We start from the raw sequence: 115,343 nt of genomic DNA, 5'->3' as shown, positions 1-115,343 counted from the left end.
AGACCGGCCGCCAATTGTACAATTTCATCTGGGACGATCTGTGTGACTGGTATATTGAGTTCGCGAAGCTGTCACTTTACGGATCAGACGTCGCAGCCAAAGCTAAGACACAGTCTGTACTTGCCTATGTACTAGATCGCACAATGCGTCTGATTCATCCGTTTATGCCGTTTATTTCGGAAGAAATCTGGCAGCACCTGCCACATGAAGGGGAGACGATTACCCTGGCTGCATGGCCAGAGTATGATGCTGCTCTGGAGAACCCGCAGGCGGTAGCGGAAATGAACCTGTTGATGGATGTAATCCGGGCCGTTCGTAATATCCGTGCTGAAGTGAATGTACCGATGAGCAAAAAGGTTGAATTGATCATCAAAGCGGGTAATGAAGAGACGCTGAGTATTATCACTCGTAACGACAACTATATTGGACGCTTCTGCAATACGTCTTCTTTCGAAGCTGGCCTGAATCCGGAAACGCCGGATAAGGTAATGTCCGCTGTAGTAACAGGAGCAGAACTGCTTCTGCCATTGTCGGGACTCATTGATATTGAACAAGAAATCGCTCGTCTGGAAAAAGAAGTACAGACGCTGAACAGCGAAGTAGAACGCGTAGAGAAAAAGTTGAGCAATCAAGGCTTCGTGGCCAAGGCTCCTGCTAAAGTTATCGAAGAGGAACGGGCGAAGCAGGCAGATTATTCTGCTAAACGTGAGAAAGTACTTGCCCGCATCGCAGAGCTGAGAGGATAAGAGACATGGATGACCTAAATCGGGGCGGAAACACCGCCCCTCTTGCGACATACACCGAAGCGGTTGATTGGATCAAGAGCCTAATCCCTTTTGGGATCCGGCCAGGTTTAGATAGAATTGAGATGTTGATGGACAAGCTGGGAAATCCGCACCGTCGACTGAAATTTATTCATGTGGCGGGTACGAACGGCAAAGGTTCTACTTGTGCTTTTTTATCTAGTGCACTTATTCAAAGCGGCTATTCTGTTGGCACCTTTACGTCTCCGTATATTACAAAGTTCACAAACAGGTTCCAATTTAATAATACGGACATCTCTGAAGAAACTCTTATCGAGCTTGTTAACCAACTACGCCCATTGGTCCAAGAAATTGCGGAAACGGAGTTTGGCTCACCTACGATGTTCGAGGTAACTACAGCTGTGGCCATTCTATTTTTTGCGGGCGTCTCTTGTCCTGATGTTGTCGTATGGGAGACCGGGCTTGGGGGAAGGCTGGATGTAACGAATATCGTTACTCCGATTGTTTCTGTGATTACTAATGTCGGTCATGATCACATGGATATTTTGGGAGATACGCTAGAAAAGATAGCAATGGAGAAAGCCGGAATTATCAAGCAAGGTGTTCCTGTTGTTAGCTGCGTAACTCAGCCTGAAGTCGTGGCGGTTCTGAAAGAGAAAGCAGCGACTTGCCGCTCTACTCTCTATCTTGCGGGAGAAGATTTTAGTTATGAAGCTAGTGGAATCCGTGAGGGCGTGCAGACTTTTCATTTTAAGGGTCCCTTCCGTTCGCTTGAAGCTCAGATCGTAATGAAAGGCGAGCACCAGATTAGCAACGCGGCAGGAGCCATGATGGTACTTGAGGTTCTGCGCCAGTATATGGCCTTTATGCTTGAGGATGAAGATGTTCTTGAAGGTTTGCGACATGCATTCTGGGCTGGAAGGCTGGAAGAGGTAAGTACGTCTCCAAGGATTGTACTGGACGGAGCACATAATCCGGAAGGCGCGGAGAGTCTTGCTAAAAGTCTGCCTCAGCTCTATCAATATGGTAAATTAAATTTACTTATGGGAATGCTGTCAAATAAGCATCATGAATCCTACTTTAAGCATATACTGCCTATAGTGGATACGCTCATCCTGACCGAACCGGATTTCCAGAACAAAATGGACGCGGAGAATCTGAAGGTTATCGCAGAAAGTTTGCGGGAGAAATATGCCAAGGAGAACTTGGCAATCATAATAGAACATAATTGGGGAAAAGCGCTGCAGCTACTGAAGTCGATTACAGCGGAGGATGACCTTGCCGTCGTATCTGGTACGCTGTATTTAATCTCTGACGTACGCGGTACACTTTTGCAGCAACCCGATACTGAAAAAGGCTGGTGACGACTGTTGGATACTACTGAACGTGTGCATTTTATAGGGATCGGCGGCTACGGTATGAGCGCGATTGCCCGAGTAATGCTAGAAATGGGATATACAGTTACGGGCTCCGATGTGGCTGCCCAAGAATTAACGGATAAATTGATTGCCAAAGGTGCCAAAATTTATATTGGGCATACGGCGGAACAAGTAAAAGGTGCGGATCTAGTCGTATACTCTACGGCTTTGTCTAGCGATAATGTGGAATGGGTGGAAGCAGAGCGTCTTAAGATTCCGATTCTACATCGCTCACAAATGCTGGCTCGTTTATTGAACGAACGTAAAGGGGTAGCCGTTGCCGGAGCGCATGGTAAAACAACCACCTCCTCCATGATTGCACTTGTGATGGAAGAGTGTGAAGTGGACCCTACGTATATTATCGGCGGAGAGATTATGAACGTCGGCACGAATGCTAAGGCAGGACAAGGCGACTATGTAGTTGCAGAAGCGGATGAGAGCGATGGCTCTTTCTTGCACTACCATCCTTGGCTTGGAATTGTTACGAATGTGGAAGCAGATCACCTGGAGAATTACGGCGGAGATTTTAACCGTCTCAAGGCTGCTTACGTACAATTTATGAACCAGACCCGTGAAGATGGCACTGCAATTGTGTGTGCAGATGACGAAAACGTGATTTCTTTATTGCCTGAAGTGTCAGGTAAGGTGATTACTTACGGCATTAAGTCGAAGACTGCAGATTATATTGCCACTGATATTGTTCTGGGCGATCGTCAGGTATCTTATACGATGAACCATAATGGAGAAGTACTTGGACGTATTGAACTTTCAGTTCCCGGACAGTACAATCTTTATAATTCAATGGCTGCGGTAATCGCTTGTTTGAAATCAGGGATCTCCTTTGAAAAGATCGCTGAAGCGATTGTGAAATTCCACGGTGCGAAGCGCCGTTTTCAAGTGCTCGGAGAAGTCGATGACATTCTGGTCATCGATGATTATGCGCATCACCCAACTGAAATTCAAGCGACAATCAGTGCTGCTAAGGCAACGGGAAAACGGATTATTGCCGTATTCCAGCCTCAGCGGTATACACGTACGTTCTTCCTGTTAGATGCTTTCAGCCGCGCCTTTAGCGAAGCAGATGAAGTAATCATTACCGACATCTACTCTCCTGCAGGTGAGAAGCAGATTGAGGGTGTTACATCCGCGAAGCTGGTTGAGCTTATTGTGCAGAACAGTAATGCTGGCGCAAGACATCTTCCAACCAAAGAAGATGTGCTTGCTGATCTGACACCTCGTATTGCCCCAGGCGACCTCGTGATTACGATGGGCGCAGGCGATATCTGGAAGGTCGGATACGCACTGGCTGACGGTTTGAAGAAGCATTAATACAATGCAGATCGAGGCCAATCCGAGAATATTCATATTCTCTCTTCAATAGCACTTCCCCCAAGTTTCGTTCAGATAATCTATGTGTTTATCTGAAGGAGCTTAGGGGGAAGTGTTTTTTTGTATGGTAGAGCATTTGCCGATATCGTCATAGAATGCTATAGTGCTGTCAGTAGAGGATTAACTTTTTTCCTGATACGGGCATAATACGGGAGACCAAGTACTGAGAGATCTGACATATAAAATAGAGCAACAACTTGGCCATAGTGATCTGATCGGAAGATTTGGTGGAGAAGAGTTCGCAGTGCTCCTGCATAGCGCCGATGAAAAAAGTAGTGATCTTATTGCTGAAGGAATGCGCGAAGCCGTTATAGGATCAATTATTCATGGCATACCGCTACATTACACAATCAGCATTGGAGTCATCACGATAGAATCGGGCGAACTTTTTTCTCTGAACAATCTCTACAAGCTTTGTGATAATGCATTGTATCAGGCTAAGAAAAAGGGTCGGAACTGCGTCGTTAGAAGCTACGAAAATATTGAAGTGTCGTCCTTTCGTCAGTAGACGAGGATGGCACTTTTTTGTTTGCATAACGAATAGTACATAATACCTAACGATCATGGATTTTATGTATAAAAAAATTCATGATCATGTATAACTGGAAAAAGAGTTTTTTGGATTCAATTATCAGAAAAATGGCGATTTATAAAGGTTTGTCGCAATGATTTTCGAATGAAGTATGAAAACACATAAAAAATTTAAAGGTTCCCCTATAAATCGACAAAAATTTTATATGAAATGAGTTACTATTGAACTGCATCTAAAGTTGCAGTGATAGAAAGAGTGGATTTATTACAAATATACAAGGAGCCAGAGTCATGCGAGAAAGAATGCTGTTCCTATCAGCCCAGAATCAAAGCGCAGAGGATCTAGAAGGAGAAATGAGAACAGGGAGTATTCTCGAGATTTTGCTTGGAAAATTTGATATTGATTTACTGACGTATGCCAGTACCCACAAGGATATGTCTACAATTGATGGGACTGCACTAACGGTTCATTACATAAATGGGAACATTGCCTCATGGAGGTCCGTGCTGCGTCCCTTACATAAAATGCGGAATTTCACTAATCGGAGTCATGCTGATAAAGACATGAAGAGCATCATTATGGAACTTTGTAGATCGAATAATTACAGACATATATTTATATCACATAGCTTGCTGGGGAATTGCATTGATATGGTTCGTAATCTGCTTCCTGATGCAAGTGTTATTACAGATACGTATCGTTTTGAGAGCGGGTTTGCCGTTGGAAAAGAAAATGGGAAGCCGAGCAACATTAATCCTTATCATAAACTAAATGAGGCTTTGGTTCGGCGAAATAAGCGGAGACTAATGAATAAAACGGGTGTACTCTTGGCAACCTCGGAATGGGATGCCCTTTCATTCAAATCTCTATCCTTTGCGGATGCTCGTAAGGTCCATGTCGTTCCTCATTTCATAAAAATGAACGAATACAATGCTTTTACTGAGCCTGTAGCGAAAGAAAATTCAATGGTTCTGCACTGGAATATGAACACCAGACAAGGAATTAAAGCCGCTCAAAGCTTCTTTAAGAAGAGCTACCCATTGATTAAGGAACAAGTGCCTGATATCAAGTGTTACATCACCAGTCAAGAGGTTCATCCGGAAGTGATGACGCTCGTAAGGGAGGATGTATCGGTAGTTATCACTGGACCTTTGAAACCATCTGCAGATTATATACGTCGAGCTAAAGCGGTTCTAGTGCCTATCCGTGAAGGCTGCGAAGTCTCCAGGAACATTCTGGAATCATGGGCTCTCAAAACACCGGTGGTTACTAGTTCTACAATATGCGAGCGATTGAACTGTGAGCATAACCGAAATATTTTGCTTGCTAATACCTCTGTTGATGTTGTTGCTAGTGTAATAACACTACTAAAGAATCCTGAAATGGCTACTATTATTGCTGATCGGGCGCATCGCACGTTGTTGAAGGATTACGAAGTGAATTATGTAAAGAGTAAGATTCTTAGTCTGGTATAAAAGGTATGCCCGAGAAGGCTCTACCTGCTATAAATAAAATAACCCGCGAGGACGGTTCACGGTCCTACGCGGGTTATTTTATTCTTGTATGATTTTACAGCAGGTTACGGCGCAATTCTCCTGGAGATTTCGGAGACAGCATTCCAAGGGGAATATCGAATACTGTACGAGCTCCGCTCTGTCCTTCTTGACTCATACGCTGAGCGGCTCTGGCATATGCCACGAGAACACTAGCTGTAAATTCTGGATTGCTCTCCAGCTTCAGGCCGAATTCAACAATCTGCTTCGTGCCTTCCCCTGTTACACCGCTACGAATAACAAATCCGCCATGCGGAATGCCACTATGTTCAGCAGCTAGTTCTTCTTCAGAGATGAAGGTAACCGTAGTATCATAATCGGCAAAATAGTTCGGCATAGTTACGATTTCTTCGCGAATACGCGCCTCGTCTGCACCTGCCTCAGCAACTACAAAACACTCTCTAAGATGCTTCTCACGAGTGGTAAGCTCTGGAGTTTCTCCAGCGCGAATGGCATCAATAACCTCTTGTACTGGAACGGTATATTGTACACCAGCCTTAACGCCATCCACTCTGCGAATCGCATCGGAGTGGCCTTGGCTGACTCCTTTGCCCCAGAAGGTATATTCTTTACCTTGCGGAAGAATCGCTTCAGCCAGCAGGCGGTTCATTGAGAATAGACCTGGATCCCAGCCAGTGGAAATTACGCTGAGCGTTCCACCTTGTTTAGCTGCGGCATCAACGGCTTCGTAGAATTCAGGGATTTTGGCATGAGTGTCAAAGCTGTCCACGGTATTAAACATCCGGGCAATGGCTGGCGTTTGTTCTGGCAGATCGGTAGCCGATCCTCCGCATAGAATCATAACATCCACTTTTTCCTTATATTGTTCGACGGCAGAGATGTGCTCGAACTTCACACCGGCTTCTCCGGCTTCCAGTTGTCCAGGTTCTCTGCGCGTAAAGATCGCAACTAGCTCGATATCTTCACTTTGGTTAATAGCTTTACGTACACCTTTACCTAAATTACCGTAGCCCACAATAGCTGCTTGAATTTTTTGTTTCAGAAAAAGCCCTCCTAATCAGTAGTGAACTAAAGCCCATTCCTAGTTTCCCTAGTATAGTGTAGGCTTTTAGCTCTTTTTATATAGTATATAAAAGTTACATGTAATGTAAACTGAATCTGCATAATCTTTCACTATTCCTATAGCTTAAAAATAGCATATCTCTCTATTGTCTATCATATATTTACTTATAGATTAGATGAGGTGAGGTGTAACTGTTGAATAACGGAAGAATGACATTCCGATTTGACGTGAACAAGGACGAGCCTAAACCAAAGCCTAAGGTGGTGGAGCGCTGGTCAAATGGCGGACTAGGCACAGCTGAGGAGTATGCTGAGGAACTGCGACAAGAGGTAGGCCCAGCACAGCAAACATGGATTTATGAGCCGGATTTTCGTTCTACGCGTGAGGCACCACCGGAAGATTCCTACGACTATTACTCGGGAACTGTAGATCCACGTCAGGAAGAATGGGACGAACGGGATAAAGATTTTCGATATACACAGCAATCGTATCTTCTTTCAGATATGGTTTCAGATAGCAGAGATAAATTAGAGAATATATCCACTGGCAGTTACGGAGGTTCCTATCATACCCGGCGTCCTTCTTATTGGTGGAAGTTAGCTCTTTCTGTTACGGGAGCCATCGGTACAGGCCTGCTGCTTGGATATGCTGCACTTTCCTTTTTTTATGGAGGGAATATGGAGAGTAGTTCTGGAAATGGGATTGCGGACACGATGGCTACTTCAGAGCAGACTAGTGGAACTAAAGATCCGGCTGGTGTTGGTACATCGGGATTGCCGGTTACAGGGACTGAAAATGCCGGGAAGAATAGTATCCCTGTTCAAGTAGCCGCGCAAAGCTATTATCTGCTGCAGTACGGAGTATTCAGTACGCCCGCAGGTGCCGAACAGGCTCGTCAAGAGCTGTTAACCGCAGGCTTGGCTGCGGGTTTGGACCCTGCTGACGGCAATCGTGTGTATGCTGGAATGTCATCAGACCGTGAACAGGCCAAGCTGCTAAGCAGCGGTCTAAAGAATCAAGGGATTGAGTTGTATGTGAGAGAGGTGGCACTTCCCGGGGCAGAACGGCTTGTCTATTCCGGAAATGCAGAGGCTGTGAAGAACTATTTCTCTGTGAGTGGGCAACTGCTTAGTGAACTAAGCAGTCAATCCGCTTCTTTATTAAGCGCTGGTCAAACGGGTACGGCAGCAAATACCTCCGCTGTGAGTGATCTTCATTTGCAATGGAGTGAAGCCGTCAAAGTGATGGAGCAAGGCGTATCTCCAGAAGCAAAGAGCATTTGTGCAGCGCTAGAGAAATCTATGAGCCAAGGAATTTCAGCATGGAGTGAATATAACAAGAACAAGGCGCAGGGCCTCCTTTGGGAAGTGCAAGAATCGATGTTGAGCTTCTTGACTAGCCAGAAACAGCTGCTATCTGCAATGAATTGAATGATAGACAGGTGATTGAAAAGACAGCAAGCCTCCTATTTTGGGGGCTTGCTGTTTGGCGCGATAGAGGAAATTATCCCTATATAACATTAACTATAATTGATACAGAGGGCGGTATCGCTCCGCAACTTTTAGTGCAAATGGTGGTAAACATTACCGTAAGGGATTTTACGTTTGTATTGATCACAATTTCACCGTATAATAATTAGGGTGTCAAAAAATGGCGAGGGAAGACTGAGATGAAGAAGAAAAATGTAGGAACACTGCTGTTATTTCTAATTCTAGGCTGGCTGGCTGGAGCCTGGATCGCCAAGCTACTGCAGCCGGTAAAGGCTCTTTCTTTTCTAACAACATCGACTGTGCTTAAGTGGTCTCCGCGAGCCGATTTGGATATCATAACCTATGACATCACTATTCATTTGAAATTGTGCATGCTAAGTCTCGTCGGTATTATTACAGCTGTATGGCTGTACCGAAGACTGTAACTCTCGTTACTGATCAAGAAGGGACGTTTACAACGTGGACAACTCACAACTCATTATTTTAGCCTCAGGTTCACCGCGTCGACGAGAGCTTTTGTCTTTACTGGGCTTGCCTTTTGAGGTTATTACCAGCGAAGCTGACGAGAGCACACCACCGGACTTTACACCGGAGCAGATCGTGCGCAGTCTGGCTTTGCGTAAAGCAGAGGCCGTAGTAGCTGCAGCAGGAGAGCGTAACGCAGTAATCGTCGGAAGTGACACGATTGTTGTGCTAGATAATACTGTGCTAGGCAAACCGGTGGACGAGCTGGACAGCAAAACGATGCTTACTAGACTTCAGGGCCGGAATCATAAGGTATATACTGGTGTCGCCTGTATCGGGCTTCCGCAAGGGAAGACTATAGTGGAGCACCGTGTTACTTCCGTAACGATGAGAGCAATGACTGACGAAGAAATTGCTGCTTATATAGCTACGGGAGAGCCCGCTGATAAGGCTGGCTCTTATGCGATACAAGGGCTTGGCTCCATCTTGGTGGAACGAATTGAAGGCTGTTATTTCAATGTTGTCGGATTGCCGCTGTCGCTTCTTGGCGAGATGCTGTCCGAGTTCGGTATAACTGTATTGAACCGGTAGGAAGCTTGGGAAAGAGGGATAGGGATGGAGTCGCAACCAGTTATGCTGCGGGACCTCCCCCATGAAGAACGACCAAGAGAGCGCATGATGCATTATGGGGCGGAATCATTAAGTCAAGCGGAGTTGTTAGCCATTCTGCTGCGTACGGGAACACGCCGTGAATCGGCTATTCATATTGCACAGCAGATGCTGGGGAAGATCGGTGGCCTGCGTGGGCTAGTTGACCTTAGCATCGAAGAACTGACCGAAATCAAAGGTATTGGCCCTGCCAAGGCCGTGCAACTAAAAGCAGGCATCGAACTTGGAAGGCGCCTTGCGAACTCCAGGTTTACTATGCCGGTCATTATCCGCTGTCCTGGGGACGCTGCGGAGATTCTGACTGAGCAGTTGCGTTATTTGCAGAAGGAGCATTTTGTCTGCCTGTTTCTGAATACGAAGAATCACGTGATTGGACAAGAAACGTTGTCTATGGGCAGTCTTAACGCTTCGATTGTTCATCCTCGTGAGGTATTCCGAGCAGCTATAAAATGTAGTAGTGCTTCTATCATATGCGCACATAATCATCCTAGTGGTGATCCAACGCCTAGTCCGGAGGATATCTCCTTGACCTCAAGACTGCTTCAGGCAGGCGAGATTGTCGGAATAGACGTGTTAGATCATCTAATTATCGGTGATAGCAGCTTTGTAAGCTTGAAAGAAAAAGGACACATGTAATATAAATGTGAAGATTCACTTAGGAAAAGGAGAATTAGCATGTTGGGTAGTTTTACGAAAGATTTAGGAATTGACTTGGGGACAGCAAATACGCTTGTCTATGTACGCGGTAAGGGGATCGTTGTAAGAGAGCCTTCCGTTGTTGCCATTAACACTGACACTAAGACGATTGAAGCCGTGGGTGAATCCGCTAAAAAAATGATCGGCCGTACACCGGGAAACATCCGTGCGATCCGTCCGATGAAGGATGGCGTAATCGCTGATTTTGACACAACGGCTACGATGATTAAATATTTTATCCGTCAAGCACAAAAACAGCGTTCTATGTTCCAACGTCACCCTAATGTAATGGTCTGCGTACCATCCGGCATTACTGCTGTAGAGCAACGTGCCGTAGAAGATGCTACTAGACAAGCTGGTGCTCGCGAAGCTTACATTATCGAGGAACCTTTTGCTGCAGCGATCGGTGCAGATCTACCGGTATGGGAGCCAACAGGAAGTATGGTTGTTGATATCGGCGGAGGTACCACTGAAGTTGCTGTAATTTCACTCGGTGGTATTGTTACTAGTCGTTCCGTACGTGTTGCGGGTGATGAAGCGGATGAGTCTATCATTCAGTACATCAAACGTCAATACAATCTGATGATTGGTGAACGTACTTCGGAACAGCTTAAAATGGATGTGGGTTCTGCCCTGCCACTTGAGAAGGCTGAGACTATGGAAATTCGCGGACGCGATCTCGTAACAGGTCTACCAAAGACGCTTACAATCACTTCTGATGAGATCTGTGAAGCATTGTCCGACACAGTGAATTCTATTATTGAAGCTGTTAAAGTAACTTTGGAAAAATGTCCACCGGAGCTTGCAGCAGATATTATGGATCGCGGGATTGTCTTGACAGGTGGAGGCGCCTTGCTTCGTAACTTAGACAAACTGCTTGCGCGCGAGACTGGAATGCCAGTTATTGTTGCTGAGAATCCTCTTGATTGCGTAGCTATTGGAACAGGAAAGGCGCTTGATAATATCCATTTGTTCAAGAGTCGCAGCAGTTCCAGTCTTCGCTCTAAGAGATAAGCCTATGTATTGCCACTTGTGTAAGTCAACCCCTGTTATGGGAGAAATACTGTTGTTAGAGGGTGTTGAAACTGTTTAAACTCTTAAGCAATAAACGTCTGTTTATTCTGTTGATTACACTGGTGCTGTTCATTGTGGTGATGGGCTTCAGCTTGGGAACAAGGAAATCTTTGTCCTGGCCGGAGAATTTCCTTAGAGATACGACTGGTTTCGTGCAAAAAATGTTCTACAAGCCCGCTGGATATGTAGCGGGCTTGTTTGAAGATATCGGAAATCTGAAAGATCTTGCTGAGGAAAATGAGCAGCTGAAAATTCTAGCCGCCCAATATGCGCGTGATAAAGCCCAGTATAATTTCATCAAGGCACGGAATGATGACTTGGAAAAACAATGGAAGTTCACTGAGGAACAGAAGAAATTGTATAAATATGAATATCATATTGCTCAGGTAATTAGTCAGACTACAGAACCAAGCAATAGTACGATTGTAATCGATTTAGGCTCCAAAGATGGTGTTAGACCGAATATGTCCGTGATTTCTGTTGATGGTTTGGTGGGCGTTATTAGTCAAGTCAGCAATTTCACTTCTACTGTGAAGCTGATGACCATGATGGATACGAATGACCCTAATTCTCAGCCGCCAATTGCGGCAACCGCTATTTCCAAAGAAGGCAAAACCTTTGGTATGATTGAAAGCTATGATCCTAAGACAAACAAGTTATTGATGAACAAGATCCCGCCAGGTGATCCTATTGCGCCGAAGGATGTTATAGTTTCTTCCGGTATTGGGGGATTGTATCCGCGAGGATTGACCATCGGTACAGTTGAAAGCGTTGAGGTTGGTGAATTTGGATTAACCTCCACAGCAGTAATTAAGCCTTCAGCAGAATTTCAAGACTGGAAGCAGCTGATTGTTGTTTTTACGGAGGAGCGTGCTGAATAGTGAATATGCGCAGATCTGTTCTTGTTCTGTTACTGTTCCTCTTGTTTATTCTGGAGGGAACCATTCTGCCTTGGCTGATTCCAGATGTTTGGCAGATGCGAATTATTCCGAATCTAGTGTTTGTTGTACTATTGTTCGTGGCTGTATATCACCATCGTCATACAGCACTTATACTGGGTCTAACTTTCGGAATATTACATGATATCGTTTTTTATGGCAGAATTCTAGGAGCACATTCTTTTGCGATGGGTCTGTCGGCTTATTTAATCGGCCTTCTGTTTCAGATTCCGCGTGCTCCACTGCCTCTTATGATGACTGTGATTCTGCTCGGAAGCTTGCTAGAGGATAGTGTGTTATTTGGTATTTATAGTGTATTCAATCTCAATCAGGAACCTTATAGCTGGGCGATTTTGAATCATATGCTGCCAACGATGCTCTTTCATTTTGCTATTGCTCTGATCCTCTACATACCGTTACGACGCCAGCTTGAGCTGATCAAGAAAGAGAAGAGTACGGAAGAAGCGGCATAAAGAGGCTTCTATTTTCTTTCTTTATAAAGCAGGAATTTAAGGGGCCCGGCACGAATGAATGAGGATAGGGGGCCAGGCATATGACAGTAAAATCCAAGCATGTAAGGATTAAGGGCATCAAGGATGGCCTGATATTCCTGCTAGACGACAAGTGTCCCTTCGAAGATCTTCTGAGCGAGCTTCGCTATAAGCTGGAGCACAGCCATCAAAATATTTTGACTGGACCGATTGTCCATGTGGATATTAAGCTGGGCAATCGTCCTGTAACTGAGGAAGATAAGGAAGCTGTGCTGGAGATTCTGAAGGGACAGGGAAACCTACTGATTCGTTCCATAGAGGCGCTTCCAGTGCCCGGCAGTGAGGATAATGACGCGTTGTTTCTAATGAGTGGGATTCTTCGTTCCGGTCAGGTGCTGCACCATGATGGAAATCTTTTATATCTGGGGGATGTGAACCCAGGAGGGACCATAACCTGTTCAGGCGATATCTATATTCTAGGATCACTTAGAGGTATGGCGCATGCTGGAGTAGATGGTAATGAAGAAGCGATTATCGCTGCTTCATTAATGTCTCCAACACAACTGCGAATTGCTGATATTATCAGTCGTCCTCCCGATGAGTGGGAAACCCGAGAAAGCAGTATGGAGTTTGCATATTTAACGAACGGAGCTATGCAAATCGATAAAATTCATAATTTAGTCAAAGTACGTCAGGATTTAAATGTGTTTAAAGGGGTGTAGCCTCCATGGGAGAAGCGATAGTCGTAACCTCGGGCAAAGGCGGAGTTGGCAAAACAACCACAACAGCCAATATTGGAACCGCACTTGCACTGCAGGGTAAAAAAGTATGTCTCGTCGATACCGACATTGGACTGCGTAATCTGGATGTAGTAATGGGGCTTGAGAATCGTATAATTTATGATCTTGTGGATGTAGCGGAGGGTCGTTGTCGCCTAAATCAAGCACTCGTTAAAGACAAACGCTTCGATGAGTTGTACATGTTGCCTGCAGCTCAAACGAAGGATAAAACGTCCGTCACTCCTGAACAAGTAAAAGATATCATTCTTGAACTGAAGAAGGAATATGAGTATATTCTGATTGATTGTCCGGCAGGGATTGAACATGGCTTCCGGAATGCGATCGCCGGTGCGGATAAAGCGATCGTGGTTACCACACCTGAGCATGCTGCTGTACGGGATGCGGATCGTATTATCGGACTGCTCGAACAGTCGCATGTGGAATCGCCAAAATTGGTGGTAAACCGTATTCGTCCAGGTCTAGTAAAGTCTGGGGATATGCTTGATATTGAGGATATTTTACAGGTGTTGAATATTGATCTCATCGGAATTGTTCCGGATGATGAATTAGTCATTAAAGCCGCTAATAGCGGAGAGCCTACAGTTATGAATCCTGATTCTTCAGCAGCTATTGCCTACCGCAATATTGCACGTCGAATTCTAGGTGATGCTGTACCGCTGATGCAGCTTGATCGGAAACCGGGAGCATTTAAGAAATTCAAGAAATTTTTCGGTATGGCTTAATTTTGCACCAAGCAATCTTACTATAGAAGCATAAACGGTCCCACCACTAGAGAAATCTAAGGGTGGGATTTATTTTTTTGGAAATATAAGAACGTATGAACGTTTCTGGCATTTAAGTGCTCCACCTTGGACGGGCTTGTTCTAAAGAGACTTCCGTGCTTCATAAAATGGAAGTAAAACAAGCCCGTCCGGAGGGATAAATATGGATCTGAAATCAGATATCAAGAATCGCCGCAAGGAGCGTATTCGTAGTTTGCTGGAGGAAATCCCGGATATAGAAACAGCGGGGGTACCTCCGTTATTCGTTATGCCCGAAAAGAGTACGAGCTTCAAGGAGTGGGGAACCGGATTTAAGAAGAATGAGGAGCAATCATCTATTGAGCCTGATCCAGAAGTAATGTGGAAAGAGAGACGCGGGGGCTGGGAGGAACCTGGCGGAGGCGGTTCTAATTTTTCTGCCGGTTTTATTCGACGGGTTGTGGCCAGTGTGCTTGTGTTTGGAGCGGTTTGGGGGATTTTTGCGGTTCACGAGCCATGGTCCTATAAGGTTCAAGCCTTTATTAGTGATGCCTTGAGCAATGACATGGATTTCACAGCAGTGCGGGTCTGGTACGAGGAGAATTTTAACGGTGCACCGGCGTTCATTCCGATATTTGGTGACAAAGATGAACCTGCTCAAAAGGCAGCAGCTCATCATGAGCTTAGCGCTCCGGTAATTGGGAGCATTGTTCAGCCTTTTGCGTCCACGCTAAAAGGTGTGGAAATTATGCCTCAAATCGATTCAACTATAAATGTGACGGTGAAGAGTATAGACATGGGGCGCGTTCTTTCCATCTCTAAAGAATTGGACGGTGGCATTCGAATTGCGGTCCAACATGCTGGTGGAATCTCTGCAGAATACGGACATTTAAGCGGCACCAAACTGGAGATTGATGACTGGATTCAAAGCGGAGATGCACTCGGCTGGATGATGGAGAAAGAGGGCTCCGCAGCTCCAACACTGTTTTTTGCAGTGATGAAAGACAAGACTTATATTGATCCTACAGAAGTGATATCGTTTGATTAGGATCTTAGGGATTGATCTGTCACTACATCCATTGTTCGTAATCATTATGCTGTTCTCTGTACTCACGGGACAATTTCTGGAGTTGCTTACTTTATTTACGATTGTCCTCATTCATGAATTAGGACATGTCGTAGCGGCCCTTCTTGTTGGTGTTACAGTCAAGTCGGTTCAACTTCTTCCGTTTGGCGGAGTTGCGGTTATTGAAGATCATGGGCGGCTTACAGCTAGTCGTGAGATTGGAATTGCACTTGCCGGTCCGCTGCAAAATGGAATCATGATTGTTATTGCTCTTGGGCTTCAGCAAGCAGGCTATGGCAATCAGGAGTTTTTAACCTATTTTATAAATGCCAATGCCATTATCGCGCTCTTTAATCTATTGCCTGTTCTACCACTTGATGGAGGAAAAGTACTTCAGGCTACGGTTAGTCTATTCCTCCCTTATTACTATACTTTGCTGTGGAGTGGACGAGTGAGTGTTGCTGCAAGCATTCTTGTGATTGTTTATGCGCTATTGCCCCTTGGAGCGGGTGGAGGTCTGAGGCTGAATATGGTCATGATCGGGGCTTTTCTGCTGTATTCAAATTTCACGGATCATCGGAATTTACCGTACCGATTCGTTGCTTTTTTGATGAATAGAGAGGCTGTCTATGAGTATCATTTACGGACAGGAAGTGTGGCTCGTCCAATTGTTGCCTTATCTGCGAAACCTTTAGATGCTATATTGCGTCTATTTAAACGTAATCAATATCATTTTATCTATGTGTTAAACGGCAAAGGCAATGTTGTTGCTGTTGTGCCGGAACAGCGCTTAATATCTACCTACTTCGGAATATAGTGTATTAATGCAGAGAATGAGAAGAGATGAATGAATGAACGAAACCAGAGGTGAAGCCATGAAACAGATGATCGTTCACTGCACGCAGCACATTACCCGAATGGCTCTTCTGGAGAACGGAAGGCTTGTGGAGTACGCGGCTGAACGCGATCAGCAGCAAGGGTTGGTCGGAAGTTATTATAAAGGCCGTGTGATTAACGTACTCCCAGGTATGCAGGCTGCTTTTGTTGACATTGGGCAGAAGAAGAATGCTTTTTTATATGTTGATGATGTATTGCACCCTCATTTGGATAAACAGCCGGATGTGAAGCCCTCAATTGAGACGCTTTTGCAGCCTGGTCAGGATATTGTTGTACAAGTAAGAAAAGAGCCAAGTGGGGGCAAAGGTGCGCGTGTAACGACCCATTATACATTGCCTGGCCGCTGGATGGTGTATATGCCTTTTGCAGATTACGTGGGTGTTTCTAAAAAAATAAGTCGCGATGCAGAACGTAGCCGTCTCAAAGGCATTGGTGAACGTCTGCGAATGAAAGAAGAGGGGCTTATTATGCGGACCGTTTCTCAGGATGAGCCACATGAAGCGGTGGAAGGTGATCTTTCATTTCTACGCGCACAATGGGATAACATTACACGTCGGGCGCAAACCGCAGAAGCCCCAGCTCTATTGCATCGTGATCTTAGTATTGTTCAGCGCTTTATAAGAGATGCATTTAATCCACAGCGAGATCAGTTGATTATCGATTCTCCAGCTGCAGTTAGAGAAGCCACGGCATTTCTGGATGACATGGCGCCTGAAGGGTACAAGCCTGTAAGTTTGTATAATGGACCAGAGTCCATTTTCACAGCTTATGGAGTTCAGGATCAACTGCATAAGAGCTTCAGCCGCAAGATCACGCTGGAGGGCGGAGCAACAATGATCTGGGATGAGACGGAGGCACTCACCGTTATTGATGTCAATACCGCGCAATACATTGGAGGAGCATCGCTTGAAGAGACGGTAACGAATACTAATTTGCTTGCAGCAGAGGAGATTGGTCGTCTGATCCGTTTACGAGATACAGGTGGAATCATTATTGTCGACTTTATTGATATGGAGCAAGAAGTACACCGTAAAATGGTTACCGAGCGGCTTGAGAAAGTGATCTGCAAGGATCGAACCAAAACACATATTCTGGGTTGGACAAGACTTGGACTACTCGAGATGACCCGGAAGAAGGCAAGACATGATTCAGCCAGCTTCGCACCTATCCTTTGTCAGTGCTGTGGCGGTACCGGAAAAGTTGGAGAATGGATGGAATGAGTTGACGATAGGCGATAAGTATGATAATATCTTCAAGTATGTGTTTGATTGATTTGATCCTGCACATGCTGTAACCGCTCCGATCGGGTACATAAGTGCAGTTCCCACGGGAATCTGCCACCTAGACTAGGCGAGTCTGAGACATGAGGAGGTGCAAGTAAAATGTATGCAATTATCGAAACTGGCGGTAAACAATACAAAGTCCAAGAGGGCGATGTTTTGTTCATTGAGAAGTTGGAAGCTGAAGACGGCGCAAGTGTAACTTTTGACCGTGTATTGGCTGTTTCTAACGAAGGTGGTCTGACTGCAGGAACTCCGCTCGTAAGCGGCGCGTCTGTAACAGCTAAAGTCGAGAAACATGGTAAAGGCGCTAAGGTTGTAGTTTACAAATACAAACCTAAGAAGAACTACCACAAGAAACAAGGCCATCGTCAACCGTACACGAAAGTAACTATCGAGAAGATTCAAGCGTAAGAAGGTGCGTGAATGATTAGCGTACGGATTACACGATCTTCGGATCTAGGGACTATCGTTGGCTTTGAGGTAAAAGGGCACGCGGGTTATGCAAAGCGTGGCGAAGATATCGTATGTGCCGGAGTTTCCGCCGTAACGGTTGGAACCGTCAATTCGATTGAGACTTTGACCGGAATCTCCATGGATACGTCCATGAAGAACGGATTCTTAAGTGGAACATTAAGTTCCATTGATGATTTCGATACTTCCGCGAAGGTGCAATTGCTGCTTGAATCCATGGTCGTGATGCTAAATGATATCGCAGAATCATACGGGAAGTATATTCAGATACAGCAAGTAAATATTTAAAGAGGGAGGTTGACAACATGTTGAAATTGAATCTTCAATTGTTCGCATCGAAAAAAGGTGTAGGTTCCACAAGAAACGGACGTGATTCCCACTCCAAACGTCTTGGCGTGAAACGTGCTGACGGTCAAGCAGTAACCGGCGGCAACATCTTGGTTCGTCAACGCGGAACAAAAATTCACCCAGGCACTAACGTAGGCATCGGTAAGGATGATACGTTGTTCGCATTGGTTGATGGCGTAGTGAAGTTCGAACGTTGGGGCCGCGATCGCAAAAAAGTGAGCGTGTACCCAGTTGATGTCGCTCCGGTAGCAGCGGCACTGGAAGCGTAAGCTGACGGAACCATATTTGCAAGTAGAAGCCTCCGGCATGAGTGCCGGAGGCTTTTTTGTAGAATATTCAGAATCGTTTGTGATACCTCTTTGAGCACTCTAGAAACGTATACCTTCAGAGTTTTAAGAAAGCATAAAGATCCTTAGACATATGTGGAATTCTCGTTGTTATCTCTGGTGAACTACAGGGAACTGCTGTGTTATACTAGGAAATGGTAATTGATGAGGACAATAATCTAAACGAAGTCATGAATTTTGCGAACTGAGGGACGGGGAGAAAGAATGAAATCCTGGAAAAGTGCAATCTGGGCAGTCATGTTATCCGTAATGCTTCCTTTAGGACTCGTGTATTGGCATACCTCCCTTTTGACGTGTCTGTTGCTTGGAATTTGGGTAGCGGTAACGGTTGCTTTCAGTTTAATTTGGAATCAGCGTCATTGGGAGCGGGAACTGCGCATACAAGAGAACACTCTGCAACAGGCGGCGATTCGGACACTGAATCATCATCGTCATGATTGGATGAACGATTTGCAGATTCTTTACGGATATATTCAGCTTGGAAAGCCTGATAAATCTGTGGAGTGTGTGGAAAGAATAAAGGAACGCATAGCGCTTGATAGTCGTATCGCTAAGCTGGGCATTCCTTCATTGGTCTTCTATATCCAATCTTTCCGAACGTACAGGACTAGTCTGGAACTGGAAGTTCAGGTGGAGGAAGGATTGCAGCTGGAGGACAAGCTAAATCGGGAAGCAGGAGATGAGCTGACTTCAGTGATTATGCAGACCGTACGGGCTTATCAATATAACGGACTGGCTCCCCAGGGTGAAACGCGCAAGCTGCGTCTTGGCTTTATTCAGGATGGAGGAGACATTCTTATCTCCTTCGAAGGTGAGGGAGAGCATGGCAATCCCGAGCAGCTCAAAGGGCAAATTTATAATATAGTACAAGGAAAAATCATGAAGGCGGAGCAGTTTAAGCCCAGCAGGGCTTATGTAGAGCTGCGTTTGCCGCTTGAAATGTGAGGAAGGTGAACATTTATGTTCGTAGATAAAGCTAAGATTTATGTTAAAGGCGGTGACGGCGGGGATGGTCTCGTTGCGTTTCGTCGGGAGAAGTATGTACCAGAGGGTGGTCCTGCCGGTGGTGACGGAGGCCGAGGTGGCGACGTTATTTTCCGTGTAGATGAGGGACTGCGTACGCTGATGGATTTCCGTTATCAGCGCCATTTTAAAGCTGACAAAGGAATTAAAGGACGGAACAAGAGTCAACATGGAGCAAATGCTGATCATATGATCGTGCGAATTCCACCAGGAACCATTCTGATTGACGATGATACGAAAGAAATCATTGCCGATATGACTCGTCATGGACAGCAGGTCGTTGTTGCTCGTGGTGGCCGTGGTGGCCGTGGTAACACTCGATTTGCAACAGCTGCTAATACTGCGCCAGAGCTTGCAGAGAACGGTGAAGAAGGCCAAGAGCGTTATGTGGTTATGGAACTTAAGGTAATGGCTGATGTAGGTCTTGTAGGATTCCCGAGCGTGGGTAAATCCACATTGCTGTCAGTTGTATCTGCAGCCCAACCAAAGATTGGTGCATACCACTTCACAACGATTACACCGAATTTGGGCGTAGTAGATGTTGGGGATGGACGAAGCTTTGTAATGGCAGATCTGCCGGGATTAATCGAGGGTGCCAGCGAAGGAATAGGTCTCGGACACGAATTCCTGCGCCACGTTGAACGTACGCGCATCATCATTCATGTGGTGGATATGTCTGGCTCCGAGGGCCGTGATCCTTTCGAGGATTGGGTTCTAATTAATGACGAACTGAAGCAATACAATGCTAATCTAATTGATCGTCCACAGATCGTGGCAGCGAACAAGATGGATATGCCTGAATCAGAGGGAAACTTGATCTCTTTTCGGGAACGCATAGCTGAACTGCGTCCTGATCTTGAGATTATGCCAATTTCATCGCTCACCCGCCAGGGTGTGCAGGAGCTATTATATCGTGCGACGGATATTCTCGACAGTATTCCGGTGGCTCCGATCGTTGAAGAAGTGGCAGAAACAACTGAACGTAAGGTATATAAGCTGGAAGCTGAAGAGGATGACTCATTTACCATTACACGTGATAATGAGGCGTTTGTTGTTAGCAGCCCTCGTATCGAGCGTATGCTGAAACGTATGCAGCTAAGCACACATGATGCGATCCTGAAGCTGGCACGGACACTGCGTCATATGGGTGTGGATGCAGAGCTTCGTAAACGTGGTGCTGTAGAGGGAACGATTGTCCGTATTGCTGATTTCGAATTCGAATTCGTTGAGAACAGCAGTTACTATTAATATTTAGCTGATTACGAAGCGCGGCTTGTGTTCTCCTGTATAGGAAGACACAAGTCGCGCTTTTTTTATTTCCATATCGAGCATTAATTTTTTTCATGAAAAGAACCCAAAACACGATATATATCGTATACAATAAATATCGAAATACACAATTTCCCATCCGGGAACGCATACGTTATTCATATATCATAGATGATGAAAGAGGGAATAGCAGATGGCCATTATAGAAGTGGTGAAGTACGACGGTCCACCGGGGATTTTCGCATGGAAATATCCTAACCAAGAGCTAGGGACATGGACACAGCTAATTGTTAATGAATCTCAGGAAGCGATCCTATTCAAGGGCGGACAAGCGCTTGATTCCTTTACGGCAGGGCGACACACCCTAAGCACCGCCAATATTCCTATTTTATCTAATATCGTTAATCTTCCTTTCGGTGGGAAGTCACCATTTACAGCAGAAGTATGGTACGTGAACAAGACCAATTCGATGAATGTTAAATGGGGAACAAGTGCACCTTTACAACTCCAGGATCCTAAATACAAAATTATGATCTCTGTTCGCTCCTTTGGACAGTTTGGTGTAAAGGTTGATAATCCTCGGAAATTTTTGTTGCAGCTAGTTGGAACGCTTCCACAGTTTGATCAGGATACGCTAGTAAATTATTTCCGTGGCTTGCTTATGTCGAATATAAATGAGCTGATCTCTTCTTACCTTGTGCATAAGCAAATCAGCATCTTGGAGATTAATGCCTATGTTGCAGAGATCTCAAAGCATATCCAGGGGCGATTAGCATCGACCTTTCTAGACAATGGCATTGAGTTGAATAATTTCTTTATTGATTCGATTAATATTCCAGATGATGATCCGGCAACGATTCGTTTGAAGGAAGCTTTGGCTAAAAAAGCAGAAATGGATATTATCGGCTTCAACTACCAGCAGGAGCGGGGCTTTAATACGATGGAAAAAGCAGCAGGCAATCCTGGCAATCTTGGAGTAGGCATGATGAACACCGGGATGGGGCTTGGACTTGGTATGGGATTCGCTGGACCGGCTATGGATATGGTTAACCGCATGACCAGAGGGATGAATTTTGATTCAGGGACTACAGTTGTGCGCCAAGAGCGCTCCTGTTCTAAGTGTGGAGTTATGAATCCAGTAGAAGGAAGGTTCTGCAGTGGCTGTGGGCATGCTCTTGAGAGCATTCAGCAAAGTACACCGTCTGGTAATAAGATCAATTGTTTGGAATGTGGACATGAGCTGAAAGCTGGAGCCAAGTTCTGTCCTGGCTGCGGAAATCCTTATCGTGCTTGTCCAACCTGTGGAGCGGATAATCCTGAGGGTGCGACTTCCTGTGTCTCTTGTGGAAAAGAAATGCCTAAAGCATGTGGTAAATGTGGAGAAATGGTAGCGCCAGGGGTGAAATTCTGCCCTCACTGTGGTGACAGCTTGGTTATGAAATGCGGAGGCTGCGGGCATGAGCTGAAGCCTGGACAGAAATTCTGTGCAGAGTGTGGAACGAAAGCAGGCTGAAGGAGGACATAATGAACAAGGGTAAAAGATATATTCGGATCATCACCATTATTTATGTAGCAGCTATAATACTAACAGTGTTCTCCTTTATAGGGTTAGGCTTCTCTGAATCGCAGTTTCGATTCGTGACTTCACTAGCTGCTGTTCTACTGGCGGAGAGTGTGGTATACGGCTATTGTATTTTTTGGCTCCGTACTGCAGGCAGTGTAAAGCGGACATCGCCAGTTCTTCTCAGTGGTGCATTCATCACGGGAATCTATGCGGCTGTCGTATTCGTATCAGCTATTGTCTTCGATTGGCTACTGGAGTTGCCGCCCTTGTGGTATGCTGTCGAACAGCTGCTGATTCTTTTGATTGGTGGAATCGCTCTGGCGGTGATCGGGATTTATGGATGGAATGCCGGAACTGAAGAACAGCAAGTGAAGAGGTCCTTGCAAGCATTTCGGCAGCATCAGAGCGAATTAAATGAAATCAGTGAGCTGGCAAGTAGCTGGAAGAATCCAGAATCTGAACAGCTTGAGAAGGTGCTTAATAAGTTGCGAGATCAATTCAAGTTCAGTGATCCTGTATCAGATTCGTCTTTATATGCTACTGAGGATATCATGCAGCAGCAGATCTCCCTGTTGCATGATCATGTGAAACTTCTGCTCACGGCAAAAGAGCCACATGAGAATTGGCAAGCTGAAATCAACGAAATGGCCGAAAGTATTAAAGCTACACTTGAGCGGCGAAATCGTGAATTAACGGCACTTAAATAGGAGGAAATAACTACATGAACAGATTGAACATACAAGAGCCGTCACCGACCCCAGCGGGGAGTGCAGCGGTTCCTCTGATTAAATTAGATCGGACTGGGTTTGATTATGTCATTCTTGCGGCGGCATATCTATTCATGCCCATTGGGTTCGTCCTTGCATTGTTACGTTTGATACTAACTCATTATAAAAATCATCGGAAACCTACTAACCTGAATCTAATAATGCATGTATTTTTCGGAGGATTTGTCGAGCTTTCTATTGCTATGTTTGTGGATACCATGAGTGGAAACACTGGAACTTCCGATTTATTAACTATCCAGATTTTCCTTGCAGTCATATTTTTGATTCCGGCTTTTATTCTTGCGAGTGTGACAGCGAAGGCTAAATATACACTTTCTAAGCTTAACACTGCTTATATAGAGCTGATTCAGACTAAAAACATCCGGTATGTTGGGAGTATAGCTGAACGAATAGGTCAAAGCGAAAGCGATGTACGGAGGGATGTCCAGTACCTAAAGAATAAAGGATTACTGGATATTGATATTGTACTTTTCGAGGGGCGTCAGATGCCAGATCCATCCATGGCAGCACCTAATCTTGTTCATTCTGGAAGGACTTCAGGGTTCGGAGGAACAGAGAGAACTCAAGCTTCGGGGCAGCAGATTCCTACTCAGTCTGGGTCCCAGCCGCAGCTACCTAAGTCCATCCGTTGTCCGGGATGCGGAGCTCAGAACACGGTTCAGCCTAGTCAGTCAAAGAGCTGTGATTACTGTGGTACAACTATCGCTTATAGCTGATTTGAGCTTAGGCAGAGTTGTGATTTCAATTACTACGTTAAAAAAATATTGCTTTTTACGACTTTAATTCGATATAATGTCCACTAAGAAAACACAAAAGTCTTTGAGGTGAGGACGTTCGTGAAAGAACGCTATTATTTGGTCCGTGAGGACATATTACCTGATGCCGTACTTAAGACTATGCAGGTTAAACAATTGCTTGAGGCCGGGGATGCGAAGACCGTACACGAAGGTGTAGAACAGGTAGGATTAAGCCGAAGTGCTTTTTATAAATACAAGGATGGCATTCACCTGATTCATCAGCTCGAACGTGAGCGAATTGTTACGATCTCCATGGATTTGGAACACGAATCTGGGATGCTCTCCAAGGTTCTAGGATCTGTGGCGGGGCATGGGGCTAACGTATTGACGATTCACCAGAGTATTCCGCTACAAGGACGGGCGAATGTGGTGATCTCCGTGGAAATCTCACATTTGAATGAGGAGCTCGGGGAGATGCTTGATAGTCTGAAGGATATTCCGGGAGTGAAGCGCGCCCTAATCGTTGGACAGGGGTAGAGAAACCATATACGTAAAACTTTTAGGAGGATACAGATGAAGCCGGTTAAAGTAGGATTGCTGGGTCTGGGAACAGTTGGTACAGGTGTAGTTCGTATCGTGGAAGGAAATCAGGAGGATTTGAGCAGTCAAGTAGGCTCTCCAATACTCATTGAGCGCATAGCGGTGAATAATTCCAATAAGCCACGTGATATTGATGTCGATCCTGCCAAAATAACGACAGATCCATGGGAAGTTATTCGTGATCCTGAGATTGATGTAATCGTTGAAGTGATGGGTGGTATCGATGGAACAAAGGAATATATTCTTGAAGCTTTGGAGCGCGGTAAGCATGTCGTAACTGCGAACAAGGATTTGATGGCGCTGCACGGCTCAGAGATACTGGCTAAGGCGCAAGAAAAGCAATGTGATGTCTTTTATGAGGCTAGTGTTGCAGGTGGTATTCCGATTATTCGGACGCTTATCGAAGGCTTTTCTTCAGATAAGATCATGAAGATTATAGGTATTGTGAATGGAACGACTAATTACATACTAACCAAAATGAGTCAAGAAGGCGCATCCTATAATGATGTGTTAAAAGAAGCGCAGGATCTAGGATATGCAGAGGCCGATCCAACTTCTGATGTTGAAGGTCTGGATGCTGCTCGCAAAATGGCGATTCTCGGAACCTTAGGCTTCCGCACTAATGTGGAGCTACATGACGTCAGTGTGAGTGGGATTTCAGAAGTGAGTAAAGCTGATATTGCTTTTGCAAAGCGTCTCGGATACGAAATTAAGCTGCTAGGCATCGCTGAACGTCAGGATGAGGAATTCAGTATCAGTGTTCAACCGACCTTGATTCGAGCAAGTCATCCACTTGCTTCCGTAAATGGTGTCTTCAATGCAGTTTATGTGTACGGTGAGGCAGTAGGAGAGACGATGTTCTATGGTGCGGGCGCGGGTGCAATGCCAACAGCAACTTCGGTGGTAGCTGACTTGGTAGCTATTATTAAGAACCTAAAGCTGGGTGTCAATGGATTGAAGCAAAAAGTACCTTATAAGCAGAAGAAGCTTAAGAGTGATGAGGATATCTTTTATAAGAACTTTCTTCTATTACACGTTGATGATAAAGCAGGCGTATTGGCCAAGATTACTCAGGTATTTGCCGAGTATGACGTGAGTCTTGATTCGGTAGTTCAGCAAGCCAATCCAAACAATCCTGACGCGGAGATAATTATTGTTACCCATAACGCCAGCAAAGCAAGTATGAACAAAGTGCTGCACCATTTTCAGGAACTCAAAGTCATCCACCGGATTAAGAGCCATTATCGTGTGGAAGGTTAGAACTATAAATGGATTAATGCTTTCTATATTCAAACAACAAGTAAGGAGATTGCGCCTGTTATGAGTACTTACGGAAGAGCTAGGATTAAAGTACCTGCTAGTACTGCCAATCTTGGTCCGGGCTTCGATACCTTGGGCATGGCTTTGTCTATGTATGCCTGGATTGAGATGGAGGAAGCAGAGGAGACTGTTTTTCATCTTTATGGTGACGAGATGAAGGGGCTGGCTCAGGATAAGAGTAATTTGCTCTATCAGGTCGCCCAAATGGTATTTGCAGAAGCCGGAGTTACGGTGCCTGAATTGTCGATATCGATGTATTCCGAGATTCCGCTTACGCGTGGACTCGGCAGCAGTGCCTCAGCCATCATTGGTGCCATGGTCGCAGCTAATACTATGATCGGATCTCCGCTGGATGATACCAAGCTATTTGATATGGCTACCCAGCTTGAGAAGCATCCTGACAATGTAGGGGCTTCCTTGTTTGGGGGTATCATTACCGCAGTGTGGGATGGTGAGCATGCTGATTATGTTCGCCTTGAGCCGCCGCAAGATCTGGAGGTTCTTGTGGTGATTCCCGAATTCGAACTGGCGACAACGAAAGCGCGAGGTGTGCTTCCAACAGAAATCTCGGTGAGCGACGCCGTATACAACATCAGTAGAACCTCTCTACTGACGGCTGCGCTGGCAAGTGGTCGTCTTGACCTAATTAGCAGGGCGATGCAGGATCGACTGCACCAGCCGTATCGTGCACCTCTTGTACCGGGCATGGAGAAGCTGCTCTCTGAAGCTCCAAAACATGGTGCCCTTGGAATCGCGCTTAGCGGTGCCGGCCCTACCTTGCTTTGTTTAGTTGATCGTCATGAGGCTCGTAAGCGTGAGCTTGAGGCTTTCCTAATGAATACGATGCAAGAACATGGCATCCCTTCTCAGACATGCTGGCTGATGCCTTGTACTTCAGGTGTTACGTCAGAGCTGCTTGAAAGAAACGAGATGCAAAACGTATCATTTTTGGATATGATAAAAGGAGAAGTACGGTCATGAAATCAATAGCGGTATTGCCGCAGGGCTCGGTATCCCACGAAGCGCTGCTGCATTTGTTTAACGGTGAGCCTGTAAAAGTTGTGCATCACAAATTAATTTCCGATGTGTTTCTCTCTACGGCTGGTGGCACCACCGATTACAGCGTTATCCCGATTGAGAATACCATTGAAGGTTCAGTTAGTCTCCATATTGATTGGCTCATCAATGAAGTCGATCTGCCAATGCAGGCTGAATGGATCTTTCCATCGATACAGAATCTCATCGGTCACCCACTGGAATTCACAGATACTAACGACAATAAGGATTTCACAAAAATGCTAAAAATCCTTTCGCATCCTGTTGCAATGGCACAATGCATGCAATTTGTTCGTAAGCATGCACCTTGGGCAGAACTGGAGTCGGTCGGAAGTACCTCTGAAGCTGTAGAAATCGTTAAGAACAACCCTGGCAAGGGCTGGGCTGCGATTGGTACATCTCTTGGCGCCGCAACTCATGGGCTGGAGATTGTAGATCGGGAAATTACAGATCACAACAACAACTACACACGATTTGTCCTTGTCGGCCCGCAGAATGTTGATCTTCCACGGAGCAGCAATGGCGTAAAGACGAGTGTCCTAGTAACGCTGCCGGAGGATTTTCCAGGTGCCTTGCATCAGGTCCTCGCTGCCTTTTCTTGGCGGAAACTGAATTTATCGCGTATTGAATCACGACCAACGAAAAAGAAGTTGGGTACTTATTATTTTTATATTGATGTGCTGGAACCGATAGAATCGGTCCTGCTGCCAGGGGCTATTGAAGAGATTAACGCTTTAGGCTGTCAGGTACGGATTCTGGGCTCGTATCCCACATACACCTATGAGGAAGAGAAAGCGGAGGTGCAGTAAATTAATGGCTGAACAATGGATCTATCTGGATGGACAACACGTAACTAAGGAAAATGCAAAGGTATCCGTTTTTGATCACGGTTTTTTGTATGGAGACGGCATATTTGAAGGTATTCGTATCTATAACGGCAATATTTTTAAATGTAAAGAGCATTTGGACAGACTATATGATTCGGCGAAGTCGATCATGCTGGACATTCCGCTCACTTATGATGAGATGCTGGGAGCTATGGCTGAAACGATTCGTCTTAACGACATGCGTAACGGTTATATTCGACTGATCGTATCCCGTGGTCCTGGTAACTTAGGTCTTGATCCACGTCGTTGTCCTAAAGCCAGCGTAATTATTATCGTTGAACAATTGGCTATTTACCCAGAACAAGCGTACATTAATGGGCTTCGTGCAGTTTCTGTATCCCAGCGTCGTAACATTCCGGATGCACTGAATCCGAAGATTAAATCGCTTAACTATCTCAATAATATCCTAGTGAAAATTCAATCGAATCTGGCGGAAGCCGATGAAGCGATCATGATGAATGCTCAAGGATATGTTACTGAGGGATCCGGAGATAATATTTTTATCATCAAAAATGGTGTAGTCTTTACTCCTCCTTGCTATCTGGGAGCGCTTGAAGGAATCACACGTCTGGCGATCATCGAGCTATGCGAGAAATTGGGTCTTAAGTTAAAAGAAGAACCTTTCACGATGCACGATGTTTACATAGCGGACGAGGTATTCTTTACTGGAACAGCCGCTGAAGTTATTGCAGCGCGTGAAATTGACGGACGCATCATCGGAGAAGGACATGCAGGTCCTATTACGTTGAAGCTTCTTGAAGAGTTCCGCAATGTTGTTGATAAAGATGGCTACAAGGTCTGGGAATAACAGTTGATCATACAATGTACTCTCTATATGCTAGTCGTGTAGAGTATGCTAAATAGCACTGAACATGCGTCAAAAGTCCTTTCATGCATACATGAAGAAGATACCCGGGAGTCTACGGGAGATCTTTTCATGTCACATGAAAGGATTTTTTTTATTTCGGGGATGTCATTCGCCCATGGGCTGCATAAGATGTAGTAACGAAGGAGGCGGCTGTACCGCATATAACTTTGTAAGAGAGCAATGTTCCATCAAAAGGGTGTTTGCTTTCAAAGTCAGTTTTGCTGTGTAGCTGTAAGAAAGCAATACTCCACAAAACTTTTAGGAGGTTAATGCTACGTGAAAATACACATAGTCAAACAAGGCGATAGTCTGTATTCATTATCACAAAAGTACGGAGTGCCGTTACAAAAAATTATTGAAGCTAATCCGCAAATCAGCAATCCAAATGTACTGGCGGTTGGTGAAAAAGTAAAAATACCTACGGCTCCTGTATCCGTACCAGAAAACAGTGAAGTTTACTACAAGCACACAGTCAAGCAAGGAGATACCTTGTGGAAATTATCTAAGGCATGGGGAATCCCTTTAAAGGATATGGTTGAAGCAAATCCCCAGTTAAAGAATCCGAATGTACTGATGTTAGGAGAAGTAGTCAATATTCCTAAAAAAGCATCAAATTCTTCCCCATTACAGCCTGGCTACATGCCTTCTAATGCTTCTGAGAAAACACAAGTGGGTGGGAAGGAATATACGGGTCCAAAAGAACAGCCAGCAGCTGAGGTAGTTCCTGCACCTAAAGCGGAGACTAAACCCGAAATCAAACCAGAAACTAAACCAGAAGCAAAAGCAGAAAATAAACCAGCACCTAAATCATCGCCAAATATCTCGCCTTTATACAATTCTGCACCACACCCATCGATGAACATCGCCCCTATTAATACTCAAAATGCTGCACCTAATCCTGCGCCGAATATGCAGATGGAAGTTGCTCCTGTGCAAGAAATTGAAATGCAGAGCTTATTTGTTCAGATTACAGTTCCAAATCAAGAGCCCTTAGCACATCATGAGGCACCAAAAGCTGAGATGAAGCCAGTGGCTTGCAAAGAGGAAAAGGCAGATTCTTGTGACAATATGGGATATCCAGGCCTAGGAGGAAATCCTTATCTCTATGATTCTTATCAAAATAGCCCTAATATGAACATGAATTGGGCACCAAGTTATGTTCAACCAGCGTCATATGGACCTGAATACATGTCTCCATACTACTTTTCAGAAAATATGTATTCACCTAATATGAGTCCAGAACAATGGAATCCGAATGCTGCACCTAACGTGAGTCCAGAACAATGGAATCCGAATGCTTGCCCTAATATGAGTCCGGAACAATGGAATCCGAATGCTTGCCCTAATATAAGTCCGGAACAATGGAATCCGAATGCAGCGCCTAACGTGAGTCCAGAACAATGGAATCCGAATGCTTGGCCTAATATGAGTCCGGAACAATGGAATCCGAATGCTTGGCCTAATATGAATCCGGAACAATGGAATCCGAACGCTGCTCCTAACTATATGGAGGCTAATGTTTCTGGAATGAACCCGGGTGCGGAATTCTCCGCGTATGGGATGCCGCAATATGGAGGACAGTCATCGAACCTTCCATGGCCTACTTGTGGGTGTGGAGGAATGCATGTTCAACCTTATTCATATGAAATGCCCGTATATAATACCTATCCTGCATATGGAAACCCAAATGCATTTTCCGCTTATGGAGCAGGTACACCTAATCAAGGAGTAGTTCCAACTTCTCCTCTTGGAGCATTTGGTGGACCGGTAATGTCGAATATTCCGTCTAATCCGCAGTATCCTGGTATAGGTAATTATTCGCAACATAATCGGGTTCCTGAAATTCAAGAGCCTGAAACGTTCGTACAGGAATTAACCTCTGGCGGATCTCTCAAGAGTAAGGGAAGTGCAACGAAGGAATCGGCATCAAAAGCAAAGACCTCGAGTCAAAACAGCAGTAAGAAAAACAAAACAGTTGTGAAATCTCAACGTTCAACTGCGGGTGGTCGTGCAGAAAGTACTAAGAAACGTAGAAATCCATGGATTTCTAATTAATGCAGTTCTAATTTAAAACTCATTCTTTCTTTAGCGTGTAGATTCTGATTATTAGAATCTGCACGTTTTTTATGTGGAGATGTGAGGGAGATTGAGCAAGATGTAGGAATGAGACGAAAGTACTTATCCTTGAATTTTTTAAATTTAGGGGTTGTTTTTATACTGAGACATATGTTATATTATAAATCCAGTCGCGAAGAGGTAATATAAACTATCGATTGGTCAATATTAATCCGAATGAGATTACAAAAGACTTTGAAAAAAAGTGTTGCGATTCATCGGAAAGCATGATATAGTATAAGAGTTGCTGCTGAGACATTAAACGGCGCCAACGAGAACTTGATCTTTGAAAACTGAACAACGAGTGAGTAGGAAATCACGAAAGTGAAATCCAAAATTAGAGAATTAATTTTCTCGTCAGATGTTTCAAAATGAGCATATCGCTCTTTTCAATACTAATTGGAGAGTTTGATCCTGGCTCAGGACGAACGCTGGCGGCGTGCCTAATACATGCAAGTCGAGCGGAGTTACTTTGAAAGCTTGCTTTCAAAGTAACTTAGCGGCGGACGGGTGAGTAACACGTAGGCAACCTGCCCCTTAGACTGGGATAACTACCGGAAACGGTAGCTAATACCGGATAATTTCTTTTTTCTCCTGAAGAAAGAATGAAAGACGGAGCAATCTGTCACTGAGGGATGGGCCTGCGGCGCATTAGCTAGTTGGTGGGGTAACGGCCCACCAAGGCGACGATGCGTAGCCGACCTGAGAGGGTGAACGGCCACACTGGGACTGAGACACGGCCCAGACTCCTACGGGAGGCAGCAGTAGGGAATCTTCCGCAATGGGCGAAAGCCTGACGGAGCAACGCCGCGTGAGTGATGAAGGTTTTCGGATCGTAAAGCTCTGTTGCCAGGGAAGAACGTCCGGTAGAGTAACTGCTACCGGAGTGACGGTACCTGAGAAGAAAGCCCCGGCTAACTACGTGCCAGCAGCCGCGGTAATACGTAGGGGGCAAGCGTTGTCCGGAATTATTGGGCGTAAAGCGCGCGCAGGCGGCTATTTAAGTCTGGTGTTTAAACCTTGGGCTCAACCTAAGGTCGCACTGGAAACTGGGTGGCTTGAGTACAGAAGAGGAAAGTGGAATTCCACGTGTAGCGGTGAAATGCGTAGATATGTGGAGGAACACCAGTGGCGAAGGCGACTTTCTGGGCTGTAACTGACGCTGAGGCGCGAAAGCGTGGGGAGCAAACAGGATTAGATACCCTGGTAGTCCACGCCGTAAACGATGAGTGCTAGGTGTTAGGGGTTTCGATACCCTTGGTGCCGAAGTTAACACAGTAAGCACTCCGCCTGGGGAGTACGGTCGCAAGACTGAAACTCAAAGGAATTGACGGGGACCCGCACAAGCAGTGGAGTATGTGGTTTAATTCGAAGCAACGCGAAGAACCTTACCAGGTCTTGACATCCCTCTGAATCCACTAGAGATAGTGGCGGCCTTCGGGACAGAGGAGACAGGTGGTGCATGGTTGTCGTCAGCTCGTGTCGTGAGATGTTGGGTTAAGTCCCGCAACGAGCGCAACCCTTAACTTTAGTTGCCAGCAAGTAATGTTGGGCACTCTAGAGTGACTGCCGGTGACAAACCGGAGGAAGGTGGGGATGACGTCAAATCATCATGCCCCTTATGACCTGGGCTACACACGTACTACAATGGCCGGTACAACGGGAAGCGAAACCGCGAGGTGAAGCCAATCCCATCAAAGCCGGTCTCAGTTCGGATTGCAGGCTGCAACTCGCCTGCATGAAGTCGGAATTGCTAGTAATCGCGGATCAGCATGCCGCGGTGAATACGTTCCCGGGTCTTGTACACACCGCCCGTCACACCACGAGAGTTTACAACACCCGAAGTCGGTGGGGTAACCCGCAAGGGAGCCAGCCGCCGAAGGTGGGGTAGATGATTGGGGTGAAGTCGTAACAAGGTAGCCGTATCGGAAGGTGCGGCTGGATCACCTCCTTTCTATGGAGAATCGTTTCCTGCAATGGAAACATTCAAATCGGAAGTTAAACTTCCAAAATACTCACTCGTTGCTCAGTTTTGAGAGTTTAAGCTCTCATCTTTAAACTTGATCCTTGAAAACTGGATACCGAAACGAATTTGCGTTTTAGAACATCTTTTAGCAACTTGTGCAAACAAGTAAATGTTATTAGTGAATACAATGGAATCCGAAAGAAGTAAAGTGTGTTGAATTCATTCAATGTGCAATATTTCTCATACGGAGAAAATTGAGGTTAAGCTAATAAGAGCACACGGAGGATGCCTAGGCGCCAGGAGCCGACGAAGGACGTGGCGAACAACGAAACTGCCTCGGGGAGCTGTAAGCAAGCTTTGATCCGGGGGTGTCCGAATGGGGAAACCCAGCTGTGGTAATTCGCAGTTACTCATCTCTGAACACATAGGAGATGTAGAGGCAGACCAGGGGAACTGAAACATCTAAGTACCCTGAGGAAGAGAAAACAATAGTGATTCCGTCAGTAGCGGCGAGCGAACGCGGAACAGCCTAAACCTAAGAGCTTGCTCTTAGGGGTTGTGGGACGTCTCACATGGAGTTACAAAGGAATATGGTAGGTGAAGAGGTCTGGAAAGGCCCGCGATAGAGGTAAAAGCCCTGTAACCTAAACTGTGTTCTCTCCGAGACGGATCCCGAGTAGTGCGGGGCACGTGAAACCCCGTATGAATCCAGCAGGACCATCTGCTAAGGCTAAATACTACCTGGCGACCGATAGTGAAACAGTACCGTGAGGGAAAGGTGAAAAGCACCCCGGAAGGGGAGTGAAATAGAACCTGAAACCGTGTGCTTACAAAAAGTCAGAGCCCTATCTATGGGTGATGGCGTGCCTTTTGTAGAATGAACCGGCGAGTTACGTTTAACATGCAAGGTTAAGTCGAGAAGACGGAGCCGCAGCGAAAGCGAGTCTGAATAGGGCGATTTAGTATGTGGACGTAGACCCGAAACCGTGTGATCTACCCCTGTCCAGGGTGAAGGTGCGGTAACACGCACTGGAGGCCCGAACCCACGCATGTTGAAAAATGCGGGGATGAGGTGGGGGTAGCGGAGAAATTCCAATCGAACTCGGAGATAGCTGGTTCTCCCCGAAATAGCTTTAGGGCTAGCCTCGGTATAAGAGTAGTGGAGGTAGAGCACTGATTGGTTGCGGGGCCCGCAAGGGTTACCAAGATCAGTCAAACTCCGAATGCCATATACTTATTGCCGGGAGTCAGACAGTGAGTGCTAAGATCCATTGTCAAAAGGGAAACAGCCCAGACCATCAGCTAAGGTCCCCAAGTGTGTGTTAAGTGGGAAAGGATGTGGAGTTGCACAGACAACCAGGATGTTGGCTTAGAAGCAGCCACCATTGAAAGAGTGCGTAATAGCTCACTGGTCGAGTGACTCTGCGCCGAAAATGTAACGGGGCTAAACACACCACCGAAGCTATGGCTAGATACGTATGTATCTGGGGTAGGGGAGCGTTGTATGTGGGTTGAAGGTGTACCGTAAGGAGCGCTGGACAGCATACAAGTGAGAATGCCGGTATGAGTAACGAAAAGATCAGTGAGAATCTGATCCGCCGAAAGCCCAAGGTTTCCTGAGGAAGGCTCGTCCGCTCAGGGTAAGTCGGGACCTAAGGCGAGGCCGAAAGGCGTAGTCGAAGGACAACAGTTTGAAATTACTGTACCACCGTAATCCGCTATGAGCGATGGGGTGACGCAGGAGGGTAGTGACGCGGACTGATGGATATGTCCGTCTAAGCAGTGAGGCTGATGTGTAGGCAAATCCGCACATCATTAAGGCTGGGCTGTGATGGGGAGCGAAAATTATAGTAGCGAAGGTCATGATCTCACACTGCCAAGAAAAGCCTCTAGCCAGGAGAAGGTGCCCGTACCGCAAACCGACACAGGTAGGCGAGAAGAGAATTCTAAGGCGCGCGGAAGAACTCTCGTTAAGGAACTCGGCAAAATGACCCCGTAACTTCGGGAGAAGGGGTGCCCCGGTAGTGTGAATAGCACGAGGGGGCCGCAGTGAAAAGGCCCAAGCGACTGTTTAGCAAAAACACAGGTCTGTGCGAAGCCGCAAGGCGAAGTATACGGGCTGACGCCTGCCCGGTGCTGGAAGGTTAAGGGGAGTGGTTAGGGGTAACCCGAAGCTATGAACCGAAGCCCCAGTAAACGGCGGCCGTAACTATAACGGTCCTAAGGTAGCGAAATTCCTTGTCAGGTAAATTCTGACCCGCACGAATGGCGTAACGACTTGGGCGCTGTCTCAACGAGAGATCCGGTGAAATTTTAATACCTGTGAAGATGCAGGTTACCCGCGACAAGACGGAAAGACCCCATGGAGCTTTACTGCAGCTTGATATTGAATTTGGGTACGATCTGTACAGGATAGGTGGGAGCCGTAGAAATCGGAGCGCAAGCTTCGGTGGAGGCGCCGTTGGGATACCACCCTGATCGTATCTAGGTTCTAACCTAGTACCCTTACCGGGTACGGGGACCGTGTCAGGCGGGCAGTTTGACTGGGGCGGTCGCCTCCTAAAGAGTAACGGAGGCGTTCCAAGGTTCCCTCAGAATGGTTGGAAATCATTCGAAGAGTGCAAAGGCATAAGGGAGCTTGACTGCGAGACCTACAAGTCGAGCAGGGACGAAAGTCGGACTTAGTGATCCGGTGGTACCGCATGGAAGGGCCATCGCTCAACGGATAAAAGCTACCCTGGGGATAACAGGCTTATCTCCCCCAAGAGTCCACATCGACGGGGAGGTTTGGCACCTCGATGTCGGCTCATCGCATCCTGGGGCTGAAGTAGGTCCCAAGGGTTGGGCTGTTCGCCCATTAAAGCGGTACGCGAGCTGGGTTCAGAACGTCGTGAGACAGTTCGGTCCCTATCTGTCGTGGGCGCAGGAAATTTGAGAGGAGCTGTCCTTAGTACGAGAGGACCGGGATGGACGTACCGCTGGTGCACCAGTTGTTTCGCCAGAAGCATGGCTGGGTAGCTACGTACGGACGGGATAAGCGCTGAAAGCATCTAAGCGTGAAGCCCCCCTCAAGATGAGATTTCCCAATTAGTAAGACCCCTTGAAGACGACGAGGTAGATAGGTTGGAGGTGGAAGTGCAGTAATGCATGGAGCTGACCAATACTAATCGGTCGAGGGCTTATCCTATACTTAAAACGCAAATTCGATTCGGATTCAGTTTTCAGGAATCAAGTTCTAACCCATATGGTCCTAGTGGCTGTATGATGATGAATTTGTTTTCAGCATTTGGCGATGCTGAGACCTGAATAATGCATTTGTACCGCAAATGCCCGTTTGGTGGCGATAGCGGAGGGGTTCCACGCGTACCCATCCCGAACACGACCGTTAAGCCCTCCAGCGCCGATGGTACTTGGACCGAAGGGTCCTGGGAGAGTAGGACGTTGCCAAGCACGCAAGACCACTGTTGAGTATTCGATAGTGGTCTTTTTGTTGTACAAAGAATTTGCTTGTAAAGGTTTAAAGAAAACAATGAGAACCAAATCTATTTAATAGTGTATTAAATGGAGGGTGTTTTGTGATAATGTGGGTTAATAGAGTTACTTCTTATGAGACTATTTTTAGCCAGTCACAATAATAGATCTTTCATGGGGGATAATGATCTTGATTATATGGATCAATGGTGCTTTTGGTGCGGGGAAGACAGAAACTGCATATGAATTACATCGCAGACTTCCTAATTCTTTTGTATACGATCCAGAGAATGTAGGGTATTACATAAGAGCAAACATTCCTGATGTGATGACAAAAGGTGACTTTCAGGACCATTACCTTTGGCGTGAATTTAACCATTCCATGTTAAAATATATAGCCAGCGAATATAGTGGGACGATTATCGTACCTATGACCATAGTCAACCCAGATTATTGGATGGAGATTGCGGGTAAGCTAATAAAAGAGGGATTAGAGGTTCATCATTTTACTTTGTGTGCCTCACGAGAGACGCTGCTTAAGAGATTGAGTGGTAGAGGTGAAGGGAATGACTCATGGACCGTTCAACAGATCGACAGATGCATCACAGGACTGAATAAGGACGTATTTAAAGACCATTTAGACACGAACAACCTGACTACACTTGAAGTCGTAGAGGCTATAGCCCTTAAGCTGGATATCACTTAATGCCAACTTAGGGTAGGTGTGAAATTTGTTTAATATATGTATTGCTATACTTCGGATTACATGATATAATATTTTTTGTTGTCAAAAGATTTTGTTTTCAATATGGCCCGTTGGTCAAGGGGTTAAGACACCTCCCTTTCACGGAGGTAACATGGGTTCGAATCCCATACGGGTCACCATTTCTTTATTGAAGCTGAATTCAGCTACATAAGAAATAGTTGCATTACATTCATGATTATGTTATGATAATTGAGTTGCTTCTTTACATGGAGGCTTAGCTCAGCTGGGAGAGCATCTGCCTTACAAGCAGAGGGTCGGGGGTTCGATCCCCTCAGCCTCCACCATGAAGCTTTCGAATTGTAACTGATAGCTGAATATCTTTTAATGACGCGGGGTGGAGCAGCCCGGTAGCTCGTCGGGCTCATAACCCGAAGGCCGCAGGTTCAAATCCTGCCCCCGCAACCAAATTTCATCAAGCAATTATTCTTCTGGAACCGTGGTGTAGTTGGCCTAACATGCCTGCCTGTCACGCAGGAGATCGCGGGTTCGAATCCCGTCGGTTCCGCCATTTTCTTGCTTATGAGCCATTAGCTCAGTTGGTAGAGCACCTGACTTTTAATCAGGGTGTCGAAGGTTCGAGTCCTTCATGGCTCACTTCTTAAGTGAGTCGGACATTAATACATACCGTGTGCGGACGTGGCTCAGCGGTAGAGCATCGCCTTGCCAAGGCGAGGGTCGCGGGTTCGATTCCCGTCGTCCGCTCCATATAAATTTTGCGCCCTTAGCTCAGCTGGATAGAGCGTTTGACTACGAATCAAAAGGCCGGGAGTTCGAATCTCTCAGGGCGCACCATCTTTTAACTTTATACTTTGCCGGCGTGGCGGAATGGCAGACGCGCTCGACTCAAAATCGAGAGGGAAACCGTGGAGGTTCGAGTCCTCTCGCCGGTATCAATTACCAAGTGAAGCTCTTATGCGTTATAAAGCTAAGAGCTTTTACTTTTCAATTTTTGTAAGGTAGATCATTATATCGTGGACTCTTAGCTCAGCTGGTAGAGCAGTTGACTCTTAATCAATTGGTCCAGGGTTCGAATCCCTGAGAGTCCATCCTAAAGGAAACGGCAAATATGCCGTTTTTTTTTATAAGAGTTATTCGGGTTCAATCATAGTCTACAAAGAAAAGCCACGAGGTACGATATTAGCGTACTTCGTGGCTTTTGATATTTATGGAAGGACATTACCGGCAGCGCGGTAGATTTCATACCATTCTGGTCTAGTGAGTGTAATATCGGATGCTTTAGCAATATCCCGCAAGCGCTGCGTATTGGTTGTACCTACTACGGGCTGCATATTTGCTGGATGTCTGAGAATCCAAGCGATGGCAATGGCCGTATTAGTCACTTCTTTTTCAGCCGCCAAGCGGTTAATAACCTCGTTCAATTCAGGGAACTTGTCGTTGTCCAAGAATACACCTTCAAAGAAGCCGTATTGGAAAGGCGACCATGGCTGAATGGTCATGTCATGTAGGCGGCTATACTCCAAAATCCCGCCATCATGGACAACTGAACTGGAGTTAGTCATATTCACATTGAAGCCGGTATCAATCATACCAGTGACCATAATGCTCAACTGCAGTTGGTTGAATAGTAGCGGTTGCTTTACATTTTTCTTGAGGAGTTCGATTTGCAGCGGGTTCTGGTTGCTGACACCAAAATGCTTGACCAATCCCTTGCTCTCCAGTATGTCAAAAGCCTCAGCCACCTCTTCTGGTTCGAACAGCGTGTCGGGACGGTGAAGCAGGAGCACATCGATATAATCGGTCTTCAAGCGTTTTAGGCTGCCCTCCACGGACTGTAAGATATGCTCTTTGGAGAAATCAAAATAGCCCTTACGGATCCCGCATTTGGTTTGGATAAGCATTTTATCGCGCATACCAGGATTATTCTCCAGTACCCCAGCAAATACTTCCTCGGCTTTTCCGTCCGCGTAGATGTCGGCATGATCAAAGAAGTCTATTCCGAGCTCTAACGCACTATGTACATGTGTATCAGCCTCTTTTGCAGACAAATCCGCAATCCGCATACAGCCAAGCGAAATTTGGGATACATCAAGTGCACCGTTCGATACACTAATTTTCTTAACCATGGTGATTCACTCCTTCGATTGTAAGTAGAACTTGCAGTATTCTATCAAACCATATCACAAAGTGGGAGGCTAAGCCAATATGCCTTACGACGTATAGATATGCTGTTGGCAAAGCACAAAAAAGAGGCTGTCACATCAGTAGAAATTACTACTTTTGAGGACACCCTCTTTTTTGTATACGTTAATATTTAATATAGGGAAGTGCTCATTATCATTTAGTACATATTCGGAATGTCGACATTCGGATCAATGTCAGCTTCGTAGTCGACTCCATCTGTTCTAAAGCCAAACAGATGGAAGAAATCTTGGCGGTAGCCTTCAAGATCAGCCAGTTCACCTGCATTGTCGGTTGTCAGCTCGTCCCAACGTTTCATAACCTCAGTCTGAACATCCTCACGCATTTCCCAGTCGTCAATTCGGATCAAACAGCTTCCGTCAGCAGTAGCCTCGCCCCCACTGTAAAGATGCTCAGAGAACAAGCGGTACATTTGTTCAATACAGTTCTCATGTAGCTCTTTTTCCTTCATCACTTCGTAAAGTGCAGAGATATAAAGAGGTACTACAGGAATCGCCGAGCTGGACTGAGTTACAAGCGCCTTATTAACGGATACAAATGCACGTCCGCCTTTTGGTGCAAGAAGGTCATTCATTTGGATCGCAGTCTGTTCCAGATCGTGTTTGGCTTGGCCAATCGTTCCATCACGGTAGATAGGGTGAGTGATTTCAGGACCAATATAGGAGTAAGCAACAGTAGTGGCACCATCTGCAAGCACGCCAGCTTCTTGGAGCTGATCGATCCACATTCTCCAGTCTTCGCCACCCATAACAGCGATCGTCTGACGTACTTCTTCTTCTGTAGCAGGCTCAATAGTAGTCATAGATACTTCACCTGTGTGGAAGTTCAAGGTTTTATTCGAATACGCAGTTCCAACTGGCTTAATGACCGAGGAGAAGGTTTCTCCTGTTACCGGATGGGTACGGCGAGGTGAAGCGACACTATAAATAACTAAATCGACAGTGCCATATTCAGCTTTTATTAATTCAATGGTCTTTTCTTTAATAGCATCAGAGAAGGCATCGCCAACAATGCTGTGTGATTTAAGTCCAAGCTCTGCTGCTTGTTGTTCAAAGGCAGCGGAGTTATACCAGCCTGCAGAAGCTGTGCGCTGACCTTCCGCAGCCTTATCGAAGAAAACACCAATGGTATTGGCGCCAGCACCAAAAGCAGCTGAAATTCTAGAAGCTAGTCCGTATCCGGTAGAGGCACCAATGACAAGTACATTCGCAGGTCCCTCAATTTTCTTTTGTGCTTTTACATATTCAATTTGTTGTTCTATTTGTTTGGCGCATCCCTCTGGATGGGCTGTTGTACATATAAATCCGCGTGTTTTAGGTTGAATAATCATCAAGGAATTCCCCTTTGTATAAAAATTTAAGTCTTCTGCTACTTCAGAGAAAGTATAGCAAACAATATTTACTAATACAAAGAATTTAGGATATTCGGTAGCGTATTGCTGACTTCCATCTTTATATATGAATATTTAAACCGTATAAGTTATGATAGAAAGAATAATTTTGTATCCACAATTAGGAGAAGGAGGTTTGTCTTATGCTAGTCATTAATCAAAATGAAATTGCTGAGCTATTATCTATGGAATCTTGTATCACAGTTATGAAATCCGTTTTGAAGGACTTGTCCACAGGACAAGCCGTACAGAGCTTAAGACAAGTACTCCCGTTACAGAAAAGCAATCTGATTGGCTTAATGCCGGGATATTTGCAGGGTGAAGAGGTGGCAGGTGCCAAAATCATCAGTGTGTTTCCTAGCAATCATGGGTCGGATCTACCTTCCCATCAAGGTCTTGTTACTCTATTCGATTCTTCTACCGGCGTTCTGAAAGCTGTAGTAGACGGACAAATAATCACGTCAATCCGCACGGCTGCTGTTAGCGCAGTAGCAACTCGTTATTTGGCCAGAGAAGATGCAGAGGTGCTTGCCATTCTTGGCACTGGAGAACAAGCTAAAAGCCATCTGGAAGCTATGCTGTTGGTTCGATCCATTCGCGAGGTTAGAGTTTGGAGTAGGACAATTGCAAAGGCTAGAGATTTCCAAGCAGAAATGAGCAGTAAATGGAATGTGGAGATCGTTGTTGCAGAGTCTGTTCAAGAGACAGTTCATGCGGCAGATATCATTTGTACCGTAACAGCATCTACAGAGCCTGTGCTCAAAGGAGAATGGCTGAAGGCAGGAGTACATATCAATGCGGTGGGAGCCTGCAGACCAGCAGATCGTGAGCTGGATTCGGAGACAGTCCAATTAGCGAAGTTATATGTAGATCGATTGGAGTCGGCGCATAATGAATCCGGGGATTATTTAATTCCGCTGAAGGAAGGCGTGATCACTTCAGGCCATATCATCGGTGAAATCGGTGAGCTGATCAGCGGCAGTATTGTGGGCAGAACCACAGCTGGTGAGATTACTCTTTTTAAAGGACTTGGGCTTGCGATAGAGGATTTAGCAGCAGCAAATTTCATTTATAATGAAGCTGTTAGATTACATAAAGGTATCGAAATTGCATTCTAAGGAGCAATCTCATGATGAGCACATATGAAGGTTTGTATGATTTCAAGTTGACGGAGCAAGAGGAAGAGCGGGCCGTGCGTTTGCATGAGCAGAATATTAATATTGATTTGCTGTTCCAAGGACCTTTATCTCCAAGTGCTATTCCAGAGTCTATGTCCGGAAAAATCAAAGAGCTGTGTGAGCCCTATAAAGATGAGCCGATGGTATACAGCAGCATGCCAGCTAAAATGATCACAAAGCTATCAGCCAGCGGTGAGATTCCCGAGTATAAAGAGGAATGGTATAAGTCAGGAATTACGGCGGGTAATCGGGAACTTCATTTAGAATCCTTAGAAAGCATGATCACTAGCATGGCTGAAGTCCAGCTTCAGTTCGACTCTGCAGATTGGTTAGTTAAAGCTTTAACCGCAGAGGACATACGTGCAGCCAAGCGCAATGGTCATAAGGCGGGTATTATCACGGCGCAAGAAACAGATGGTTTAGGCAGAAACTTAGAACTATTAGATGTGTTACATAATTTTGGATTAAGAATTCTACAATTAACGTACAACAATCAGAATCAGATCGGTGCAGGCTGTGCAGAACATTCGAACGCTGGTATTACGAATTTTGGCAAAAGATTCATTGAGCGCTTGAACAAGCTCGGGATCATTGTAGATACGGGACATTGCGGAAAACAGACTACGCTTGATGCTTGCAACTATTCTAAAACTCCGGTCATTGCTTCACACACGGGTGTAGAGGCTATTTATTCGCATATGCGCTGCAAAAGTGATGAGGAAATCATTGCGATAGCCAAGACGGGTGGGGTCATCGGTATTTTTGCTATGCCGTGGTTTGTTCATGAAGATCCTAATCATACGACCATTGATCATGTGTTGGATCATATTGAATATGTGATTCGGCTTGTAGGAGTGGATCATGTCGGAGTTGGAACCGATTGGCCGATGAGCGACGTGCTTTGGTCATTGGTTCATTTTAAAGAACATATTGCACCTAAGCTAGGGTTCGCCAAAGGAGACGGACCTTCTACTGAAACCGTTGCTGGGCTTGAAAAATACAGTTATTTTATCAACTTTACTAGAGGTCTGGTGGCTCGCGGTTATGCGGATGAGGATATTGCAAAGATCATAGGTGGAAACTGGCTGCGCGTATTTGAAGAAATTTGGGGATAGGGGATAAATAGATGTCAACTTACTTAAACACAACCACATTTAACTTCTACTGTTCTGGCATTTATACAGGGAAAATTCATTTTACGGAACAACAAATCATGCTTGCTAAGGTCGATCCGCGCAGACGAACACAAATGCAGGACAACGTGCTAGATAGCCAGTTCAAGACTGTACTTCCTCTTCAAAAAATCCTCGAACACATCGATGCTTATGCTACAGCGGAATGGGTCAATGATGAGGTAGTTCTGAGTAATAGCGATCTCTATCAAAAGCATATTCAGTATCAGGCTGTAATTGATGGCCGCGAGCTTACTTCACAAGTATGGGCGTTGCGAAAAGAGACGGCATTGGATATTGTGACTTTGGACGGGGAGATTGTCGCTTTTCTTACGCCGAATCGGTATGGCATAGAACTTATTGTTAAAGAAGGCTATGAGAAGCTGACACCTTTAGTTGTCTATGATGATCCTCTTTTGTCCAAGCCAGAGTACGGTGTGAATGATTTGGGTACTTATCTGATTCCGATGAGCGACGATGTGAAGCTGGCTACGGATGTGTTTCTTCCAGAGGGTATTAAGCCGGGAACCAAGCTGCCAACGATTCTGGTGAGAACCTGTTATGACCGTAACGGAAAAAAAGAGATTTTTATGAGATGGGCCAATAAAGGCTATGCGGTAGTGTCACAGGACGTGAGAGGTCGGGCGGATTCGGAAGGGGAATTAATTCCTTTTTATAATGAACGGGATGACGGCTATGATACGATCGACTGGATTATTACACAGGAATGGTCAGACGGAAATGTTGGCATGTGGGGCGCTTCCTATCTTGGGTTTGTTGTTGTGTCGGCGGCAACTAGTGGGCACCCGAATCTGAAGGCCGTTGTGGATGAAGTGAATGTTGGATCACCATTTATAGATACGGCGCGTAAGGGTGGAACGCTTTGCTCTTGGCCACTCTTGTCTTGGACGCTTGCGCAATCTGTAGGTACCCGGACAGATTTTGATATTTTTAGTGGGATTACGGTGAACCCAGAAGCAGCAGTCGATGCGAGACCGATTAAGGAGATTCCTCAGCAATTGATCGGCAAAGCATCAGGTCCATGGGATCTGTGGAGCCAGCATCCGGAGTATGATGATTTCTGGAGAAACTGTACCTTTACTGAGCGTGGTGATCAGGTGCAGGTACCCATGTATGTAATTTCAGGCTGGTATGACGGTGACAGCCCTGGCGTATCGGAGACATGGAGAATGCTGACTGAACATGATGTTCCGAATCGTAAAATCCGACTAGGTGCATGGGAGCATGGGCCAAACAGGGCTAGAGACTATGAGGGGCTAAGCTTCGGCAACGATGCGGTAGTCTATGATTACGATGTTTCTGTACTGCGCTGGTTCGACCGCTTTCTCAAAGGCATTCCAAATGGGATAGATCAGGAGCCTAGAGCCTCTTATTATGTCGTTGGTGAGAATCAGTGGAGAACGTCGGAGGAGTGGACACCTGCTGAAGCAGTGACTTCACCTTTCTATCTTTCCAGTGGTGGTCGGGCTAATTCAGGACAAGGAGATGGGAAGCTGCTCACAGCACCAGAAGAGCGTTCTCCAGAAGATACTTACGTCTATAACCCAAATGATCCTATGAATGATAGCGGTGAGCGAGAGCCTGAAAATTTACGGAAGTACGAGCTACGGAATGATATTCTTGTGTACACTAGTGAGGTGTTGACGGAAGAGTTGACTATAGCTGGAGAATTGTCTGCTGTCATCTATGCCGCTAGCACAGGTAAGGATACAGATTGGGTGGTTACGCTTAGTGATGTGAATGAACAAGGAGACTCTATCCGGTTATCTAATTATATTGTCAGAGCTAAATATCGTCATGGGTTTGATGCACCAGAACTGCTGACTCCAGGTCAAGTGGAGAAATACGATATTTTCATGCCGAATATTGCTCACAGATTTGCGGTGGGACACCGAATTCGTTTCTCGATTACCTCGTCCAGTAAATTCGTTGCTTTCCCTAATACGAATACTGGTGGTAACCCGTATGAAGATGCAGAAGCGATTACGGTTCTGCAGACCGTTTACCATAATAGTGAGTATCCAAGCCATGTGAAGCTGCCGGTGATTCCTAACGCGACAAGATAAAATATCGATTATTCACAGAAAAGCGCATAAATGATCCCTCCTCAGGTCACAATAGGGAAAAACCAGAATGAAGGGATTAACGTGTCGCGCATAAAAAAACAACTTTGGCAGCGATGGAGACGTTGGAAAAAGGCGCTTTGGGTAGGAGCCGCTTGTTTAGCTCTTACTGTACTGGCTTGGCGCAGTATGCAGGTACCTGAGGAAATCAGTGGACTGCTGACGAATTCTAGTTGGGCGGATAGTGCAGAAAGCGAGTTGGCCGCAGCTGTGTTTAAAGTAGGCGTGGACAACGGTGAGGAGAATGAGAAGGACAATTTAAATAACGAACAACTGTTGCAGACGATCACCCAAAGCGGTCTCAGTAGAACCGTTCATTTAAAAATATCGTATGTATCTGGTGAAGAAATTCAGACATTGCCTGGCGTAAAGAACCCGCTTCAGCTTAAGAAAATAATCAACGAACACCCTGCATGGAGCGGTTGGATCAGCAACGAGGGAGATTTATGGCTGGAACAAAAAGTGAATGATCTATCGACCCTAACGAAAAAAGAAGCCTATATCGGTGTCGATGCATTTGGAAATTTGACTTTATTTAAAGGGCCGCCGGTACAGGAAAAGGTTCTGAAGACCTTTTTTCAAATGGATATGGGTTCCTTGAAATCCTCTCTGCCCGAAAGTATTTGGAAAGAGCTTCATGATGGAATCCGTGTTCAGGATATTGAAGAATACAACAGTGTGTTGTCCACCTTCAGTGACTATGCGCGTGAGGCTTCTGAGCATGTCATGAAGAACAAGCAATAACATCTAAAGCATATGAGCTGTCCTAAAGTCATTTTTAATGGCTAAGGGCAGCTTTTTTTTTGCAAATATAAGAAAGTATAAGGTTCTCGTTGTAGGCCTAAAGTTGTCATTTCGCTTCAGAGGGTAAACTTTTTTTCTCCCGGGAGGGGTATTTTTGCTATAATGGTTAGAAGGAATACATATGTTCGCTTCATGGCGGCGTAATGGATGAAAAAGGTGGAATAAACTGCCTGTTATAGAGGAGAGATCGTGCTTGCGCATTTTGGGAATCGATCCAGGGCTGGCGATTGTCGGTTTTGGCTTTGTGGATAAGGAAGGTCATAAATTGACTCCAGTCCAATATGGTTGTATTCAGACAGAGGCTCATACGCCTGAGGAAGAACGTCTGCTGCATGTCTATGAAGGCATGGGTCAGCTCATTGATAAATATAAACCTGATGCTGTAGCGATAGAGAAGTTATTCTTCGCACGCAATGTAACAACAGCATTGCCGGTAGCGCAGGCCCGCGGAGTGACAATATTAGCTGCAGTGCAGCGCGGTCTACCCGTCTCGGAATATACACCTATGATGGTGAAGCAGGCTGTTGTTGGTTATGGTAAGGCAGAGAAGCGGCAGGTACAGGAAATGGTGAAGCTGCTATTGAAATTATCGGCGATCCCTAAACCGGATGATGTAGCGGATGCACTGGCGGTAGCGGTTTGTCATGCCCATTCGAGCAGTCTTAATTCTAAATTAAATGAGGTATTGCGAAAATGATAGATTTCTTAAGAGGACCCGTCGTTCATTTGGAGTCGGAATATGTGGTATTAGATGTGCAGGGGGTAGGATACCGGGTGTTCTGCCCAAATCCTTATGCTTTTGCTAAAGTAGAAGGACCCGTAACGATCTATATTCATTACCAAACACGTGAGGATGCTACACTATTGTTCGGATTCCCGACTCGGGAGGAGCAAAGATTGTTCCGTAAGTTGATTGAGGTATCTGGCATCGGTCCGAAGGTAGCGCTCGGAATACTGACAGGTGGAACACCGGATCAGTTGATCTCAGCAATCTATCAAGAGAATATAACCTTCCTAACGAAACTGCCGGGCATTGGTAAGAAGACGGCACAACGGATGATCCTCGATTTGAAGGACAAGCTGGACGGACTAAGCATGGCTTCGATGCAAACGGGATTATTTGCAGTTCCAATGGAAGAAAGGGCGGATGGATTAGCTTGGCAAGAGGCTAGGGATGCCCTTAAGGGACTTGGTTATACCGAAAGTGAATTGGACCGCGTGTGGCTCGCTATGAAGAAAGAGGGAGCAGAGACAGGGACTGTAGATGTGCTGATGAAGAAAGCACTTGGGCTGTTATATATTGCTAAGTAAAGCCGAACACATCCTGAAGAAAGGGAGCGATAGGAATGGATGACCGGATTATATCCGCAAATTTGATGATGGACGAGCAGGCCGTAGAATTAAGCTTACGCCCTCGTTATCTGGGAGAATATATCGGACAGACTCAGGTAAAAGAAAACCTGAAAATATATATCGAAGCGGCCAAAATGAGAAGCGAAGCGCTGGATCATGTGCTGCTGTACGGACCTCCAGGTCTTGGTAAAACAACACTCGCAAATATTATCGCTAATGAGCTGGGTGTGAATTTACGAACTACGTCCGGTCCTGCTATTGAGCGGCCGGGGGATTTAGCCGCCCTGCTGACGAATCTGCAGGAAGGCGATGTGCTGTTCATCGATGAGATTCACCGCTTGCACCGGACAGTGGAGGAGGTTATGTATCCGGCGATGGAGGACTTCGCGCTGGATATCATGATCGGCAAAGGGCCGAGTGCCCGTTCAGTACGATTGGATCTACCGCCATTCACACTTATAGGCGCTACAACCCGCGCTGGTCTTTTGTCTGCACCATTGCGCGATCGTTTTGGAGTGGTCAGCCGCTTGGAGTTCTATACCATAGATGAGCTGAGCTACATTGTGGCTCGAAATGCTGATCTTTTAGGGATTGAGATTGTCGGAGATGCGGCGGAAGAGATAGCGCTTCGTTCCCGAGGAACGCCGCGGATTGCGAACCGCCTATTGAAGCGGGTTCGTGATTTTGCCCAAGTGCGCGGAGATGGAATTATAACCCCTGAAATTTCTGGGGAAGCACTGAAGATGCTTCAGGTGGATCCGCGTGGGCTGGACAGCATCGACCACAAGATGTTAAGAGCAATGATTTCAAGCTTTCGTGGCGGTCCTGTGGGTCTGGATACGATTGCTGCTACAATTGGTGAGGAAAGTCAGACGATTGAGGACGTTTATGAGCCGTATCTGCTGCAGATTGGATTCTTGCAGCGGAGTCCGCGTGGAAGAATTGTAACCCCGGCCGCTTATCATCACTTAGGCCTTCCGCTCCCTCCGGAGCAGCACTGAGTCAGTTACTACATTCAAAAAGGAGGATGCTGGATGAAGCATACGAAGATGAAATGGAGAGGAATGGCTCCACTAAGCAAAGGATTGCTAGCAGCTGCACTTGCTGTAGGAAGTTTCCTGATTCCTGCAGGTGCCAGTCATGCCGACTCTAATAGCACGGTAAGAGTTGCCCTTTTTGCTGATATTGGTAGTAAATATAAATCCACCGTGCCAGTAGTAACACTGCAATCGACACAAAGCTTCACTTTGTTGTCAGACCAACCAGGGAGCGCTCCTTTGTTATCAGTACCTGCCCAGAGCAGAATTCGTGTTAGTGTGGATGGTTATAGAGTAAAGGTGATGGAGACTTCAAGCTGGAAGACCGCTGCTGATGCGGCTAAGAAGCTTCAGTCTACCTCTGATAAGCCACAGATTTTTATGATTTCTAGAAATGGAACCAATGTGTATCAGTTATACACAGGTGTTTATGCCAGTGAAGCTGCTGCGAAAGATGGGCTTGCGCGTGTAGTAAAGGCAGGACTGGCCATTCCTGCTGATCAAACCCCTGCGGTAAAAGGCAATAAGCGTATATCAGCTGGCCGTTATTCTTCGGAGCAAGAAGCCGATGTGGCGCTAAACAGTATTACAGCTGCTGGTTTCGATGCCTGGAAGGTGTTTCTGTCAGGAAGTGATGGCAGTGCTCAGTTTGAGGTATGGGTAGGCGAAGCTGCAAACGACAAAGATTTGGCTGCTGTTCAGACAGCAGTGTCTGCAGCATTGCCACTGGTTCTAACCGCGGCAACTTCACCCGGGTTAATGATGCGTCTGGATGCTGGGCTGGACCTTAGCAGCGAGACACAGGCTAATCATTATATGGTTTCCGGAAATGATGCTAAATTTTTGGCAGTTGGTAGTGAGGCTGGGATTCAGCTCGAAGAAAGATCCAAGCGTACCTACCGTGGAAATATGGAGCTAAGTAATTTGAGAGGTTCCCTAGCTGTTATCAACGAAGTGCCACTGGAACAATATTTGTATGCAGTGGTTGGAGGAGAGGTTTCCTCTAGCTGGCCTGATGAAGCCCTAAAGGCTCAAGCTGTGGCCGCTCGCAGCTATGCGATGGCGCAAGGCAACCGTTTTGAAGTAGCAAATGTAGTAGATTCTACATTGAGTCAGGTATATAACGGAATTGGATCAGAGGCTCCAGTCATTATTAAGGCGGTGGATGCTACTGCCGGTGAAGTATTGATGAGTGGTGGTAAAGTTATTGAGGCTGTGTTCTCCTCGAACAGTGGTGGTGTAACGTCTGATCCATCGGAGGTATGGGGCAATGGTGGAGCTGCATTTGCCAGTGTTCCCAGCAAAGAGGATGTCGCAGCTACCAAGACCGCTAAGAAGTGGTATTATTTACTGCTCGCTAATGGCACCTCTGGGTATGCACGTGAGGATAATATTAAATTGACAGGTAATAAAACTGCAGCGGGACTGGATATAGCAACCGCTACAACTAAAGATGTCAATATACGCCCTCTTCCTGCTGTTGAGAGTAGTGTAAGTGCAGTAGGTAAGCTGAATCCTGGCGAGAATGCAGTTGTTCTGGATAAAGTATATGAGTCCGGCAGCTATAGCTGGATTAAAGGGCCTTATACCTCTGCCGACCTTCTAAAAAGCTTGCAGGGTAAAACAACTAGCTCGCTTCCTTCCAGCATCCTTAATTTGCAGGTCACTCAGCGCGGCCCTTCTGGAAGAGCGATTCAGGTGAAAGCAAATGGTCAGGCTCTGGATGTGAAATATCCTGATATGTTCCGTTCTGCGTTCAATGGATTGCCAAGTACATTGTTTGATATTGTACCATCCGGAAGTTATACTGTATTAGGCGCTGACGGTGCTACCAGCACGATTGGAAGTTCACAGAGCGCAGGTGTACTCTCTGCATCAGGTAAAGTTAATGTGAACGGTAGTGGAACTGTAGTGATGGGCGGGGATTCATCGGCCAGAGCGATTACTAACAGTTCGGGCTTTCTGTTCATTGGCCAAGGATACGGTCATGGTCTAGGCATGTCGCAATGGGGCGTGAAAGGCATGGCTGACAGCGGGTATGATTACAAGCAGATATTGCAACACTATTATCAGAACGTTACTATAGTTAAGGAATGAAGACAGACCATGAATGTAGATGCATATGATTTTCATTTGCCGGAAGAATTAATTGCCCAGACACCACTCTCTGACCGTAGCTCTTCTAGACTGCTCTTAGTAAATAAGGAGGATGGGGAGCTGGCTCACCGGCATTTTACCGATATTATTAATTATTTTCTACCGGGAGATACTCTCGTTCTGAATGATACAAGAGTCATTCCTGCCAGATTGTTTGGGGTTAAAGAAGATACAGGAGCTAAAGCTGAAGTGCTTCTCCTTAAGAATCTGGGAGACGATCGCTGGGAGGCCCTTGTTAAGCCAGGCAAGAAGCTTAAGACAGGAGCGGTAATCATCTTTAGTGATGAGCTTCGTGCTGTTATTGAGGACGAGGCTGATATGGGTGGCCGAACGCTTCGGTTCATTTATCAGGGTATTTTCCAGGAGATTCTGGACAGGCTGGGAACAATGCCACTGCCTCCTTATATTAAGGAAACACTCGATGATCGGGAACGATATCAGACCGTTTATGCTAAGCATGAGGGATCGGCTGCTGCTCCTACAGCAGGGCTTCATTTTACCAATGAACTGTTGGAACAGATCGAAGCCAAGGGTGTAAATATTGCTTATATCACACTTCATGTAGGTCTCGGTACTTTTCGTCCGATGTCTGTTGAGAAGGTTGAAGAGCATGTTATGCATTCTGAGTATTTCGTAATGTCCCAAGAAACAGCAGATACCATAAACGCTACCAAGGAGCAAGGTGGCCGCATTATTGCAGTGGGAACGACTTCTTGTCGGACACTTGAAACAGTCGGAAGACAATGTGAAGGCGGTCCGCTTGTGGAATGCAGTGGTTGGACGGATATTTTCATCTATCCGGGGTATAAGTTTAGTGTAGTCAATGCGTTAATTACTAATTTTCATTTGCCAAAGTCTACTTTGGTAATGTTGGTTAGTGCTTTGGCAGGTCGGGAACATATTCTAGCTGCTTATGAAGAAGCGATAGAGCAGAAGTACCGGTTTTTTAGCTTTGGAGATGCAATGTTTATTTACTAAGGGTAAGAGGATGGGTTAACTTATGGCAGCAATTACTTATGAGCACATCAAAACGTGCAAACAATCCGGAGCAAGACTTGGAAGAGTCCACACTCCACATGGTGTGATTGAGACACCTGCATTTATGCCAGTCGGCACACAAGCCACAGTCAAGACAATGAGTCCTGAAGAACTGAAAGAGATGGATGCTCATATTATTTTGAGCAATACGTACCATCTGTTTCTGAGACCAGGCCATGATATTGTTCGTGAAGCAGGCGGACTACACAAGTTCATGAACTGGGACCGTCCAATTCTGACGGACAGTGGCGGATTTCAAGTATTCTCGCTCAGTGACATGCGCAAGATTACGGAAGAAGGCGTTCATTTCCGTTCACATCTAAATGGGGACAAGAAGTTCCTGTCTCCGGAAGTAGCAATGGAAGTTCAGAACGCACTTGGCTCTGATATCATGATGGCATTCGATGAATGTCCTCCATTCCCAGCTGAATATGATTACGTGAAAAAGTCACTGGAGCGCACATCGCGTTGGGCAGAACGCTGCCTGAAAAGTCATGCTCGTCCTGAAGACCAAGGTCTCTTTGCTATCGTGCAAGGCGGTATGTATGAGGATCTTCGCCGTCAGAGCGCGGCAGATTTGACTTCCATGGATTTCCCGGGGTATGCTATTGGAGGGCTCAGCGTCGGAGAGTCCAAGCAGCTAATGTATGAAGTGCTGGATTATACAGTTCCCCTGCTGCCACAAGGAAAACCTCGCTATTTGATGGGCGTTGGTTCACCGGATGCGCTGTTGGAAGGATCAATCCGGGGAGTGGATATGTTCGACTGTGTTCTGCCTACCCGTATTGCTCGTAATGGAACAACGATGACCAGTCAGGGAAGACTCGTTGTACGCAACGCAAAGTATGCTCGCGATTTTGGGCCGCTTGATCCGGAGTGCAATTGCTATACTTGCCGGAATTATTCCCGCGCTTATTTGCGCCATCTAATCAAAGCCGATGAAACATTCGGACTTAGATTGACGACATACCATAACTTGCACTTCCTGTTGGATTTGATGCGTAAAGTGCGCGAAGCCATCAAGGAAGATCGGCTGCTTGATTTTCGCGATGAGTTTTTTGCAAAATACGGATTATATGATAATCTTAAAGGCTTCTAAAGCTTCGTTGAGGTCCATGTTTTAATGTGCTTTGAAAGGGGGGAGAAATATGTTTCAATATGCAGCAGCAACAGGCGGAGGTAGTATACTGGGTCTTGTAGGTCCATTCGTACTTATGTTTGTGGTATTCTACTTCTTGCTGATTCGTCCGCAACAGAAGAAGACCAAAACACGTAATTCAATGTTGAAGTCTCTGAAAAAGGGCGATAAAATCGTTACTATTGGTGGTCTTCACGGTACGATCATGGAGATTTCCGATGATATCGTGGTTCTACGGGTCAATGATGTAACTAAGCTGACCTTTGATCGCGGTTCCATTAGTCACTCCGTTGCGACGGACGTGGAGGAGAAAGTATAGTTTTGTTATTAATAAGTACATAAAAAGCGGTGTCTTCTCGTTAAGAGAGAGACACCGCTTTTTTGACTTTCATCTTTCATGGTTATCTATTAGTTTAACGCATATCCGTTATTCGGCTGCGAACCGTGAGCGATTCTTCACGTCCTCGTAAGGTTAATTTGGCGAGTTGTACACCAACTGTAGAAGCTAGGACTGCTAGAAGGGTGCCGCCTATCATATCTGTCAACCAATGAATGCCCAGATAGAATATACCAAAGACGATTACGACTGCGGAAATACTCGTAATGACCATCCACCGGCGGTTTCCTGAACGGAATGCCAGTAGTGCCATCGTAACAGAAATGGACGTATGTAGACTTGGGAAGCAGTTGTTGAGACCGGATAGAGGTCGGTACTCCTGCTCAAACTTCGGAAATACATCCAGCATAGTAAACTTAACGCCTGCAGGTACGTAGGACCATACCTCATTCACAGGGAAGTATAGATAGAATGGAATCGCCACGGCATAGTTAATGATAATAGCATAGCAGGTTGCATACAGCATCACACGGTTCTTATCTAACAGATAGACACCTAATGAAGCTGCTAATACAGATTGAAGCATAAAAATGTAGAAGAAGACTATGACAGGTGTTAACCATGGACTATAGAAGATATCCTGAACAGCTTGGACAAAATGCCCCTCTAGTCCAAATACAAATGACGTATAATCTGAGGCAAGATGCATTTTTTCTTCAATTTGCAGTTCGTATTTATTCAAGACCAGTACACCAAACATTCCTGCCATCAGTAGCAAAAACTTATATGATCGCAGCATCTCTTTCCCAATTTCAACTACTGCCATGATTGGATTACGACGAGCGCCAACCCATATTAAAATCACTACTAATGCAACTGTGTACAAAACAATATGGTTCATTGATTGGTAAAACAAAGCAATCGAAGCCTCCTTGATTCTCTTTATGAAGTCAGATGATCACAGTTTAACATATTTTCAAGGAATGTTTCGAATTTAATGAAATATTAATTTTAGCTTTTTTGTAAATTAACACCAAACATTCCGCCTAAAGCACCGATTGCTGCTGCGGCCAAAACCCAAAGAAGGTCAACACCAGAAGGTGAGCTATCGAGTGCCAGAAATCCAATTAACAGAACGATAATTCCATAAAAGATGCCTGTAAGACTTCCTTGATACCAGCCTTTGTTCGTGGCTCTGCGACCGGCGGTTAGTCCTCCGAATGCTGCAGCTATGCCGTGTACAATATAAGTGTACATGGTGAGATCCTGCTCCTTCAGACCGCTGCCCCATAATAAAAGAGAGAGGACAAACGCGCCCAGCAGCATCCAAAGGAATGATCGACATAGGCCGGATAACACAGGATTGGCTATTCTCCATGAGAACAGGCGCCGGATTAAATACATGGTACAACCTCCTAAAGTTTTTTTGAAAATATAAGAAAGACTAATCTACATAAGTTATTATTCATTGTATGGGGAGGCTTGCCCCAATAGTACAAGAATGGGCATCGCAGCCTTTTTACCATTAATTAATATGTGAGCTTCCGAATGTTCCCTGTGCAGAGCGGTCAGAATAGGGTTACATTAATCCGCCCGAGAAACAAGTCTGCGGGTGAGAGTGGAGGGGAGCGAAGCTATATGTCCCAGCATATCACTACCCATATCTTCTTGACCGTGCTGATGTATTTCTTCATATTCCTGTGCATGCGTATCATGGGGAAGAGGGAAATCGGAAAGCTATCTGTATTTGATCTAACGATCTCAATCATGATTGCTGAGATTGCTGTTTTTGTGATTGAGGATATTAATCGGCCGATTTACGAAGGTCTGGTTCCGATGGCAACATTGGTTATCATTCAAGTTCTGGTTGCTCAGCTCAGTCTTAAGAGTAGAAAACTTCGGCTTTTAATGGACGGTAAACCGAGCATCCTCATTTCTGGCGGCAAGTTGCACCGGGGGGAGATGCGTAAGCAGAGGTACAATATTGACGATCTGCTGCAGCAATTACGCGGTCAGAACATCGCTAGTCCTGCTGATGTGGAATTTGCGATCCTCGAGCCTAGTGGTCAGCTCACTGTTTTCGAGAAAGACAAAGGGATTTCATCTTCCAATCAATCAGGCAATAGCAGTTTAGTTGCTGAGAACAATAAGAACGAGACCAACGAGAATGCAGATGAAAGCAGCCAGAAGATTAGTCTGCCGAAGAACAAAATCAGATATGAAGGACTTCCTATTCCACTGATTATGGATGGAAAGGTCCAGGATCATAATTTAGAGATGATAGGAAAAACAAGGTTCTGGCTAAGAACCCAGATCCGCCAAAAGGGAGTATCGGATTTTCGGGATGTATTTCTATGCTCGATAGACCATAAAGGCAGAGTTTATGTCGACCGTTTGGACACCAGATAACCTTTTAGAGCCAGCGCTTAATGAACGGCAGTCGGTCCAAATCACGAAGTGAGATAAGGCCAGCTAATAGACTGATACCAAGATACAGGGCCATTCCTATCGCAGAGGCAAATAAAAATTGAATCCATTGTGCATCTGCAATGGGAATGGAGGTGTATACATAACGCACGCCTGCTCCCATAATGATCATTGCACATAAGGTTTTAATGGTTTCGGTTATTCGTAAGGATAATGAAATTAGACTGACCACACTGTACCCGTGAAGTAGAGTAACCAGAACGCTGTTCACAATAATTGCAATGATTGCGCCGTAGATTCCGTATTCAGGCTGGGAAGCTAATATAACGATCAGAATGATTTTGACTACTGCCCCAATAAGGGTATTGATGAGTGCTCTGCCAGGTCTATCCATGGCCTGAAGAGCAGCTTGTAAAGGGGCCTGAACATAGAGGAACAAAGCGAAAGGGGCCATAAGTCTTAGCATGGGAGCGGTGTCCGCATTGCCGTATAATAAGTTGCATAGTGGGACCGCTAGAACATACATAAGTACAGCAAAGGGAGCGCCTGTTACCAGAGCGAGTCGAAGGGCTTGATGCATTCGTTTGTGAATGGTAGGCAAGTCCTTTCTCGCGGCAGCCTCGGATAATGAGGGGACCAGAGACACAGCGAGAGAGGAAGTTAACGCTCCAGGAAGTAACAGTAGGGGAATAACCATTCCCTGTAAAGACCCATACTGCGCAGTAGCGGCTGCTGTAGCGATTCCGGCCAATGCAAGACTGCGTACGGTAATAATAGATTCCAGTAGATAGGAAAAAGAGCCCACAAGCCGGCTTGCCGTAACTGGAATGGATACACCTAGTAAACGCCGCAGTATGGGGGAAGTTGGCTTTACACCATCTGGATCAGAGAGTATAACCTCCGGCTCAACCGATTGTTGCTCTGGGATGGGATTTGTTTTTTTATCTTTTTTCGAGATGACATAATATTGCCACAGAATCGCTAACATTCCGCCAATCTCTCCCACAGTTACACCTAGCATCGCCCCTGCAGCAGCCAAAGCTATTCCCTTGGGAAGCAGCAACCATGAGAACCACAGCATGAAAAATATTCGAACGATAGACTCGAAAATCGAAGAGAGTGCGGATGGAATCATGTTCTGTCTGCCCTGAAAATATCCACGGTAGATTGCAGATACGGCAACAATTCCAATCATTGGGATCATAGCGATAAAAGTATAATAAACTCGGCGGTCTGTTAAGATAACATTGGAGACCCATGAAGCGCTGATCAGAGCAACAATAGTAAAGAAGATTCCTAGTCCGACACTGAGGGTAAGTCCAGTCCGTAAAATTTGCCGCGATTTCTCAGGGCGGTTCTCTCCCTCTGCTTCCGCCACCATCTTAGCAATAGCCAGTGGGATCCCACCTGTAATGACAGTAACCAGCACGATAAAAAAAGGATACGCAAGTTGATATAGACCCACGCCCTCTGCTCCAATAATGCGTGGCAAAGCAATTCGGGGTATAAATCCAAGCATTCGATTAATGATGCCGGCGGCAAGCAAGATTAAAGTACCTTGTATAAAGCTCTGTTTCCTCAAAGGTCACGCCTTCTTCCCGAAATGAAATGAAACGCTGGCGAACTTGTCTATTCTTATGGATATGCTGTACCCCTATCCAGGCATGCCTTGTTTTAGTAGTTGTAACTTTTTGTTATGGAAGGAGGAAAGCAGAGAACTTGGGTCGAATACCTATGGTAAGCATACGAACACGAGCGATCTTTGGAGGTGTCATCACGTGGAATCGGAACAGTGGAATCATGATCAACATAGTGAAGAAATCGAAGCCATGTGCCGCAGCAAAGCTGAAGAATTCCGGCTCCTCGGCTATGAGTATGTAACCAGCAAGGATATTTGGGATTGTATCAGTCGTAATTATGATAAGGATGGAATGCCACCCTTGCATAAGCTGGTTAACGATATTTATTCCTTAAAAGCCAATAGTTACATGACTTATTTGACTCTTGCGGCTTATCGGGGGTTAAATTAAATCAATAACAACCCGTTTCCTTTTTTGCGAAAAGCCTTATAAAGCAGTAAAGTAAGAGAATAATAACTTCACAATCCCTATATAAACGGATGTCTTGCTGATATGAGCAGGGGCGGCCGTTTCTTTGTGTGAGTATAGCTATGTAAATGCTGTGAATTGACGGTCATTTCACGTGTAGCTATAATAGGAATATTGAGTTAATGAAAGGGGAACTAGCTAGAGCATGAAGAGACTAATGGGCTTTATTATTACCGTGCTCGTTTTGACAGGCGTCATGGTATTTACTACTCCTGGACTGCTGGACAAGGTTAGACTTGGTCTTGACCTGAAAGGCGGATTTGAGATTTTGTACCATGCAGAGCCTATGGAAGCGGGAGCAGAGTTGTCCCGAGCTTCACTGTTGAAAACAGCAGAAAGTTTGGAAAAACGGGCCAATGCGCTCGGAACCAGTGAACCAGAGGTTACAACTGAAGGTACTGACCGTATTCGTTTGAAAATTGCGGGCGTTACTGATGAAGCCGAGGTTCGCAAGAAGATGAAGGAGCCTGCAGTTCTGACTTTCCGTAGTGCTGCTGAAGGTGATCCTGAAGGTACTTACAGCAAGATCGAACTGGTAGGTAGTGATTTTGTTGAAGGTGCGGCAGAGGTTGGACGGGATAACCTGAGTCAGCCGATCATCAGCATCAAAATAAAGGACAAGGATAAATTTGCAGAGATTACTAAGCGTCTCTTAGGAAAGAATCTCGCAATTTATTTGGATGAGAACAAACTATCTGACCCAACGGTACAAGCAGTACTTACCGACGGCAGTGCGTCTATTTCCGGTAGTTATACAATTAAGGAAGCACGCGAGCTGGCAGACACCATTAATCTGGGTGCGTTGCCACTGAAACTTACTGAGAAATACTCCCAAAGTGTGGGTGCAACGCTTGGTAAACAATCGCTTGATCAAACAATCAAAGCAGGACTTCTGGGTTCTTTGATTATCCTTATCTTCATGATCGGTATGTATCGCTTGCCAGGTCTCTTGGCTAGTTTTGCACTGATCTTGCATACATGGCTGCTAATTGTGGTCTTTGTCTTTGCAGACTTCACATTGACGTTGCCTGGTATAGCCGCATTTATTCTGGGTATAGGGATGGCGGTCGATGCCAATATCATTACAAATGAACGGATAAGGGAAGAAATGCGCAGTGGTAAAAGTGTACTTTCCTCCGTTAAAGCAGGTAATAAATCCTCTTTCCGGACAGTAATGGACTCCAATATCACAACTGTTATTGTGGCAGGTGTCATGTTCGCCTTTGGTACAGGTGCAGTCAAAGGCTTCGCATTGGTGCTGATCGTGGAAATCGTACTGAGTATCGCCACGAATCTTTATTTCTCCCACTGGTTGCTTAGCCAGCTTGTTAAAGCCGGTAAGCTGAACAAACCGAAGAGTTTCGGTGTTAAGGAGAGTGATATTCGTGCGCTTTAAGAAAGAGCTTGATTTCGTACATTTAAGTAAATTTTTCTATATTTTTTCCGTCGCCCTTACAGTAGCAGGTTTGATTTTCCTAGCAACATTTGGATTGAATTACAGCGTTGATTTCAAAGCGGGATCTAATGTTGATATCTCTCTGTCTAAGAATTTGACATTGGAAGAGGTTAATTCAGCAGTTGAAAAAACTGGGATTTCAAGTGAGCCAAGCATTACGTTAGGAAGTGAACGGGTCAACATCCGTTATGATCAAGTGCTTGATGATCAACAAGATGGAGCTCTAAAAGCTGAGATCTTGAAGTTGGACGATAAGGCATCGTTCGAGATTAACACCGTGGATACTGAAATGTCTAAAGAACTTGCACGTAATGCGATCTATTCGGTTCTCATTTCTTGTCTAGGGATTATCATTTATGTAAGTATTCGTTTTGAATGGCGGTTTGCATTGGCAGCTATTGTTTCACTGATCCATGATGCCTTTATGGTCGTTGCGATCTTCTCCATCTTCCGTTTGGAAGTGGATTTGACGTTTATTATAGCGGTACTTACGATTATCGGTTATTCCATCAATGATACGATCGTTATCTTTGACCGTATCCGTGAGAATTTACGTTTCGGTAAACAGAAAACTTATGAAGATTTGAAAGAACTTGTGAATAAGAGTGTGGCTCAAACACTTATGCGTTCTCTCTACACAGCATTTACCGTGTTTATTGCGGCGTTCTTCCTATTAATTCTTGGAGGCGAGTCCATCAAGATGTTCTCGCTTGCAATGGTTATCGGATTGCTATTTGGAGCTTACTCCTCTATCTTTATTGCAAGTCCGCTCTGGCTACTGCTTAAGAAGCGTGAGAAGACTAAGGTAAAGAGCAGTTCGGCTAAAGGTTAATGTCTCAAGAGCAACAACATGGCTGTACTTTAATAAAAAAAGCATCAAATTTATAATTTTCTTATATTTTAAGAAAGCCGCGTCAAATGCGACGCGGCTTTCGAAATCTTTGGGGTTGTATGTCATGTGTATTGTATCATCATGAGATTACTTGCTAGTGGTAAGGAGGGCCTCGTATGAATAAAGAACGATCACCGCAAAGCAAGACGGTTGCTTGGACAGGGATCATCAGCGATGTTACTTTGGCAGTAGCTAAGGGGAGTTTTGGCTATATTTCAGGTAGCAAGGCATTAATGGGCGATGCTTTATATTCCGGAGCAGATGCTGCGGCCAAACTGGCGGATATTCTTCCGTGGCGCTCTGAACAGGGCAGAAAGAGCAAGCACCGGATGGAAGACCGGCGGGGCAATAAGGAACCGCTTCTAGCAATACTTTTTTCGGTATTGATTCTTATGGGGGGGCTGCAGATCGCCTTCTCTGCAATCCGAGACTTAACTGAGGGACAGTCATCAACTCACGGAGAACTCGCACTTGTAACTGTCTTACTATCTATTGTATTTAAAGAAGCTGTATTTCAATATCAATATCGGTACTTTAAAAAAATAGGTGATGGCAGTCATGCTGCTTATGCCAATAGTCATCGTTTCAGTTTGTATACTTCTATCACAGTATTAGTTGGGATATCGTTATCAATGGGTGGTACCTATTGGCATCCTCTACTCTATATGGACCCTATTGCCGCACTTTTAACAGGATGCTTAATTCTTCGTAAAGGCTATATACTCATTGTTAGTACTGTCAGTGGTAAGAATGCGCAGGAGCTTCCTTCTGAAGAGGCAGCTAATTTTATTGAAACCGTACAACGTGTTCACGGAGTTATTCGTGTAGAACATTTGAAGGCGCTTGAGCAAGGCAATTTTGTGAATCTGCAAATTAAGATCAGTGTAAATCCGCGTATTACGGTGATGGAAGCACAGGATATTTCGGAATGCGCAAGAAAGCTGCTACAGCACCGGTTTGTTCATGTTGGTGAGGTGCATATGGACGTAGTTCCTTATGATCCCGGTTATCCATACAAAAGTAATTATGAATTGGTGGATAATGATATTCCAACGTTGCTTCAGTAGTTCGCAAGGTGAGAGAAAGGTGAACTCTATTGCTTTATTCAAAAACAAGATGGCAATCTCCGGCAGCCGATCCCGACATCGTAAGGGATATGGCCCGGAGCCTTTCTATTTCTCCGCTCTTATCCTCACTATTAGTGACTAGAGGAATGAATACGCCACATGAGGCTCTATCATTCATGGATGGCGGTGTGGAAGCTCCGCATGATCCGTTCCTTCTAAAAGGAATGGCCGAAGCGGTTCCTAGAATTAGAAAGGCTTTAAAAGAAGAAGAACATATGCTTATTTACGGTGATTACGATGCCGATGGTGTGTCTAGTACAGCACTAATGATTCATTTGCTGCGTTACTTGGGCGCTTCCTTTGATATTTATATCCCGCACCGTTCTAACGAGGGCTACGGGCTGCATAATCATGCATTGGATTGGGCTCTACAGCAGGGTGTATCCTTGATCATTACTGTGGATACTGGCATTAGCGCCTATCATCAGATTGCCTACGCTAATGAACTGGGAATCGATGTGATCGTAACGGATCACCATGAGCCACCAGAGCTTCTGCCAGAGGCTTATACGCTGATTAATCCCAAGCTACCCGACTGCCCTTACCCGTTTAAAGGATTGGCCGGTGTAGGTGTAGCTTATAAGCTTGCCCAGGCTATGTTGGGGGAGGAGACTCCCAAGGAATGGGCAGAAATAGCTGCAATCGGTACTGTAGCGGATTTAATGCCGCTGCTGGGTGAGAATCGCGAGATTGTTCGAAACGGTTTAGCCAGTATGCGAAATTCTCGATTCTCTGGTATTCGTGCTTTACTCGGTGTCAGCGGGGTGACCATGAGTACTGTGAGTGCGGTTAATATCGCCTTTGGTATGGCACCTCGTATCAATGCCAGTGGTCGTTTGGATCATGCTGGCCGGGCTGTGGCTTTGCTTACAACCGAACACGCTGATGAGGCAGAGCAACTGTCTGGGGAACTTGATCTGCTTAATAAAGAACGCCAATTGGTCGTAGAAAGAATTGTAGTAGAGGCGACTGCAAAACTGGAGCAGATGACGCGCGGCGGAGAGATCCCAGACATCATTGTCCTTGCTGAACAAGGCTGGAATGTGGGTGTGGTAGGTATAGTGGCTTCCAAACTGCTAGAGCGTTACTATCGACCGGTGATCATTCTGGATATTCATCCAGAGACCGGAATGTGCAAGGGCTCTGCCCGCTCCATTCCTGGGCTTGATATATATGCGGCTTTATCCTCTTGTTCTAACTTAATGGATCATTTCGGCGGTCATCCGGCTGCCGCGGGAATGAGTCTGCATCGGGATGGTTTAGAAGCCTTCGCTGCGGCATTAAATGAATACGCCGCAGGTGTGCTGACACCGGAGCATTTCGTTCCTGTTACTTCTGCTGATGCAGAAGTGTCGATCTCTGATTTGTCCCTTCAGACCGCGATTGAACTAGAAAGGCTTGCGCCTTTCGGGATGTCAAATCCATTGCCAAAGTTTATCATTCGCGGGGCTACAGTGAAAGAGACACGTACCATGGGGCAAGAAGGAAAACACTTGAAGATCGTATTGCAGCAGGGTAAGAGCACGATTGAAGCCTTAGCTTTTGGTAAAGGGGATATGGCTAAGCTGCTCCCTGTGGGCACCACGATCAATGTGTTGGCTGAATTGTCGATCAACGAGTGGAATGGCTCGCGGAAACCACAGTTGATGCTACAGGATTTATCTGTACCAGATGCTCAGTTGTTTGATCTTCGTGGTGCTGCTGACGCCGTACGGCAAGCTACGCATATTAGAGAGTTGCTGCTTCCCTATAGCGGTGTCAGTCCATACCGTGCCGCAGCAGTGTTTCAGAGTGGACGTATGTCTCTACAGAGTGAATTGATAGGAATGTCCTTCTGGGTATATGATAACGTTGATGGCATCAGCGCCGCTAATAAGGATGACTTGCTTCAGGAATCAGGACATGTCTCTCTGTTATGTCTATTGGATATGCCGGAGACTCCTGAACAACTTGATGCGGTACTAAAGGCTTTTCCTAATGCTGATAATATTGCGCTATTGCATTCTATAAAGGATGGCCGGGAACGGCTTATTATTCCGACACGGGATCATTTTAAAATACTTTATAAACTGCTGGCTTCGATCACTTCTGTTGCAACGCCTGAGCATGAAGTGCTGCTGCGGCTAAGCCGACAATCCTCGTTAAGTATTCGTATGCTTAGTAAAATGCTGGATGTGTTCGAGGAGCTTGATTTTATCGAAAGAAGTCAGGGAAGTGTGACCTTCATTACGCAGCCCGCAGCTAAGAGCCTTACAGCATCACGTCATTTTGTCAGACTGGGGCAGATGGCGGAAATGGAGCAGTACTTCATGGAGGGTAGCTTGTCTGAGTTACAGGACTGGATGTTATCGCGCCGTTTAGGCGTATCGTAATTATCCAGGTATGAGGTAGCTTACGAAGCAAGTTTTGTCGATCCGAATTCACTGAAGCATACGCTAACAAAACTTTTAGGAGATGAAAAATATGGATTTTAAAGATAGTATTCGCGTGATTCCTGATTTCCCAAAAGAGGGTATTAGTTTTAAAGATATCACCACTTTGCTCAAAGACGGTGATGCTTATCGCCAGGCGATTGATGCACTGAAATCTCTCGTATCGCACTTAGAAATTGACGTAATTGCTGGACCGGAAGCACGTGGTTTTGTAGTTGGCGCACCTCTTGCTTATGCTTTGGGAGTAGGTTTTGTACCGATTCGTAAGAGCGGAAAACTGCCATATGAGACGATCGAGGTTGGGTATGATCTTGAATATGGTAAGGACACACTTGCTGTTCACACGGATGCCATTAAGCCTGGACAAAATGTATTGATTGCTGATGATTTGTTAGCAACAGGAGGCACTATAGCTACTTCGGTTAACCTTGTGGAACAGCTTGGCGGTAAAGTCGTAGGCGCAGCTTTTCTGATTGAATTGGTTGAGCTTGCTGGACGTAATAAGCTATCCGGAATTGAAGTTATTACTCTGGTTAACTACGAAGATTAATACGATAAGCGTGTCTTTTCCCGGGAAATAAATGGGGATTTATGTATCGATTTATGTTGAAAAGTGCAAACAACAGCAATTCTCTGTCACTATTGGCGGAGAGTTGCTGTTTTGCATTTCTGACCTGAAGAATGCTTAGCGGATGGAGAATCCTAATAAAAAAGACTGCCCAATCCATAAATGGATCTGGAGCAGCCTTTTGAACTTCTAAAACAAATTAGTGAGCTGCTTTATCGCTTTCTCCATCTTCATTGGACAGCCCAAGAACTTCAATGAGTTTGAAGAACAAGGCTAGAACGATACCAACAATCGTAGCTAGTGCCATACCGCTTAGCTTAATGTTGCCCATAGTGAGGGTTGTACCACTAATTCCGACAACGAGCACTAAGGTAGCCATGATCATGTTAGTAGCCTTGGAAAAATCAACTTTTTGCTCAACGAAGATACGTAGGCCGGATGCGGCAATTACACCGAACAACAGCAGTGATACACCACCCATTACAGGTGTAGGGATGTTAGCGATAACGGAGGAGAAGGTACCGGAGAACGAAAGCAAAATTGCAATCACTGCTGCGCCACCGATCACATATACAGAATAAACTTTAGTTAACGCCATAACCCCGATATTCTCACCGTAGGTAGTATTTGGAGTAGAACCGATAAAACCGGAGATAATTGTAGATATCCCGTTACCCATCAGGGAGCGATCAAGCCCAGGATCTTTTGCCAGATCCCTGCCGACAATATTGCTAGTTACAAGTAAGTGTCCAATATGTTCAACGATTACTACTAGCGATACTGGGATGATAGTCAGGATTACATTCCAATCAAAAGAAGGAGTAACAATGGTAGGGTGTGCTAAAAATTTCGCATTGGATATAGCCGCGGTATCCACCATTTTCATAATATAAGCTAAACCATAACCAGTGACGATACCGATGAGGATGTGAATGATTTTTGGGAAACCGCGGAAGAGTACAGCTCCAATTACGGTTACACCCAGTGTCACCATAGAAAGCGTGATCGCTTTGCCGTCTGGAGTCCAGTCTGCAACTGCAACACCTTCAGGAGCAATAAGTCCTGCCATCCGCGCGGCAACAGGCACAAGTTCAAGTCCGATCGTTGCAACGATAGCACCCATTACTGCTGGAGGGAAGACAACATCAATCCATTTTGTTCCTGCATAACGGATGATCAATGCTACGAGCACAAAGATAATACCCGTGATGATAAAAGCACCTAAAGCAAGCGAGTATCCCTTCATATGATCATCTTTATGATCGGCAAGCACTGACAAAACTGGTGCGATGAATGCAAAGCTGGAGCCAAGGTACGCAGGGATTTTACCACGGCAAATCCAGATGTACAGTAGCGTGCCGACACCATTCATCAGCAAGATCATGCCAGGGTCGACCCCGAATAAGTTAGGTACTAGTACTGTACTGCCAAACATGGCAAACAAATGCTGAAGGCTTAATAGAAAACCCGGGCCCCATGGAAGTTTTTCATTAACTTGAATTTCGCGTTGCAATGGAGTTCACTCCTCTTTCTTATCGGATATTATGTTGTTCAGCGAAAATCCGCCTTTACTAGATTAAATAGAACTGGACATTTTTACAACAACATTTTCACAAGTGTTATTAATTTGTCCGATTTTCATAACTTTTACTTATGAAATACCATGAGATGGCAAGTGTTGACGTAATCCTTCGTAAGCGTCATAATTATAGACAACTTTGAACAAGAGCGTAAGTTGCTTGCGAAATGATTGGAACCTGCAGATTCTAGAACTATTGCGGGTTCATTTTATTATAGAAAGGAAACGGATACGACGAGAATGGGCATAGAGCGATTAATTGATAAGGCTGGCGCCTATATAAAAGATAAAGATCTTCTCCGCATCCGGGAAGCTTATGAATTTGCCGATCAGGCTCATCACGGGCAGATCCGCAAGTCGGGGGAGCCATACATTCTGCATCCGCTGGCGGTGGCAGATATTGTCGTCAATATGCAAATGGATGTTATATCTATTGTTGCGGCGCTTTTGCATGATGTTGTGGAAGATACGACGGTCTCATTGGAACAAATCCGCGCGAAATTTGGCGATACCTGCGCGATGCTTGTCGACGGCTTAACCAAGCTGGAACGCATCCGTTTTCGCTCAAAGGAAGAGCAGCAGAATGAGAATTACCGTAAGATGTTTATTGCAATGGCTCAGGATATTCGGGTCATTGTTATTAAACTAGCGGATCGCCTGCATAATATGCGAACACTAAAGTACCAATCTGAAGAAAGCCAGCGTCGTATTTCCTATGAGACGTTGGAGATTTTCTGTCCTGTCGCCGACCGGTTGGGGATTTCCGCGATCAAATGGGAGATGGAGGATATTGCGCTTCGTTACTTGAATCCGCAGCAGTATTATCGCATTGCTAATCTGGTACATAAGAAGCGGGCAGAACGTGAGCAATTTATCGACAGTGTAATTGGCCGTATTCGTGCCAAGCTGGATGAAATGGGCATTGAAGGCGACCTTTCGGGTCGTCCGAAGCATATCTACAGTGTCTATAACAAAATGAGTACGAAAAACAAACAGTTTAATGAGATCTATGACCTGCTGGCCATCCGCATCATTGTGGATAATATCAAGGATTGTTATGCAACCCTCGGAATTATTCATACCCTTTGGAAGCCAATGCCAGGCCGATTCAAAGATTATATAGCTATGCCCAAAGCCAATATGTATCAATCTTTGCATACTACAGTGGTAGGTCCTGGCGGAGAGCCAACCGAAGTGCAAATTCGCACTTGGGAAATGCATCGTACAGCTGAATTCGGGATAGCAGCACACTGGGCGTACAAAGAAGGAACCAGCAATAATGTCAATCCGGAGAATCGGATGCCTTTTTTTCGCGAAATATTGGAGCTGCAGCATGAGGCCAAGGATGCCGAAGAGTTCGTAAAATCACTCAAAATGGATTTTTTCTCGGACCTCGTGTTCGTGTTTACGCCTAAAGGTGAAGTTATTGAGCTTCCTGCGGGCTCTGTTCCACTTGATTTCGCTTTCCGTATTCATACGGAAGTGGGTAATCGCACGATTGGTTCTAAGGTGAACGGGCGGATCGTACCGCTGGATCACAAGCTGAAGACGGGCGATATTGTAGAGATTCTGACGTCGAAGCATTCTTACGGACCAAGCCGCGACTGGCTCAAGATTGCCCAATCCTCCCATGCGCGAAGTAAAATTAAGCAATGGTTCAAAAAAGAAAAACGTGAGGAAAATGTCGAAAAAGGTCGCGAAGCGATTGAACGTGAGCTGAAGCGTCTGAATGTCGAGGTTTCCGAGTGGATTTCCGATGAGAAATTATTAGAAGCCGCGAAGAAATTCGCATTTAATGATGTTGAGGATATGTTATCTGCTGTTGGGTTTGGTGGGATTACCGCTTCGCAGATTGCTTCCCGTTTGACGGAGAAGTTGCGCAAGGAGCAGGAAGAAGCCGCTAATCATTTAGAACTCACTTCAGAGATGAAGGAGATCAAGTCTGCCGGCGAGAAACGTAATCAACCTACCAATGGTGTTAGTGTAAAAGGAATTGAAAATTTGCTTGTCCGTTTTGCACGATGTTGTAATCCGGTGCCGGGTGACGACATTGTAGGGTATGTTACACGGGGCCGGGGCGTATCTGTGCATCGTCAGGATTGTCCTAACATTCCAGGTGAAGGGGACGGAGAAGAAGCTGCAAGGGTGATTGAAGTGGAATGGGAAGGTACGATGGAAGCAAACTACAGTGTGGATATTGAGATTACAGGTCATGATCGTAATGGACTACTCAATGAAGTGCTGCAGGCGGTATCCGAGAGTAAAACGAACATTTCTGCGGTCACTGGGCGCTCTGACAAGAATAAGATGGCCATGATTCATATGACCATTCTGATCCGTAACACGGAGCATCTGCAATCCGTTGTAGATAAAGTGAAACGAGTCAAGGATGTATATACAGTGAATCGGATCATGCAATAAGGCAAGGAGCGGAGTAGTGCGATGAGAGTTGTAGTACAGCGTTGTAAGGACGCCAAAGTAACCGTGGATGAGACAGTGACCGGAGAGATTGGGAAAGGCTTGATGCTGCTTGTTGGCGTTACGCATGAAGATACAGAGAAGGATGCCAAATATTTGGCGGATAAAATAGCTGGATTGCGTATTTTTGAAGATGATGCTGGTAAAATGAACTATAGTGTCACAGATTCTGAGGGAGCTATTCTTTCGGTGTCACAGTTTACTTTATATGGGGATTGCCGTAAGGGAAGACGGCCGAATTTCATGGGAGCAGCAGCTCCTGCGGAGGCCGAGCGACTTTATGATTATTTTAACCAAGAGCTTAGAGCGGGAGGCCTTCAGGTGGAGACGGGCGTATTTGGAGCGATGATGGATGTGTCGCTGACCAATTGGGGTCCAGTCACTCTCATTCTGGATAGCCGTAGTTAACGAAATAGAGGATGTCGAAAATTGCTCTGGCCGGAGCTAACTTTCGACATCTTTTTTAATACATGAACGTATAAGTCTCACGTTATACATTATCCTTATGCTTGGTTGAGCTGTGAGTAAGAATCTTGTGCGGATAGAGCCTCTTTGAGCTGGATAAACTAAATGCAGATAGATATCACGCACGATGCAAGGAGCTTAGGCAATGAGACAATCACAGAAGGCGTGGGTATGGAGAAGTATCCCGGCACTAGCGACTGGGAGCCCTTTGGAAGCCTGTGCGTTAGCCAAAAAGTCGGAAGACGAGATTGAACCCCAAGTAATCAAAGGAAGAAGCCGTAATCTCTTGCCGCGTACCTGAAATGGGTGGTAGAGGCGGCTTTTTCGATGTTGTTAACGAAGTGTATTTTCTAACTAGAGGTTAGAAATCATCGTGATAAGGGTAATAGACCACAAGAAAGATGAGCCTGCATTTGTTCGTGAAATATTGAAGGTCCTGAAATAAACAATTAATAACAATGAGACTTATAATCCAAGGAGGTAATGGCGATGACCAGAAAAATCCAGGCATATTTCAGAACGGAAAATGAAGCGGAAGGCGCAAAAACAGCGTTGATTAGTTACAAGGTGGATGGCTTGGAGGTTTGGCCACTCACGGACCCTATTGGGGAAGATCGTAGAATTCTGTTTCCTATCGCGCCATTTAGTAATACAACTATGGCAGCAGGTACAGTAGGAACGCTTGGAACGGGTAGCACACCGGCAGCTGGAGCTATGCTGGTTTCTGGTGTTGTCGCATCCGAAACTCGGGATGAACCTGAAACCCATTATAGTGTGGATGAAGATCAGGTTAGTGCGGGTGTAGCGGATGGGGAACTCGAAGATGGGGATTTAAGTGAACTTCGTTATGTGATGGACCTAAGTGTCGCAGAAGAGAATTATAATGAGGTTGTGGAAACGCTTCGGGGTAAAGGGGCATTTGTTGAGCAATTCGATGAATAACAATCTATTAAAATAAACCGCTTTCATGAATGTAATATAATCGTAATATTACATACATGTTTCCTTAATATAGCGTGTTTATAATAATGGCATGACCCCCTTTTTAATAATATATGATGATGGACCTGCAGCATTCGGCTGCAGGTCATTTTTTTTGTAACGGTTGAAGTTAAAGCTCAAAAGTTGAAAGTTGTCGAATTTTTTATTCAGCTTCGCATTTCCTGCCTTGACTTTAGCACAGTAGTTCAGTAGAATTTAAAAATATACGATTTTATCATATGGTTTTGATGACGGGAACAAGTAATTCGAGGACCCACAACCCCAGAGAGGAATCCCCCTGTAGATTCAGATGATATCCAGTACAATGGATGATTTATCGTTTCCGCTTGGCTGCAAGGATTCTGTTGATGAGCGAATGAATGACCTCCCCGAGAACGTACGGCGAAAGTGGGCAATGCATATTGCCGCGATCAGTAGCCGTTTACGCGTAGGCGGGCGTTAACCGCTTTGAGCGGACTCAGTATTGTTCTGATCCGGAATGTGGGTGGTACCACGGGTGTATTATTGGTTATGATAATCCCTCGTCCCTGTTTTTTATAAACAGGGCGGGGGATTTTTTGTTTTGTTTAGCAATATGAAGTGATGAAGAGAACAGATTTAGAGGGGTTATTTTTTAGGAGGGATAGACTGTGGCTAAAGAAAGATTTGAGAAACCTACAGGAACGCAGGATGTGCTTCCAGGAGCTGTGGAGAATTGGCAGTATATTGAAGGGAAGGCCAGAGATTTATGCCGCCGCTTCAATTACAGAGAAATCCGTACACCGATGTTCGAGCACACAGGGTTGTTCGAGCGTGGAGTAGGCGAAACAACGGATATTGTGGAAGGCGAGATGTATACGTTTAAGGATAAAGGCGACCGCGATTTGGCGCTTCGTCCAGAAGGAACGGCTGGTGTCGTTCGTGCTTACGTTCAGAACAAGCTATACGGTGAGCCTGATGTAAGTAAGCTATATTATATCGGACCTATGTTCCGTTATGAGCGTCCACAAGCAGGCAGATACCGTCAATTCCATCAGTTTGGTATTGAGGCTTTCGGAGCCGTGGATCCGGCTATTGATGCAGAGGTGGTCTCCTTAGGCTATCAATTCTATAAGGACCTGGGCCTTAAGGATGTAAGAGTGGAGATCAATTCTGTCGGAAATGCACCTAGCCGTGCGGCTTATCGGGAGAAACTTCTGGGATTCCTTAGACCGATGAAGGATACCCTTTGCAGTGACTGTCAGCGTCGTATCGAGCGTAATCCGCTGCGCGTATTGGATTGCAAGGTGGATCAGGATAAATTTACGGATGCTCCTTCGATTTTGGATAGTCTGGATGAAGAATGCACGACACACTTTGAAAAGGTCAAGATGCATCTCGACATCATGGGTGTGGAATTCACAATCAACCCTCGTCTTGTACGCGGTTTAGATTATTACACGCATACAGCGTTTGAATATAAAGCAGCAGGTATTGGTTCGATTGATACCGTGGGCGGTGGAGGTCGGTACAACGGTTTGGTTGAAGAAATCGGTGGACCGGATCAACCGGGTATTGGTTTTGGGATCGGGCTGGAACGAATTCTCCTCATTTTGGAGGATCAGAAGGTAGAGCTGGAGACGGCGAAGCCACTAGATGTGTACTTCGTAGCACTTGGTGAAGAGGCTGATATTGAAATCTCTAAGCAGCTATTCATCCTTCGCAGCCAAGGGTTCTCCGCAGAACGCGACTATCTGGGCCGGAAGATGAAGGCACAGATGAAATCGGCTGACCGTATGTCGGCACGTTATACTGCGATTCTTGGCGAAGATGAGCTGAAGAATGGTGTAATTACCCTGAAGTCGATGAATACAGGGGAGCAGCGCACCGTGAAGCTGGAAGAGCTGGGACAGGCGCTAGTTTAAACTCTGACTACATCGTCTTATGGTGACTGTAGAGAGAAAGATAAGAAATGTATTTTTAACCATGAAGGGGAATGATAAATTATGCAAAGAAGTCATCATTGTGGACAAATAACACCAGAACATATTGGACAGACGGTAACCTTGAACGGATGGGTGCAGACTCGTCGAGACCTTGGGGGCGTACTATTTATTGATCTGCGTGACAGAAGCGGAATTGTGCAAGTTGTATTTAACCCAGACTACTCTGGCGAAGCATTACAAATTGCCGATAAGGTTCGTAGTGAATACGTTCTGGCTGTTAAAGGTAAAGTGGTTAAACGTGATGCTGAAACCATTAACCGCAACCTGCCAACAGGTGAAATTGAAGTGCAAATTACAGAAATTGAAGTGTTGAACGCAGCTAAGACACCTCCATTCTTCATCGAAGATGGTGTGGAAGTAGACGAATCTCTGCGTCTCAAATATCGCTATTTGGATCTTCGTCGTCCGGAAATGCAAAGAACCTTGTTGCTTCGTTCGAAAGCTTCTAAGATTTTCCGCGATTTCCTTGACGGTGAAGGATTCATCGATGTTGAGACACCGATCCTTACTAAGAGCTCACCTGAAGGCGCGCGTGATTATCTGGTGCCAAGCCGTGTGCATGAAGGCGAATTCTTCGCATTGCCACAATCTCCACAAATCTATAAGCAATTGTTGATGGTGGGCGGCGTTGAGCGCTATTACCAAGTCGCTCGTTGTTTCCGTGATGAAGATTTACGTGCTGACCGTCAGCCTGAATTCACTCAAGTGGACATCGAGACTTCATTCCTCTCACAAGATGAACTGCTTGGTATGATGGAGAAGCTGATGCAACGTCTGTTCAAGGAAACTGTAGGAGCAGATATCCAGCTTCCATTCCAACGTTTGACTTATGCTGAGGCTATGGGCAAATACGGTTCTGACAAACCTGATCTACGTTTTGGATTAGAGCTTGTAGAAATGAACGATATTGTTGCAACTAGTGGTGTGAAGGTATTCGCTTCCGTGATCGAAAAAGGCGGAGAAGTGAAATGTCTAAATGCTAAAGGCTGTGGTACTTGGACTCGTAAAGAAATCGATGACCTCGGACCTTTTGCCGCTCGTTATGGCGCGAAAGGTTTGGCTTGGATTCAAGTGAAAGACGGCGAATTCAAAGGACCGATTGTGAAATTCTTCTCCGAAGAAGAAATTGCCGCTGTGAAGGAACGTACAGGCGCTGAAGAAGGCGACCTTCTCCTTTTCTCTGCTGATAATAAAAAGGTTGTAGCAGACGTTCTAGGCGCTCTACGTGTCAAAATTGGACGTCAACTCGGTCTGATTGACGATAACGTGTTCAAGTTCGCTTGGGTTACAGACTTCCCACTACTTGGATATGACGAAGATCAGAAACGTTATGTGGCAGAACACCATCCGTTCACTCGTCCACGTGAAGAGGATCTGCATCTATTTGACACAGATCCAGGTGCGATCCGTGCACAAGCTTATGACATTGTTTTGAACGGTTACGAAGTAGGCGGGGGCTCCATGCGGATATACAAACGCGAAGTACAGGAGAAAATGTTCGAAGCTCTTGGATTTACGAAAGAGGTTGCTTACGAGAAATTTGGCTACCTGATGGATGCGTTCGAATATGGTACACCTCCACACGGTGGTATCGCCTTCGGTTTAGACCGTCTAGTGATGCTGCTGTCCGGTCGTACGAATCTGCGCGAAACCATCGCGTTCCCGAAAACAGCAAGTGCAACAGATCTACTTATGGATGCACCTTCGCCAGTAGACGGTTCACAATTGGAGCAACTGCACATTAAGCTGGCTCTTAAACCGAAGAAAGAAAAAGAATAACTAACAAATCGAAGCGGGCGAGGCAGATTTCTGCTTCACCAAAGCTTTTGAAGGAGGCTGTACCTCATGCTGCATCAGTTCTCACGTACGGAACTGGCGATCGGACCGGAAGGTCTGGAGATAATGAAGAACAGCACGGTAGCGGTGCTAGGCATCGGCGGTGTTGGCGGTATGGCTGTTGAGGCTTTGGCGCGTACCGGCATCGGCAGACTTATTCTCATAGATAAGGATACTGTAGACATCACCAATGTGAATCGGCAGATTCATGCACTCACCACAACGGTTGGGCAGAAGAAGGCTGAACTGATGGTAGACCGTGTGAAGCTGATCAATCCGGAATGCGAAGCGATTGCACTCAACATGTTCTATACGGAAGAAACCTATGAGGAATTGTTCAAATTAAAACCTGATTATGTGATTGATGCTTCGGATACGATTATTTATAAGGTTCACTTAATCAAAGAATGTCTATCCCGTGGAATTCCAATGATCTCTAGTATGGGCGCTGCCAATAAAATGGATCCTACACGATTCCAGGTAGCTGACATTTCCAAGACAACTTATGACCCTATTGCGCGTGTCATTCGTCAGAAGCTGCGTAAGGAAGGAATTAAGAAAGGCGTGAAGGTGGTTTTCTCTACGGAGCCGCCAATGAAGCCACGTCAGGATGTTACAGATAAGATCGTTCCGGAGAATGCGCCGGATCGACGTAAAGCGAAACAACCACCAGCTAGTAACGCCTTCGTTCCGCCGGTAGCAGGCCTGATCATGGTCAGTGTTGCCGTGCGTGATTTGCTTGAGGCTGGAGGCGTCAGCGTGTAAGTGAACCGCTGAGCTGAAGCTGTTTCAATTATAGCGATATTAGTAATAAAATGGACAAAAGGGCGAGCAGCTGGAATCCAGTGCTTACGCCCTTTTGTTGTGGTTAACAGGCGGGTCTGCAAGATGCAGACCACAAATAGGCATAATAGCTAAACCGGGATGAGCCGCTGATTATAAGCCTTATTATCCGGGTAATATCCGCCTGCGGAACTTAATATCAGTGGAGGTTATTGTACATGAAATCGAATTTTTGGCGAAATAGTGTAGGGCTTGCGCCTGAGAATGATTGGAAACGGGAATGGGCTGCAGGGATCCTCTCGTATTTTGCTTCAGTATATATTGTGATGGTGAATGCGACCATTCTTCATGACGCGGGTATGCCGCTTAGACCAGCAATGGTGGCTACACTATTGACTGCCATTACAGGCTGTCTACTGATGGCCTTCGGTGGGAAGACGCCGATCATCGTGGTACCAGGGATGGGGATAAACGCATTTTTCACATACACACTTGTACATTCTATGAATTTGGGTTGGAGAGAGGCGCTTACTGTAGTCGTAATAACCGGTGTGTTATTCGCTATCGTGGCCTTCACATCGCTCTATCGTATTCTAAGTGAGGCGATTCCTCAAAACCTACAGCATGCCATTACAGTCGGGATAGGGCTTTTTCTGACCTTTATAGGACTGCAAAAAAGCGGGATTGTGATTGCACATCAGACCACTTTTGTTGCTATAGGACATTTTAGTGATCCAGCAGTTATCACTTCCTGTGTAACCTTGTTACTCGCTTTAGTGCTGTTTATCCGGGGAACCAACGGTGGTTTGCTTATCAGTATGCTGGTTGGTACAGGTCTAGCCTACTTGCTGGGAGCGGCTCACGCGCCAGAGAAGCAGGCATCAGGGCATGTATTTACGGGTTATGGAAGCTTATTTCTGGGAATGGACTGGAGCGGCATAGTAAGCCTTGTGTTCTGGATTGCTGTTTTCTTACTGCTCTTAATCGTTGTATTTGAAAATATTGGGCTAGTCGCCTCACAGACCATGATGGCAGGGCGCCCTGAGCGCTTCAAGAGTAGCTTACGGGCGCTCTCTATTGCCAATATTGCTGCAGGTCTCTTCGGAAGCAGTCCTGTAGTAGCCGCTGCGGAATCCAATGCAGGCATTGCTGCAGGTGGACGTTCGGGACTGACCTCACTCGTGGCAGGGCTTCTGTTCGGGGCGACATTCTTGTTCCTCCCTCTGCTCTCCTACATTCCAGACAGTGCTATCGCTCCGATATTGATTGTAATCGGTGGGCTTATGGTACAGAATGTGCGCGAAATGGACTTGAGCGATTTGACAGAGCTCTTTCCTTCTTTTCTTATCATGGTTATGATTCCATTCACTTATAGCATCGTGGACGGTATGGCTTTTGGCTTCATCACCTATCCGATCGTGAAGCTTGCGGTGGGCAAGGGTAAGGAAGTACCTCCTGCGCTGTATGGGATTGCGGGCTTGTTTGTGGCCAACTTTATTTTGCAAGCTGTGCTATAGTGTTGATTGGCTTGAAATATTTGGTATTTAAACGCTGATTGTGCTACAATGGGTATCCTTTTTGTGTGAGAAGAGGGATGAGGAGAATGAAAATTTAAGCTCGATAAACTTTTAGGAGGTAACTGAAATTGGAAGACAACTTTCAAAGTGCCTATCAAGAGGAAGAAGACAGGCTGAATCAAGCGCTTGCTGAGATTGACACCTTACTGGAGAAACTTAACCAGACTCCGGTGTACACGGGACATGATTATACGGAACAGGTGTTAGAAGCGAACCGTGATCAGAAGCGCAAAGATCTTGCCAAGCTTCGGCAGGAGCCTTATTTCGGACGGCTTGATTTTCAGGGCAATGATGAGAAGCAGCGGAAGGCACTCTATATAGGCAAAATCGGCGTAGACCGCGAGCAGGTAAGCGACCGTCCGCTAGTCATCGACTGGCGCGCACCGGTAGCAAGCCTGTTCTATTCGTTTACCGGTGGTACGGAGCCTGCCTCCTATGAAGCTCCTGAGGGGCTGATAGAAGGACTGGTATACCTCAAGCGCAACGTGGTGATACGGAAGCAGATTCTGGAGCGGGTCGCAGATACGTACAACCGGGAGAGTGACGCACCTGTGGTGTCAGATGAGTTTCTCGTCTATCGCCTGGGTGAGAACAAAGATAATCGTCTCCGCGATATCGTATCGACCATTCAGGAGGAACAGGACAAGATTATCCGTGCCGCCAAAAATACAGCATTGATCATTCAGGGCGTAGCGGGAAGTGGTAAGACTACAGTTGCACTACACCGATTAGCCTTTCTGCTGTATCAATACAAAGATCAGGTCTCAGCAGAAAAAATGATTATTTTTGCACCGAACCGAATGTTTCTGGATTATATTTCGGATGTACTGCCTGAACTGGGTGTAGGAAATATTGCCCAGAGCACTTTCCCGGATTGGGCAGCAAATGTACTAGGTCTGGAGCTTCCAGAGCAAGATGCTACGGAGACGATGAACCATTGGTTCGAAACTCCGGGCGGCATGCCTGTGATTACAGAAGAGACACCTGGACGCTTCAAGGGTTCTACGGTGTTGATGGGAATAATAGAGTCCAGCATCAAGCTATTGGAAAGCAGCTCGGTACCTGAGGGTGATTTTATCCCATGGGAAGGTGCTGTACTGCGCCGCTCCATGATCTTGCGCTGGCATAATGAGGAGTACGCTCCTTATCCGCCAGCTAAGCGTAAGGAACGTGTAATGGCACGGATTCATCGCTGGATTGAGATGGAACTGAAGAAGAGTCCTTCAGCTGCTGCTTTGAAAGATCGCAAGAAAAAAGGCGCGCAGCGAGAGAAGGCGTACAGTGCAAAATGGCCTAAGTATGACCCGCTGACGATTTACAAGCAAATCTTCCGTGCGGCTAAAGTCCCGGAAGATTGGCCGGTGAATCCACCAGAGAATATTCCGACTTCTGTGCTGAAAGAAACGGCAAAAGAGCTGAAAAAAGGGATCATACGCGAAGAGGATTTACCGCCTCTGCTGTATATCCATTATCTTTTGAATGGGAACGAAGGAAGCACTCGTTTTGACCATGTGGTGATTGATGAAGCTCAGGATTTCTCACCCTTCCAAATTGCTGTGCTGGATTTATACGTGCGAGGACATTCCTTTACAATTCTAGGCGATCTGTCGCAGGGTATACATGCTTATAAAGGCGTTCATGCATGGGAAGAGATGCAAACCTTGTTTGCTCCTGAGAATACGGCTTATCATGCGCTGACACGCAGCTATCGTTCTACCATGGAAATTATAGACTTCGCTAATGGAATTCTATCTTCTGGTGTAGAAAGTTCGTTGCTAGCCGTTCCTGTCTTTCGTAGCGGTGACTCTGTTCGGATGATCGCCTACGAGGAAGGGTTCGGAGAGCAGGAAGCCGCAGGAAATGCTCGTTTGAACGCCTTACAATCGGCGCTGAAGTCCCTGTCCGGAAGGGAATACCGTACGGTGGCTGTACTAACACGAAGCCTACGTGAAGCCACAGAGCTGTACACTGAACTCGCCCAGCATTTTGAAGATATTCATCTGATTGATGGCAGCATGACGCAATATCAAGGTGGGCTGTCGGTGCTACCCGTGTATTTATCTAAAGGTTTGGAATTTGATGCGGTGATCTTAGCGGATGCCGATCAAGACCATTACGGGGCGACAGCATGGGATGCGAAGCTGATGTATGTAGGCTGTACACGAGCACTCCACGAGCTTTGGTTGCTCCATAATGGGACATTGCCTTCCTATGTGCAAACAACGGCTGAAAGCGATTCTGTAGGGGCTTAAGAGTGGTGGAGAACGGTTATAACTGTTTTTGAACTTGTAACTCCCCCTACGGGTATGGCTTAATAATAAGTGTCCGGCCGGGCAAGAACACTTCTGGAAGGAGGCTGATTGAGATGATTTCAGTATACGAGGTGGTTTCCGTCTAAGACGGAAACCCGCTTAAAGCGAGGAGGCCGTAAGGCCTCCTTATTTCAAAACATGAGAGATATATGTACCGATTATCCATCAGGATAACGAAATGTGAATTAGAATGTAGACGCTACCAAAAGGTTTTTATATAATGAAATTACGGATTTTTCCAAATATGAGGAGAGAAAGGAGGCAGGTGACGTGGAAATTACTTTGTCAGTAGTTGACGGACGCATAGGGACACACCTGTTGAAGGAGGAAATGCAAGTTGAGTTATGTAAATGGGAAGGATGTGCTCCCCCCTGGCTTGCTCGAAGAGCTTCAGGGATACATCCAAGGTGAACTGCTCTACATCCCGAAGAAAACGGAAGAGCGGGTTAGATGGGGCGAGAACAGCGGTTCGAGGAAAGAGATTGCAGACCGCAATGAGGAAATTTTCAGTTGTCATCGAAAAGGCGATTCCGTAGCAGAGCTTCAGAAGAAGTATCATCTGTCGGAAGAAAGCATTCGAAAAATCATATCAAAAATGCGGCTGGCAATAAATTGCTAGCGTACAATTTGAAAAAAGAGCATGGCTCCCGCCTTTTTAAGACGAGATCATGCTCTTTTATTTTTTACGAAAAATAAGTCTATGGTATGATAAAGAGAGATGTACATTGTGCTTTTACAAGAATATAGCAAGGAAGTGGAGTAATGGATTTATTTTCTATGGGAGAGGACACTGGGAGCGGGCGGCTGCTTGCCGACCGAATGAGACCGGAGAATCTTGATGAATATATTGGTCAAGAACATATCATTGGGCGGGGGAAGCTGCTAAGAAGAGCGATTGAGGCAGACCAGGTCTCTTCGATTTTGCTCTATGGTCCTCCTGGATGTGGCAAAACAACGTTGGCTCATATTATTTCTCATCACACGCAAGGTGAATTCGTACGCCTGAATGCGGTGGAAGCTTCCGTGAAGGATGTGCGGGAGGTCATTGAACGAGCTCAAAATAATAAAACACTGTACGGCTCTAAGACCATTCTTTTTCTGGACGAGGTACATCGTTTTAACAGTTCACGTCAGGATGCACTATTGCCAGCGGTAGAAAAAGGAACCATTACATTTATTGGCGCAACTACAGAGAATCCGTTCCATTACGTTAACGGAGCGCTTATGAGTCGTTCTACCTTGTTTCAGCTGGAGGCGCTAACGAGTGAACACAGTCTGATCGCGATGCGCAGGGCTTTAGCAGACAAGGATAGAGGGCTTGGATTCATGGAGCTTCAGGTCGATGAAGAGGCGTTGCTGCATATCGCTACCATGGCCAACGGAGATATTCGGCGGGCATTAAATGCTCTGGAACTAGCTGCGTTAACTACTGCTCCGGAGGCGGATGGGAGTGTGCATATTACGCTAGAGGTGGCAGAAGAGTCGATTCGGCGCCCCATTGTGAAGGCAGATGAATCGACGCAGTATGATGTACTATCTGCTTTTCACAAAAGCATTCGTGGCTCTAGTGACGCCGCGTTGTTCTGGTTTCTATATGCGGTAGAGAAGCTTGGGATGGACCCGATGACTTTTATTCGTCGTCTGATTGCGGCCAGCAGTGAAGATATTGGACTGGCGAATCCTCAGGCCATGGTCCAAGCGGTAAGTGCACTTGAAGCCTATCGGAATAATGGCTGGCCAGAGGCGAAGCTTAATATTGCCCAAGCGATCCTTTTTGCGGTGGAGAGTCCGAAGTCTAATGCCGTCTATACTGCTATTTCAAATGCAATGGCGAGTATGGATGAGATTAAATCCGCTGACGTACCATTGCATTTACGAGATACCCATTATAAAGGTGCTACTGCGCTAGGGCATGAAGGGTATCAATATCCGCACAATTTTCCGGGACATTATGTGAAACAGGAGTATCTGCCTAAAGAGATTTCTCAGCGTATCTTTTATCAAGCAACCGAGCAAGGAAATGAAATTAAGATTCGTCACAACCAACGACTCCGACGAGAACAGTAACCCACTATTGACTGTAATACCTTCCATTTTCATGCTAAAAAGCAAATAAATTTAATGTGACATGCAAAATTATTTATTCCGAAAAAAGGCGGCCTAGAGCCGTTTTTTTGTTGTCTGCGTTACTTTTGATCACATCGATTGAAAATTTTTTATAGGAAAAGATTGATAATTTACCATAAGTTAATTAAAATGAACTACAAAGTTACGGGAAAACAATTTTTATATCCGATGGAAGTACTTATAGTATCCTTAATGGTGTTAATAATCATAACAGTAAATGTTTTGATATGTTTCATGAAAATGAATTTTATTTATATCAAAATTTACATAATATTTCACTATGCGAATTTTGAAATTAATGCTGTTAGGGGGATTAATTTGAGCGAAGAATTACTAGAAATCAAGAATTTGTCGACATCGTTCAGGATCGCAGATGATTATTATGCTGCAGTAGATGATGTTACCCTATCCGTTCGCAAAAATGAGATTCTTGCTATTGTTGGAGAGTCCGGTTCAGGAAAAAGTGCGCTCGCCTTTTCGATCATGGGATTGCACACCAGAGCCAAAATAGACGGGCATATTAATTACAAGGGACAGGACATCGTTAATATGTCTCCGGCCGCATTAAACAGCCTACGGGGGAAAGAGATGTCGATGATTTTTCAAGACCCTTTATCCGCTTTAAATCCGCTAATGATCATCGGTTCACAGATTGAAGAAGTACTCATCCTACATGATTCCAAGCTTTCGAAGAAACAGAGGAAAGAGAAGGTCATTGATCTTTTGACCAAGGTTGGAATCTCCCGTCCCGAACATACATATCAACAGTACCCCCACGAACTATCTGGTGGAATGAGGCAGAGGGTTGTAATTGCTATTGCGATTGCTAATGGCCCCAAGCTTTTGATCGCCGATGAGCCGACTACGGCACTAGATGTGACTATCCAATTACAAATCCTTGAACTTATTAAAAGATTAAAAAACGATATGGAAGCAGGCATTATCCTAATCACTCATGATCTAGGGGTTGTGAGCGAAATGGCTGACCGGGTTGCGGTAATGTACGCTGGGCAAATCGTAGAAATCGCAGATATTTATACGTTAACTTCTAATCCGAAACATCCGTACACAAGATCCTTAATGAACTCCATTCCAACTGTTAAAGAAGCGAAATCCAGACTTCATGTGATTCAGGGAATTGTTCCACCACTACAGAATCTTCCGCGTAAGGGATGTCGTTTCTCGGCGCGAACACCTTGGATTCCTGAATGGGAGCATGAGGAGAATCCACAGTTGCATGAAGTTGCACCTGGACATTTCGTTCGCTGCACCTGTCATTACAATTTCCATTTCCCTGATACTAACGAGGAGGCAAGCCACAATGGGACTTCTTGAGGTTAAAGATTTAAAGGTTCATTTTCCGATCCACGGAGGTATTTTCCGAAAAGAAGTTGGTGAGGTCAAGGCCGTAGACAATGTTAGTTTTACCATTGAAGCTGGGCAAACCTACGGACTGGTAGGTGAATCTGGATCGGGTAAGACGACTACAGGCCGAGCGATCATAGGTCTCAATTCTATTACTAGCGGCAGTGTGATTTTTGAAGGACAAGATTTGGCTTTAAAAGGTGTACGTAAGCAAAGAAATGTCCGCAAAGACATTCAGATGATCTTTCAGGACCCGTACTCTTCCTTAAATCCTAAGAAACGTGTGTTGGATATTATTGCTGAACCCTTACGTAACTTCGAAAAAATGTCTCCTAGGGAAGAAAAACGCCGCGTGCAGGAATTGCTTTTACAGGTTGGATTAAGTCCTGAGAACATCCTGAAATATCCGCATGAATTTTCTGGCGGTCAGCGGCAGCGGATCGGAATAGCAAGAGCCATTGCACTCAAACCGAAGTTGATTATCGCGGATGAGCCTGTCTCGGCACTGGATGTCTCTGTACAGGCACAGGTGCTGAATTTTATGCAAGATATTCAAAAAGAACTGAATCTTACGTTTCTTTTTATCAGTCATGATCTCGGGATCATCAGACATATGTGTGATCACATTGGAATTATGTATAAAGGACGTCATGTGGAGCAAGGAACTGCTAAAGATATTTTTGACAATCCTCGGCATATTTATACTAAACGTCTTATTGCTGCGATTCCTGATATTGATCCGAAACAGAGAGAAAAGCAGACGGAGTTTAGAAAATCAGTAAGGTTGGAATATGAACAAGCGCACCGGAATTATTTTGATGAAGAAGGCATGCCTTATCCATTAAAATCAATTTCCGAGACTCATCTGGTAGCCTTGCCTGAGAAAGGTTGAGAATATGTGGAAGATAATCGTTCGTAGAATTCTTATTATGATTCCTCAAATATTTCTGTTAAGTATTCTTGTTTTTCTTATGGCGAAGGCGATGCCGGGAGATGCGTTATCAGGAATGCTTGATCCGAATGTTGATCCTGCGGCAATCGAAGCGATGAGAGAAAAGCTTGGCTTAAATGACCCGTGGTACATACAGTACTGGGACTGGATCACTAAAGCGTTACAAGGGGATTTTGGTCAGTCTTTCCGTTTCAAAATGCCTGTATCAGAGCTTATTGGTCAACGCCTGATGAATACACTTTGGCTGGCGATTGTCACGCTGATCCTCACATACCTTATTGCTATTCCACTTGGTATTACTAGCGGTCGTTATAACGATTCATGGCTGGACCGCCTGATTACTGGATACACCTATATTGGCTTTGCCGCACCATTGTTTATTTTCGCCCTTTTAATGGTATGGGTCTTCGGTTTTCACCTCCATTGGTTTCCTACTAGCGGCAGCGTCAGTCCTGGAGAAGTTCCGGGTACGCTAAGCCATTTCTGGAGTAAATTATACCATCTGCTACTGCCCGCGTTATCTATGGCACTGATTGCAACGGTGGGGACAGTACAATATTTACGGAATGAGATCATTGATACGAAACAAAAGGACTTCATCCTCACGGCAAGAGCCAAAGGCGCTTCAGAATCGCGTGTATACAATCGCCATATTTTGCGAAATTCCTTACTGCCGATAGCTGCATTTTTCGGATATGAGATTACTGGGCTCATCGGTGGTACGGTGTTCGTTGAAAGTATCTTCAGCTATCCGGGTATGGGTATGCTGTTTCTCAGCTCGATAACGATCCGGGATTTCAGCGTAGTAACGGCTCTAGTTCTTCTGTATGGGGTTGCTGCCATCGTTGGATCGTTGTTATCAGACATTATCTTAAGTATCGTAGATCCTCGTATCCGGATTAAATAAGAAGATGAACACTTTGAGGTGAATGAAATGGCAAAGACAAGCGCAGAGATAGCTCTGCTGCAGGAAACAGATAAAAGTCCATCAGGCTTCAAAATTGTTTGGCGAGAGATTGTGCGGGATAAACTGGCTTTGGTATCACTGATTTTCCTATTTGCGATTATTGCCGCCGTTTATGGGATTTCTTTATTTTTGGATCAAAAAGAAATTGTTACGGTTGACTTGTTCGCACTGTATGAGAAGCCTTCGGCTGTACACTGGCTGGGGACCGATTATGGAGGACGGGATGTATTCGGTCAATTAATTATAGGCACACGAAATTCCATGTCGATTGCTTTTATGGTTACTTTTTTTACGGGAATCATCGGTATTCTAGTAGGTTTGTTCTCTGGATACTTTGGGGGAACGATAGATAATATTTCGATGCGAGTTGTAGATTTCTTCATGATTTTACCTTTTATAATGATTGTTATAGCTTTTGTGAGTGCAGTTCCTAAATACAATACGTTAACCTTCTCCTTTATTATGACTGCTTTTCTATGGATGGGGATTGCCAGGTTAATTCGTTCCAAAACGTTACAAGAGAAGGAACTGGATTACGTTCAGGCATCCAAGACATTAGGTTCCTCCAATCTTAAAATTATGTTTACTCAAGTTCTTCCGAACCTAAGCTCAGTCATTATCGTTACGATGACTTTGCATTTGGCAGCCAATATTGGATTGGAATCAGGTCTATCCTTTCTAGGTTTTGGTTTTCCAGAAAGTACTCCTAGCTTAGGTACGCTGGTCAGCTATGCAAGAAATCCGCAAACGCTTGAGTTCAGATGGTGGATCTGGTTACCCGCATCACTGCTGATTCTGGTACTGATGTTGAGTATAAATAATGTGGGTCAAGCGCTCAAACGTGCGACCGACGCAAGACAAAGAAAAGGATAATAAGGGAGGAATTGATTAAATGAGAAATCGTTCAAAGGCACTACTGGTTTCATTAATGTTTGTAATGTTGTTTGCCCTTGCAGCCTGTGGCTCCAAGAACAACAACGGAGCGGCTGAATCAACAGCTGCCCCTAGTGCCAGTGCACCTGCGGCAACCGCAGAAGCAACGGCAGCGCCTGAAGCAGAAGACGGACTTTATAACATTAAAGATTTCAGTAATGTTAAGACTAATCAAGGTGAAGCTATTAATGGCGGTACAATTACTTTTGGACTTGTTTCCGATAGTCCATTTGAAGGTACTTTAAACTGGAACTTCTATTCCGGAGATCCGGATTCCCAAGTCCTAAATTGGTTTGATGAAGGTTTGTTAACTTGGGACAAAGACTATGTATATACGAATGATGGTGCGGCTACTTATGAAGTTGCAGAAGATGGACGTACCTTTACGTTTACGATTCGCGACAATGTGAACTGGCAGGATGGCAAGCCAGTAACGGCAGAAGACTGGTTGTTCGCGCATGAAGTCATTGGTAATCCGAAATATGATGGACCGCGTTACGGTTCTGACTTTACTAATATTGAAGGTATGGATGAGTACCACTCCGGTAAGGCCAAGACCATTTCTGGAATTAAGGTGCTGGGTGATAAGAAACTTCAAATTACTTACCTAAAATCAACACCTTCTCTGTTAACAGGTGGGATATGGATTTATCCGTTAGCCAAACATATCTTTGGCGGTATGGATGTTGCGAAAATCTCCTCTTCACCGGAAGTACGTCAAAAGCCGATTGGCTTCGGCGCTTTTAAAGTGGAAAGCATTGTTCCTGGTGAATCTGTAGTGTTCGTTAAGAATGAGGATTACTGGCGTGGAGCCCCTAAATTGGATAAAGTAATTCTGAAGGTTGTCAACCCAACAACTGTTGTACAAGAACTGAAGTCTGGTGGAGTTGACTTGGTGGATGCCTTCCCTATTGATCAATTCCCTGATAATGCAAAAATGTCAAATGTCCAGTATCTCGGTGCTGTTGACCGTGCGTATACGTATATTGGATTTAAGCTCGGCAAATGGGATGCTGAGAAAAAGATTGTTGCTCCCGATCCTAAAGCTAAAATGGCGGATGTGAATCTACGTAAAGCAATGTGGGCTGCCGTAGATAATGATACAGTTGGTAAAAAGTTCTATAAGGGACTTCGCTGGAATGCGACTACCTTGATTCCACCATCCCATCCAGAGTTTCATGATACTACCAATCCGGGTGTAGCTTTTGATCCAGAAGCAGCTAAGAAAATCTTGGATGATTCTGGTTATAAGCTTAACGGTGAATTCAGAACGAATCCAGATGGTAGCGAACTGAAGATTAATTTCATCTCGATGACAGGTTCGGACATTGCTGAACCGCTGGCTCAATATTATGTACAATCCTGGAAAGCAATTGGTCTGAATGTAACTTTGGAAATGGTAGAGTTTAATACCTTCTATGATCGCATAGGTCAAAATGGTGAGGATGATCCTTCCGTTGATGTGTACCAAGGCGCTTGGAGTGTAGGCATTGACGTTGACCCAAGAGGTCTATATGGCAAAGATGCTATCTACAACTTCCCTCGTTACTCAAGTGCAGAAAATGATCGTTTGTTATCCGAAGGGATCTCCGAGGCTGCTTTTGATGTAGATAAACGTAAAGAGATCTATAAAGAATGGCAACAGTTCATGGTTAACGAAATACCAGTATTCCCAACGCTATATCGTGCAATACTAGTTCCGGTTAACAACCGTGTTCTGAACTTTGGAATTGGTGATGGAACTGGGCTTTACTATAATGACATTGCAGTTTCTGCGGATAAAGCTGCGGTAGCTCAATAAGTAGAAATAGAGGGAGTTAGATTAAAACAAACAGTAGTATACAGAATAGCAGTTCAGGGAGAGATTTCTGAACTGCTGTTTTTTTGTTTCTATTTGAATCGCTCTCTTGGCTATTATTCGCTTCGAGGTCAGTTAGTTGTATTTCATACAACTAAAACCTCATTTTAGGGTTGATAATGTAATATAACTGCATTTCATACATCTATTTTTGGGATGTGAAGACGAAAAAGGGATGTTGGATGATTTTAACTGTACATCATACAACTAAATCGAAAAGGGATTCTGAAAACAAGAAATAGCTGTATCAAATACAGCTCAGAGTGTCGAGAAACCCAGGTCATTTTACGACCGCGGGTTTCTTTTTAGGTTCTGGCATAAGTAGAATCGGAAAAGGGCGGGGGTTACCCCCTCTGTTCCAGGCGATCCAGGTGGATCGCCATCTTCTTCATGTTCTGCACGGCTGCCGTCATCAGTGCCTGTTCTCTGACATTCGGAAGTCCGCGCAACCGGCAATAGCGAAACCCATGGAGCTCTTTAGCATCCGCGAAGCTTCGCTCAATCGTCTCTTTTCGTTTGCGGTACAGTTGCTTGCCCGACTTACTGAGTCGGTTATTCCGCACCCATTCCTTGCTGTCCTCCCAGACGTGCCGGGTCACCACCTTTCGGTGATTTCGGGACTGAGTGCATTGGTCCAGCAATGGGCAACTCTTACAATGGTCCGGATCAGAAGCATACTGCCGGTAACCCTTTCGGTCTGTGGTCCGGTAATTCAGTTCATGACTGGCTGGACAAACATACAAATTTCGCTCGGCATCAAAGGTGAACTTCCATTTCGGAAACAATCCTTGCTTGGGATGAAATCTCCGGTGTGCAATCACCGCAAAAATCTTTCGGCTTTGTAATCCTCGACAAATCGGTGTGGTTAAGTAACCTGAATCGAGCGCAACGGCTTCAATCTTAAATCCAAAACGTTCTTGCTGACGGTCTAAACGCGACAAATATGGCACGGAATCATGAACATTGCCGGGCGTTACATGTACATCGGTAATGAGATTGTATTTGGTATCTACGGTACGGTGATCTAGATAAAAGAAGCCCTCCGGTTTGCCATCCCGGATCATATATCCACTATCTGGGTCGGTCTTGCTCACTTTAATCTCTTTCTCCTCGTTCACTTCCTCTCTTGGTTTCAGGGCTTTTTTCCATGCTCTTTCCGGTCTTCGGCCACAGCAGCGTTGAGTTCATTCACGTAATCTTTGGTGTTCTGCAGTACTTGTTGTTTGGTGTACTGGTGTTTATTCGCATTTGCTTTTACATGGGTTGAGTCGGTCACGAGAACCCGTCCACCGACCATCCGGTGCGAAATAGCCTGAAGAACAATCTCATCGAAAATGTCCTGAAAAATGTTCGTATCTTTAAATCGGGTTCGCCGGTTCCAACTAATAGTCGTATGGTCTGGAACCTTGTCGGTTAATCCCAGTCCTAAAAACCAGCGGTACGCCAAATTGGTTTGGATCTCTCGCTCCAATTGACGTTCGGAACGAATGCCGTAAAAGTATCCAAGAAAAATCATCTTAAATAAGATAACTGGATCAACAGCAGGACGTCCGTTATCTGCGCAGTACAACGGCCTAACTTTTTCATCGATAAAGGAAAAATCAATATACTTATCTACTTTTCGTAGCAAATGATCTTGAGGAACTAAATCTTCGATAGAGACAAACTCGTACGCTTGTTGTTTTTCTCGGTTGGAACGCAACATACAAATCACCATCCGTTCTATAAATAGTTACCTATATTATACAACATTAACGCGGTGTCGTGTAAAATTATTAAGACATAAAGAAGGCTGTCGAGACTTTCTCGACAGCCTGAGCTGTATCAAATACAGCTATTTCTTAGGTTTTCGTATGTTAGGGTTGATGTTGTGAGTTATAGAATACACTTAAGCTTGCGCTGAAGGAACAACCTTTTCGGCATATTCGATTGTGCCGCCACCGAGACATTGTTCGCCGAGATAGAAGACAACGGCTTGGCCAGGCGTAATCGCTTTTTGAGGAACATCAAAATCTACGTTTATCGTTCCGTCTTCCCGTGCGGTAAGGGTTACGCCCTGATCAGGCTGGCGATACCGGAATTTGGCGGTGCATTTTAGCGGCTCATGACCTAGCTCTTGCCCGTTAATCCAGTTTACACCGGAGGCAATCAGACTAGTGGAGTACAGGCTGTGATGTTTGTCTCCTTGAACTACATAAAGAATGTTGCGGCTAAGGTCTTTCTCGGCTACAAACCAAGGTTCGCCGTTACCGGAGCCACCAATGCCAAGGCCTTGGCGCTGACCCAATGTATAGTACATAAGTCCATCGTGGCGGCCTTTGATTTCTCCAGTTGCTATATCTACCATATCACCCGATTGTGCAGGGAGATACTGACTAAGGAATTCACGGAAGTTCCGTTCACCGATGAAGCAGACACCTGTGCTGTCTTTTTTCTTGGCAGTATAGAGTCCAGCTTCTTCGGCAATTCTCCGTACTTCCGGTTTCGGAAGATGACCAATCGGGAACATTGCTTTAGAGAGTTGATACTGCCCCAGCGCGTTCAAGAAATAGGTCTGGTCTTTATTGTTGTCTACACCGCGGAGCAGCTTGTACACACCATCTTCTTCTATAACACGTGCATAATGTCCAGTCGCCACATAATCGGCGCCAAGCTGAAGGGCTTTGTTCAGGAACTCTCCGAACTTGATCTCTCGGTTGCACATGACGTCTGGATTAGGCGTCCGGCCTGCCTTATATTCATCGAGAAAATAAGAAAATACTTTGTCGAAGTATTCCTTCTCGAAATTAACGGTATAGTAAGGAATATCAATCTGCTCGCATACGCGGCGAACATCCTCCGCATCGCTTTCGGCCGTACATACTCCGAATTCGTCGGTATCGTCCCAATTTTTCATGAAGATGCCGATGACGTCATAGCCCTGCTGCTTGAGCAGAAGCGCCGTGACGGAGGAATCGACCCCTCCGGACATGCCGACGACGACACGGGTGTCTTGTTTTGCTTTTGTCATCGTAATCACCATTTCTGTACCCAAAATACCGGTCATTCATGGAACACCCGGCTCAAAATGTATTATAACATACCTGTCTACTGTAAACCCTAAAATAAGAGGCAGAGAATAGAAAAATGTCCACCAGGGGTGAACATTCTTGCAAAATGTTTCGTTTGCCATTTCATTTGTGACTTCGAATATGATAACATAAACTAAGAGTAATCATCGGAATACCTTGATATGACAAACGCATGACTTACCAAATCAATAGTATACAATAACTAGAAACTAAACCGAAAGAGGTGCCCCTTTGAAAATATCAACCAAAGGACGTTACGGACTAACAATTATGATGGAGCTTGCACTGAAATTTGGTGAAGGACCGACCTCACTTAAGAGTATCGCTGAGAAAAATGGACTTTCCGAGCATTATCTGGAGCAACTAATTGCTCCTCTGCGTAACGCAGGACTTGTAAAAAGTATTCGTGGTGCATACGGTGGATACATTTTATCATGTGAGGCCAGTGCTATCACAGCGGGTGACATCATTCGTGTACTGGAGGGTCCGATTTCTCCAGTTGATTTCACTGAAGAAGACGATGCGGCAAAACGCGATTTATGGTTGCGTATTCGCGACAGCATTGCTGATGTACTGGATTCCACAACACTTCATGACTTGATTAATTTTAAAGAAGAGAGCTTGGAAGATAACTATATGTTCTATATCTAGGGGATTCTGAGAAGGTTATATCTCAGCTTACCCACACCAAAAAGTCTATTGCCCAATCCAAATCACAGGCAATAGACTTTTTTATTATGTGACAGCCAATCATGTAATGACTACATCGGAATAATGCATGATCCAATGCTGTGGGCCAGGATCAGGACGAATGGTGAGTGGCATATGCTGACAGATTTCTACAGATGTATCATCAATTGATGGGACGCAGGATTGATATCGAGACATGATCTTCGTAAAAACGACCCCTAGAATCCGCCTAAGCGCCGCTATACAATTCGTAAGCCTGCAGAGGTACGGCATACATATTATCTGCTTTCCCAATGCTATACGTTTCGGCTGGAACAAAACCATATCTACTGTAATAATCCGGATCAAAGGCTTCTCTGGTTAATTGTTCAACAGCTGTATAGTCTGATGGTTCTTCCAATCTTAATTGTAGATTCTCCATTTATTTTATTCCTCCCTCCATGCCTTTTTTGGTTTATTTAATAAAGCCTACTTTATACTGCATTATCTTTAGCTTTAATTAATTCCTTCGTATCATTGCGAACATTTCCCACTGCAGTGGAAACCGGATAGGCTCTCATTTGATTTTGATCATACGGTTTAAGAAGCTTCATTAGCGAGGTCGCGTCCTGATTATCCCGACTCAGCCATTCTGCCTCATCCTCAGGTTTCAAAATAACCGGCATGCGGTTATGAATTTCAGCCATAAGATCGTTCGGAGTAGTAGTTATAATAGTGCAGGTACTTAGTTTATTCCCTTCCGGGTCCATCCGAATATCATACAATCCGGCCATGGAGAAAATACCCCCATCGTGCATCACGATTCGCATGGGTTGTTTGTTGCTGCCCTGCACCTTCCATTCGTAGAATCCATCAGATGGGAGGATGCAGCGTCGTGAGCTTACTAATCGCTTGAAAGAAGGCTTTTCTAGCAGTGATTCTGCCCGGGCGTTGATCATTTTACTGCCGATTTTGTCATCTTTGGCCCATGAAGGAACCAGACCCCAGCGCAGTTCTCCAAGCTTATTGCTGGAACCTGTGTTAATGACTGCCGGAATTTGCTGCATGGGTGCAGCGTTATATTTTGGGGCGTAGTGGACAATGGTTGAATCATTCGCAAAATATCTGACCATCAACTCTTCCATAGTGACGGTTATTGTATAACGTCCGCACATTATTTACACTCCCCATTCAGTAGATTGAAGTTCGCTCAGTTTACAGCTTAAATTCAGCATGTTATGCTCGAAATATTTCTTAGCTTGTACGGCTATTGATTGCCTGCGTTTTATTATAAACGAAGCGGAATGAATGAAGAAAGAGGTGCTCATTGGTGATTCTGGTAAGCTCTTGTCTAGCTGGCATGAAGGTAAGATATAATGGAACGGATTGTTTGGACGAAACGATCCAGAACCTTTTGAATGAGAATAAAGCCATTGCAGTGTGTCCGGAATTACTAGGGGGTTTCTCTACGCCAAGAGAGCCAGCAGAAATCATCGGTGGGAATGGTGAGGATGTGCTGGCAGGAACGGCTAAAGTAGTGGATCGTTCAGGTACAGATGTTACAGGTATGTATTTAGAGGGTGCATATATCACGCTTGCAAAAGCCCGAGAGGTCTCAGCTACGATGGTAGTGCTTAAAGAAAACAGTCCTTCATGCGTCAGCGCCATGATTTATAATGGGGAATTCAAGGGGAAGAAAATAGCTGGAAATGGCGTTACTACAGCTTTACTTCGAAAAAATGGCATAAAGGTAACCTCTGAAGAGAATTGGCTATTATAATCCTAGCTTTCATAGGGAAATGATTACAATATTGTGTTCTTTCGCTTGTGGAAAACTCACTTCTCGCGCGGTATAATTTAATAGTTCCAAGTATAAACGTCTTCGGCGTCCTTATAAGGACGGTTAGCGTTTAAGCGAGAAATATAAGGATAATGTATAACGTGAAACTTATACCTTCTTATATTTTTAGAAGAACTAGTTTCCTATACTCTAGAAGCGGAGAAATGAATATGAAATCCATCTATTTGGACCACGCCGCATCAACCCCGGTTCATCCCGAAGTGGCTAAGGTCATGTTGAATATAATGACAGAACAATACGGAAATGCGTCTAGTGTACATCAGTTCGGGCGTTCAGCTAAAAGAATATTGAATGAGGCGCGCGATAATATCGCCGCCTTTTTGGGCTGCGCACCTGAAGAGTGGGTGTTCACTGGAGGCGGCACAGAGAGTGACAATTTAGCGCTCTATGGAGCGGCACCTGCAGTTTCCCATAAAGGAAAACACATTATCACCACCCAGATCGAGCATCATGCAGTGTTACATACCTGCGAAGAGCTAGAGAAGGAAGGTTTCAAAGTAACCTATCTTCCTGCGGATTCGACGGGCAGGGTAACCGTCACAGACGTAGAGGCAGCGTTGCAGGAAGACACGGTGTTGATCAGCGTAATGTATGCCAATAATGAAGTAGGCACCGTTCAGCCCATTCAGGAGATTGGTCTGCTCGCTAGAGAACGGGGAATTCTGTTCCATGTAGATGCTGTACAAGCCCTTGGTGCCCTTCCGATTACATTACGGGAGCTTCCAGTAGATTACATGAGCTTTACCGCTCATAAGATCTATGGGCCTCAAGGGATAGGGGGGCTATACGTTCGAAGTGGAGCACCGCTACATCCAAGACTTCATGGCGGCCTTCAGGAGCGTGGCAGACGTGCCGGAACAGAGAATCTAGCCGGAGCTGCTGGATTTGCCAAAGCCGTTGAAATAGCGGTTACGGGTCTTTCAGAACGTCAACAGAATGTGAGGCTCCTGCGCAATAGACTACTCGAGGAACTGGATACTCTGATTGGGCGGGAGAGTTATTCGCTTAACGGTAATCCTGAGCATTTTTTGCCTAGTATTCTGAATTTGAGCTTCCCAGTGGCTGGAACAGATGTTATGTTGATGAACCTGGATATGGAGGGAATTGCGGCTGCGAGTGGGTCGGCTTGCACGTCAGGATCACTGGAAATATCTCATGTTCTGAAAGCAATGGGACTTCCCAAAAATATTTTAGAGTCCGCGATTCGATTTAGTATCGGTTTGGGTAATACTACTGAAGAAATCGAGTACGTTGCTCGAAAAGTTGAAACCATTTTGAATCGGCTACGTAAATGAGACTAGTTACTCTAGGTTTCGATCTGTATCGGGGCGATTCGGGCTTTTGGCTTTCTGAGAACTCGTAAGTACACTCAAAGTGAGGGGACCGAGGCAGCCATGAGACTTCAAGATCTGATCGGCTTGGCTGTATATGAAGTTGAAGAGGGGAATGCAATCGGCAAGATTGTCGATATACTACTCGATTCAAACTGGAACATTACGGGTATTGAACTGGAAAGCAAATCTTTTTTTGGTGGCCATGTGAAATTTGTGGCATGGAAAGATATTGTGGCCTACGGCGAGGATGCTGTCATGATTCGTAGTAAAGAGTCGATTGATAAGACAGATGCCGATCATATACCTTGTACTTTTCTATTAGGAAAGTACAAACTTAAGGATTTGAAAGTACTAACTACAACTGGAACTATACTTGGACGAATATCTGATGTTTATTTTGACCAAAAGTTGGGAAACACAATAGGAGCGCTGGAAATCAGTGACGGGCTTGTGACTGATTTGATCGAAGGCCGCAAATGGCTGCCTTGTTCTGACGAGATGTCCATTGGTGAGAATGCTTTAATGGTTCCTGCGATGAGCGAAGAACGGCTACAAAAAGCCATTAATATTGTTAACGGATAGGTGGAATGTATTATATGAAGTGTCCAAACTGCAACTCCAAAGATATCGGAAAGATCGGTTCCCACCAGTTCTATTGCTGGGGCTGTTTCATCGAATTGACGGTAAACGGCGAGAAAATGTCGGTTTATCAGGTTGAAGAAGACGGCACACTCAGTTCGCTAGACGATCTGTTCTCCGGGGATGATATGACTCAGGATTTCCCGCAAATTCATGCATCGTCATAACTATGAATCTTGCTTTGTAAGCGAGACTGATCTATGTACTTAAGCGTCAATTTCCTTTCAGCTGAAATCAGCTGCAGGGTTATTGGCGCTTTTTTTGGGGCTCCCCGCAAAGTACCTGAATCAGTATCGAAGCAAAGGCCTCACTTTGTGGGGTTATTTTGGGGGCTCCCCGCAAAGTACCTGAATCAGCATCGAAGCAAAGGCCTCACTTTGTGGGGTTATTTTGTGTGCTTGATGGTTATTTTGCTGCGGTCATACATATACTTATTTACGAAGCTAGTCCAGGCTATAGCCGCAGGAGGGTACACTCATGGAGCAATGGTCCCAAAGTAAGTGGTTCCGCTGGATGATCGGAGTGCTGCTCTCCCTGATCATTTTGTATTTTGTTTGGTTGCTTCGTCCGATGCTGCAGGGGATATTTGTATTCTTAAAGGCAATCCTCGCTCCATTTCTGGCAGCTATGATTATTTCCTATGTGCTGAATCCCGTCGTTAGTATGTTGGCAGGACGGAAGATGCCGCGAAGTGTAGCTGTTCTGCTTATATATGCAGTGTTTCTAACGGCGCTTGCAGTGATCGCTATCAACCTTATCCCTATGTTTATCGAGCAGCTTGAAGAGTTAAATGAACACTTGCCAGAGATGACGCTACAAGCCCAAGGGCTGATGCGCCATATGAATTCAAGACTCATACCGCCCGGGGTCGAGATGGGGATGAACAACTGGTTTTTTCAACTGGAGAATCGTCTCGCAGAAGGGATTTCTAATTTTCTCGATAATATAGGAACAACGATTAACGTGCTGTTCAATGCTTTTATCGTGCCGTTTCTAGTGTTCTATATTCTGAAGGATTTTGACGTGTTTGAACGAACGGTGGTCTCTTGTCTGCCCCGCGCACGCCGTAAGTCTATTGTTACCTTGTTAAAAGATATCGATGATGCACTCGGCAACTACATTCGTGGACAGTTTCTGGTCTGCATTATCATAGGCGTGCTTGCTTATATCGGTTATGCTATCATCGGAATGCCTTATGCCTTATTGTTCGCCAGTGTGGTGGCGGTGTTCAATATTGTTCCGTATATGGGTCCCTTTCTGGGGGCTGCGCCAGCCATTGTGATGGCTTCGACAGTCTCGTTTCGTTTAGTTCTACTGGTTGCAGTGGTGAACACTGTGTGCCAAATCGTGGAGAGTAATATTATTTCTCCTCAGGTAGTGGGGAAGAAGCTGCATTTGCATCCGCTGCTCATTATCTTTGCACTTCTTGTCGGTGGGGAATTGGCGGGAATGATTGGACTTATCCTTGCTGTACCGTTCTTCGCAGCTGCAAAAGTCGTTATTCAACACTTTATGACGTATTTAATCAAACGAAAGCCCGTGTAAAAAGGGTAAAACATTGACTATAGTCAACAGTTTTGTATATAATGTTGGGGAATATTACTGATGAACAATCAGTATATATAGTTGATCGATGATGAGGAGTATTAATTCTATACCGTTATTGCAGAGAGCCGGCACTAAGGTGCGAGCCGGTTAACGGAACGGAGTGAACTCACCTCGGAGTAACGGCGCAAGTTTCAGGATATCCAATAGTCATAATGGATGTCCTCGAGTAAACCGCCGTCGCCTCACCCCCGCTAAAGGGTGCAAAGTGAGTGGCAGAATAAAGTATATTCAGCCGCTAACTAGGGTGGTACCACGGGAATTATAACCTCTCGTCCCTAGCGATAATACGCTAGGGATGGGAGGTTTTTTTGTAAATATAAGAGAGTATATGTTTCACGCAATACTTCATGTCTTATATTTCTCGCATAAACGCTTACCGTCCTTATAAGGATGTCGAAGGCGTTTATGCTTGGTTAAGAAATCTAAGTAGTAACACTCCAAGGAGGAGCAGACAATGAGCGACAATCAAACAAACAGTATACCCGCCGGTGGTTACCAAGCGCAGACTATTGAGCCCAAGTGGCAAAAGTTCTGGGATGAGAACAAAAGTTTCAAGACAGGTGAGGATCCAACCAAACCGAATTTCTATGCACTGGATATGTTCCCGTACCCTTCAGGTGCAGGACTGCACGTAGGTCATCCAGAAGGTTACACAGCAACGGATATCGTATCCCGCTACAAACGGATGCGTGGTTATAACGTGCTGCACCCGATGGGCTGGGATGCTTTTGGACTTCCAGCAGAGCAGTATGCGATGGATACGGGTCAGCATCCACGTGATTTTACGGATAAGAACATCGATAATTTCCGTCGTCAGATCAAATCGCTTGGTTTCTCCTACGATTGGGACCGCGAGATCAGCACGACTGATCCAGATTATTACAAATGGACGCAGTGGATTTTCATCCAGTTGTACAACAAGGGACTGGCTTATGTAGCTGAAGTACCAGTGAACTGGTGTGAGGCACTGGGTACAGTACTTGCCAACGAAGAAGTTATTGACGGTAAAAGTGAGCGTGGAGGACATCCAGTTGTTCGCAAACCAATGCGTCAATGGATTCTGAGAATTACTGAATACGCTGAACGTCTGCTGGAAGATCTGGAAGAGCTGGATTGGTCCGAAAGTATCAAGGATATGCAGCGCAACTGGATCGGAAAATCAACAGGCGCAGAAGTGAACTTTGGAATTGAAGGTCACAATGCTAGCTTGACGGTGTTTACAACACGCCCAGATACATTGTTCGGAGCAAGCTACTGCGTATTAGCACCAGAGCATGAACTGGTAGATGCCATTACAACAGAAGCTCAGCGTGCAGCTATTGCAGAATATCGCGTTAAAGCTTCCCATAAGAGCGATCTTGAACGTACAGATTTGGCCAAAGAGAAGACTGGTGTCTTCACTGGTGCGTATGCAATCAATCCTGTGAATGGCGCTAAAGCGCCGATCTGGATTGCAGATTATGTACTTGCCGGATACGGAACGGGAGCGATCATGGCGGTTCCAGGTCACGATGCTCGCGACTGGGAATTTGCGAAACAATTCGGCCTGAATATCGTGGAAGTCGTTCAAGGTGGTAACGTTGAAGAAGAGGCTTATTCCGGAGATGGACCGCATGTCAATTCTGAATTCTTGAATGGACTTATGAATGAAGAAGCGATTGCGAAGATGATTCCTTGGCTGGAAGAGAAAGGCGTAGGTAAAGGAAAAGTTACTTATCGTCTGCGTGACTGGCTGTTCAGCCGTCAACGCTACTGGGGAGAGCCGATTCCGATTCTGCATCTGGAAGATGGTACAATGAAGACTGTTCCAGTTGACCAACTGCCGCTGGTACTGCCTGATGTAGATGCCATCAAACCTTCGGGTACAGGAGAATCTCCACTTGCAAATGTAACCGAGTGGGTGGAAACTATCGATCCAGAGACAGGCATGAAAGCTCGTCGTGAGACGAACACAATGCCACAATGGGCAGGTAGCTGCTGGTACTATCTGCGTTATATTGATCCGAAAAACAATCAAGAGCTGTGCTCCCCAGAGAAGCAAAAAGCATGGCTTCCAGTGGATCTATACATTGGCGGAGCGGAGCATGCAGTACTTCACTTGCTCTATGCACGTTTCTGGCACAAGGTGCTTTATGATATCGGCGTAGTGGAAACGAAAGAGCCTTTCCATAAGCTGGTTAACCAAGGCATGATTCTTGGAAATAACAATGAAAAAATGAGTAAATCACGCGGAAATGTCATCAACCCTGATGAGATTGTTGAAGCTTTCGGTGCGGATACACTGCGTGTCTATGAAATGTTTATGGGTCCTCTGGAAGCAACCAAGCCTTGGAATGAAAAGGGTGTTGAAGGGGTTCACCGTTTCTTGTCCCGTATATGGCGCCTGTTCGTGAATGAGGAAGGTAAGCTCAATTCCAAAATCACAGCAGATGGCGGTACGGATGAGTTCAAACGTACTTGGCACAAAACGATTAAGAAAGTCACCGAGGATTTCGAGCATCTGCGTTTCAATACGGCGATTAGCCAGTTGATGATCTTTATTAACGATGCTTATAAGCAAGAAACTTTGTCCCAAGAAGCTGCGGAACACTTCGTACAAATGTTGTCACCACTGGCGCCACACATCGCTGAAGAGCTGTGGCAGCTGCTTGGTCATGAAGGAAGTATTAGCTACGTGGCTTGGCCAACTTATGATGAAGCATGGACGGTAGATGCTGAGGTTGAAATCGTTATTCAGGTTAATGGTAAAATCGTACAACGCGCATTGATTCCGCTGGATATGGGTCAGGAAGAAATGCAAGCTCATGCGCTGTCACTCCCTAATGTGAGTGCAGCTGTAGAAGGTAAAACCGTACGCAAGATTATTGCGGTTCCTGGCAAGCTTGTAAATATTGTAGTGGGTTAAGCGAAGAACGCAATTCTGCCCGCAGCAACGGAGTAATCCGTGCTGCGGGCTTTGTTGTTCTAACGCTCTTTAGGACCCTGATTAATAGTGTCATGTCCGAATAGTTCATCAAGCTTAATGACATCCTCATCATATTTATCATGCGTAGTCGTGATGAGGCGTTCAAATACACCTTCTAGACTGGTACGCAAGTGGTTTAGCGCTTCTGCGGTAATGCCCCCGCGAACAGCGACCCGATCTTGAAGTTCTTGGGGGGTAAACTCCCCTTCTGTCAGCAATTTGCCTGTTCCAAGCAGCATTTCACCAGCGAGTCGGCTGATTAATGTCTCTTCAATTCCGGTGGCCTCTACTGCTGCTTCAATCCAGCGCTCAATGAAATAGCTTAAGAACGCAGGTCCACAGCTGGAGAAATCAGAAGCGATTCGGGTATGTGCTTCTTGGATTTCCAAGGGAACACCTATGAAAGACAACAGCTGTAGCAGTACAAGCCTGTCTTCTTTATTAAGCCTGCTGCCAAATATGCACAGTGAAGTCCCACTTTTGACGCAGTGCGTGATGCTTGGGATGATCTTGGCAATCTTGGACGGCAAAGCGGATTCCAGATGATGCAATTGAACTGGACTTGTAATAGATACGACGATTTGCTCACTCCGGAGACATGAGCTGATCTCATCTGTTAAGGTTTTAAATTCAAGTGGCTTTACGCATAAAAAAACGATATCACTTCCTAACGCTGTATCCCTATTGCTTCCGCAAATGGAAATGCCGGGGTGACGCTTTTCAAGCTCCAGCAGCTTGTTCAGGCTGCGGTTGCTGGCAAGTACATCACACGGTTCTAGCGCTCCGGAAGAAAGAAAGGCGTCGATCAGCAGGCTGCCCATGCTGCCTGTTCCGATAAATCCTACTTTCACCTGTGGTTCCTCCTTTCTAGCGTTGCTTTTTACTAACTGACATGAATTCTCTTCGTTATATGTATGCAAGATAGCCTTGGACAAATGACAGGTTTTGTATGAATTATTAAAGGGGATTCCAAATAAAGGAATGTATGAAGATTCACAAAAAAGAATAGGACGAATTTTTCTGAGGAGGAGCGCATTTTGAATAAAGGGAGTATAGTGCTCGGAGTAGCTGTAGCTTTACTGGGTGGTGGACTGCTATGGTCGTCAGGGAGTAAGGGGGATTCCGGCATTGCCGGATGGGAAACCTTGAATGCAAGCATGGAACAAGCGATTGGAGTCGCTGAGCCTGGTGAAACCTCAGCAGCAGAGGGCAGTGAGGGAAGTCAACAGACGAAGGATGATAAGCAAAGTGCTGGGAAAGATGCAGTTCGGACTGTAGCTGCTGGGAAGACTGATGCTTCTGGGAAGGCTGAAGACGCTCAGAAGGTTAAGGATGCTGCACAAACAGAACAAGTTGTCCAAACTCCAGTAGATGAAAAGGGTACGGCAGTCGCTGGACAGAATGCTGGGGGAGAGCGAACGAAGGCAGGAGGCCAAACGCCTGCTGGGGATAAATCAGTTGAGGCTGCAGGGGCGCTGGAAGTATCCGCATCAGTTGCTTCACAGGAAGGTAAAATCAATGTGAACACAGCGGGTGCTAAGGAACTGATGGATCTCCCAGGCATCGGAGAGAAGAAAGCTCAAGCTATGATCGATTACCGAAATCGCGAGGGGGCTTTTCGCAGCCTGTCTGATTTGGGGAAGGTAAAGGGAATAGGACCTAAAATGCTGGAGAAGTTAAAGCCGTTAGTAATATTCTGACGATAAAAAGGTATCGAAAGTGCTGTTGGATGTACTACAACCGTTGTCCTAGTGAAAACTTGCGGGGATGTGCTACAATAGTTAACAACTATTTAGAAGGATATGGAGATTGATTATGACTGCTACCTATCGCAAAGACTGGGATACTTATTTCATGGACATTGCCTGCATGGTCTCAACTCGTTCACGCTGCAATCGTCGACATGTAGGTGCTGTACTGGTACAAGGCAAGAAGCTACTTGGTACCGCGTACAACGGGGCGCCAATGGGCGTACCTGATTGCTCGGAGGCAGGTTGTATGCTTTCGGAGCAATATGAGATGGAGATCGTTGATGGCTTAGAGACTATGGTGAAGAAACAGCGCTGTATTCGCACGATTCATGCGGAACAGAATCTTTTGCTATTTACAGACCGGAGCGACCGGGAAGGAAGTACTGTCTACGTGACGGATGAACCTTGCTGGACATGCGCTAATATGCTGGCGAACAGTGGAATAGTGGAAATCGTGTATTACCGACCTTACCGTAAGGATATGGAAAAGGTTGAAGCGATGATGGCTGCCAAGGGCATCATATTTCGCCAATTGGAAAATTATGAGCCGCCAAGTGAAACGATGATCAAAGTGTCGGAATAGCTGTACTGTACAACACCAATTTAATAAGATAACTTGAGGAAGAACCTCTCGTGCGCTTTTATGGCGTATGCAGAGGTTCTTTTTTTTCGTAAATGAAAGGATCGATCAAAGAAGGACGCAAGAATAAGTAGCACGGTGTAGCTCAAAGATGCTGTTGGTTTGATGGTTGACTAAGCAGTAATGATAACCGGTGAATAAACCTGCAATAGTACATCTTTTACTGATACGAGGAGGGGAAAAACAAGAATTCCTGCAAATCTGCAGTTATTTTTGCTCCAGAAGAAGTCAGCGAACCATAAGTGAGGATATACCTGTATATTTGCAGTTTTTGGACTTCATGAAGAGGATATCTGTTCAAAAAGCTGCACATTGGCAGGCTTTCTCTAGTCCGGCGAAAGGTACGCAGCGAAAAGTATGGATGAATAAAAGGGAATAACATTCGCATTGTGGGATATGAGCCGAGGCTCATGAAAGATTTTTTTATCCAGTATTGTGAAAGGGGGATGGGGGCGTGAAGGAAAGACCCTTGTTAAGCTTTACGGTATGCTGGGTGGCTGGAAGTGCAGTGGCTTGCTTATGCTCAGGGAGCGGACTGCTATTGGCGTGGGTTGGGTTAATATTTTTACTGGTGAGTCTGATGGTGTGGGGAACAATGAGCTGGAAATACATAGCCATGTTATCTTTTTCCATCACTTTATCGATCGGATATTGGGAATGGAACGAGGCTCGCAACATTAGTGGAATTACTGAAGCACTGGGTGTCACGATTGCAGAACTGAATGAGAGTTCCGTGGAAGTAAGAGGTACGATCGTTTCTGTCGTGGAACGGGATGGGGATCGGGTTGATTTTATAATGAAGCTCTCACATATGAACTTGCTTGCAGTGGGTGATGAGAAAGCATCTGATCCTATGGATGAACAAGATAAAAGGGTCCAGGGGGAGTTAATCGCAGTGCAAATCAAACTTCTGGCCGAGCAAGAAATTGCTGTCGCAGGGAAGTGGCGAAGAGGGGATGAGGTCCTGCTTAGCGGTGTGCTGGAAGAGCCGGCAGTAGCGCGTAATATTGGAGGGTTCGATTATCGTGCTTATTTACATACGAAGAAGATTCACTGGCTTCTAAAGGGACAGGGAGCGGAAAATGTGAGGGCAACCGTTCCAGATTCATGGAGTCCGTTAACGATTTTTCGCTTAAATGACAGCGCGCGGATGGTCCTTGGGGCAGAACTGGATCAACTTTTTCAAGAACGTCACTCTGGGTATATGAAGGGCTTAATCATTGGGATGCAGGATGATCTCGATCCGGATACCTTTAAGCAGTTTTCTCAGCTCGGTTTGACGCATATTCTCGCTATTTCAGGTATGCATGTAGCTGTGTATGTAGGTGTTCTTTTATTTCTGTTCAGGCGCTTACGCCTGACAAAAGAGACCGCGCTAACGCTCACCTTCATACTTGTTCCAGTATACGTCCTCTTGTCAGGTGCGGGTCCGTCCATTGTGCGTGCGGGGCTGATGAGTATGATTGCCTTGCTCGCTGCGCGAATTGGAATACTGAAGGATGGACTGAATATTTTAGCGGCATCGGCACTGGTTATGTTGATCTGGAATCCTTATATGCTGCTCAGTGTCAGCTTCCAGCTGTCTTTTCTGGTGACCTTAGGCTTAATGGTATATGTTCCGCTTATGAATCCTCTTCTGAGCGCACTGCCACGCTGGCTTAAAGGTGCCGTCTCTGTGACTCTAGTAGCGCAGCTGGTTTCGTTTCCGCTCACGATTTATTATTTTAATCAGTTTTCGCTACTGTCCTTTGTCGCCAATTTGGTCTTTGTGCCTTTTATTACTTTTGTAGTATTGCCGCTAGGGACGATTGCGCTATTGCTTGGACGACTGTGGGAAGATGTCGCAGAAGTAATGGCACAGGTTACGGAGCTACTGAACAACTTTACTTTCTACGCAGTGGAGTGGATCAATGAATTTACTGGTGGAGTGCTGATTTGGGGCTCGCCCTCATTGCAGTGGATTGGGGTGTACTATGTCTTGTTGTATGGGCTGCTATACGTTGCCAAGCTGAGAAAGGATGCTCGTTCTGCACCGCAATATATGGAGGACGAGACGAGGCCATTAGCGGAGGTGGGTTTACCAGTGAATAATTATGGTGTGCATGGGAGATCGGTGAGCGCACAGTTTGCTTTTGGTGCTTCCATGGTTGGACGCTGGAGCGGAGTGATTGTTCTACTATCAGCCGTTGGATTGGGGATATTGCTGTATAAGGGTTATCAGTCGGATGGTCAGGCAGGAAGAGGTACGATTAGTTATCTGGATATCGGACAAGGCGACAGTATTCTCATAACTACACCGAGCGGAGCACATATTTTAGTGGATGGAGGTGGAACCTTAAACTTTGGTCAAAAAGAAGAGTGGCGCGTTCGCCGAAGTCCGTTCGAGGTAGGAGCTAAAGTGCTGGTGCCATTGCTGAAAAAACGTGGTATCCACCGTTTAGATGCGATTATTTTGACACATGGAGATCAGGATCATGCCGGAGGACTCCGAGCCGTATTGGAGGAGATTCCGGTCTCGGCATTGCTTTTTAATGGGACGCTAGTTGATCGCCAGTTTTATATAGAGATGATGAGGACTGCACTAGAGAGGGATGTTCAGCTGCATGCTGTGCATCAAGGAATGACCCTTTCCCCGGATGACAAGACGGAGCTGTCCTTTTTGTGGCCGGAGGGAAGGGATGGAAAAGCGGCGGGTACTCCACCGTTGGTTGGTATCCCTCTACTGGAAGAGCAGAACCACGACTCGGTAGCTTTTCGCTTAGAAATGAATGGCAGGAACTTTCTATTTACGGGAGATATGGATCTGGAAGCCGAGGAGGAGATTGTACAGCTAGCCCGGCAGAAGGGCATCAGCGCTGGACCTGCTATTGATGTGCTGAAGGTGGCTCACCATGGGAGCAAGACATCCACTGGCGAAGCTTGGTTAGAATTCTGGCAGCCTGCAGCAGTGGTAATTTCAGCAGGTGTTAATAATTTGTATGGTCACCCGAAAGCTGAGGTGTTGGAGCGATTGCAGGATAACCAAGCAGCTATATTCCGGACGGACCAGCAGGGGGAGATACAGATGCGGGTACGGGCAGATCGGATTGAAGTGCGGTATAAGTTGGGGAGTAAGAGATAGGAAAAGGTAGTTAGATAAGAAGATAGGATGGATAGAAGGATGCAAATAAATTAGGGGAGTGACAGAGTATTGAAGGAGAGGGGAGGGGATGTGCGTAGCGCCTCTCATTGCACTTTGTGTAATAGAACGAAGAGTGGGCAATTTTATCGGAAGAGCAACAAAAGGAGATTCTTAAAGATTATAATAGTCGAACTGCTCCCCAGTAGATAATTCACCCAATAAAAGCTATACTTTTTGATAAAGTATTTTCTTTTGAGAAGAGTGGAGCCGAAGTGATGAAGAAGTTAACGATTGATGATGTAGCTCAAAAAGCAGGAGTGTCGAAGAGTACGGTCTCCCAATTTTTGAACAAACGTTTTAAATATATGAGTGAAGCGACAAAGAATCGGATCGAGGCTGTGATTGAGGAGCTTAATTATCAACCGAACGGTCTTGCACGCAGTCTGAAACAGAATCGGACGCATATGGTCGGAATCATCGTTGCTAATATCGATTATTCGCTGTCTATCCAGTGTATTCGGGCGATCGAGAACGAGCTGCAGCAACACGGAATCCAAGTAATCATATGCAATGCCGATGAGAATGTGGAAAAAGAAAGCAAGTACGTCGAAACCTTAGTCGCCCGCCAGGTGGACGGTTTGATTATTTTTCCGACGGGGAACAATCCATCTGCCTACAGCCGACTGATTGAGAGCGATTTTCCGCTAGTGTTTATGGATCGTCTGGTAGATGGAATCACCACGCAGAGTTTATTGCTCGACAATGAAATGGCGGCCAAGATAGGTGTGGGACAGCTAACGCAGCAAGGGCATGAGCGAATTGCCCTAGTGTCCCTACCGTTAGGTGAGCATGCCATTACCCCTCGTAAAGAGCGGATCAGTGGTTATAAAAAGGCGATGGAAGAAGCGGGCCTAACGCTGCATGAAGAGTATATTTGTAGTGTGCCAAAAGAAGAATTAGCTACAGGTCTGAAGCGCCTTTTAGCGTTGCCGGAACCTCCGACAGCGCTATTGGCTACGAATGATATCACGTTAGCAGAGATTTTGAAATATGCGAATCGAAATGCCATCGCTATTCCGGAACAATTGTCTGTCATCGGTATAGATGATGCGGAGTTCGCGCAAATTTATAATCCGGTCATTACAACGATTCGTCAGCCTGCTTACGAAATGGGCATGCAAGCTGCTAAGATTATACTCTCTAGTATCGAGGATAAGGGCGCTTCCGTTCCTATCACCTATCGTTTCCCGCCGACCTTGCAACAAGGGCAGTCTGTGAAATCTTATAAATAAGCGTATGCTATAAAAATACAAAAAAATGCCGTTCCACAGTTCAACTGTGAGACGGCATTTTTTTACGTAAATGTAAGGATTGATCAAGGGCTAAATAGCACGAGGTAGCTCAAAGATGCAGATAGTTAACTAATCAGTAATTATAGCCAGCGAATAAACCCTGCAAAGGTACATTTTCAAATAATTTGAGGATGGTAAAAATATTATTACTGTAAATAAATAGTTATTATTGCTCCGGAAGAAGACTTCGACCATATGTGAAGATGTACCTGTACCTGTGCAGTTTTTGGACTTAATGTAGAGGATATCTGTAGAAAAAGCTGCATGTTTGCAGGATTTCTTAGTTCAGCGAAAGGTATAAATGAATAAGGGAATAACATTTTCATTGTGCGATGTGAGTGGAGGGATTCGGGATTATAGGGAATTACTCCCTATAAATTTTTAGGATTCCGTTTGTTATCAATGAGTATAGGGAATTCCTCCGTATAAATTCGGATAAAACCCGAAATAAGTCAAAATCTGATGAATTATAAGGAGGTTTTCCCTATATTCTTCGATTTATAGACTAAAACGCAAAATTAAAGGGAGGAATTCCCTATACCAGGGATTGAGACTGAGAAGAAGCAGAAAGCGGGGCATAAATGCCCCAGAAATGCGGACCCCCATTTGTACAGCCGATAGTGGTTAAAGATGGGACAAGGCAGATCATGAGCGAATGCCTGGAGGTTGTGAGTCCCATATCAAATCTATGTGCTTAAACCTCCTGCTGCATAAACTTCGCAAGCTCTTCACGGGTCGGAAGTCCATCCATATCGCCTGGCGACATGACGGCTAACGCGCCGATTGCATTACCGCGTTTGACGGCCTCAGCAATCGGAAGCTTTTCCAGCATCGCACTGATTACACCAACTGCAAATCCATCACCTGCACCTACGGTATCAACGACCTGCTCCACCTTAAATCCGTCTACATATCCTTCTCCTTCAGAGGATTTATAGTAAGCGCCTTCAGGTCCAAGCTTGATGACGACTAAGCTAACGCCACGCGCCAGATAATAGTCTGCAATCTCTTCTGGCGTATTCAGACTTGTAAGGATTTTGCCTTCACCGAGTCCCGGAAGGAACCAATCACAGCGTGTAGCCAAATCATTGATCGTGTTCACCATCGTTTCCGTATCCGGCCATAAGCTAGGGCGCAGGTTAGGGTCAAGGGAGACTGTTTTTCCTTGTCTCTTCATAAATTCCATTGCGTGAATAGAGAATTCATGACAGCTCTTGGATAAGGCGGCGGAGATACTTGTTACGTGCAAATGTCCAGCAGAATTAAAGTATGCCTCGTCAAAATCAACCAGACTAAGCTTGGAGGCCGCGGAATTTTTGCGGAAGTATTCGACTTTAGGATCGCCAGTAACAACCTTTGATTTGATCAACATACCCGTTGAAGTTTCTTTAGTAAAAGTAATGTTGTCGGTATCAATATTCTCTTTCTTCATAGCTTGAGCAATGAAATGACCAAAGTTATCTTCGCCAAGCTTGGTAACATAACCTGTAGGATGATTTAAGCGTGATAAGCCTGTAGCTACATTGCTCTCGGCACCTGCCAACGCTTTGGAGAACGAAAATACTTCATGCAGGGGACCCGTTTCATTCGCATAAAACATCGCCATCGGCTCCCCGAAAGTGACGGCATCCAGCTGTTTACTCATTTGAGTTCCTCCTAGGGTAATGAATTTATCCCAGTATAATGATGTGTAACTTGAAATTATCACATAAATCGGTTTTGTACAATAAAAGAATGATTTTTAATCCGAATTGTGTTTTGGATAAAAGAAAACAAATAAGATATAAATCCTTATAATGAAAGGGTTAATTAATCTTTTTGATAAATGATTATCCTAAGATTCATAAAAATGTATTGACTGTTAACCGTATTGTTATTACTATCTGATTATAGATTATATCGTAATGATTAGTAAATTTAATAAAAAAGTTTATCTAAATTAGTGTTTCATATTCATCTATGATCGTACCAAATGAAAGGGAGTCTACTGATGAAGAAAATGAAAGTATTGCAGAATGTAGCGTCCGTTGGAGTTGTAGCCGTTATTCGTGCTGATAGTGCTGAGGAAGCTTTTAAAATGTCCGTTGCTTGTATTGAAGGCGGTTTGAATAATATTGAGGTAACTTTCACTACTCCTGATGCGGATGTGGCGATTAAACGATTGGTAGCGGAGTACGGAGATCGCGCAGTGATTGGAGCAGGGACTGTGCTTGATCCATTAACGGCGAGAATAGCCATTCTTGCAGGCTCAGAATTTGTGGTCAGTCCCTCTTTTGAAGCAGAGACAGCTAAGATGTGTAATCTTTATGGTATTCCGTACATGCCTGGCTGCATGACATTAAATGAAATGAAGGAAGCATTGAAGTTTGGTGTGGATGTGCTTAAGTTGTTCCCTGGTAGTGCTTTTGGTCCGGATTATGTGAAAGCGGTTAAAGGCCCTATGCCGCATGTGAACATTATGCCAACAGGTGGCGTGGATCTGAATAATATGGAAAAGTGGATTGCAAACGGCTGTATAGCCGTAGGTATCGGGGGCAATTTGACTGCACCGGCGAAGGATGGTCGATACGATCAGATTACCGAACTTGCGGCTCAGTATGTGGCGAAGTTTAAAGAGGTAAAAGGTATTTAATTCTGTTTGTTTCTTAATTTCAATAGATGGATTATTGAAGGTTGTATAGCTGACAAATGTCAGTTATACAACCTTTTTTATATTATTTTCTGCTAACCTCATCTACATTGCATTATATGTTTTTTGCAAAGTATAGAATGAGGACAAAGACAATAAACTATAAAGTAGAAGAGTCGTGATGCTTGACTAACGTCAATGAATTGGAATGGTTTATTATCCGACCGGGAGTGAGTATATGCCTGCTTATCATGATAAAAGGCTGTATCAAGCAGCTGACGAAGAGGATGCCGAATACGTAGAAATTGAGTCGGCATTCCAGGGTTGTAAGGTAACGGAAGGCCAGATCTATAGATTAGAGCGAAATTACAATAACCCTCATATTTTTGAGAATGGAGAAGCGTATGTTGTGGATGATGAAACTAGGGACAACTACGCGGTGTTCATGCTCTGCAAAATTGTGTTATATAAATAGAGTTAAGTGCTCGATTGTGAGGTTATTGCTTATTAACTGACGGCTTCTTTTCCGACGGGAGAATAAGCCGTTTCTTTTGGAAATGGGAGATATTTCTTACCTAAACGCTTAGCGTCCTTATAGGGACGCTGAAGGCGTTTATACTTGTGTCATTTTTGTTACAAAGTTATCCAAAAGAGTATTTGAATGATTGAAGTTTCCCCTGTATGCTTAGTAGGAATTATTGGCTGCGTAATGCGCGATAGCGCTGTATAAAGATGGCTTAACATGACGTTTTAAGAAAAGTTTGGTATTCTAAAAATATTAATTACAGGGTTGCAACAAATTCGCAGTCTTGCGCGTCAGTAAGATTGCATAGAGAGGGGGAACCTTCGTGGTGGAGCAGGGACTCATCAGAGCCGCTCAAGCGGGCGATCGCGACGCTCTAATCACCCTATTGCGAGAAATTGAAGGGCATGTATATAAGACTGCCTTCTACATTTTGCATAATGAACAAGATGCGCTGGATGCATCTCAGGAGGCCTTGATCCGGGTTTATACCAAAATCGGTTCATATGAGGAAAAGGCCCAGTTCAAAACGTGGGTTCAGCGAATCGTTACCAATATTTGCATTGATAAATTCAGAAGAACTAAACCTACAGTTTCTATTGATGAGCACGAAATGGTGTTTCAGGATAAACACAATGTGGAACGTGAGGTTCTATCCTCTTATTTAGCCGAGGATATACGTGAAGCGATTGATCAATTGCCCGAGCATCATCGGACAGTCATCGTCCTGCGCTATTTACAAGATTTTTCTTACAACGAGATTGCAGACTGCCTGGATTTGCCTTTGAATACAGTGAAATCTTACCTGTTTAGGGCCAGACAGCAGCTGCAGAATAGACTTCAGGAGTACCAGAAAGGTGGTGTATCGGGATGAAATGCGCGGAGGTGATGGAATGGATGCACCGCTATTTAGACAAAGATTTGAGCCAAGATGAGATTGTTGAAATGTTCCGTCATATCGATAATTGTCCTTCCTGCGCGGAAGTCTTTGAGCGGCTGACACTTCTCTCCAATGAATTGGAGCAGTTGCCAGACGTGAAACCCCCGTTTAGTCTGGTTGACTCTATTTTACCTCAGCTTGCAGAATTGGATCGAAGCAGTCGTGAACAAAGCGCTATGAGAACCGAGGAGCCAGTTGTAGTTCCATTTTCACGTGAAAGCTCCCGCGGTAAACCTTCCAAGGGAACCTCTATAGCAACACGGACAGGCATTGGTGCTATCGCAGCTGCCGTAATATTAGGGATAGCTATTTTTAATATGCCGGATAAAATGCCCGGGGCAGAGGTAGAACAAATAATGCAGGATAGTAGTAAAGCGACCAGCGATAGTGCTAATAATATGGCTATTGAATCGCAAGCTCAAACTTCTACTTCTGCTAATTCAGATGAGACTGCGCCTGCTAATAGCGGAACGGATTCCGGGGCTCTACCAGCTGCATCTGGTGTGAATGAGGATAACGCTGCATTAGACAGAGTGATGGGGCCGTTGGACCCTGCTTCGATGCCGACTTCTCCAACAGAAACTAATGCTGGATCTGGAGGACGGTCGATACCAGAACCAACTAATAATGTGAAGCCCAATCCTACTGAGAAGATTATGACGCCGAAGCCGGATACTGTAACGAAAGTTCAAACCCCGGATGTTAGCGACACTAGTAATCATCAGTCCAAAGCTGATAAGAAGGATCAACCTGCTTCTATAGATAAAAGGATCGCAGCTGATTCAGCGCCACCTACGGAGGAATCATTAGATATTGCTAATGACTTTAGAAAAGAAGCTATGGGCTTTAACATTGCTATGGATTCTAATGATTCTAATGTGCAGACTTGGACTTCTCCTGATGGGCATTATGCGGTTGAGTTTGCTGGATTACAGCTTGTTATTTATAAGAATTCACCCGAAGGCTCAGTGGAAGATAGGATAGCAGTGACTTCTTATCCATTAGAGGGAAATTGGATTTCTGGAGAATGGTCGGCGGATAGCTCGCAGTTCACGTATGTGACGGAGAAAGATGGTGTTAATACTACCAAGGTGTACACTGTGCAAAAAGCAGGGATTACCTCTTCTACTCCAGCTGCGTCGCCATCGGCAACACCAGAGAGTACACCAACTTCATTGTCAACAAATTAAAGTGAGGTTGGAACATTTTTCGAAGTTTCGGAATATACTATAGCAACCGGACAGGAACTAGAAAGTATAGGATTTGCAGAACATCGGTATGACCGTCGGATGGGAAGTTTCTAGGGCTTCTCACTCCGACGTTTATATAGATGCGCCGCTTAAACGGAGGGGCTTTGGCCATGGCTGCCAGAGTTTCTCCGTTTTTGCATGTGCATTTATGTCGCTTTTTTTGCTACAATAAGACTCTGGGCAAATTGGGCTAGATGAATGGAAAAGGAAGTGGCGGAATGGATGCCAAAACGGCGATAAAAGAAATCAAACAAGGGAAAATCTCACCGCTGTACCTTTTGTACGGCAGTGAAAAATTTCGAATGAATGAATTTGCGGCATTGCTGGAAGATCAGCTGATTGCCAAAGAGGATCGTGATTTTGCGGTTATTCCCTTTGATCTCTCTGAGACGCCGGTGCAGGCTGTGGTAGAAGAAGCTGAGACTGTACCTTTTATGGTAGAACGTAAATTATTGCTGGTGCGGGACGCATCGTTATTTACAGCGGGAAAAGAAAATGCCAAACTTGAGCATCGTATAGATATTTTAAGTGATTATTTGCAGCATCCTGTAGATTTCAGTGTGATCGTCTTTATGGTGAATAATGACAAGCTGGACGAGCGTAAGAAAATTGTGAAGACTGTTAAAACGGCGGGTACGGTATTAGCTTTCAACCCGCTAGGGGCAGAAGAACTGCTGCGCTGGGTAGAGAAAGGGATTCGTGAGCGAGGTTGTACGATGGCACCTGGCACCGCAGAGATTCTTATCACTAATGCAGGGACAGGTTTGCAGGGCTTATCTGCTGAAATGGACAAGCTTTGTCTGTTCGCTGGTAAGGGCGGAACCGTAGACGCAGAAGCAGTAGAGAGTCTTGTGCATCGCGGAACGGAACAAAATGTGTTTACGCTTGTAGAGGATATCGCTAATCTGCGTCTAGATAAGGCGCTTGATACGCTGTATGAGCTGTTGAAGCAGCGAGAAGAACCCATTAAGATTGCTGCGCTGATTGCGCGGCAGTTCCGAATTATTTTGCAGGTTAAGGATTTATCGGCACATAGTTATTCGCAAGGTCAGATTGCTTCGCAGATCGGACTTCATCCTTATGCTGTTAAGCTTGCAGGTGAGCAGGCCCATAAGTTCTCAAGTGAACGTCTGCGGCAAATTTTAAGTGCACTCGCTGATTTGGATTATAAGATGAAGACAGGAGCTATAGATAAAGTACTTGGTCTGGAGCTGTTTATGCTGCGGTTAGGTGCTTGAACGAAATGATTGGAATTTGAAGTGAAACCGTTCCTTTTGAAATGGTTGGGTAATACCTCCATTTTATCAAAGAGCGGTTTTTTTGTGATTTTAAAAGAGGAGTGTAGAAACGGTTCAATTACATGTTTATAGAAAACTATTGATAATAATAGTAGACACAAAAAAACCCAACCGTATGAAACATAGCGGTCAGGTTCTTCAATTGCTCATTATGAATGTCGTCCTAGGCTTGAGCCTTAAGAGCGTTCAATTTCTTCGCCAAGCGGGATTTTTTGCGGGCAGCCGCATTTTTATGAACCAGACCTTTAGTTACGGCCTTGTCCAGCTTTTTGGAAGCAGCTTGGAAAGCAGCTTGAGCAGTTTCAACTTCCGTACCTGTCAGTGCTACATCAGCAGTTTTCACAGCTGTACGAAGCGCGGATTTTTGGGAAGCGTTCAGTGCACGGCGTTTTTCGTTCGTGTTTACGCGTTTAACCGCGGATTTAATATTTGGCATTGCATTCACCTCCTGTAAGACATTCGAAATCATTATCAAATGATTCACAACTTAAAATAGTTTAGCATGACCGGTAGTAAAAAGCAATACTTAAAGCTTTCAAATTAAACCATCTTTACCTGCATAAACAGTGGCTTTCTCTCGCACACTATCGACAAAAGAGCATAGGCAGAAGCTAACGATTTGAGTTTTGCTCGAAGTAACTCAAGGCGAAGCGAATGCTCACAAAACTTTTAAGGAGGCTGGTATAACAATGGAACCGGATCTGCAGCTATATTCGGTACGCACGGACTTGGCGTTAGAGGCGAAAGAAATGGCTCAAGGGCCACAAAGGACGCCAATCCCTGGTGTGATCGAAGAAGTGGAAGAGTCAGATGGGATAAAAGTTACCCGGCTTGGTGTGGCTAACGCTGCCGGATCACAGGCGATAGGCCGCGCGATTGGAAATTATGTCACGCTTGAGGTGCCAGCACTGCGCGGTGGAGATTCCGGCTTACAGCAAAAAGTAGCGGAAGTCTTTGCTCGCGAATTCGAGGACTTCCTGACTAGGATTGGGATTGGTAAGGATGCATCTGTGCTGATCGTTGGTCTTGGTAACTGGAATGTGACTCCAGATTCACTGGGTCCGCTGGTGGTGGAGAACGCGCTCATTACTCGGCAGTTTTATGAACTAGTGCCGGATCAGGTCTCTCCTGGTTATCGCAAGGTAAGTGCTATTGCTCCCGGGGTACTAGGATTGACCGGTATCGAGTCGAGTGAAGTTGTGCAGGGGATCGTGGATCGTACCAAACCGGATCTCATCATTGCCATTGATGCGCTGGCATCCCGTTCGCTGGAGCGTATCAATACGACGATTCAAATTGCCGATATCGGAATCCACCCCGGTTCGGGAATTGGCAATAAGCGACGCGGATTGACGCAGGAAATTCTGGGTGTCCCTTGTATTGCCATTGGTGTTCCCACAGTTTGCTATGCTTCGACCATTGTAAATAATGTGCTGGAGATGATGAAGAATCATTTCGGGCAAGGGGCTGGGCATACCAAGGAAATCATGGGGATGCTGGACGATATTTCTGAGCAGGAGCGATTGTCGCTAGTGAAGGAAGTGCTCGAACCACTTGGACATGATTTGATCGTTACACCTAAGGAAATCGATGAATTTATTGAAGGCATCGCCAATATTGTAGCCAGTGGTCTTAATGCGGCTCTACATGATGCGGTCGATCCTGAGAATGTCGGCGCTTATACCCACTAATTGAATCATAGCTAGCACAGTCCGGCGGGATGCTGATGTACAGTATCCTGTGCGGACTCTATGTCTATTCTCTCATTTACGGTTCTACTATTACTCTTTCGCTCATAGATTTGGAGTATAAGAGATTACAGAGGGCTGGAGGAGGACATAAATATAATGAATAAAAAATGGTTTCAGCTTTGGAACATCGGCCGTTTACGTGGAAGAGTGCTGGATGCTTTATCGCTGGGAAGAACGATGCTGCTGTTGGTCGGAGGTTCGCTAGTATTTTTTATGCTTCTTGGAGCTGGTGGATTGGCCGGACAGAAGTTGAATTCTTCACCCATTCCATCTATGAAGGGGCTTGCGGCCTCACTATCAAGTGGATTTTTCATGGAGCTTCTAGGGATGGAGGTACCCCATTTACCTCAGGGGAAAGAGCCTTCAGCTTTTTCGGGTGAAAAAGTAACTTCCTTTGTATTTCAATTGCTGACCAGTGTGAATCCAAGTGATCCGAAGAGTCTAGTCTCCCGTGAAGTGCCGGGTTTGGCAGCAGATGATCCGTTCCTGTTACGAAAAGGCTCTGGTGGTTCTACAGGAGCACCGGTTGATTATCATCCGGGAACCGATGAACTGGCTGAGGGTGGAGGGGAAGAGGTTGATCCATCTGTTCCAAACGAAGTGGACAAGCCTGAAGATACTCCAGCACAGCAGCCTGAAGCGACGATAGCTCCGTCTCCTGAGCCTTCAGGAACTGAGGAAGGTACGGATAAGAGTGATCCGCAAAGCGAGACAGATAATACCAAGGACACCTCGGTTAAACGGGTCCTTATCTATCATTCACATCCTCGGGAGGCCTATAACCCTCTAATGGGGTTAGCGAACGAAAATCCAAGTTCTGCTGTTTCCTCTAAAAATGTAATGCTGGTAGGATCATATATTACGAAAAGATTGGAACAACGCGGGATTGGAACAGTCCATGCCAAAGAGGATTTTCTAACTAAAATTGCCGACTATAACTGGAACTTTTCCTATAAATACTCCCGAGTGTTGGTTAAATCAGCAATTAGCGCAAATCAAGAAATGAGTGAATTTATCGACATTCACCGCGACTCGCAGCGTCATGGCAAAACAACAGCTGTTATCGATGGGAAAAGTTACGCTCAGGTGTATTTTATCATTGGACATGCGAATAAAGATTGGAAGAAGAACGAAGAGTTTGCGAACAAGATCCATCAAACGATTGAAAAGGGTTACCCAGGAATATCTCGCGGGATATGGGGAAAAGCTGCGGGTAAAGGGAACAACGGGGAGTATAACCAGACCCTCTCACCCAATAGTGTCTTGATTGAAGTGGGCGGTATTGATAATACAGCAGAGGAATTGAAGCGTACGGCTGATATTTTGGCAGATGCTATTGCAGATGTGTACTGGAGCAGTCACGACTCGGAGAAGGTAAATGCTACAGCACCCCAAAAGTCGAACGGAGCTTCCTAACCTGTAGACATTCAATTAGAGGAACAGACTTATTACCAAGTATTTAAAAAAGGAGTGGCTTACATGTCTCGTTTCGGAAAAAAACTGGTTATGGTCGGTATTTGGGCAGGGGTCGGCATACTGTTAGGTATGCAGTTCAGTGGCAGCGGAGGGGCGACGGTCTCCAAGCTACTGCCAGGCTGGAACAATATATCGACTACGCCTACCAGTCAAGTGACGGGCATGCAGCCACAGCCGATAAAGAACGGTGTGGCACAGGGCGGGCAGACTTATGTATATGTTCCGATGGTCATCGATCCTGTAACAGGTGCTTATACCGCTGTTTCACCGTTACCTCAGAATAGTAAAACAGCGCCAACTGCAGATCTTCCTCAGCAGGTGGTAGATGACTATAGTACGAAAACTCCGGAGCAGATTCTGATTCCTGAGGAACAAAAACCGACAGTTGATGTGATAGCGGATAAAACGGCGGGCCTATTGCAGCAGGCTTCTCAGAAGGGCATACGCTGGGTGGTTTCATTGTT

The 115,343-nt window shown here is 45.3% G+C and carries 101 protein-coding genes, 9 tRNA genes, 3 rRNA genes, 1 pseudogene and 1 other annotated feature (2 of these 115 cut by a window edge); of the genes and pseudogenes, 99 read left to right on the top strand and 15 right to left on the bottom strand.

Features of this window, described 5'->3' with window-relative positions; translation table 11 throughout:
* From MHH52_RS23220 to MHH52_RS23200, 5 genes and pseudogenes are all read left to right on the top strand, one after another.
* On the top strand, positions 1–746 hold the 3' end of the coding sequence (locus tag MHH52_RS23220; protein ID WP_340009784.1) for a valine--tRNA ligase. 1,891 nt of this gene lie to the left of the window's left edge; the window shows 746 of its 2,637 coding nt (coding positions 1,892–2,637); the start codon falls outside the window, past its left edge; it ends in the stop codon at positions 744–746.
* A gap of 5 nt (positions 747–751) precedes the next feature.
* Positions 752–2,128, top strand: coding sequence for a folylpolyglutamate synthase/dihydrofolate synthase family protein (locus tag MHH52_RS23215; protein ID WP_340004640.1), 1,377 nt, complete (start codon positions 752–754; stop codon positions 2,126–2,128).
* Between the two features lie 6 nt (positions 2,129–2,134).
* Positions 2,135–3,511 (top strand): UDP-N-acetylmuramate--L-alanine ligase, encoded by a 1,377-nt coding sequence (gene murC / locus MHH52_RS23210; protein WP_340004638.1) that lies wholly within the window; start codon positions 2,135–2,137, stop codon positions 3,509–3,511.
* 208 nt (positions 3,512–3,719) lie between these two features.
* Positions 3,720–4,079, top strand: a pseudogene (locus MHH52_RS23205) (GGDEF domain-containing protein); the annotation flags it as partial.
* A gap of 314 nt (positions 4,080–4,393) precedes the next feature.
* Positions 4,394–5,578 carry a glycosyltransferase gene (locus tag MHH52_RS23200; RefSeq protein ID WP_340004636.1) on the top strand — a complete coding sequence of 395 codons (1,185 nt, stop codon included), beginning with the start codon at positions 4,394–4,396 and terminating at the stop codon, positions 5,576–5,578.
* Between the two features lie 94 nt (positions 5,579–5,672).
* Here MHH52_RS23200 and MHH52_RS23195 read toward each other — a convergent pair whose 3' ends face one another.
* Complete coding sequence (locus MHH52_RS23195; protein WP_340009782.1) at positions 5,673–6,659, bottom strand: diaminopimelate dehydrogenase; 987 nt, start codon at positions 6,657–6,659, stop codon at positions 5,673–5,675.
* Between the two features lie 215 nt (positions 6,660–6,874).
* Between MHH52_RS23195 and MHH52_RS23190 the strand changes: the two genes are divergently transcribed.
* From MHH52_RS23190 to MHH52_RS22995, 40 genes are all read left to right on the top strand, one after another.
* Positions 6,875–8,110 carry an SPOR domain-containing protein gene (locus MHH52_RS23190; RefSeq protein ID WP_340004635.1) on the top strand — a complete coding sequence of 412 codons (1,236 nt, stop codon included), beginning with the start codon at positions 6,875–6,877 and terminating at the stop codon, positions 8,108–8,110.
* Positions 8,107–8,319: a hypothetical protein gene (locus tag MHH52_RS23185; protein WP_340004633.1), complete on the top strand. Its 213-nt coding sequence runs from the start codon at positions 8,107–8,109 to the stop codon at positions 8,317–8,319. The genes MHH52_RS23190 and MHH52_RS23185 overlap by 4 nt, the downstream gene beginning before the upstream one ends.
* A gap of 30 nt (positions 8,320–8,349) precedes the next feature.
* Complete coding sequence (locus MHH52_RS23180; protein ID WP_042191180.1) at positions 8,350–8,595, top strand: DUF4321 domain-containing protein; 246 nt, start codon at positions 8,350–8,352, stop codon at positions 8,593–8,595.
* 34 nt (positions 8,596–8,629) lie between these two features.
* Positions 8,630–9,226, top strand: coding sequence for a Maf family protein (locus MHH52_RS23175; RefSeq protein WP_313636699.1), 597 nt, complete (start codon positions 8,630–8,632; stop codon positions 9,224–9,226).
* A gap of 24 nt (positions 9,227–9,250) precedes the next feature.
* Positions 9,251–9,940: a DNA repair protein RadC gene (gene radC, locus MHH52_RS23170; protein ID WP_340004631.1), complete on the top strand. Its 690-nt coding sequence runs from the start codon at positions 9,251–9,253 to the stop codon at positions 9,938–9,940.
* A gap of 39 nt (positions 9,941–9,979) precedes the next feature.
* On the top strand, positions 9,980–11,014 hold the full coding sequence (locus MHH52_RS23165) for a rod shape-determining protein (RefSeq protein WP_340004629.1): 1,035 nt from the start codon (positions 9,980–9,982) through the stop codon (positions 11,012–11,014).
* A gap of 62 nt (positions 11,015–11,076) precedes the next feature.
* On the top strand, positions 11,077–11,955 hold the full coding sequence (gene mreC / locus MHH52_RS23160) for a rod shape-determining protein MreC (RefSeq protein ID WP_340004627.1): 879 nt from the start codon (positions 11,077–11,079) through the stop codon (positions 11,953–11,955).
* Positions 11,955–12,485: a rod shape-determining protein MreD gene (gene mreD / locus MHH52_RS23155; protein ID WP_340004626.1), complete on the top strand. Its 531-nt coding sequence runs from the start codon at positions 11,955–11,957 to the stop codon at positions 12,483–12,485. Before mreC ends, mreD begins: the two co-directional genes overlap by 1 nt.
* Before the next feature lie 80 nt (positions 12,486–12,565).
* On the top strand, positions 12,566–13,225 hold the full coding sequence (minC, locus tag MHH52_RS23150) for a septum site-determining protein MinC (protein WP_042191171.1): 660 nt from the start codon (positions 12,566–12,568) through the stop codon (positions 13,223–13,225).
* Between the two features lie 5 nt (positions 13,226–13,230).
* Positions 13,231–14,025: a septum site-determining protein MinD gene (gene minD, locus MHH52_RS23145; RefSeq protein ID WP_042130573.1), complete on the top strand. Its 795-nt coding sequence runs from the start codon at positions 13,231–13,233 to the stop codon at positions 14,023–14,025.
* A 202-nt stretch (positions 14,026–14,227) separates the two neighbouring features.
* A complete protein-coding gene (locus MHH52_RS23140; protein ID WP_340004623.1) occupies positions 14,228–15,091 on the top strand; it encodes a M23 family metallopeptidase in 864 nt (287 codons plus the stop codon).
* Complete coding sequence (locus MHH52_RS23135; protein ID WP_340004621.1) at positions 15,084–15,926, top strand: M50 family metallopeptidase; 843 nt, start codon at positions 15,084–15,086, stop codon at positions 15,924–15,926. The genes MHH52_RS23140 and MHH52_RS23135 overlap by 8 nt, the downstream gene beginning before the upstream one ends.
* Before the next feature lie 58 nt (positions 15,927–15,984).
* Entirely contained in the window at positions 15,985–17,226 is a 1,242-nt protein-coding gene (locus tag MHH52_RS23130; RefSeq protein ID WP_340009780.1) for an Rne/Rng family ribonuclease, read from the top strand.
* A 62-nt stretch (positions 17,227–17,288) separates the two neighbouring features.
* Positions 17,289–17,374 (top strand) — a sequence feature (ribosomal protein L21 leader region).
* A 14-nt stretch (positions 17,375–17,388) separates the two neighbouring features.
* A complete protein-coding gene (rplU, locus tag MHH52_RS23125) occupies positions 17,389–17,700 on the top strand; it encodes a 50S ribosomal protein L21 (protein ID WP_042130566.1) in 312 nt (103 codons plus the stop codon).
* Positions 17,701–17,712: 12 nt separating this feature from the next.
* The gene (locus tag MHH52_RS23120; RefSeq protein ID WP_340004619.1) at positions 17,713–18,048 is read left to right on the top strand and encodes a ribosomal-processing cysteine protease Prp; all 336 of its coding nucleotides are present in this window, start codon (positions 17,713–17,715) and stop codon (positions 18,046–18,048) included.
* Positions 18,049–18,065: 17 nt separating this feature from the next.
* Positions 18,066–18,377, top strand: coding sequence for a 50S ribosomal protein L27 (gene rpmA / locus MHH52_RS23115; RefSeq protein WP_340004617.1), 312 nt, complete (start codon positions 18,066–18,068; stop codon positions 18,375–18,377).
* A gap of 282 nt (positions 18,378–18,659) precedes the next feature.
* Entirely contained in the window at positions 18,660–19,400 is a 741-nt protein-coding gene (locus MHH52_RS23110; RefSeq protein ID WP_313636708.1) for a Spo0B domain-containing protein, read from the top strand.
* A gap of 15 nt (positions 19,401–19,415) precedes the next feature.
* Positions 19,416–20,726, top strand: coding sequence for a GTPase ObgE (obgE, locus tag MHH52_RS23105; protein WP_313636709.1), 1,311 nt, complete (start codon positions 19,416–19,418; stop codon positions 20,724–20,726).
* Positions 20,727–20,940: 214 nt separating this feature from the next.
* Positions 20,941–22,260 (top strand): SPFH domain-containing protein, encoded by a 1,320-nt coding sequence (locus MHH52_RS23100; protein ID WP_313636710.1) that lies wholly within the window; start codon positions 20,941–20,943, stop codon positions 22,258–22,260.
* Between the two features lie 11 nt (positions 22,261–22,271).
* Positions 22,272–23,018 carry a hypothetical protein gene (locus tag MHH52_RS23095; protein WP_340004615.1) on the top strand — a complete coding sequence of 249 codons (747 nt, stop codon included), beginning with the start codon at positions 22,272–22,274 and terminating at the stop codon, positions 23,016–23,018.
* A gap of 14 nt (positions 23,019–23,032) precedes the next feature.
* Positions 23,033–23,815 (top strand): hypothetical protein, encoded by a 783-nt coding sequence (locus MHH52_RS23090; protein ID WP_340004613.1) that lies wholly within the window; start codon positions 23,033–23,035, stop codon positions 23,813–23,815.
* A gap of 120 nt (positions 23,816–23,935) precedes the next feature.
* The gene (locus MHH52_RS23085; protein ID WP_060621882.1) at positions 23,936–24,373 is read left to right on the top strand and encodes an ACT domain-containing protein; all 438 of its coding nucleotides are present in this window, start codon (positions 23,936–23,938) and stop codon (positions 24,371–24,373) included.
* 36 nt (positions 24,374–24,409) lie between these two features.
* Positions 24,410–25,696: a homoserine dehydrogenase gene (locus MHH52_RS23080; RefSeq protein ID WP_340004612.1), complete on the top strand. Its 1,287-nt coding sequence runs from the start codon at positions 24,410–24,412 to the stop codon at positions 25,694–25,696.
* A gap of 60 nt (positions 25,697–25,756) precedes the next feature.
* Complete coding sequence (thrB, locus tag MHH52_RS23075; protein WP_340004611.1) at positions 25,757–26,737, top strand: homoserine kinase; 981 nt, start codon at positions 25,757–25,759, stop codon at positions 26,735–26,737.
* Positions 26,734–27,621 carry a prephenate dehydratase gene (gene pheA, locus MHH52_RS23070; RefSeq protein ID WP_340004610.1) on the top strand — a complete coding sequence of 296 codons (888 nt, stop codon included), beginning with the start codon at positions 26,734–26,736 and terminating at the stop codon, positions 27,619–27,621. Before thrB ends, pheA begins: the two co-directional genes overlap by 4 nt.
* A 4-nt stretch (positions 27,622–27,625) precedes the next feature.
* A complete protein-coding gene (gene ilvE / locus MHH52_RS23065; protein WP_340004608.1) occupies positions 27,626–28,507 on the top strand; it encodes a branched-chain-amino-acid transaminase in 882 nt (293 codons plus the stop codon).
* Between the two features lie 336 nt (positions 28,508–28,843).
* The gene (locus MHH52_RS23060; protein ID WP_340004606.1) at positions 28,844–30,622 is read left to right on the top strand and encodes a LysM peptidoglycan-binding domain-containing protein; all 1,779 of its coding nucleotides are present in this window, start codon (positions 28,844–28,846) and stop codon (positions 30,620–30,622) included.
* Between the two features lie 456 nt (positions 30,623–31,078).
* Positions 31,079–32,636 (top strand): 16S ribosomal RNA (locus tag MHH52_RS23055).
* 270 nt (positions 32,637–32,906) lie between these two features.
* Positions 32,907–35,835, top strand: a 23S ribosomal RNA gene (locus tag MHH52_RS23050).
* A 146-nt stretch (positions 35,836–35,981) separates the two neighbouring features.
* Positions 35,982–36,098, top strand: a 5S ribosomal RNA gene (rrf, locus tag MHH52_RS23045).
* Together the 16S, 23S and 5S rRNA genes form the textbook arrangement of a ribosomal RNA operon.
* Positions 36,099–36,309: 211 nt before the next feature.
* Entirely contained in the window at positions 36,310–36,825 is a 516-nt protein-coding gene (locus MHH52_RS23040; RefSeq protein WP_340004604.1) for an AAA family ATPase, read from the top strand.
* A 104-nt stretch (positions 36,826–36,929) separates the two neighbouring features.
* A tRNA-Glu gene (locus tag MHH52_RS23035) sits at positions 36,930–37,004 on the top strand.
* Positions 37,005–37,093: 89 nt separating this feature from the next.
* Positions 37,094–37,169: transfer RNA gene (locus MHH52_RS23030), tRNA-Val, on the top strand.
* 44 nt (positions 37,170–37,213) lie between these two features.
* Positions 37,214–37,290 (top strand) — tRNA-Met (locus tag MHH52_RS23025).
* A gap of 25 nt (positions 37,291–37,315) precedes the next feature.
* Positions 37,316–37,393 (top strand) — tRNA-Asp (locus MHH52_RS23020).
* A 13-nt stretch (positions 37,394–37,406) separates the two neighbouring features.
* Positions 37,407–37,479 (top strand) — tRNA-Lys (locus MHH52_RS23015).
* A 36-nt stretch (positions 37,480–37,515) separates the two neighbouring features.
* A tRNA-Gly gene (locus tag MHH52_RS23010) sits at positions 37,516–37,590 on the top strand.
* Between the two features lie 10 nt (positions 37,591–37,600).
* Positions 37,601–37,677 (top strand) — tRNA-Arg (locus MHH52_RS23005).
* A 19-nt stretch (positions 37,678–37,696) separates the two neighbouring features.
* Positions 37,697–37,775, top strand: a tRNA-Leu gene (locus tag MHH52_RS23000).
* Positions 37,776–37,858: 83 nt separating this feature from the next.
* A tRNA-Lys gene (locus MHH52_RS22995) sits at positions 37,859–37,931 on the top strand.
* A 117-nt stretch (positions 37,932–38,048) separates the two neighbouring features.
* On the opposite strand, the gene MHH52_RS22990 is transcribed toward MHH52_RS22995, so the two are convergent.
* Together MHH52_RS22990 and fabV are read right to left on the bottom strand one after the other, a co-directional pair.
* Complete coding sequence (locus tag MHH52_RS22990; protein ID WP_313641555.1) at positions 38,049–38,969, bottom strand: aldo/keto reductase; 921 nt, start codon at positions 38,967–38,969, stop codon at positions 38,049–38,051.
* A gap of 215 nt (positions 38,970–39,184) precedes the next feature.
* The gene (gene fabV / locus MHH52_RS22985) at positions 39,185–40,375 is read right to left on the bottom strand and encodes an enoyl-ACP reductase FabV (protein WP_313641556.1); all 1,191 of its coding nucleotides are present in this window, start codon (positions 40,373–40,375) and stop codon (positions 39,185–39,187) included.
* A 203-nt stretch (positions 40,376–40,578) separates the two neighbouring features.
* Between fabV and MHH52_RS22980 the strand changes: the two genes are divergently transcribed.
* The 11 genes from MHH52_RS22980 (at position 40,579) to yajC (ending at position 52,775) form a co-directional block, all read left to right on the top strand.
* Positions 40,579–41,553 (top strand): ornithine cyclodeaminase family protein, encoded by a 975-nt coding sequence (locus tag MHH52_RS22980; RefSeq protein ID WP_340004600.1) that lies wholly within the window; start codon positions 40,579–40,581, stop codon positions 41,551–41,553.
* Between the two features lie 11 nt (positions 41,554–41,564).
* On the top strand, positions 41,565–42,728 hold the full coding sequence (locus tag MHH52_RS22975; RefSeq protein ID WP_340004598.1) for a membrane dipeptidase: 1,164 nt from the start codon (positions 41,565–41,567) through the stop codon (positions 42,726–42,728).
* 11 nt (positions 42,729–42,739) lie between these two features.
* On the top strand, positions 42,740–44,872 hold the full coding sequence (locus MHH52_RS22970; protein WP_340004596.1) for a CocE/NonD family hydrolase: 2,133 nt from the start codon (positions 42,740–42,742) through the stop codon (positions 44,870–44,872).
* An 81-nt stretch (positions 44,873–44,953) separates the two neighbouring features.
* Positions 44,954–45,673: a BofC C-terminal domain-containing protein gene (locus tag MHH52_RS22965; protein WP_313641561.1), complete on the top strand. Its 720-nt coding sequence runs from the start codon at positions 44,954–44,956 to the stop codon at positions 45,671–45,673.
* Positions 45,674–45,926: 253 nt separating this feature from the next.
* The gene (gene ruvC / locus MHH52_RS22960; protein WP_036677679.1) at positions 45,927–46,430 is read left to right on the top strand and encodes a crossover junction endodeoxyribonuclease RuvC; all 504 of its coding nucleotides are present in this window, start codon (positions 45,927–45,929) and stop codon (positions 46,428–46,430) included.
* The gene (ruvA, locus tag MHH52_RS22955) at positions 46,427–47,044 is read left to right on the top strand and encodes a Holliday junction branch migration protein RuvA (protein ID WP_313641563.1); all 618 of its coding nucleotides are present in this window, start codon (positions 46,427–46,429) and stop codon (positions 47,042–47,044) included. The genes ruvC and ruvA overlap by 4 nt, the downstream gene beginning before the upstream one ends.
* Before the next feature lie 35 nt (positions 47,045–47,079).
* On the top strand, positions 47,080–48,087 hold the full coding sequence (gene ruvB, locus MHH52_RS22950; protein WP_313641565.1) for a Holliday junction branch migration DNA helicase RuvB: 1,008 nt from the start codon (positions 47,080–47,082) through the stop codon (positions 48,085–48,087).
* Positions 48,088–48,120: 33 nt separating this feature from the next.
* Positions 48,121–50,220 (top strand): SpoIID/LytB domain-containing protein, encoded by a 2,100-nt coding sequence (locus tag MHH52_RS22945; protein ID WP_340004593.1) that lies wholly within the window; start codon positions 48,121–48,123, stop codon positions 50,218–50,220.
* A gap of 9 nt (positions 50,221–50,229) precedes the next feature.
* Positions 50,230–51,258 carry a tRNA preQ1(34) S-adenosylmethionine ribosyltransferase-isomerase QueA gene (gene queA / locus MHH52_RS22940; protein WP_340004591.1) on the top strand — a complete coding sequence of 343 codons (1,029 nt, stop codon included), beginning with the start codon at positions 50,230–50,232 and terminating at the stop codon, positions 51,256–51,258.
* Positions 51,259–51,280: 22 nt separating this feature from the next.
* Positions 51,281–52,417 (top strand): tRNA guanosine(34) transglycosylase Tgt, encoded by a 1,137-nt coding sequence (gene tgt / locus MHH52_RS22935; protein ID WP_340004589.1) that lies wholly within the window; start codon positions 51,281–51,283, stop codon positions 52,415–52,417.
* A gap of 49 nt (positions 52,418–52,466) precedes the next feature.
* Positions 52,467–52,775, top strand: coding sequence for a preprotein translocase subunit YajC (gene yajC / locus MHH52_RS22930; RefSeq protein ID WP_313640119.1), 309 nt, complete (start codon positions 52,467–52,469; stop codon positions 52,773–52,775).
* A gap of 94 nt (positions 52,776–52,869) precedes the next feature.
* On the opposite strand, the gene MHH52_RS22925 is transcribed toward yajC, so the two are convergent.
* Together MHH52_RS22925 and MHH52_RS22920 are read right to left on the bottom strand one after the other, a co-directional pair.
* A complete protein-coding gene (locus tag MHH52_RS22925; protein ID WP_313640120.1) occupies positions 52,870–53,709 on the bottom strand; it encodes a phosphatase PAP2 family protein in 840 nt (279 codons plus the stop codon).
* A gap of 95 nt (positions 53,710–53,804) precedes the next feature.
* Positions 53,805–54,197 (bottom strand): TIGR04086 family membrane protein, encoded by a 393-nt coding sequence (locus MHH52_RS22920; RefSeq protein WP_313640121.1) that lies wholly within the window; start codon positions 54,195–54,197, stop codon positions 53,805–53,807.
* 234 nt (positions 54,198–54,431) lie between these two features.
* Between MHH52_RS22920 and MHH52_RS22915 the strand changes: the two genes are divergently transcribed.
* Positions 54,432–55,202: a DUF421 domain-containing protein gene (locus MHH52_RS22915; RefSeq protein WP_313640122.1), complete on the top strand. Its 771-nt coding sequence runs from the start codon at positions 54,432–54,434 to the stop codon at positions 55,200–55,202.
* A gap of 4 nt (positions 55,203–55,206) precedes the next feature.
* Here MHH52_RS22915 and spoVB read toward each other — a convergent pair whose 3' ends face one another.
* Positions 55,207–56,802, bottom strand: a complete 1,596-nt coding sequence (spoVB, locus tag MHH52_RS22910; RefSeq protein ID WP_340004585.1) for a stage V sporulation protein B — start codon at positions 56,800–56,802, stop codon at positions 55,207–55,209.
* A gap of 196 nt (positions 56,803–56,998) precedes the next feature.
* Here spoVB and MHH52_RS22905 point away from each other — a divergent pair, with 196 nt between their 5' ends.
* The 6 genes from MHH52_RS22905 to MHH52_RS22880 all read left to right on the top strand — a co-directional run bounded on the left by MHH52_RS22905 (position 56,999) and on the right by MHH52_RS22880 (position 63,785).
* Positions 56,999–57,250: a post-transcriptional regulator gene (locus MHH52_RS22905; RefSeq protein WP_042191115.1), complete on the top strand. Its 252-nt coding sequence runs from the start codon at positions 56,999–57,001 to the stop codon at positions 57,248–57,250.
* A 223-nt stretch (positions 57,251–57,473) separates the two neighbouring features.
* Positions 57,474–58,724, top strand: a complete 1,251-nt coding sequence (gene secD / locus MHH52_RS22900) for a protein translocase subunit SecD (protein WP_313640124.1) — start codon at positions 57,474–57,476, stop codon at positions 58,722–58,724.
* The gene (gene secF, locus MHH52_RS22895) at positions 58,714–59,616 is read left to right on the top strand and encodes a protein translocase subunit SecF (RefSeq protein WP_340004583.1); all 903 of its coding nucleotides are present in this window, start codon (positions 58,714–58,716) and stop codon (positions 59,614–59,616) included. The genes secD and secF overlap by 11 nt, the downstream gene beginning before the upstream one ends.
* Before the next feature lie 176 nt (positions 59,617–59,792).
* Complete coding sequence (locus MHH52_RS22890) at positions 59,793–60,743, top strand: cation diffusion facilitator family transporter (protein ID WP_313640126.1); 951 nt, start codon at positions 59,793–59,795, stop codon at positions 60,741–60,743.
* Positions 60,744–60,772: 29 nt separating this feature from the next.
* Complete coding sequence (recJ, locus tag MHH52_RS22885; protein WP_340004581.1) at positions 60,773–63,175, top strand: single-stranded-DNA-specific exonuclease RecJ; 2,403 nt, start codon at positions 60,773–60,775, stop codon at positions 63,173–63,175.
* A 91-nt stretch (positions 63,176–63,266) separates the two neighbouring features.
* Positions 63,267–63,785 (top strand): adenine phosphoribosyltransferase, encoded by a 519-nt coding sequence (locus tag MHH52_RS22880; protein ID WP_313640128.1) that lies wholly within the window; start codon positions 63,267–63,269, stop codon positions 63,783–63,785.
* A 217-nt stretch (positions 63,786–64,002) separates the two neighbouring features.
* Here MHH52_RS22880 and uraA read toward each other — a convergent pair whose 3' ends face one another.
* On the bottom strand, positions 64,003–65,316 hold the full coding sequence (gene uraA / locus MHH52_RS22875) for a uracil permease (protein ID WP_340004578.1): 1,314 nt from the start codon (positions 65,314–65,316) through the stop codon (positions 64,003–64,005).
* A gap of 306 nt (positions 65,317–65,622) precedes the next feature.
* Here uraA and MHH52_RS22870 point away from each other — a divergent pair, with 306 nt between their 5' ends.
* The 17 genes from MHH52_RS22870 (at position 65,623) to MHH52_RS22790 (ending at position 85,944) form a co-directional block, all read left to right on the top strand.
* On the top strand, positions 65,623–67,803 hold the full coding sequence (locus MHH52_RS22870) for a bifunctional (p)ppGpp synthetase/guanosine-3',5'-bis(diphosphate) 3'-pyrophosphohydrolase (RefSeq protein ID WP_313640145.1): 2,181 nt from the start codon (positions 65,623–65,625) through the stop codon (positions 67,801–67,803).
* A 21-nt stretch (positions 67,804–67,824) separates the two neighbouring features.
* Entirely contained in the window at positions 67,825–68,268 is a 444-nt protein-coding gene (dtd, locus tag MHH52_RS22865) for a D-aminoacyl-tRNA deacylase (protein WP_313640130.1), read from the top strand.
* Between the two features lie 202 nt (positions 68,269–68,470).
* Positions 68,471–68,626 (top strand): hypothetical protein, encoded by a 156-nt coding sequence (locus tag MHH52_RS22860; protein ID WP_340004576.1) that lies wholly within the window; start codon positions 68,471–68,473, stop codon positions 68,624–68,626.
* 188 nt (positions 68,627–68,814) lie between these two features.
* Positions 68,815–69,267 carry a hypothetical protein gene (locus tag MHH52_RS22855; RefSeq protein WP_340004574.1) on the top strand — a complete coding sequence of 151 codons (453 nt, stop codon included), beginning with the start codon at positions 68,815–68,817 and terminating at the stop codon, positions 69,265–69,267.
* Positions 69,268–69,616: 349 nt separating this feature from the next.
* Entirely contained in the window at positions 69,617–69,769 is a 153-nt protein-coding gene (locus tag MHH52_RS22850; RefSeq protein ID WP_339319287.1) for a hypothetical protein, read from the top strand.
* 187 nt (positions 69,770–69,956) lie between these two features.
* Positions 69,957–71,210, top strand: a complete 1,254-nt coding sequence (gene hisS, locus MHH52_RS22845; protein ID WP_313640133.1) for a histidine--tRNA ligase — start codon at positions 69,957–69,959, stop codon at positions 71,208–71,210.
* Between the two features lie 81 nt (positions 71,211–71,291).
* A complete protein-coding gene (gene aspS, locus MHH52_RS22840; protein WP_340004572.1) occupies positions 71,292–73,070 on the top strand; it encodes an aspartate--tRNA ligase in 1,779 nt (592 codons plus the stop codon).
* A 66-nt stretch (positions 73,071–73,136) separates the two neighbouring features.
* The gene (locus MHH52_RS22835; protein WP_340004570.1) at positions 73,137–73,892 is read left to right on the top strand and encodes a tRNA threonylcarbamoyladenosine dehydratase; all 756 of its coding nucleotides are present in this window, start codon (positions 73,137–73,139) and stop codon (positions 73,890–73,892) included.
* 236 nt (positions 73,893–74,128) lie between these two features.
* Positions 74,129–75,427, top strand: coding sequence for an NCS2 family permease (locus MHH52_RS22830; RefSeq protein WP_340004569.1), 1,299 nt, complete (start codon positions 74,129–74,131; stop codon positions 75,425–75,427).
* 128 nt (positions 75,428–75,555) lie between these two features.
* On the top strand, positions 75,556–77,739 hold the full coding sequence (locus MHH52_RS22825; RefSeq protein ID WP_340004568.1) for a UvrD-helicase domain-containing protein: 2,184 nt from the start codon (positions 75,556–75,558) through the stop codon (positions 77,737–77,739).
* Between the two features lie 397 nt (positions 77,740–78,136).
* Positions 78,137–78,418, top strand: coding sequence for a CD3324 family protein (locus MHH52_RS22820; RefSeq protein ID WP_340004567.1), 282 nt, complete (start codon positions 78,137–78,139; stop codon positions 78,416–78,418).
* 143 nt (positions 78,419–78,561) lie between these two features.
* Entirely contained in the window at positions 78,562–79,866 is a 1,305-nt protein-coding gene (locus MHH52_RS22815; RefSeq protein WP_340004566.1) for a replication-associated recombination protein A, read from the top strand.
* A gap of 378 nt (positions 79,867–80,244) precedes the next feature.
* Positions 80,245–81,261 (top strand): ABC transporter ATP-binding protein, encoded by a 1,017-nt coding sequence (locus tag MHH52_RS22810; protein WP_313640140.1) that lies wholly within the window; start codon positions 80,245–80,247, stop codon positions 81,259–81,261.
* Positions 81,248–82,183, top strand: coding sequence for an ATP-binding cassette domain-containing protein (locus tag MHH52_RS22805; protein WP_340004565.1), 936 nt, complete (start codon positions 81,248–81,250; stop codon positions 82,181–82,183). The genes MHH52_RS22810 and MHH52_RS22805 overlap by 14 nt, the downstream gene beginning before the upstream one ends.
* A 4-nt stretch (positions 82,184–82,187) precedes the next feature.
* Complete coding sequence (gene opp4B / locus MHH52_RS22800) at positions 82,188–83,150, top strand: oligopeptide ABC transporter permease (protein WP_340004564.1); 963 nt, start codon at positions 82,188–82,190, stop codon at positions 83,148–83,150.
* A gap of 27 nt (positions 83,151–83,177) precedes the next feature.
* Positions 83,178–84,083 carry an ABC transporter permease gene (locus MHH52_RS22795; protein ID WP_340004563.1) on the top strand — a complete coding sequence of 302 codons (906 nt, stop codon included), beginning with the start codon at positions 83,178–83,180 and terminating at the stop codon, positions 84,081–84,083.
* A 19-nt stretch (positions 84,084–84,102) separates the two neighbouring features.
* Positions 84,103–85,944 carry an oligopeptide ABC transporter substrate-binding protein gene (locus MHH52_RS22790; RefSeq protein WP_340004562.1) on the top strand — a complete coding sequence of 614 codons (1,842 nt, stop codon included), beginning with the start codon at positions 84,103–84,105 and terminating at the stop codon, positions 85,942–85,944.
* A 401-nt stretch (positions 85,945–86,345) separates the two neighbouring features.
* Here the strand turns inward: MHH52_RS22790 and MHH52_RS22785 are convergent.
* Both MHH52_RS22785 and mnmA read right to left on the bottom strand, forming a co-directional pair.
* A protein-coding gene (locus MHH52_RS22785) for an IS1182 family transposase (protein ID WP_340003511.1) occupies positions 86,346–87,706 on the bottom strand; the annotation gives its coding sequence in 2 pieces (ribosomal slippage) (positions 86,346–87,136 and positions 87,136–87,706; 1,362 coding nt in all).
* Positions 87,707–87,889: 183 nt separating this feature from the next.
* Positions 87,890–89,011 (bottom strand): tRNA 2-thiouridine(34) synthase MnmA, encoded by a 1,122-nt coding sequence (mnmA, locus tag MHH52_RS22780; protein ID WP_340009778.1) that lies wholly within the window; start codon positions 89,009–89,011, stop codon positions 87,890–87,892.
* Positions 89,012–89,303: 292 nt separating this feature from the next.
* Between mnmA and MHH52_RS22775 the strand changes: the two genes are divergently transcribed.
* Complete coding sequence (locus tag MHH52_RS22775; protein WP_340004561.1) at positions 89,304–89,723, top strand: Rrf2 family transcriptional regulator; 420 nt, start codon at positions 89,304–89,306, stop codon at positions 89,721–89,723.
* 99 nt (positions 89,724–89,822) lie between these two features.
* Here the strand turns inward: MHH52_RS22775 and MHH52_RS22770 are convergent, their stop codons facing one another.
* Genes MHH52_RS22770 through MHH52_RS22760 form a run of 3 tightly spaced genes read right to left on the bottom strand, consistent with a single transcriptional unit; the run spans position 89,823 to position 90,916 of the window.
* On the bottom strand, positions 89,823–89,960 hold the full coding sequence (locus MHH52_RS22770; protein WP_340004560.1) for a hypothetical protein: 138 nt from the start codon (positions 89,958–89,960) through the stop codon (positions 89,823–89,825).
* Positions 89,961–89,991: 31 nt separating this feature from the next.
* Complete coding sequence (locus MHH52_RS22765; RefSeq protein ID WP_340004559.1) at positions 89,992–90,183, bottom strand: hypothetical protein; 192 nt, start codon at positions 90,181–90,183, stop codon at positions 89,992–89,994.
* A gap of 52 nt (positions 90,184–90,235) precedes the next feature.
* A complete protein-coding gene (locus tag MHH52_RS22760; protein ID WP_340004558.1) occupies positions 90,236–90,916 on the bottom strand; it encodes an SOS response-associated peptidase in 681 nt (226 codons plus the stop codon).
* A 155-nt stretch (positions 90,917–91,071) separates the two neighbouring features.
* On the opposite strand from MHH52_RS22760, the gene MHH52_RS22755 reads away from it, so the two are divergent.
* The 6 genes from MHH52_RS22755 to leuS all read left to right on the top strand — a co-directional run bounded on the left by MHH52_RS22755 (position 91,072) and on the right by leuS (position 98,088).
* Positions 91,072–91,521, top strand: a complete 450-nt coding sequence (locus tag MHH52_RS22755; protein ID WP_340004557.1) for a DUF523 domain-containing protein — start codon at positions 91,072–91,074, stop codon at positions 91,519–91,521.
* Between the two features lie 230 nt (positions 91,522–91,751).
* Complete coding sequence (locus tag MHH52_RS22750; RefSeq protein WP_340004556.1) at positions 91,752–92,897, top strand: cysteine desulfurase family protein; 1,146 nt, start codon at positions 91,752–91,754, stop codon at positions 92,895–92,897.
* Positions 92,898–92,996: 99 nt separating this feature from the next.
* On the top strand, positions 92,997–93,518 hold the full coding sequence (locus tag MHH52_RS22745) for a PRC-barrel domain-containing protein (protein ID WP_340004555.1): 522 nt from the start codon (positions 92,997–92,999) through the stop codon (positions 93,516–93,518).
* Positions 93,519–93,532: 14 nt separating this feature from the next.
* Positions 93,533–93,742, top strand: a complete 210-nt coding sequence (locus MHH52_RS22740; RefSeq protein WP_036677557.1) for a hypothetical protein — start codon at positions 93,533–93,535, stop codon at positions 93,740–93,742.
* Positions 93,743–94,052: 310 nt separating this feature from the next.
* Complete coding sequence (locus MHH52_RS22735) at positions 94,053–95,120, top strand: AI-2E family transporter (protein ID WP_340004554.1); 1,068 nt, start codon at positions 94,053–94,055, stop codon at positions 95,118–95,120.
* 517 nt (positions 95,121–95,637) lie between these two features.
* Complete coding sequence (gene leuS, locus MHH52_RS22730) at positions 95,638–98,088, top strand: leucine--tRNA ligase (protein ID WP_340004553.1); 2,451 nt, start codon at positions 95,638–95,640, stop codon at positions 98,086–98,088.
* A 59-nt stretch (positions 98,089–98,147) separates the two neighbouring features.
* Here leuS and comER read toward each other — a convergent pair whose 3' ends face one another.
* Positions 98,148–98,999, bottom strand: coding sequence for a late competence protein ComER (comER, locus tag MHH52_RS22725; protein ID WP_340004552.1), 852 nt, complete (start codon positions 98,997–98,999; stop codon positions 98,148–98,150).
* A 186-nt stretch (positions 99,000–99,185) separates the two neighbouring features.
* Here comER and MHH52_RS22720 point away from each other — a divergent pair, with 186 nt between their 5' ends.
* The 4 genes from MHH52_RS22720 (at position 99,186) to MHH52_RS22705 (ending at position 104,952) form a co-directional block, all read left to right on the top strand.
* Positions 99,186–99,848 (top strand): helix-hairpin-helix domain-containing protein, encoded by a 663-nt coding sequence (locus tag MHH52_RS22720; protein WP_340004551.1) that lies wholly within the window; start codon positions 99,186–99,188, stop codon positions 99,846–99,848.
* A gap of 115 nt (positions 99,849–99,963) precedes the next feature.
* Positions 99,964–100,482 (top strand): dCMP deaminase family protein, encoded by a 519-nt coding sequence (locus MHH52_RS22715; RefSeq protein WP_340004550.1) that lies wholly within the window; start codon positions 99,964–99,966, stop codon positions 100,480–100,482.
* 511 nt (positions 100,483–100,993) lie between these two features.
* Positions 100,994–103,660 carry a ComEC/Rec2 family competence protein gene (locus MHH52_RS22710; protein WP_340004549.1) on the top strand — a complete coding sequence of 889 codons (2,667 nt, stop codon included), beginning with the start codon at positions 100,994–100,996 and terminating at the stop codon, positions 103,658–103,660.
* A gap of 275 nt (positions 103,661–103,935) precedes the next feature.
* Positions 103,936–104,952 (top strand): LacI family DNA-binding transcriptional regulator, encoded by a 1,017-nt coding sequence (locus MHH52_RS22705; RefSeq protein WP_340004548.1) that lies wholly within the window; start codon positions 103,936–103,938, stop codon positions 104,950–104,952.
* A gap of 754 nt (positions 104,953–105,706) precedes the next feature.
* Here MHH52_RS22705 and MHH52_RS22700 read toward each other — a convergent pair.
* Entirely contained in the window at positions 105,707–106,657 is a 951-nt protein-coding gene (locus MHH52_RS22700) for a sugar kinase (protein ID WP_340004547.1), read from the bottom strand.
* Positions 106,658–107,002: 345 nt separating this feature from the next.
* On the opposite strand from MHH52_RS22700, the gene MHH52_RS22695 reads away from it, so the two are divergent.
* The 5 genes from MHH52_RS22695 (at position 107,003) to holA (ending at position 111,592) form a co-directional block, all read left to right on the top strand.
* Positions 107,003–107,644: a bifunctional 2-keto-4-hydroxyglutarate aldolase/2-keto-3-deoxy-6-phosphogluconate aldolase gene (locus tag MHH52_RS22695; RefSeq protein WP_340004546.1), complete on the top strand. Its 642-nt coding sequence runs from the start codon at positions 107,003–107,005 to the stop codon at positions 107,642–107,644.
* A gap of 235 nt (positions 107,645–107,879) precedes the next feature.
* Entirely contained in the window at positions 107,880–108,116 is a 237-nt protein-coding gene (locus MHH52_RS22690) for a hypothetical protein (RefSeq protein WP_313637985.1), read from the top strand.
* Between the two features lie 373 nt (positions 108,117–108,489).
* A complete protein-coding gene (locus MHH52_RS22685) occupies positions 108,490–109,038 on the top strand; it encodes a sigma-70 family RNA polymerase sigma factor (RefSeq protein WP_036677530.1) in 549 nt (182 codons plus the stop codon).
* Positions 109,035–110,294: a zf-HC2 domain-containing protein gene (locus MHH52_RS22680; protein WP_340004545.1), complete on the top strand. Its 1,260-nt coding sequence runs from the start codon at positions 109,035–109,037 to the stop codon at positions 110,292–110,294. Before MHH52_RS22685 ends, MHH52_RS22680 begins: the two co-directional genes overlap by 4 nt.
* 278 nt (positions 110,295–110,572) lie before the next feature.
* Complete coding sequence (gene holA / locus MHH52_RS22675) at positions 110,573–111,592, top strand: DNA polymerase III subunit delta (RefSeq protein WP_340004544.1); 1,020 nt, start codon at positions 110,573–110,575, stop codon at positions 111,590–111,592.
* Between the two features lie 223 nt (positions 111,593–111,815).
* Here holA and rpsT read toward each other — a convergent pair whose 3' ends face one another.
* Positions 111,816–112,088 (bottom strand): 30S ribosomal protein S20, encoded by a 273-nt coding sequence (rpsT, locus tag MHH52_RS22670; RefSeq protein ID WP_042130412.1) that lies wholly within the window; start codon positions 112,086–112,088, stop codon positions 111,816–111,818.
* A 253-nt stretch (positions 112,089–112,341) separates the two neighbouring features.
* On the opposite strand from rpsT, the gene gpr reads away from it, so the two are divergent.
* From gpr to MHH52_RS22655, 3 genes are all read left to right on the top strand, one after another.
* The gene (gpr, locus tag MHH52_RS22665; RefSeq protein WP_340004543.1) at positions 112,342–113,343 is read left to right on the top strand and encodes a GPR endopeptidase; all 1,002 of its coding nucleotides are present in this window, start codon (positions 112,342–112,344) and stop codon (positions 113,341–113,343) included.
* Positions 113,344–113,499: 156 nt separating this feature from the next.
* On the top strand, positions 113,500–114,819 hold the full coding sequence (locus tag MHH52_RS22660) for a stage II sporulation protein P (protein ID WP_340004542.1): 1,320 nt from the start codon (positions 113,500–113,502) through the stop codon (positions 114,817–114,819).
* A gap of 63 nt (positions 114,820–114,882) precedes the next feature.
* Positions 114,883–115,343, top strand: the 5' portion of a protein-coding gene (locus tag MHH52_RS22655) for a hypothetical protein (protein WP_340004541.1). It continues 25 nt past the right edge of the window; 461 of the gene's 486 nt are visible here — the first part of the coding sequence; it begins with the start codon at positions 114,883–114,885; its stop codon lies off the right edge, out of view.

It is taken from the genome of Paenibacillus sp. FSL K6-0276 (assembly GCF_037977235.1).
Lineage (GTDB): Bacteria > Bacillota > Bacilli > Paenibacillales > Paenibacillaceae > Paenibacillus_AQ.
Note: the sequence above shows the minus strand (reverse complement) of the source record. Positions and strands in the feature narration are given on the sequence as shown.

Bases quoted from the DNA above. Each gene is read 5' to 3' on its own strand.
- MHH52_RS23215 (WP_340004640.1), top strand. From the start codon at position 752: ATGGATGACCTAAATCGGGGCGGAAACACCGCCCCTCTTGCGACATAC.
- MHH52_RS23200 (WP_340004636.1), top strand. From the start codon at position 4,394: ATGCGAGAAAGAATGCTGTTCCTATCAGCCCAGAATCAAAGCGCAGAG.
- MHH52_RS23180 (WP_042191180.1), top strand. From the start codon at position 8,350: ATGAAGAAGAAAAATGTAGGAACACTGCTGTTATTTCTAATTCTAGGC.
- radC (WP_340004631.1), top strand. From the start codon at position 9,251: ATGGAGTCGCAACCAGTTATGCTGCGGGACCTCCCCCATGAAGAACGA.
- MHH52_RS23165 (WP_340004629.1), top strand. From the start codon at position 9,980: ATGTTGGGTAGTTTTACGAAAGATTTAGGAATTGACTTGGGGACAGCA.
- minC (WP_042191171.1), top strand. From the start codon at position 12,566: ATGACAGTAAAATCCAAGCATGTAAGGATTAAGGGCATCAAGGATGGC.
- minD (WP_042130573.1), top strand. From the start codon at position 13,231: ATGGGAGAAGCGATAGTCGTAACCTCGGGCAAAGGCGGAGTTGGCAAA.
- MHH52_RS23140 (WP_340004623.1), top strand. From the start codon at position 14,228: ATGGATCTGAAATCAGATATCAAGAATCGCCGCAAGGAGCGTATTCGT.
- MHH52_RS23130 (WP_340009780.1), top strand. From the start codon at position 15,985: ATGAAACAGATGATCGTTCACTGCACGCAGCACATTACCCGAATGGCT.
- rplU (WP_042130566.1), top strand. From the start codon at position 17,389: ATGTATGCAATTATCGAAACTGGCGGTAAACAATACAAAGTCCAAGAG.
- MHH52_RS23120 (WP_340004619.1), top strand. From the start codon at position 17,713: ATGATTAGCGTACGGATTACACGATCTTCGGATCTAGGGACTATCGTT.
- rpmA (WP_340004617.1), top strand. From the start codon at position 18,066: ATGTTGAAATTGAATCTTCAATTGTTCGCATCGAAAAAAGGTGTAGGT.
- MHH52_RS23110 (WP_313636708.1), top strand. From the start codon at position 18,660: ATGAAATCCTGGAAAAGTGCAATCTGGGCAGTCATGTTATCCGTAATG.
- obgE (WP_313636709.1), top strand. From the start codon at position 19,416: ATGTTCGTAGATAAAGCTAAGATTTATGTTAAAGGCGGTGACGGCGGG.
- MHH52_RS23100 (WP_313636710.1), top strand. From the start codon at position 20,941: ATGGCCATTATAGAAGTGGTGAAGTACGACGGTCCACCGGGGATTTTC.
- MHH52_RS23095 (WP_340004615.1), top strand. From the start codon at position 22,272: ATGAACAAGGGTAAAAGATATATTCGGATCATCACCATTATTTATGTA.
- MHH52_RS23090 (WP_340004613.1), top strand. From the start codon at position 23,033: ATGAACAGATTGAACATACAAGAGCCGTCACCGACCCCAGCGGGGAGT.
- MHH52_RS23080 (WP_340004612.1), top strand. From the start codon at position 24,410: ATGAAGCCGGTTAAAGTAGGATTGCTGGGTCTGGGAACAGTTGGTACA.
- thrB (WP_340004611.1), top strand. From the start codon at position 25,757: ATGAGTACTTACGGAAGAGCTAGGATTAAAGTACCTGCTAGTACTGCC.
- pheA (WP_340004610.1), top strand. From the start codon at position 26,734: ATGAAATCAATAGCGGTATTGCCGCAGGGCTCGGTATCCCACGAAGCG.
- ilvE (WP_340004608.1), top strand. From the start codon at position 27,626: ATGGCTGAACAATGGATCTATCTGGATGGACAACACGTAACTAAGGAA.
- MHH52_RS22990 (WP_313641555.1), bottom strand. From the start codon at position 38,969: ATGGTTAAGAAAATTAGTGTATCGAACGGTGCACTTGATGTATCCCAA.
- fabV (WP_313641556.1), bottom strand. From the start codon at position 40,375: ATGATTATTCAACCTAAAACACGCGGATTTATATGTACAACAGCCCAT.
- MHH52_RS22980 (WP_340004600.1), top strand. From the start codon at position 40,579: ATGCTAGTCATTAATCAAAATGAAATTGCTGAGCTATTATCTATGGAA.
- MHH52_RS22975 (WP_340004598.1), top strand. From the start codon at position 41,565: ATGATGAGCACATATGAAGGTTTGTATGATTTCAAGTTGACGGAGCAA.
- MHH52_RS22970 (WP_340004596.1), top strand. From the start codon at position 42,740: ATGTCAACTTACTTAAACACAACCACATTTAACTTCTACTGTTCTGGC.
- ruvA (WP_313641563.1), top strand. From the start codon at position 46,427: ATGATAGATTTCTTAAGAGGACCCGTCGTTCATTTGGAGTCGGAATAT.
- ruvB (WP_313641565.1), top strand. From the start codon at position 47,080: ATGGATGACCGGATTATATCCGCAAATTTGATGATGGACGAGCAGGCC.
- MHH52_RS22945 (WP_340004593.1), top strand. From the start codon at position 48,121: ATGAAGCATACGAAGATGAAATGGAGAGGAATGGCTCCACTAAGCAAA.
- queA (WP_340004591.1), top strand. From the start codon at position 50,230: ATGAATGTAGATGCATATGATTTTCATTTGCCGGAAGAATTAATTGCC.
- tgt (WP_340004589.1), top strand. From the start codon at position 51,281: ATGGCAGCAATTACTTATGAGCACATCAAAACGTGCAAACAATCCGGA.
- yajC (WP_313640119.1), top strand. From the start codon at position 52,467: ATGTTTCAATATGCAGCAGCAACAGGCGGAGGTAGTATACTGGGTCTT.
- MHH52_RS22920 (WP_313640121.1), bottom strand. From the start codon at position 54,197: ATGTATTTAATCCGGCGCCTGTTCTCATGGAGAATAGCCAATCCTGTG.
- MHH52_RS22915 (WP_313640122.1), top strand. From the start codon at position 54,432: ATGTCCCAGCATATCACTACCCATATCTTCTTGACCGTGCTGATGTAT.
- secD (WP_313640124.1), top strand. From the start codon at position 57,474: ATGAAGAGACTAATGGGCTTTATTATTACCGTGCTCGTTTTGACAGGC.
- MHH52_RS22890 (WP_313640126.1), top strand. From the start codon at position 59,793: ATGAATAAAGAACGATCACCGCAAAGCAAGACGGTTGCTTGGACAGGG.
- MHH52_RS22880 (WP_313640128.1), top strand. From the start codon at position 63,267: ATGGATTTTAAAGATAGTATTCGCGTGATTCCTGATTTCCCAAAAGAG.
- MHH52_RS22870 (WP_313640145.1), top strand. From the start codon at position 65,623: ATGGGCATAGAGCGATTAATTGATAAGGCTGGCGCCTATATAAAAGAT.
- dtd (WP_313640130.1), top strand. From the start codon at position 67,825: ATGAGAGTTGTAGTACAGCGTTGTAAGGACGCCAAAGTAACCGTGGAT.
- MHH52_RS22860 (WP_340004576.1), top strand. From the start codon at position 68,471: ATGAGACAATCACAGAAGGCGTGGGTATGGAGAAGTATCCCGGCACTA.
- MHH52_RS22855 (WP_340004574.1), top strand. From the start codon at position 68,815: ATGACCAGAAAAATCCAGGCATATTTCAGAACGGAAAATGAAGCGGAA.
- MHH52_RS22850 (WP_339319287.1), top strand. From the start codon at position 69,617: ATGATATCCAGTACAATGGATGATTTATCGTTTCCGCTTGGCTGCAAG.
- aspS (WP_340004572.1), top strand. From the start codon at position 71,292: ATGCAAAGAAGTCATCATTGTGGACAAATAACACCAGAACATATTGGA.
- MHH52_RS22835 (WP_340004570.1), top strand. From the start codon at position 73,137: ATGCTGCATCAGTTCTCACGTACGGAACTGGCGATCGGACCGGAAGGT.
- MHH52_RS22830 (WP_340004569.1), top strand. From the start codon at position 74,129: ATGAAATCGAATTTTTGGCGAAATAGTGTAGGGCTTGCGCCTGAGAAT.
- MHH52_RS22815 (WP_340004566.1), top strand. From the start codon at position 78,562: ATGGATTTATTTTCTATGGGAGAGGACACTGGGAGCGGGCGGCTGCTT.
- MHH52_RS22805 (WP_340004565.1), top strand. From the start codon at position 81,248: ATGGGACTTCTTGAGGTTAAAGATTTAAAGGTTCATTTTCCGATCCAC.
- opp4B (WP_340004564.1), top strand. From the start codon at position 82,188: ATGTGGAAGATAATCGTTCGTAGAATTCTTATTATGATTCCTCAAATA.
- MHH52_RS22795 (WP_340004563.1), top strand. From the start codon at position 83,178: ATGGCAAAGACAAGCGCAGAGATAGCTCTGCTGCAGGAAACAGATAAA.
- MHH52_RS22790 (WP_340004562.1), top strand. From the start codon at position 84,103: ATGAGAAATCGTTCAAAGGCACTACTGGTTTCATTAATGTTTGTAATG.
- mnmA (WP_340009778.1), bottom strand. From the start codon at position 89,011: ATGACAAAAGCAAAACAAGACACCCGTGTCGTCGTCGGCATGTCCGGA.
- MHH52_RS22770 (WP_340004560.1), bottom strand. From the start codon at position 89,960: ATGTCTCGATATCAATCCTGCGTCCCATCAATTGATGATACATCTGTA.
- MHH52_RS22765 (WP_340004559.1), bottom strand. From the start codon at position 90,183: ATGGAGAATCTACAATTAAGATTGGAAGAACCATCAGACTATACAGCT.
- MHH52_RS22760 (WP_340004558.1), bottom strand. From the start codon at position 90,916: ATGTGCGGACGTTATACAATAACCGTCACTATGGAAGAGTTGATGGTC.
- MHH52_RS22750 (WP_340004556.1), top strand. From the start codon at position 91,752: ATGAAATCCATCTATTTGGACCACGCCGCATCAACCCCGGTTCATCCC.
- MHH52_RS22745 (WP_340004555.1), top strand. From the start codon at position 92,997: ATGAGACTTCAAGATCTGATCGGCTTGGCTGTATATGAAGTTGAAGAG.
- MHH52_RS22740 (WP_036677557.1), top strand. From the start codon at position 93,533: ATGAAGTGTCCAAACTGCAACTCCAAAGATATCGGAAAGATCGGTTCC.
- MHH52_RS22735 (WP_340004554.1), top strand. From the start codon at position 94,053: ATGGAGCAATGGTCCCAAAGTAAGTGGTTCCGCTGGATGATCGGAGTG.
- leuS (WP_340004553.1), top strand. From the start codon at position 95,638: ATGAGCGACAATCAAACAAACAGTATACCCGCCGGTGGTTACCAAGCG.
- MHH52_RS22715 (WP_340004550.1), top strand. From the start codon at position 99,964: ATGACTGCTACCTATCGCAAAGACTGGGATACTTATTTCATGGACATT.
- MHH52_RS22705 (WP_340004548.1), top strand. From the start codon at position 103,936: ATGAAGAAGTTAACGATTGATGATGTAGCTCAAAAAGCAGGAGTGTCG.
- MHH52_RS22700 (WP_340004547.1), bottom strand. From the start codon at position 106,657: ATGAGTAAACAGCTGGATGCCGTCACTTTCGGGGAGCCGATGGCGATG.
- MHH52_RS22695 (WP_340004546.1), top strand. From the start codon at position 107,003: ATGAAGAAAATGAAAGTATTGCAGAATGTAGCGTCCGTTGGAGTTGTA.
- MHH52_RS22690 (WP_313637985.1), top strand. From the start codon at position 107,880: ATGCCTGCTTATCATGATAAAAGGCTGTATCAAGCAGCTGACGAAGAG.
- MHH52_RS22680 (WP_340004545.1), top strand. From the start codon at position 109,035: ATGAAATGCGCGGAGGTGATGGAATGGATGCACCGCTATTTAGACAAA.
- holA (WP_340004544.1), top strand. From the start codon at position 110,573: ATGGATGCCAAAACGGCGATAAAAGAAATCAAACAAGGGAAAATCTCA.
- rpsT (WP_042130412.1), bottom strand. From the start codon at position 112,088: ATGCCAAATATTAAATCCGCGGTTAAACGCGTAAACACGAACGAAAAA.
- gpr (WP_340004543.1), top strand. From the start codon at position 112,342: ATGGAACCGGATCTGCAGCTATATTCGGTACGCACGGACTTGGCGTTA.
- MHH52_RS22660 (WP_340004542.1), top strand. From the start codon at position 113,500: ATGAATAAAAAATGGTTTCAGCTTTGGAACATCGGCCGTTTACGTGGA.